The sequence below is a fragment of the Rheinheimera sp. ATLC3 genome, from assembly GCF_059429535.1.
In genome coordinates, this window is the sequence record NZ_CM182103.1 from 2,249,026 (window position 1) to 2,364,368 (window position 115,343).

General features: G+C 50.4%; 99 protein-coding genes, 2 tRNA genes and 3 rRNA genes (2 of these 104 only partly in view). 56 read left to right on the forward strand and 48 right to left on the reverse strand.

All coding sequences use genetic code 11. The features are described 5' to 3' along the window. The 6 genes from AC5SV9_RS10390 to AC5SV9_RS10415 all read left to right on the forward strand — a co-directional run. On the forward strand, window positions 1-1,142 hold the 3' portion of the coding sequence (locus AC5SV9_RS10390; protein WP_475152230.1) for a DEAD/DEAH box helicase. The gene continues 628 nt to the left of window position 1, outside the view; only the last 1,142 of its 1,770 coding nucleotides appear in the window; its start codon lies off the left edge, out of view; its stop codon occupies window positions 1,140-1,142. A gap of 154 nt (window positions 1,143-1,296) precedes the next feature. Next, window positions 1,297-3,783, forward strand: a complete 2,487-nt coding sequence (locus AC5SV9_RS10395) for a M1 family metallopeptidase (protein WP_475152232.1) — start codon at window positions 1,297-1,299, stop codon at window positions 3,781-3,783. Beyond that, a complete protein-coding gene (locus tag AC5SV9_RS10400; protein WP_475152234.1) occupies window positions 3,783-4,277 on the forward strand; it encodes a DUF6702 family protein in 495 nt (164 codons plus the stop codon). The genes AC5SV9_RS10395 and AC5SV9_RS10400 overlap by 1 nt, the downstream gene beginning before the upstream one ends. Before the next feature lie 67 nt (window positions 4,278-4,344). Continuing rightward, window positions 4,345-4,767, forward strand: coding sequence for a thioredoxin TrxC (trxC, locus tag AC5SV9_RS10405; RefSeq protein ID WP_475152322.1), 423 nt, complete (start codon window positions 4,345-4,347; stop codon window positions 4,765-4,767). A gap of 25 nt (window positions 4,768-4,792) precedes the next feature. Beyond that, window positions 4,793-5,284 carry a YbhB/YbcL family Raf kinase inhibitor-like protein gene (locus AC5SV9_RS10410; RefSeq protein ID WP_475152237.1) on the forward strand — a complete coding sequence of 164 codons (492 nt, stop codon included), beginning with the start codon at window positions 4,793-4,795 and terminating at the stop codon, window positions 5,282-5,284. A gap of 89 nt (window positions 5,285-5,373) precedes the next feature. Next, a complete protein-coding gene (locus tag AC5SV9_RS10415; protein ID WP_475152240.1) occupies window positions 5,374-6,564 on the forward strand; it encodes a YbfB/YjiJ family MFS transporter in 1,191 nt (396 codons plus the stop codon). Window positions 6,565-6,697: 133 nt separating this feature from the next. Here the strand turns inward: AC5SV9_RS10415 and AC5SV9_RS10420 are convergent, their stop codons facing one another. The 6 genes from AC5SV9_RS10420 to rpmH form a co-directional block, all read right to left on the reverse strand. Next, window positions 6,698-7,642: an NYN domain-containing protein gene (locus AC5SV9_RS10420; protein ID WP_475152243.1), complete on the reverse strand. Its 945-nt coding sequence runs from the start codon at window positions 7,640-7,642 to the stop codon at window positions 6,698-6,700. A 223-nt stretch (window positions 7,643-7,865) separates the two neighbouring features. Beyond that, complete coding sequence (gene mnmE / locus AC5SV9_RS10425) at window positions 7,866-9,230, reverse strand: tRNA uridine-5-carboxymethylaminomethyl(34) synthesis GTPase MnmE (protein ID WP_475152246.1); 1,365 nt, start codon at window positions 9,228-9,230, stop codon at window positions 7,866-7,868. A 185-nt stretch (window positions 9,231-9,415) separates the two neighbouring features. Next, entirely contained in the window at window positions 9,416-11,053 is a 1,638-nt protein-coding gene (gene yidC, locus AC5SV9_RS10430) for a membrane protein insertase YidC (RefSeq protein ID WP_475152248.1), read from the reverse strand. 3 nt (window positions 11,054-11,056) lie between these two features. Continuing rightward, a complete protein-coding gene (gene yidD / locus AC5SV9_RS10435; RefSeq protein ID WP_134053460.1) occupies window positions 11,057-11,320 on the reverse strand; it encodes a membrane protein insertion efficiency factor YidD in 264 nt (87 codons plus the stop codon). After that, window positions 11,275-11,643: a ribonuclease P protein component gene (gene rnpA, locus AC5SV9_RS10440; protein WP_134053462.1), complete on the reverse strand. Its 369-nt coding sequence runs from the start codon at window positions 11,641-11,643 to the stop codon at window positions 11,275-11,277. Before rnpA ends, yidD begins: the two co-directional genes overlap by 46 nt. 18 nt (window positions 11,644-11,661) lie before the next feature. After that, window positions 11,662-11,799, reverse strand: a complete 138-nt coding sequence (gene rpmH, locus AC5SV9_RS10445; protein WP_008222343.1) for a 50S ribosomal protein L34 — start codon at window positions 11,797-11,799, stop codon at window positions 11,662-11,664. Window positions 11,800-12,237: 438 nt separating this feature from the next. On the opposite strand from rpmH, the gene dnaA reads away from it, so the two are divergent. From dnaA to gyrB, 4 genes are read left to right on the forward strand one after another with little or no spacing between them, the layout of a single operon-like run. Further along, window positions 12,238-13,614 carry a chromosomal replication initiator protein DnaA gene (gene dnaA / locus AC5SV9_RS10450; RefSeq protein ID WP_475152325.1) on the forward strand — a complete coding sequence of 459 codons (1,377 nt, stop codon included), beginning with the start codon at window positions 12,238-12,240 and terminating at the stop codon, window positions 13,612-13,614. A 12-nt stretch (window positions 13,615-13,626) separates the two neighbouring features. Beyond that, on the forward strand, window positions 13,627-14,730 hold the full coding sequence (dnaN, locus tag AC5SV9_RS10455; protein ID WP_475152255.1) for a DNA polymerase III subunit beta: 1,104 nt from the start codon (window positions 13,627-13,629) through the stop codon (window positions 14,728-14,730). Window positions 14,731-14,733: 3 nt separating this feature from the next. Further along, entirely contained in the window at window positions 14,734-15,852 is a 1,119-nt protein-coding gene (gene recF, locus AC5SV9_RS10460) for a DNA replication/repair protein RecF (protein WP_475152258.1), read from the forward strand. Further along, a complete protein-coding gene (gene gyrB, locus AC5SV9_RS10465; protein WP_226766038.1) occupies window positions 15,836-18,253 on the forward strand; it encodes a DNA topoisomerase (ATP-hydrolyzing) subunit B in 2,418 nt (805 codons plus the stop codon). The genes recF and gyrB overlap by 17 nt, the downstream gene beginning before the upstream one ends. A 60-nt stretch (window positions 18,254-18,313) precedes the next feature. Here the strand turns inward: gyrB and AC5SV9_RS10470 are convergent, their stop codons facing one another. Then, window positions 18,314-18,853, reverse strand: coding sequence for a winged helix-turn-helix domain-containing protein (locus AC5SV9_RS10470; protein WP_475152262.1), 540 nt, complete (start codon window positions 18,851-18,853; stop codon window positions 18,314-18,316). A gap of 166 nt (window positions 18,854-19,019) precedes the next feature. Here AC5SV9_RS10470 and AC5SV9_RS10475 point away from each other — a divergent pair, with 166 nt between their 5' ends. From AC5SV9_RS10475 to glyS, 6 genes are all read left to right on the forward strand, one after another. Beyond that, window positions 19,020-19,778, forward strand: coding sequence for a flagellar basal body L-ring protein FlgH (locus AC5SV9_RS10475; protein WP_475152264.1), 759 nt, complete (start codon window positions 19,020-19,022; stop codon window positions 19,776-19,778). Next, window positions 19,766-20,224, forward strand: a complete 459-nt coding sequence (locus AC5SV9_RS10480) for an LPP20 family lipoprotein (RefSeq protein ID WP_475152265.1) — start codon at window positions 19,766-19,768, stop codon at window positions 20,222-20,224. Before AC5SV9_RS10475 ends, AC5SV9_RS10480 begins: the two co-directional genes overlap by 13 nt. After that, the gene (locus AC5SV9_RS10485; RefSeq protein WP_475152267.1) at window positions 20,224-21,393 is read left to right on the forward strand and encodes a flagellar assembly protein T N-terminal domain-containing protein; all 1,170 of its coding nucleotides are present in this window, start codon (window positions 20,224-20,226) and stop codon (window positions 21,391-21,393) included. Before AC5SV9_RS10480 ends, AC5SV9_RS10485 begins: the two co-directional genes overlap by 1 nt. Then, window positions 21,383-22,012: a hypothetical protein gene (locus AC5SV9_RS10490; RefSeq protein ID WP_475152270.1), complete on the forward strand. Its 630-nt coding sequence runs from the start codon at window positions 21,383-21,385 to the stop codon at window positions 22,010-22,012. The genes AC5SV9_RS10485 and AC5SV9_RS10490 overlap by 11 nt, the downstream gene beginning before the upstream one ends. Window positions 22,013-22,180: 168 nt before the next feature. Beyond that, complete coding sequence (gene glyQ, locus AC5SV9_RS10495) at window positions 22,181-23,104, forward strand: glycine--tRNA ligase subunit alpha (protein ID WP_134053482.1); 924 nt, start codon at window positions 22,181-22,183, stop codon at window positions 23,102-23,104. Next, window positions 23,104-25,161 carry a glycine--tRNA ligase subunit beta gene (glyS, locus tag AC5SV9_RS10500; protein WP_475152272.1) on the forward strand — a complete coding sequence of 686 codons (2,058 nt, stop codon included), beginning with the start codon at window positions 23,104-23,106 and terminating at the stop codon, window positions 25,159-25,161. Before glyQ ends, glyS begins: the two co-directional genes overlap by 1 nt. A gap of 59 nt (window positions 25,162-25,220) precedes the next feature. Here the strand turns inward: glyS and AC5SV9_RS10505 are convergent, their stop codons facing one another. Next, window positions 25,221-27,341 carry a carboxypeptidase regulatory-like domain-containing protein gene (locus AC5SV9_RS10505; RefSeq protein WP_475152273.1) on the reverse strand — a complete coding sequence of 707 codons (2,121 nt, stop codon included), beginning with the start codon at window positions 27,339-27,341 and terminating at the stop codon, window positions 25,221-25,223. 127 nt (window positions 27,342-27,468) lie between these two features. On the opposite strand from AC5SV9_RS10505, the gene AC5SV9_RS10510 reads away from it, so the two are divergent. Next, entirely contained in the window at window positions 27,469-27,723 is a 255-nt protein-coding gene (locus tag AC5SV9_RS10510; protein WP_475152275.1) for a DUF6768 family protein, read from the forward strand. 40 nt (window positions 27,724-27,763) lie between these two features. Here the strand turns inward: AC5SV9_RS10510 and AC5SV9_RS10515 are convergent, their stop codons facing one another. Further along, window positions 27,764-28,558 carry a response regulator gene (locus tag AC5SV9_RS10515; RefSeq protein ID WP_475152277.1) on the reverse strand — a complete coding sequence of 265 codons (795 nt, stop codon included), beginning with the start codon at window positions 28,556-28,558 and terminating at the stop codon, window positions 27,764-27,766. 276 nt (window positions 28,559-28,834) lie between these two features. On the opposite strand from AC5SV9_RS10515, the gene AC5SV9_RS10520 reads away from it, so the two are divergent. After that, entirely contained in the window at window positions 28,835-29,707 is an 873-nt protein-coding gene (locus tag AC5SV9_RS10520) for a S1 family peptidase (RefSeq protein ID WP_475152280.1), read from the forward strand. A gap of 16 nt (window positions 29,708-29,723) precedes the next feature. Here the strand turns inward: AC5SV9_RS10520 and tusA are convergent, their stop codons facing one another. The 3 genes from tusA to fadB form a co-directional block, all read right to left on the reverse strand. Beyond that, window positions 29,724-29,969, reverse strand: a complete 246-nt coding sequence (gene tusA, locus AC5SV9_RS10525) for a sulfurtransferase TusA (protein WP_475152281.1) — start codon at window positions 29,967-29,969, stop codon at window positions 29,724-29,726. A gap of 286 nt (window positions 29,970-30,255) precedes the next feature. Next, complete coding sequence (gene fadA / locus AC5SV9_RS10530; RefSeq protein WP_475152282.1) at window positions 30,256-31,422, reverse strand: acetyl-CoA C-acyltransferase FadA; 1,167 nt, start codon at window positions 31,420-31,422, stop codon at window positions 30,256-30,258. A 13-nt stretch (window positions 31,423-31,435) separates the two neighbouring features. Further along, on the reverse strand, window positions 31,436-33,589 hold the full coding sequence (fadB, locus tag AC5SV9_RS10535) for a fatty acid oxidation complex subunit alpha FadB (RefSeq protein ID WP_475152284.1): 2,154 nt from the start codon (window positions 33,587-33,589) through the stop codon (window positions 31,436-31,438). A 190-nt stretch (window positions 33,590-33,779) separates the two neighbouring features. On the opposite strand from fadB, the gene AC5SV9_RS10540 reads away from it, so the two are divergent. Genes AC5SV9_RS10540 through AC5SV9_RS10550 form a run of 3 tightly spaced genes read left to right on the forward strand, consistent with a single transcriptional unit; the run spans window position 33,780 to window position 38,538 of the window. Further along, window positions 33,780-35,693, forward strand: coding sequence for a transglycosylase SLT domain-containing protein (locus tag AC5SV9_RS10540; RefSeq protein ID WP_475152287.1), 1,914 nt, complete (start codon window positions 33,780-33,782; stop codon window positions 35,691-35,693). Between the two features lie 45 nt (window positions 35,694-35,738). After that, entirely contained in the window at window positions 35,739-37,064 is a 1,326-nt protein-coding gene (gene pepQ, locus AC5SV9_RS10545) for a Xaa-Pro dipeptidase (RefSeq protein WP_475152289.1), read from the forward strand. A 22-nt stretch (window positions 37,065-37,086) separates the two neighbouring features. Then, window positions 37,087-38,538 carry a TrkH family potassium uptake protein gene (locus AC5SV9_RS10550; protein ID WP_134053496.1) on the forward strand — a complete coding sequence of 484 codons (1,452 nt, stop codon included), beginning with the start codon at window positions 37,087-37,089 and terminating at the stop codon, window positions 38,536-38,538. 24 nt (window positions 38,539-38,562) lie between these two features. Here AC5SV9_RS10550 and trkA read toward each other — a convergent pair whose 3' ends face one another. The 4 genes from trkA to def are packed head-to-tail and all read right to left on the reverse strand — an operon-like array spanning window position 38,563 to window position 42,761. Continuing rightward, complete coding sequence (gene trkA, locus AC5SV9_RS10555; protein WP_475152291.1) at window positions 38,563-39,939, reverse strand: Trk system potassium transporter TrkA; 1,377 nt, start codon at window positions 39,937-39,939, stop codon at window positions 38,563-38,565. Window positions 39,940-39,975: 36 nt separating this feature from the next. Next, window positions 39,976-41,280 carry a 16S rRNA (cytosine(967)-C(5))-methyltransferase RsmB gene (gene rsmB, locus AC5SV9_RS10560; RefSeq protein ID WP_475152294.1) on the reverse strand — a complete coding sequence of 435 codons (1,305 nt, stop codon included), beginning with the start codon at window positions 41,278-41,280 and terminating at the stop codon, window positions 39,976-39,978. After that, window positions 41,277-42,233 (reverse strand): methionyl-tRNA formyltransferase, encoded by a 957-nt coding sequence (gene fmt / locus AC5SV9_RS10565; protein ID WP_475152296.1) that lies wholly within the window; start codon window positions 42,231-42,233, stop codon window positions 41,277-41,279. Before fmt ends, rsmB begins: the two co-directional genes overlap by 4 nt. A gap of 12 nt (window positions 42,234-42,245) precedes the next feature. Beyond that, on the reverse strand, window positions 42,246-42,761 hold the full coding sequence (gene def, locus AC5SV9_RS10570) for a peptide deformylase (protein WP_475152297.1): 516 nt from the start codon (window positions 42,759-42,761) through the stop codon (window positions 42,246-42,248). Between the two features lie 123 nt (window positions 42,762-42,884). Here def and AC5SV9_RS10575 point away from each other — a divergent pair, with 123 nt between their 5' ends. From AC5SV9_RS10575 to AC5SV9_RS10590, 4 genes are read left to right on the forward strand one after another with little or no spacing between them, the layout of a single operon-like run. After that, on the forward strand, window positions 42,885-43,994 hold the full coding sequence (locus tag AC5SV9_RS10575; protein ID WP_475152300.1) for a LysM peptidoglycan-binding domain-containing protein: 1,110 nt from the start codon (window positions 42,885-42,887) through the stop codon (window positions 43,992-43,994). A gap of 24 nt (window positions 43,995-44,018) precedes the next feature. Further along, entirely contained in the window at window positions 44,019-45,110 is a 1,092-nt protein-coding gene (gene dprA / locus AC5SV9_RS10580; protein WP_475152302.1) for a DNA-processing protein DprA, read from the forward strand. A 2-nt stretch (window positions 45,111-45,112) separates the two neighbouring features. After that, window positions 45,113-45,586 carry a DUF494 family protein gene (locus AC5SV9_RS10585; RefSeq protein WP_226766018.1) on the forward strand — a complete coding sequence of 158 codons (474 nt, stop codon included), beginning with the start codon at window positions 45,113-45,115 and terminating at the stop codon, window positions 45,584-45,586. Window positions 45,587-45,600: 14 nt separating this feature from the next. Further along, window positions 45,601-46,143 (forward strand): DNA topoisomerase family protein, encoded by a 543-nt coding sequence (locus tag AC5SV9_RS10590; protein WP_475152305.1) that lies wholly within the window; start codon window positions 45,601-45,603, stop codon window positions 46,141-46,143. Between the two features lie 15 nt (window positions 46,144-46,158). Here the strand turns inward: AC5SV9_RS10590 and AC5SV9_RS10595 are convergent, their stop codons facing one another. Next, window positions 46,159-47,292 carry a 5-(carboxyamino)imidazole ribonucleotide synthase gene (locus AC5SV9_RS10595; RefSeq protein ID WP_475152306.1) on the reverse strand — a complete coding sequence of 378 codons (1,134 nt, stop codon included), beginning with the start codon at window positions 47,290-47,292 and terminating at the stop codon, window positions 46,159-46,161. Beyond that, window positions 47,289-47,780: a 5-(carboxyamino)imidazole ribonucleotide mutase gene (gene purE, locus AC5SV9_RS10600; RefSeq protein WP_475152309.1), complete on the reverse strand. Its 492-nt coding sequence runs from the start codon at window positions 47,778-47,780 to the stop codon at window positions 47,289-47,291. The genes AC5SV9_RS10595 and purE overlap by 4 nt, the downstream gene beginning before the upstream one ends. A 119-nt stretch (window positions 47,781-47,899) precedes the next feature. Here purE and tsaC point away from each other — a divergent pair, with 119 nt between their 5' ends. Both tsaC and hemF read left to right on the forward strand, forming a co-directional pair. Then, on the forward strand, window positions 47,900-48,454 hold the full coding sequence (gene tsaC / locus AC5SV9_RS10605; RefSeq protein ID WP_475152310.1) for an L-threonylcarbamoyladenylate synthase type 1 TsaC: 555 nt from the start codon (window positions 47,900-47,902) through the stop codon (window positions 48,452-48,454). A 1-nt stretch (window position 48,455) separates the two neighbouring features. Beyond that, window positions 48,456-49,388 (forward strand): oxygen-dependent coproporphyrinogen oxidase, encoded by a 933-nt coding sequence (hemF, locus tag AC5SV9_RS10610; RefSeq protein WP_475152314.1) that lies wholly within the window; start codon window positions 48,456-48,458, stop codon window positions 49,386-49,388. Here the strand turns inward: hemF and AC5SV9_RS10615 are convergent. Continuing rightward, window positions 49,385-49,807 (reverse strand): group II truncated hemoglobin, encoded by a 423-nt coding sequence (locus AC5SV9_RS10615; RefSeq protein WP_475152315.1) that lies wholly within the window; start codon window positions 49,805-49,807, stop codon window positions 49,385-49,387. The two genes, hemF and AC5SV9_RS10615, sit on opposite strands and share 4 nt — an antisense overlap. Before the next feature lie 29 nt (window positions 49,808-49,836). On the opposite strand from AC5SV9_RS10615, the gene aroE reads away from it, so the two are divergent. Together aroE and AC5SV9_RS10625 are read left to right on the forward strand one after the other, a co-directional pair. Beyond that, window positions 49,837-50,652, forward strand: coding sequence for a shikimate dehydrogenase (aroE, locus tag AC5SV9_RS10620; protein ID WP_475152318.1), 816 nt, complete (start codon window positions 49,837-49,839; stop codon window positions 50,650-50,652). Further along, on the forward strand, window positions 50,649-50,882 hold the full coding sequence (locus AC5SV9_RS10625; RefSeq protein WP_475152319.1) for a DUF1488 family protein: 234 nt from the start codon (window positions 50,649-50,651) through the stop codon (window positions 50,880-50,882). Before aroE ends, AC5SV9_RS10625 begins: the two co-directional genes overlap by 4 nt. Here AC5SV9_RS10625 and AC5SV9_RS10630 read toward each other — a convergent pair. Continuing rightward, window positions 50,879-51,412 carry a gamma carbonic anhydrase family protein gene (locus AC5SV9_RS10630; protein ID WP_475152321.1) on the reverse strand — a complete coding sequence of 178 codons (534 nt, stop codon included), beginning with the start codon at window positions 51,410-51,412 and terminating at the stop codon, window positions 50,879-50,881. The genes AC5SV9_RS10625 and AC5SV9_RS10630 overlap by 4 nt on opposite strands. A gap of 534 nt (window positions 51,413-51,946) precedes the next feature. Here AC5SV9_RS10630 and AC5SV9_RS10635 point away from each other — a divergent pair. The 5 genes from AC5SV9_RS10635 to rrf all read left to right on the forward strand — a co-directional run bounded on the left by AC5SV9_RS10635 (window position 51,947) and on the right by rrf (window position 57,084). Beyond that, window positions 51,947-53,483, forward strand: a 16S ribosomal RNA gene (locus tag AC5SV9_RS10635). Between the two features lie 72 nt (window positions 53,484-53,555). Then, window positions 53,556-53,632, forward strand: a tRNA-Ile gene (locus AC5SV9_RS10640). A 91-nt stretch (window positions 53,633-53,723) separates the two neighbouring features. Then, window positions 53,724-53,799 (forward strand) — tRNA-Ala (locus tag AC5SV9_RS10645). Window positions 53,800-53,993: 194 nt separating this feature from the next. Next, window positions 53,994-56,876: ribosomal RNA gene (locus tag AC5SV9_RS10650) — 23S ribosomal RNA — on the forward strand. Between the two features lie 93 nt (window positions 56,877-56,969). After that, window positions 56,970-57,084: ribosomal RNA gene (gene rrf, locus AC5SV9_RS10655) — 5S ribosomal RNA — on the forward strand. The 16S, 23S and 5S rRNA genes sit together here with 2 tRNA genes alongside, the layout of an rRNA operon. 218 nt (window positions 57,085-57,302) lie before the next feature. Here rrf and AC5SV9_RS10660 read toward each other — a convergent pair. From AC5SV9_RS10660 to AC5SV9_RS10685, 6 genes are all read right to left on the reverse strand, one after another. After that, window positions 57,303-58,112, reverse strand: a complete 810-nt coding sequence (locus tag AC5SV9_RS10660) for a hypothetical protein (protein WP_475152329.1) — start codon at window positions 58,110-58,112, stop codon at window positions 57,303-57,305. A 73-nt stretch (window positions 58,113-58,185) separates the two neighbouring features. After that, the gene (locus AC5SV9_RS10665) at window positions 58,186-60,270 is read right to left on the reverse strand and encodes a tRNA(Met) cytidine acetyltransferase TmcA (RefSeq protein ID WP_475152331.1); all 2,085 of its coding nucleotides are present in this window, start codon (window positions 60,268-60,270) and stop codon (window positions 58,186-58,188) included. After that, window positions 60,270-62,441 carry a DNA helicase II gene (gene uvrD / locus AC5SV9_RS10670; protein WP_475152334.1) on the reverse strand — a complete coding sequence of 724 codons (2,172 nt, stop codon included), beginning with the start codon at window positions 62,439-62,441 and terminating at the stop codon, window positions 60,270-60,272. Before uvrD ends, AC5SV9_RS10665 begins: the two co-directional genes overlap by 1 nt. Before the next feature lie 83 nt (window positions 62,442-62,524). Then, window positions 62,525-63,775: a multidrug effflux MFS transporter gene (locus AC5SV9_RS10675; RefSeq protein ID WP_475152336.1), complete on the reverse strand. Its 1,251-nt coding sequence runs from the start codon at window positions 63,773-63,775 to the stop codon at window positions 62,525-62,527. Window positions 63,776-63,941: 166 nt separating this feature from the next. Next, the gene (locus tag AC5SV9_RS10680) at window positions 63,942-64,640 is read right to left on the reverse strand and encodes an HAD-IA family hydrolase (RefSeq protein WP_475152338.1); all 699 of its coding nucleotides are present in this window, start codon (window positions 64,638-64,640) and stop codon (window positions 63,942-63,944) included. Window positions 64,641-64,646: 6 nt separating this feature from the next. Further along, window positions 64,647-65,561 (reverse strand): LysR family transcriptional regulator, encoded by a 915-nt coding sequence (locus AC5SV9_RS10685; protein ID WP_475152341.1) that lies wholly within the window; start codon window positions 65,559-65,561, stop codon window positions 64,647-64,649. A 160-nt stretch (window positions 65,562-65,721) separates the two neighbouring features. On the opposite strand from AC5SV9_RS10685, the gene AC5SV9_RS10690 reads away from it, so the two are divergent. After that, a complete protein-coding gene (locus AC5SV9_RS10690; protein ID WP_475152342.1) occupies window positions 65,722-66,168 on the forward strand; it encodes a DoxX family protein in 447 nt (148 codons plus the stop codon). Between the two features lie 189 nt (window positions 66,169-66,357). On the opposite strand, the gene xerC is transcribed toward AC5SV9_RS10690, so the two are convergent. The 5 genes from xerC to lptM are packed head-to-tail and all read right to left on the reverse strand — an operon-like array spanning window position 66,358 to window position 70,207. Continuing rightward, window positions 66,358-67,293: a tyrosine recombinase XerC gene (gene xerC / locus AC5SV9_RS10695; protein WP_475152345.1), complete on the reverse strand. Its 936-nt coding sequence runs from the start codon at window positions 67,291-67,293 to the stop codon at window positions 66,358-66,360. Further along, window positions 67,283-67,936 (reverse strand): DUF484 family protein, encoded by a 654-nt coding sequence (locus tag AC5SV9_RS10700; RefSeq protein WP_475152347.1) that lies wholly within the window; start codon window positions 67,934-67,936, stop codon window positions 67,283-67,285. The genes xerC and AC5SV9_RS10700 overlap by 11 nt, the downstream gene beginning before the upstream one ends. Continuing rightward, a complete protein-coding gene (dapF, locus tag AC5SV9_RS10705) occupies window positions 67,933-68,763 on the reverse strand; it encodes a diaminopimelate epimerase (protein WP_230819661.1) in 831 nt (276 codons plus the stop codon). The genes AC5SV9_RS10700 and dapF overlap by 4 nt, the downstream gene beginning before the upstream one ends. Window positions 68,764-68,775: 12 nt before the next feature. After that, complete coding sequence (gene lysA / locus AC5SV9_RS10710) at window positions 68,776-70,032, reverse strand: diaminopimelate decarboxylase (protein ID WP_475152350.1); 1,257 nt, start codon at window positions 70,030-70,032, stop codon at window positions 68,776-68,778. Next, window positions 70,019-70,207, reverse strand: coding sequence for an LPS translocon maturation chaperone LptM (gene lptM / locus AC5SV9_RS10715; protein ID WP_134058922.1), 189 nt, complete (start codon window positions 70,205-70,207; stop codon window positions 70,019-70,021). Before lptM ends, lysA begins: the two co-directional genes overlap by 14 nt. 71 nt (window positions 70,208-70,278) lie before the next feature. On the opposite strand from lptM, the gene cyaY reads away from it, so the two are divergent. From cyaY to AC5SV9_RS10760, 9 genes are all read left to right on the forward strand, one after another. Further along, window positions 70,279-70,596: an iron donor protein CyaY gene (gene cyaY / locus AC5SV9_RS10720; protein WP_475152351.1), complete on the forward strand. Its 318-nt coding sequence runs from the start codon at window positions 70,279-70,281 to the stop codon at window positions 70,594-70,596. Window positions 70,597-70,620: 24 nt separating this feature from the next. Continuing rightward, window positions 70,621-71,301, forward strand: coding sequence for an alpha/beta hydrolase (locus AC5SV9_RS10725; protein WP_475152352.1), 681 nt, complete (start codon window positions 70,621-70,623; stop codon window positions 71,299-71,301). A gap of 1 nt (window position 71,302) precedes the next feature. Then, window positions 71,303-72,232 carry a hydroxymethylbilane synthase gene (gene hemC / locus AC5SV9_RS10730; protein ID WP_475152354.1) on the forward strand — a complete coding sequence of 310 codons (930 nt, stop codon included), beginning with the start codon at window positions 71,303-71,305 and terminating at the stop codon, window positions 72,230-72,232. Further along, window positions 72,229-72,987: a uroporphyrinogen-III synthase gene (locus tag AC5SV9_RS10735; RefSeq protein WP_475152355.1), complete on the forward strand. Its 759-nt coding sequence runs from the start codon at window positions 72,229-72,231 to the stop codon at window positions 72,985-72,987. Before hemC ends, AC5SV9_RS10735 begins: the two co-directional genes overlap by 4 nt. Beyond that, window positions 72,984-74,102: a uroporphyrinogen-III C-methyltransferase gene (locus tag AC5SV9_RS10740; protein WP_475152358.1), complete on the forward strand. Its 1,119-nt coding sequence runs from the start codon at window positions 72,984-72,986 to the stop codon at window positions 74,100-74,102. Before AC5SV9_RS10735 ends, AC5SV9_RS10740 begins: the two co-directional genes overlap by 4 nt. Continuing rightward, window positions 74,099-75,178, forward strand: coding sequence for a heme biosynthesis HemY N-terminal domain-containing protein (locus AC5SV9_RS10745; protein ID WP_475152359.1), 1,080 nt, complete (start codon window positions 74,099-74,101; stop codon window positions 75,176-75,178). Before AC5SV9_RS10740 ends, AC5SV9_RS10745 begins: the two co-directional genes overlap by 4 nt. Then, window positions 75,159-75,683: a DNA-deoxyinosine glycosylase gene (locus tag AC5SV9_RS10750; RefSeq protein WP_475152361.1), complete on the forward strand. Its 525-nt coding sequence runs from the start codon at window positions 75,159-75,161 to the stop codon at window positions 75,681-75,683. The genes AC5SV9_RS10745 and AC5SV9_RS10750 overlap by 20 nt, the downstream gene beginning before the upstream one ends. Window positions 75,684-76,023: 340 nt before the next feature. Next, on the forward strand, window positions 76,024-77,418 hold the full coding sequence (locus tag AC5SV9_RS10755) for a pre-peptidase C-terminal domain-containing protein (RefSeq protein ID WP_475152364.1): 1,395 nt from the start codon (window positions 76,024-76,026) through the stop codon (window positions 77,416-77,418). Window positions 77,419-77,654: 236 nt separating this feature from the next. Then, window positions 77,655-78,245: a hypothetical protein gene (locus AC5SV9_RS10760; protein WP_475152365.1), complete on the forward strand. Its 591-nt coding sequence runs from the start codon at window positions 77,655-77,657 to the stop codon at window positions 78,243-78,245. On the opposite strand, the gene AC5SV9_RS10765 is transcribed toward AC5SV9_RS10760, so the two are convergent. Next, the gene (locus tag AC5SV9_RS10765) at window positions 78,246-78,656 is read right to left on the reverse strand and encodes an acyl-CoA thioesterase (protein ID WP_475152366.1); all 411 of its coding nucleotides are present in this window, start codon (window positions 78,654-78,656) and stop codon (window positions 78,246-78,248) included. 162 nt (window positions 78,657-78,818) lie between these two features. Here AC5SV9_RS10765 and AC5SV9_RS10770 point away from each other — a divergent pair, with 162 nt between their 5' ends. Then, window positions 78,819-80,138 (forward strand): energy transducer TonB, encoded by a 1,320-nt coding sequence (locus AC5SV9_RS10770; protein ID WP_475152368.1) that lies wholly within the window; start codon window positions 78,819-78,821, stop codon window positions 80,136-80,138. A 52-nt stretch (window positions 80,139-80,190) separates the two neighbouring features. On the opposite strand, the gene fre is transcribed toward AC5SV9_RS10770, so the two are convergent. From fre to ubiD, 3 genes are read right to left on the reverse strand one after another with little or no spacing between them, the layout of a single operon-like run. Beyond that, window positions 80,191-80,898: an NAD(P)H-flavin reductase gene (gene fre, locus AC5SV9_RS10775; RefSeq protein ID WP_475152370.1), complete on the reverse strand. Its 708-nt coding sequence runs from the start codon at window positions 80,896-80,898 to the stop codon at window positions 80,191-80,193. A 27-nt stretch (window positions 80,899-80,925) separates the two neighbouring features. Continuing rightward, window positions 80,926-81,204 carry a 2Fe-2S iron-sulfur cluster-binding protein gene (locus AC5SV9_RS10780; RefSeq protein WP_475152372.1) on the reverse strand — a complete coding sequence of 93 codons (279 nt, stop codon included), beginning with the start codon at window positions 81,202-81,204 and terminating at the stop codon, window positions 80,926-80,928. Next, window positions 81,201-82,691, reverse strand: coding sequence for a 4-hydroxy-3-polyprenylbenzoate decarboxylase (ubiD, locus tag AC5SV9_RS10785; RefSeq protein ID WP_475152649.1), 1,491 nt, complete (start codon window positions 82,689-82,691; stop codon window positions 81,201-81,203). Before ubiD ends, AC5SV9_RS10780 begins: the two co-directional genes overlap by 4 nt. A gap of 140 nt (window positions 82,692-82,831) precedes the next feature. Here ubiD and AC5SV9_RS10790 point away from each other — a divergent pair, with 140 nt between their 5' ends. The 3 genes from AC5SV9_RS10790 to AC5SV9_RS10800 all read left to right on the forward strand — a co-directional run bounded on the left by AC5SV9_RS10790 (window position 82,832) and on the right by AC5SV9_RS10800 (window position 85,598). Beyond that, on the forward strand, window positions 82,832-83,458 hold the full coding sequence (locus AC5SV9_RS10790) for a class II aldolase/adducin family protein (protein WP_475152374.1): 627 nt from the start codon (window positions 82,832-82,834) through the stop codon (window positions 83,456-83,458). Between the two features lie 88 nt (window positions 83,459-83,546). Further along, window positions 83,547-84,314, forward strand: a complete 768-nt coding sequence (locus AC5SV9_RS10795) for an EAL domain-containing protein (RefSeq protein ID WP_475152376.1) — start codon at window positions 83,547-83,549, stop codon at window positions 84,312-84,314. A gap of 108 nt (window positions 84,315-84,422) precedes the next feature. After that, complete coding sequence (locus AC5SV9_RS10800) at window positions 84,423-85,598, forward strand: cystathionine beta-lyase (RefSeq protein WP_475152378.1); 1,176 nt, start codon at window positions 84,423-84,425, stop codon at window positions 85,596-85,598. A 43-nt stretch (window positions 85,599-85,641) separates the two neighbouring features. On the opposite strand, the gene AC5SV9_RS10805 is transcribed toward AC5SV9_RS10800, so the two are convergent. Beyond that, window positions 85,642-87,099: a pectate lyase family protein gene (locus AC5SV9_RS10805; protein WP_475152380.1), complete on the reverse strand. Its 1,458-nt coding sequence runs from the start codon at window positions 87,097-87,099 to the stop codon at window positions 85,642-85,644. A 302-nt stretch (window positions 87,100-87,401) separates the two neighbouring features. Between AC5SV9_RS10805 and AC5SV9_RS10810 the strand changes: the two genes are divergently transcribed. The 3 genes from AC5SV9_RS10810 to AC5SV9_RS10820 all read left to right on the forward strand — a co-directional run bounded on the left by AC5SV9_RS10810 (window position 87,402) and on the right by AC5SV9_RS10820 (window position 91,580). After that, entirely contained in the window at window positions 87,402-88,235 is an 834-nt protein-coding gene (locus AC5SV9_RS10810) for an ion transporter (RefSeq protein WP_273023516.1), read from the forward strand. Between the two features lie 207 nt (window positions 88,236-88,442). Further along, window positions 88,443-90,218, forward strand: a complete 1,776-nt coding sequence (locus tag AC5SV9_RS10815; RefSeq protein WP_475152383.1) for a DUF1800 domain-containing protein — start codon at window positions 88,443-88,445, stop codon at window positions 90,216-90,218. 12 nt (window positions 90,219-90,230) lie between these two features. Further along, window positions 90,231-91,580: a DUF1501 domain-containing protein gene (locus AC5SV9_RS10820; protein WP_475152385.1), complete on the forward strand. Its 1,350-nt coding sequence runs from the start codon at window positions 90,231-90,233 to the stop codon at window positions 91,578-91,580. Between the two features lie 5 nt (window positions 91,581-91,585). On the opposite strand, the gene AC5SV9_RS10825 is transcribed toward AC5SV9_RS10820, so the two are convergent. Together AC5SV9_RS10825 and AC5SV9_RS10830 are read right to left on the reverse strand one after the other, a co-directional pair. Further along, window positions 91,586-92,296 (reverse strand): VC0807 family protein, encoded by a 711-nt coding sequence (locus tag AC5SV9_RS10825; protein WP_475152387.1) that lies wholly within the window; start codon window positions 92,294-92,296, stop codon window positions 91,586-91,588. A gap of 64 nt (window positions 92,297-92,360) precedes the next feature. Further along, complete coding sequence (locus tag AC5SV9_RS10830) at window positions 92,361-93,104, reverse strand: LytR/AlgR family response regulator transcription factor (protein WP_475152389.1); 744 nt, start codon at window positions 93,102-93,104, stop codon at window positions 92,361-92,363. Window positions 93,105-93,412: 308 nt separating this feature from the next. Here AC5SV9_RS10830 and AC5SV9_RS10835 point away from each other — a divergent pair, with 308 nt between their 5' ends. After that, a complete protein-coding gene (locus AC5SV9_RS10835) occupies window positions 93,413-95,977 on the forward strand; it encodes a TonB-dependent receptor plug domain-containing protein (RefSeq protein WP_475152392.1) in 2,565 nt (854 codons plus the stop codon). Window positions 95,978-96,145: 168 nt separating this feature from the next. Further along, the gene (ppc, locus tag AC5SV9_RS10840) at window positions 96,146-98,776 is read left to right on the forward strand and encodes a phosphoenolpyruvate carboxylase (protein ID WP_475152394.1); all 2,631 of its coding nucleotides are present in this window, start codon (window positions 96,146-96,148) and stop codon (window positions 98,774-98,776) included. 70 nt (window positions 98,777-98,846) lie between these two features. Here the strand turns inward: ppc and AC5SV9_RS10845 are convergent, their stop codons facing one another. After that, window positions 98,847-99,479 carry a PEP-CTERM sorting domain-containing protein gene (locus AC5SV9_RS10845; protein WP_475152395.1) on the reverse strand — a complete coding sequence of 211 codons (633 nt, stop codon included), beginning with the start codon at window positions 99,477-99,479 and terminating at the stop codon, window positions 98,847-98,849. Between the two features lie 289 nt (window positions 99,480-99,768). On the opposite strand from AC5SV9_RS10845, the gene AC5SV9_RS10850 reads away from it, so the two are divergent. Beyond that, window positions 99,769-100,686 carry a DMT family transporter gene (locus AC5SV9_RS10850; protein ID WP_475152397.1) on the forward strand — a complete coding sequence of 306 codons (918 nt, stop codon included), beginning with the start codon at window positions 99,769-99,771 and terminating at the stop codon, window positions 100,684-100,686. Here the strand turns inward: AC5SV9_RS10850 and AC5SV9_RS10855 are convergent. From AC5SV9_RS10855 to AC5SV9_RS10880, 6 genes are all read right to left on the reverse strand, one after another. After that, a complete protein-coding gene (locus AC5SV9_RS10855; protein WP_475152400.1) occupies window positions 100,683-102,005 on the reverse strand; it encodes a mechanosensitive ion channel domain-containing protein in 1,323 nt (440 codons plus the stop codon). The two genes, AC5SV9_RS10850 and AC5SV9_RS10855, sit on opposite strands and share 4 nt — an antisense overlap. 160 nt (window positions 102,006-102,165) lie before the next feature. Continuing rightward, window positions 102,166-103,437, reverse strand: a complete 1,272-nt coding sequence (msrA, locus tag AC5SV9_RS10860; RefSeq protein WP_475152401.1) for a peptide-methionine (S)-S-oxide reductase MsrA — start codon at window positions 103,435-103,437, stop codon at window positions 102,166-102,168. A gap of 93 nt (window positions 103,438-103,530) precedes the next feature. Next, on the reverse strand, window positions 103,531-104,613 hold the full coding sequence (ltaE, locus tag AC5SV9_RS10865) for a low-specificity L-threonine aldolase (RefSeq protein WP_475152403.1): 1,083 nt from the start codon (window positions 104,611-104,613) through the stop codon (window positions 103,531-103,533). A 28-nt stretch (window positions 104,614-104,641) separates the two neighbouring features. Next, entirely contained in the window at window positions 104,642-105,736 is a 1,095-nt protein-coding gene (locus tag AC5SV9_RS10870; protein ID WP_475152404.1) for an acyltransferase family protein, read from the reverse strand. Continuing rightward, on the reverse strand, window positions 105,712-106,359 hold the full coding sequence (locus AC5SV9_RS10875) for a GDSL-type esterase/lipase family protein (RefSeq protein ID WP_475152407.1): 648 nt from the start codon (window positions 106,357-106,359) through the stop codon (window positions 105,712-105,714). The genes AC5SV9_RS10870 and AC5SV9_RS10875 overlap by 25 nt, the downstream gene beginning before the upstream one ends. A gap of 63 nt (window positions 106,360-106,422) precedes the next feature. After that, complete coding sequence (locus AC5SV9_RS10880; protein WP_475152408.1) at window positions 106,423-108,666, reverse strand: TonB-dependent receptor; 2,244 nt, start codon at window positions 108,664-108,666, stop codon at window positions 106,423-106,425. 220 nt (window positions 108,667-108,886) lie between these two features. On the opposite strand from AC5SV9_RS10880, the gene AC5SV9_RS10885 reads away from it, so the two are divergent. Together AC5SV9_RS10885 and AC5SV9_RS10890 are read left to right on the forward strand one after the other, a co-directional pair. Further along, window positions 108,887-110,953, forward strand: a complete 2,067-nt coding sequence (locus AC5SV9_RS10885; protein ID WP_475152409.1) for a protein-disulfide reductase DsbD family protein — start codon at window positions 108,887-108,889, stop codon at window positions 110,951-110,953. A gap of 38 nt (window positions 110,954-110,991) precedes the next feature. After that, window positions 110,992-111,591 (forward strand): redoxin domain-containing protein, encoded by a 600-nt coding sequence (locus tag AC5SV9_RS10890; protein WP_475152412.1) that lies wholly within the window; start codon window positions 110,992-110,994, stop codon window positions 111,589-111,591. Here AC5SV9_RS10890 and AC5SV9_RS10895 read toward each other — a convergent pair. From AC5SV9_RS10895 to mtnK, 3 genes are all read right to left on the reverse strand, one after another. Continuing rightward, window positions 111,588-112,535: an exo-alpha-sialidase gene (locus AC5SV9_RS10895; protein ID WP_475152413.1), complete on the reverse strand. Its 948-nt coding sequence runs from the start codon at window positions 112,533-112,535 to the stop codon at window positions 111,588-111,590. The two genes, AC5SV9_RS10890 and AC5SV9_RS10895, sit on opposite strands and share 4 nt — an antisense overlap. Window positions 112,536-112,555: 20 nt before the next feature. Further along, the gene (locus AC5SV9_RS10900; protein WP_475152414.1) at window positions 112,556-114,010 is read right to left on the reverse strand and encodes an EAL domain-containing protein; all 1,455 of its coding nucleotides are present in this window, start codon (window positions 114,008-114,010) and stop codon (window positions 112,556-112,558) included. Between the two features lie 258 nt (window positions 114,011-114,268). Beyond that, window positions 114,269-115,343, reverse strand: partial view of an S-methyl-5-thioribose kinase gene (mtnK, locus tag AC5SV9_RS10905; RefSeq protein WP_475152416.1) — the 3' portion only. Its footprint extends 125 nt past the window's final position; 1,075 of the gene's 1,200 nt are visible here — the last part of the coding sequence; its start codon lies beyond the right edge, outside the window; it ends in the stop codon at window positions 114,269-114,271.

Here is a 115,343-nt window from a genome sequence, read left to right on the forward strand (position 1 = left end):
CTTCAAAAACCAGTACGGTTGAACGTATCAAACAAAGTTATGTGATGCTGGATGGTAATCAGAAACTTGACGCCTTAACCCGCGTGCTTGAAGGCGAAGAGTATGATGCTTCTATCGTTTTCGTACGTACGAAAAGTGCAACTGAAGAAATTGCAGAGAAGCTGGGCGCCCGCGGTTATGCTGTTGCCTGCCTGAACGGTGATATGAACCAGGCGCACCGTGAGCTGACGATCCGCAAAATGAAAGCTAACCAGCTGGATATTATTGTTGCAACCGACGTTGCTGCCCGTGGTTTGGACGTCGAGCGCATCAGTCTGGTGGTTAACTACGATATACCGTACGACAGCGAAGCTTATGTACACCGTATCGGCCGTACCGGCCGCGCTGGTCGTGAAGGCAAAGCTATTTTGTTTGTTTCACCACGTGAGCGCCGTTTGTTGCGTACCATTGAACATGCTACTAAACAGCCTATCGAGAAAATGTCTCTGCCATCAGGGCAAATTATTGAACAACGCCGTATAGAAACGTTCCGTGAGCAATTAGCTCAGACGGTTGAAACGCAGAATCTGAGTTTCTTCCAGGACTTGATCAACGACTGGCGCGAAAAAATAGAAGCGACGGATGCGGAATTGGCCGCTGCGTTACTGTATTTAGCACAGAAAGATCAGCCGCTGAATGTGGCCAGTCAGTTCCCGGAAATCCGTGAACCGCATGCCCGTGGCGAGCGTGAAGACCGCCCACGCCGTGAACGGAGTGATCGCCCTGAACGTGGTGATCGGCCGGATCGTGGCCCGCGTGTTAAACGTGAAATGAAAGGCGATTACCAGACTTACCGGATTGAGGTCGGTAAAGAGCATGGTGTACGTGCCGGTGATATTGTTGGTGCTATTGCTAACGAAGCTAATATCGACAGCCAGTTTATCGGTAACATCAAGCTGTTTGATCATTTCAGTACCGTAGAGTTACCTGCGGCTATTCCGAACGAAATATTCCAGCATCTGAAGAAAGTCTACGTGCGTAAGCAGAAACTGAATATCACCGTAGACACTGGCGCAGCGCCGTCGGGAGACCGTCGTCCATCTAACGGACCAGGCCCGCGGCCGGGTGCCGCACCCCGTGCGCCACGCAAGCCAAGAGACTAACCAAATAGTGTTAATTCAAAGCCCTGCTATCGCAGGGCTTTTTTATTGGCGACAGATTAACCAGATAACGTGTTAAAGCCCCCTTGTCTGACCTGCCGAAGTTTCTTATTGTAGCCGGCGAAAAATATATTCTAATAACCAGAGAGCGCTGCTAATGGCCACCACTTTTTCCAGATTTTCGATATTTAGCATGGCGGGCCTGCTGCTGTGCAGTCAGTTGGCCGGTGCCGATGCCATCCGCCAGACTAAAGGCGATTTTGAAGATAAGTTTCGCCAGCTTGATGAAGTACTGCCTACACCTAATGTGTACCGTAATGCTGCGGGCGAGCCAGCAGAAAAATACTGGCAGCAGCAAGTTGACTATAAAATATCAGCCAGTCTGAATGAAACTCAGCGCCAGCTCAGTGCCAGCCAGAACGTGCATTATCAGAACAATTCACCTTACACACTGAAGTATCTGTGGTTACAGCTGGATCAGAACATTTTTAAAAATGACTCTATGGCTGAGATGTCGACCAGTTTCGGCGGCATTGGCCGGCGTGGCCCGGAGACCAAACTGGCCAGCGGCAATGAACCGGCGAAACTGAGCCTGGACGAGCTGCGTCGTCAGCAGTTTATGGCTGATAATGAGCTCGGTTATACCATCACAAATATTAAAACCAGTAATGGCAAAGCGTTAAAGGCAACGCTGGTGGGCACGTTAATGCGTATCGACCTGGACAAGCCGTTAAAAGCTGGCCAGGCCGTGGACTTTAGTCTGGATTTTTCCTTTAACATTGTTGAAGAAGACGCTGTATCTGCGCGTTCCGGCTATGAGCATTTCCCTAAAGATGAGCGGGAAGGCGGTAACGACATCTTTTTACTGGCGCAGTGGTTCCCGCGCCTGGTGGCTTACACCGATTACGAAGCCTGGACCAATAAAGAATTTCTTGGCCGAGGCGAGTTTACGCTGGAATTCGGTGACTATGACGTCAGCCTGACGGTACCGGCTGATCATGTCGTCTCTGCCACCGGTGTGTTGCAAAATAGCAGTAAAGTACTAACCAAAGCGCAGCAGCAACGGCTGGAGCAGGCAAAAACGGCTAAGCGCCCGGTGTTTATTGTTACTGAACAGGAAGCACTGGAAAACGAAAAAGCCGGCACGGACAAAACCAAAACCTGGCATTTTAAAGCTGACAAGGTGCGTGATTTTGCCTGGGCGTCGTCGCGCAAATTTATCTGGGATGCCAAAGGTTATCAGCAGGGTGGTGCTGAGCAACCTTTCGTGATGGCCATGTCGTTTTACCCGAAAGAAGGTGGAGAACTGTGGCAGAAATACTCTACTGAAGCCGTTGTACACACGCTGGAAGTGTATTCGCGATTCTCATTTGATTACCCTTATCCGGTCGCGCAATCGGTTAACGGCCCGGTGGGCGGTATGGAATATCCGATGATTTCTTTTAATGGCCCGCGAACCAAATTACAGGATGATGGCAGCCGCACCTATTCGCAGGCTGAGAAACGTTTTCTGATTGGCGTAGTGATCCACGAAGTGGGACACAATTATTTCCCGATGATCGTTAACTCCGATGAGCGGCAGTGGACCTGGATGGATGAAGGACTGAATAGTTTTCTTGACGGTATTGCCGGCCGCGAATGGGACCCGACCATTCCATGGGGAGTGGAAGCGCGTGATGTCGTGGATTATATGAAATCCAGCACACAGGTGCCGACAATGACGCAATCGGACAGTGTGCTGCGTTTAGGGCCAAATGCCTACACTAAACCCGCCGTGGCGCTGAATATTTTGCGTGAGGTGATTTTAGGCCGTGAACTGTTCGATTTTGCCTTTAAAGAATACTCGCAGCGCTGGAAGTTTAAACGCCCGACACCATCAGACTTTTTCCGCACCATGGAAGAAGCGTCAGGGGTTGACCTTGACTGGTTCTGGCGTGGCTGGTTCTACAGCACAGATCATGTCGATATTTCACTTGATCGGGTATACAAATTACAACTGGATACTAAAAATCCGGACATTGATTTTGCCCGACTGCGCCAGATAGAAGCTGATAAGCCTGCCTCAGTATTTGTTGAACGGAACAAAGCGGAAGGCAAAACCTTATGGGTTGAGCGCAATAAAGATGTGACTGATTTTTATGATGAGCATGATCAGTTCACCGTAACGAACAAAGAACGGAATGCCTATAACAAGTTTCTGAAAGAGTTAGAACCATGGGAACGCCAGGTATTTGAGCGTGCGGTTAAAGAAGACAAAAATTACTACGTGCTCGATTTTAGCAACCTGGGTGGCCTGGTAATGCCGATACTGCTACAGCTGAATTATGCGGATGGCAGCTCGGAGGAGCGTTATATTCCGGCAGAAATCTGGCGCCGCAGCCCGTTCAATGTCAGCAAACTTATTGTTACTGACAAAGAAAAAGTGCTGCAGAGTGTTGAAGTTGACCCGAAATGGCTGACAGCAGATGTCGATGTAGAAAATAACTATTATCCACGCCGCATTATTCCTTCGCGTATCGAAGCGTACAAAGCCGAGAAGAGTAAAGCCAAGGTCAGCCGCGATATTATGCAGGATATTAAGACCAAGCTGAAAGACCCTGCCGTGAAAGACGAGGCGGCTAAAGACGGTAGCAAGGACGATTAATGCGTCTGTTACCGCTTGCCTTAATGTTGTCAGTGCTGGCTTTGAGTGGCCAGACACTGGCACATGAAATGAAAACGGCGCTGACCCGCGTGCTGTTTAACGCCCGCAGCGGTAACCTTGAAGTAATGCACCGGTTTTATGTGCATGATGCTGAGCATGGTGTGAAAGAGCTGTTTGATAAGTCGGCTGATTTATTAAACAGCGAGCAAACACAACAGACTTTCAGTCAGTACGTTAGTGAGCACTTTGCACTGCAGACGCCTGAGGGGGCGGTGTTACCGTTAACTTTGCTCGGCGGTCAGCTGGACGGGCGTTTTTTCTGGGTCTACCAGGAAATGCCGTTACCTGATGAGCTGGGGGGGCTGCGCATTAAGCAAGACGCGCTACAGGCTATCTGGCCCAGTCAGGTCAACGTGGTTAACGTAGAAGGGCGGGGCAGGATCCAGAGCCTGACTTTTGATAACCAGACAACCTGGCAACAGCTGCAATTTTAACCCTACCTTTAAATTTGCTGCACCAGACGCTATATAGTCTGCATATAGCTGAGTCTGGAATATTGTGATGATTATTGCCTGCCCTTATTGTGCTGCGCTCAACCGGGTGCCCGCTGATCGACTGCAACAACAACCGGTTTGTGGTAAATGTAAAACGGCGTTATTCAGTGGTAAACCTGTCGAACTGACTATGGCAAACTTTGCCGCCCATGCGCAAAAAGCTGAACTTCCGCTGGTAGTCGATTTCTGGGCCAGCTGGTGTGGCCCCTGCCAGAGTTTTGCCCCGGTTTTCAGCCAGGCCGCCAGCGAGCTGGAGCCGCATTTCCGTTTTGGCAAAATTAATACCGAACAGCAACAACAACTGGCGGCGCAGTTTAATATTCGCTCTATACCCACTCTAATGGTATTTAAACAAGGTAAAGTGGTAGCGCAGCAGGCAGGCGCATTTCCGAAGCAAGCCTTTTATCAATGGCTATCTCAGTTTAAGTAAGTATTTACTCACTTTTGGAGGCACGATGACAACGCAACGTTTTACTTTAAGTAGCCCGGACATTCAGGAAGGCCACTTTATGGCAAAGGAATATGAGTTTGATGGCTGGGGCTGCAGTGGTGAAAATGTTTCGCCTGAACTGAACTGGCAGCACGCACCTGCGGGCACGAAAAGTTTTGCGGTTACGGTATTTGACCCAGATGCGCCAACCGGTTCAGGCTTCTGGCACTGGCTGGTCGCTGATATTCCATTTGCTGCAACGGGTTTAGCCCGTGGGGCCGGTAAAGGCAGCCTGCCAACCGGTAGTCGCAGCTTTAGCAATGACTACGGCACTAAAGAGTTCGGCGGCGCCTGCCCGCCTGAAGGCCATGGTATGCACCGCTATCAGTTTACGGTGTGGGCGCTGCCAGAAGAGACATTGCCGGTGCCGGATGGTGCCAGTGCCGCTGCTGTTGGCTTTAATTTAAATGCAATGGCATTGGGTAAAGCCACCCTGACGGCGACTTACGCCCGTTAAACCTGTATATCTGGTTATCAGACTAAGGCCGCATATCGCGGCCTTTTTTCTTACGCTAAGCTGCTTTTTTAGCCAGCGGACGCCTTTACATGCATCTGTCTTCACAGCGATTTTACGTGCTATTTGCCGGCTTTTTCAGTCAGCTGCTTTGTTTGGGTATAGCCCGCTTTGCCTATACGCCTTTGCTACCGATAATGCAGCAGCAAACCCTGCTCAATGATGCCACCGGCGGCTACCTGGCGGCGGTAAATTATGCTGGCTACATGATTGGTGCTTTGCTGGCTGCCACAGTCAGTCGTTTACAGACTAAAGACACCCTGTACCGCCTTGGGTTGGTTTTAGCGCTACTGAGCACCCTGGGAATGGCGCTGAGCGAGAATCTATACCTGTGGGCATTCTGGCGCTTTATTGCCGGTTTAAGCAGTGCCGGTTCTATGTTACTGGCGTCGGCGCTTATCCTGCACTGGCTGGTGCGTAATGGCCAGCGCGCAGAGCTGGGGGTGCATTTTGCCGGCTTAGGCTTCGGTATAGCGCTCAGTGCTGTATTGGTAGAAGTCATGTTATCGCTTAACTTATCCTGGTCCACGCAGTGGTGGTACCTGGCAGGGTTTTCTGCATTACTGATGATACCTGCCTGGCGCTGGTTACCGCCGCCAGCAGCCAACAACGCGATTGTGACGGGTGAATCGGCCGCCACTAAGGTATCCCGGCGGTTTTTCCGGCTAATGTTAGCCAGCTACTTTTGTGCCGGTTACGGCTATGTGATAAGTGCAACCTTTATTGTCGCTATCGTAGAGCGTATGCCGGGCTTGGATGGCAGCGGTAACCTGAGTTTTATTATGCTCGGGCTGGCGGCGACGCCAGCCGTATTGTGGTGGGATCTGGTTGCACGTAAAACCGGCTACTTAAAAGCGATTATGTTGGCGCTACTGTTACAGGCCGCTTCAATAGTATTACCTTTATGGTTTAGCTCTTTAGCGGTTGTACTGGTTAGCGCCGCACTATTTGGCGCAACCTTTGTTGGTGTTGTTAGCCTGGTATTGACGATGGCAGGGCGCTTGTATCCGGCTAAGCCCGCTAAGTTGATGGGTAAAATGACACTGGCCTATGGCGCTGCGCAGGTATTGGCGCCGGCGTTAACCGGCTACTTGGCCGAAGTGAGCGGCCAGTATGCTATTGGCCTGTATCTGGCCGCGGGTTTTGTTGCGTTAGGCGCAGTACTGATAGCGGTGCTGATCGTAACGGATAACACCGCACAGCAGTTGGATGAAGTAAATTAATTACTTTTCGATAAATTATATAAAAAATTTATATAAATCAATTTTTTATATAATTTTTGTAGGTCCTTTTGGGGGACGTTTTCGGATAAAAAAGTATCATGGTAGGCAAAGATAAGCTTTTCGTAGGTAGTTGCTATGTCTTTCCGTTTATCGATAAAAAGTCAGCATATGCTTGTGCATGGACAAGGACTAATTTTGCGGTATCGATATCGTCGAGTAAGTCGATTGCCGGAGATGGCAGGTCAGGAACACCATCGATAGCATTTTTCACTGGTTGCTGCTCAAGCCATTGGTAAACCTTATTTCGTTTTTTCATGGCTGCAAAAAGAATTTCAAAGATCTGCCCCGAAAGCTCTTTAGCGCCGAACCATTCTAATGGCTTTCTGATACTTGATTTGAGTTCTGCTCTCACGGAACGGTCTATTCTTAGCGCTAGCTGAGCTGCTTTTAGTTCTTCGGGTTTAATTTCTTTTTTTGCCCAATCAACTCGAAGAGCAAGGTCTGTTGCTTGATGCCGATATATGCCGTCAACCGGTGCGATGACACCAGTTTTTATGTGGCCCATTTTTTTAAGCGCATCAAGTAAGGGGCATAGATCGGTATCGTTAGAAACGAATACAAAATGTTGAGGCGATGGATCGCTGAATGCGTCCATTAAAGCGTGGACTGCAATATTGATGTCCGTTTGCTTTTCTTCGATCCGCCAAACGTTTACTTGCGGACATCCTGCGTGAAGTTCTTTGGGTCGCATCGGGTCCACTTGTCGTAAAGTCACAGGGTTCACGGTATGGGTTCCGAGAATAATAGTGAACATTTCTTCGGGATAAATGCATTGTAACGCTTGGTGGTAAGCTTTTTGGTCGGTTGTAGCTGTTGCTGAAAAGGTAATTTTCGGTATAACTTCGGAAGTAAAGTATTTCGTAATTACTACGTTACCTAGTTCTGCCATAATTTTTGCTGGAACGGAGTTTGTGATCGCACTTTTGACCAGCTCAATCGGGTCTAACCATTTATAAGGGGTGTTTTTTAGAACACCGTAATACAGGTTGTAACCGTCGATGTAGATGCGAGTCTTCATTTGTGCTTTCCATAGCCACATGCTGTAAAAACGAAAAAACCGGCATAGAGCCGGCTTTTTCCCCCTCGTCTCGCAAATCGCAATGCTTACGTAGATTTCGGGTTAGTTGTTAAGCACATATTAGCAGTACTCTTGCACTCATCTGGTCTAACCAGTTAGGGTTTACTTTCGAAACCTATGATTTTCTACGCAGAATATTTAATTATTATAAATAATTTGTGGATTATTTGCCGATACAAAACGAGCTGAATATACGCCCCAGTAAGTCATCTGAGCTGAATTCGCCGGTAATTTCATTTAAGTGCTGCTGGGTTAACCGTAGCTCTTCTGCCAGGATCTCACCGGCGATAAAACTGTGCAGTTGCTCCTGACCAATAGCTAAATGCTCGGCGGCGCGATCCAATGCATCCAAATGACGGCGGCGGGCGAGGAAGCTGCCTTCAACGCTGGCATCAAAACCAATACATTGTTTTAAATGTTCGCGCAGGGCATCGATACCGGCGCCTGTTTTGGCTGACAGGCGATAAACCGGTGCTTTAGCTGTCAGATCAGCCTTCATTGGCTCGCCGGTTAAATCGGCTTTGTTGCGGATAACTGTAACGCCTAAGTTGGCCGGTAAGCGGTCGATAAAATCAGGCCAGATATCATGTGGGTCAGTCGCATCGGTGGTGGTGCCATCAACCATAAACAGCACCCGGTCGGCTTGCTCTATTTCTTTCCAGGCCCGTTCAATACCTATTTGCTCGACCTGATCTGTGGCGTCGCGAAGACCGGCAGTGTCGATAATATGCAGCGGCATACCGTCGATATGAATATGTTCACGCAGTACATCGCGCGTGGTACCCGCGATGTCGGTAACAATAGCGGCTTCACGGCCGGCTAAGGCATTTAATAAGCTGGATTTACCGGCATTGGGCCGGCCGGCAATCACCACTTTCATACCTTCACGCAGAATACTGCCTTGCGTTGCTTGCTTCTTCACATTAGCCAGATAATCTATTATCTCCGCCAGATCGCCAGCGACTTTACCATCAGATAGAAAGTCGATTTCTTCATCCGGGAAATCTATAGCGGCTTCAACGTACATACGCAGGTAAATGACTTTTTCGACCAGCTCATGAATATGGCGCGAGAACTCGCCCTGCAGCGATTGCATGGCGCTACGGGCAGCTTGCTCGCTGCTGGCATCAATTAAATCGGCAATCGCTTCGGCCTGGGCTAAATCCAGCTTGTCGTTTAAAAAGGCTCGTTCAGAAAACTCACCCGGGCGTGCAATGCGCACATTAGGCAGGGCCAGCACCTGCTTTAACAACATATCAAGCAATACCGGGCCGCCGTGGCCTTGCAGTTCCAGTACATCTTCACCGGTAAAGGAGTTTGGCCCGGGAAAATATAAGGCAATACCCTGATCCAGTATCTGCTTATTGTTATCAAAAAATGGCAGGTATTCAGCATAACGGGTTTTTGGAATGCGATGCAGTATGGCCTGGGCAACGGCTTTGGTGTCGGGGCCGGAAATACGAATAATACCAACACCGGCGCGGCCGGGGGCTGTAGCTAAAGCGGCGATGGTGTCGGTAGTAAACATGTGTTGCCTCTTAATAGAAAAAGCCTGTCGCGGTGTGCTGACAGGCTGATAGTGTTGCTATTGGCCGGAGCCGGGAAATTCCTGCTTCGCCGTCTTCGACAGTACATCCCTGTACTGTCTCAGCCTGCGCGGCATCCCTGCCGCTGCTATGCAGGAACACCCGGCTCCGACCTGATGGTATCGCGTCAGGCCTTTTTAGTATGTAAGCCTTTCTTTTCCATACCTTTGTAGATGTATAACATCTGCGCCAGTGAAATCAGGTTACTGACAAACCAGTACAGTACCAGGCCACTTGGGAACCAGAGGAAGAATACGGAGAAAGCCACCGGCATCCACATCATAATCTTCTGCTGCATTGGGTCAGTCACCTGCATTGGCGTCAGCTTTTGCATTAAGAACATGCTCAGACCAAATAACACCGGTAATACGTAGTACGGGTCCTGAGCTGACAGGTCATTAATCCACAGCATAAACGGGGCGTGACGCAGCTCTACGCTTTCGACAAAAACCCAGTACAGCGCCAGGAAAATCGGCATCTGGATCAGCATCGGCAAACAGCCTCCCATAGGGTTAACTTTTTCTTTGCGGTATAGCTCCATCATCGCCGGGCCCATTTTCTGCCGGTCATCTTTGTAGCGTGCCTGCAGCTCGTCAATTTTTGGCTTCAGATTACGCATTTTCGCCATCGACTCGTACTGCACTTTGGTCAGCGGGTACATAGCGCCTTTTACAATTAGCGTAATACAGATGATGGCCAGACCCCAGTTTACGACAAAACCCTGAATGGTGGTCAGTAACCAGAACAGAGGTTTTGAGATAAACCACAGGAAACCGTAATCAACGGTTAAATCCAGGCCATTGGCGATATTTGCCAGATGATCCTGCTCTTTTGGTCCGGCATAAAAGGTACTGCCTAAAGTTGCTTGAGCTCCGGGTTCGATATTAACGGCAGGGCCTTTAGCGCCGATTACACCCTGGCCATTGCGCACTAAACTGTATAGCTGGTTTTCTGTTTGTTGATCCGGTACCCAGGCAGAAACGAAGTAGTGTTCCAGCATTGCAACCCAGCCGCCAGTCGTGGCTTCTAACAGGTTCTTTTCCTGCATATCATCAAACGCGTATTTGTTGTAACGGTCTGATGATGTGCCAAAAGCGGCACCGCGGTAAATCGGCATCATCATGCTGCTTTTTTTACCGCTGTCGATGGTTTGCACCAAATGCTGGTAGGGCTGCACAGTTTTAACTTCGCCACTTTGGTTGTGCAGTAGATATTCTACCCGGACATCATATTGGCCCGCTTTAAAAATAAAGCGCTTTTCTACCGTTAAACCATTGTGGTTAAACACTAAAGGTACTATCAGTTCGTTAGCGCCATCAGCCAGGGTGTAGCTGCTTTGTGCTGCGGTATATACCGGCCGGCTGTTACGGCTGTCGTCCGGGCCGTCACGGCCAATTAAGCCGCTTTGAGCAACGTATTCAAAACCTGGCAGCTTGCGCATCAGTGGATACGCATCGCCTTCACCTTTATGCAGCTCGAAGGCTGGCAGCTGCAATGCAACAATATCGCCACCACGGGTGTCGATTTTCAGCTGCAGCACATCCGTGCTTATAGCAATAGTGCGGGCTGCCGCTGCGGTATTGACTGCTGGTTGCTCTGCATCTGCAGTGGTCAGCTGCAAATCGGCTGAGCCGCCAGTAGCGTTGCTGTCTTGTTGGGTTACTGGTGTGACAGGCTTCGGCGCCGTGTCAATATTCCACTGTTGCCACAGTAAAAAACTGACCAGTGCCAGACCAATAACTAATAAACTACGTTGTGATTCCATGGCTTAGCTTTTCTCATTGTGCTTTTCAGGAACAGGATCATCACCGCCTGCATGCAGGGGATGACATTTTAATAACCGCTTCGTGGTTAACCAACTGCCTTTAATCACACCAAAGCGCTCTATTGCCGTAATGGCATAGTGCGAGCAAGTGGGGTGAAAGCGGCAGCTTGGCCCAAGCAGAGGGCTGATAAGTCTCTGGTAACCGCGTAACAGCAGCAAGGCTAAGCTGACAGCGAAGCGGTGTATTGGCGTTCGATCTTGCGCCATAACTTTTCCAGTTGCCTCTGTAACTCGTCATTAGCTGTATTGCTAATATCACCCTTTACCATCAGTACCAAATCGACACCCGGCAACTCATGCTGATGCAAACGAAAGCTGTTACGCACGCAGCGCTTAATGCGGTTACGGTGCACGGCTAATTTAACACGTTTTTTTGCGATAGTAAGGCCTAATCGGGGATGAGGCAGGTGATTGGCTTTTGCCAGGATGGTAAACAGCGGAGAAGATACCCGGAAAGGGAGTTGGAAGACGTTATCAAATTGACCGGGAGTTAACAGGCGTAACTCCCTGCCGAATTTTAAGCTGACCACTCAGCGGCTAACCGCTGATTAAGCTGTTAAACGCTTACGGCCTTTAGCACGACGACGCGCTAATACCTGACGACCATTTTTAGTGGCCATACGGGCACGGAAACCGTGGTTACGCTTGCGCTTTAATACGCTTGGTTGAAAAGTTCTTTTACTCATAATTCACCCGTTCGGTCGAAATATTTACTAAAGGTTTCTGTGTTTTAGTAAATATACCAAAACGCAGCTGACAAAAATGAGCGCGAATTTTAAGTACTCTGAGGGGCAAAGTCAATCTGATCCTGCGTTTTATTACAGCGCGATCCTGTCCGATCCTGTTTTTATTTAAGTTTTCCACAGATAAGCTGTTGTCGGCTGAATAAAGTGTGGGTTACTTCGCGGTTAGTTCAAATTTGTCACAGCGAAACAGGCGGTATTATTAATCGATATAAGAGAAATTTATTTAGGTAAAACAAAGTGTTGATTTTATTTGTTGGCGCAGGCTGCTAATTTGAAAAAGTCAATATTGAACTTGTGGATAAGATAGTACCATAATGTGCGCTTCGATAACTTACGCCAGCCTTTTTAACCATTATAACTAAGGCTTCAGGAGATATGGTGTATCAGTCCGTTTGGCAAAATTGCCTGCAAGCGCTGCAAGCTGAATTACCCGCGCAGCATTTCAGTATGTGGATCCGCCCACTGCAAGCTGACAGTTCTGACACAGGGTTAACGTTGTACGCACCTAATCGGTTTGTACTGGATTGGGTACGTGAGAAGTATCTGAACCGGATTATGGAGCTGATCCAGGATTACTGTGGTGATGATGCGCCACGGTTGAAATTTGACGTCGGCAGCAGCTCTGTTGGAAAAGGGCGATCCGTAGCACCGGCACCGGCCACTATTACGGCAGTGGCGCATACAGCAGAACCGGTTGCAAAAGAAGCACCTGAGCCGGCCCCTAAAACCATTGTCACCAGTAACGTCCGCGCTAACTATACCTTTACCAACTTTGTTGAAGGTAAATCTAACCAACTGGCGCGTGCTGCAGCTAGCCAGGTCGCAGACAACCCCGGTACAGCGTACAACCCATTGTTTATCTACGGTGGCACAGGTTTGGGTAAAACCCACTTATTGCATGCGGTTGGCAATGGCATTTTGGCGAAAAAGCCTGACGCTAAAGTTATCTATATGCACTCTGAACGCTTTGTGCAGGATATGGTTAAAGCCTTACAAAACAACGCGATAGAAGAATTTAAGCGTTATTATCGTTCAGTGGATGCACTGCTTATTGATGACATTCAGTTCTTTGCTAATAAAGAACGCTCGCAGGAAGAGTTTTTTCATACCTTTAATGCCCTGCTCGAAGGTAATCAACAGATCATCCTGACCAGTGACCGTTACCCGAAAGAAATTGATGGTGTAGAAGACCGGCTTAAATCCCGCTTTGGCTGGGGTCTGACGATAGCGATCGAGCCGCCGGAGCTTGAAACCCGCGTTGCGATCCTGATGCGTAAAGCACATGAGAATCAGATCCGTTTGCCGGAAGAAGTGGCGTTTTTTATTGCTAAGCGCTTACGCTCAAACGTGCGCGAACTCGAAGGCGCGTTAAACCGGGTTATCGCCAACGCCAACTTTACGGGCCGGCCTATAACCATCGATTTTGTCCGCGAAGCGCTGCGGGATCTGCTTGCGCTGCAAGATAAACTGGTTACCATTGAAAACATTCAGAAAACCGTCGCTGAATACTACAAAATCCGCGTCGCGGATTTGCTATCAAAGCGCCGCTCTCGCTCTGTAGCGCGGCCGCGACAGATGGCGATGGCACTGTCAAAAGAGCTAACTAATCATAGCTTGCCTGAAATCGGTGATGCTTTCGGTGGTCGCGATCATACGACGGTGCTGCATGCCTGCCGTAAGATAGAATCACTGAAAGAAGAAACACACGAAATCAAAGAAGACTTCCAGAATTTAATCCGTACTTTGTCATCGTAAAGGGACTTGGTCATGCAATTTACTATCAACCGAGACGCTTTGTTAAAACCATTACAAATGGTTTCCGGAGCGATAGAGCGTCGCCATACACTGCCGATTTTATCCAATGTATTGTTAGAGGTGAGCGAAGAGCGCTTATCGCTGACCGGTACCGATTTAGAGGTAGAGCTGGTAGCAACCACTGATGCGCTGACAATACAAAGCCCTGGCCGCATTACGGTGCCGGCAAAAAAGTTACTGGATATCTGCCGCAGTTTACCTGAGGCCTCTGATATAAAAGTGCAACTGCAGGCTGATAGCTGCATTCTTACCTGCGGTAAGACCAAATTCACTTTGTCGACGCTGAGCGCGTCTGAGTACCCCAACCTGGAGAGCTGGCAGGGTGAGGTCGATATTCAGTTGTCGCGGCAACAATTGCGCAAGCTGTTAGACGATACCGCATTTTCGATGGCGAATCAGGACGTGCGTTACTATTTAAATGGTCTGTTATTTGAAGTAGATAACGGTGCCGTTAAAGCAGTAGCAACTGACGGCCACCGGCTGGCACTAAGCTCGCTGGAGTTGGCGGGGCTGGTCGCGCAACAAAAACAAATTATTATTCCACGTAAAGGCGTGTTGGAAATTATGCGGTTGCTGGCCAGCGACGAGCAGCTTATTACATTGAGTCTGGGCCAGAACCACATTCGGCTGACTGACACTAATTACGTGTTCAGCAGTAAATTGATTGATGGGCGTTTCCCTGATTACCGCCGCGTGTTACCGCGTAACAGCACTAAGTTGGTGACTGCGCATCGCAGTGTACTGAAAGATGCCTGCACCCGTGCGTCTATCTTATCGAACGAAAAATACCGGGGCGTACGTTTTACCCTCAGTAGCGGTGAAATGCAGATAGTGGCAAATAACCCTGAGCATGAGCAGGCCGAAGAAATTATTGAAGTTGAGTATCAGGGCGATAGTCTTGAAATCGGCTTTAACGTTGGCTATCTGCTGGATGTATTAAATACGTTGGGTACCGATCTGGTCATCCTGCATTTGAACGACGCCAATTCCAGCGCTCTGGTCGAGGGCGTTGGTAATGTCGGAGCCTCGTACGTCGTTATGCCAATGCGCCTCTAACCTATGTCACTGCTGTCGTTGACTGCCCGTCAGTTTCGTAACCTGACGGCAGTGTCATTAAATGCTAATGCCCGGTTTAACTTAATTGTTGGCATGAACGGCAGCGGGAAAACCAGCCTGCTTGAAGCCATTTATTATTTGGCGCATGGGCGGTCGTTTCGCACCAGCAGGCCGCAACGGCTGGTGCAGCACGATAACGATGCCTTTATGCTGCATGCTAAGGTAGTGACAGCACAGCAAACGCATAGTTTGGGGCTGCAGCGTGGCAAGCAGGGCGAGTTGATGTTGCGGCTGAATGGCGCCAATGTGCACAGATTGGCAGAGTTCGCCAGTTTGCTGCCAGTGCAGCTGCTGACACCAGACAGCTTCAGGCTGTTTTTTGGCGGGCCGAAAGAGCGGCGGCAGTTTTTCGATATGGGATTGTTCCACGTGGAACCTGCTTTTTTTGATAGCTGGTTGCGCTTTAGCAAGGTGCTGAAACAGCGCAATGCCCTACTGAAAACCAGCCGACAGTATGATAGCCAGTTTCAGTTCTGGGATGAGCAGTTTGCACAGTTGGCATTTGAGTTACAGGGTTTTCGGCAAGCTTATATTGACCAACTGGAGGCAGCCTTCAGGGCGTTGACGCAGCACGACCCCATATTGCAGCAACTTGGTTTTCAGCTGCAGCGCGGCTGGCCGGAAAAGATAGCTGAACCAGCCGAGTTAATGCAATTGCTACAACAAAGTTTTGCGCAGGATTATCGGATGGGGTTTACCCAGTACGGGCCGCAAAAGGCTGATTTAAAATTAAGGTTGGATCAGGGGGCAGCAGAAGAAGTGTTATCCCGTGGCCAGCTAAAAGTGTTATTATTTGCGCTTAAAATTGCGCAGAACAATGTCATTCGTGACAGTGGGCAGAAACAGCCTTTGCTATTGATTGACGATTTGGCGTCGGAGTTAGACCAGCAGTCTACCCGGCAGATATTTAGCTACTTACGCGATATTAACTCACAGGTTTTTATTACTGCAATTAACGCTGAACAGGTTTCACCTTTTATTGATGCCGGGCAACTGGCAATGTTTCACGTGGAACAAGGGCAGCTAACAGCACGGACAGATGACGATGGCCGAACAACATAATTACGATTCCTCGAGCATAAAAGTATTAAAAGGACTGGATGCAGTTCGTAAAAGACCAGGTATGTACATTGGCGATACAGACGATGGCACTGGCTTGCACCATATGGTATTTGAAGTTGTAGATAACTCTATCGATGAAACGCTGGCAGGTCATTGTTCTGATATCTGGGTAACCATCCACAGCGACGGCTCAGTGTCAGTGCGTGATAACGGTCGTGGTATTCCAACCGACATGCACGAAGAAGGGGTGTCTGCTGCTGAAGTTATTATGACAGTACTGCACGCCGGCGGTAAATTCGATGATAACTCCTATAAAGTATCCGGCGGATTGCACGGTGTGGGTGTATCGGTAGTAAACGCCTTGTCAGATAAACTGGAACTGACCATTCGTCGTAAAGGCCAGGTGCATCAGCAAATTTACAGTCTGGGCGTGCCACAGGCACCACTGTCAGTAATAGGTGAAACCGAAGATAAAGGCACCTCGATTCGCTTCTGGCCAAGCCCGACTATTTTCAGCGACATCAATTTCCATTACGACATTCTGGCCAAACGTCTGCGCGAGCTGTCTTTTCTGAACTCTGGCGTCAGCATTATCCTGACCGACGAGCGTAACGATAAGAAAGACCATTTCAAATACGAAGGTGGTATTGAAGCTTTCGTGCAGTACTTAAACCGGACCAAGACCAGTGTACACCCTAAAGCATTTTACTTTACGGATGAGCGCGACGACGGCATCTCAGTAGAAGTGGCCATGCAGTGGAATGACAGTTATCAGGAAAATGTATTCTGCTTCACTAACAATATTCCACAGCGTGATGGCGGCACCCACTTAGCCGGTTTCCGCGGCGCGTTAACGCGGGTACTGAATACCTATATCGAGCAGGAAGGCTATGCCAAAAAGATGAAAGTGCAGGCCTCGGGCGACGATGCACGCGAAGGCTTAACCGCCGTTATCAGCGTAAAAGTGCCGGACCCGAAATTCAGCTCGCAAACCAAAGATAAGCTGGTGTCTTCAGAGGTACGTTCAGCGGTAGAGAGCGTTATGGCCGAGAAGCTAAATGAATACCTGCTGGAAAACCCGGGCGATGCCAAAATCATCGTCGGTAAAATTGTCGATGCAGCCCGTGCCCGTGATGCAGCGCGTAAAGCGCGTGAAATGACACGGCGAAAAGGTGCGCTGGATATTGCCGGTTTACCCGGTAAGCTGGCAGATTGTCAGGAAAAAGACCCGGCATTATCTGAACTGTATATCGTGGAGGGTGACTCTGCGGGTGGTTCTGCTAAACAGGGCCGTAACCGCAAGAATCAGGCGATACTGCCACTAAAAGGTAAGATCCTGAACGTCGAGAAAGCCCGTTTTGACAAAATGCTGTCCTCACAGGAAGTGGGTACGCTGATCACTGCGCTGGGTTGCGGCATCGGCCGTGAAGAATATAACCCGGATAAAACCCGTTATCACAGTATCATCCTGATGACGGATGCTGACGTCGACGGTTCGCATATTCGTACGCTGCTGTTAACGTTCTTCTACCGTCAGATGCCAGAGCTGATTGAACGCGGCTACATCTATATTGCTCAGCCACCACTTTACAAAGTGAAGAAGGGTAAGAACGAGCAATATATTAAAGATGAAGCCGCATTAACGGAATACCTGACCACGCTGGCTTTAGATGAAGCCTCGTTACATGTTAACGCCGATGCCCCGGGTATTGGTGGTGAAGCGCTGGAGAAGCTGGTACGCCAGTATCACAAGGTGTCTGCAACCATTGACCGTTTAACGCGTAAAATTCCATACAACCTGTTAAACGAGTTAATCTATGTGCCGGCGCTGGATGTTGCTCAGGCCAAAACTGCCGCTTACAGTGAACAGTGGGCTAAAACGTTGGTACAGCGGTTGGATGATAAAGAGGGTGATGGTTCCAGCTATCGTTATGAAATTCACGAAGACCGCGAACGTCAGTTATTCCTGCCGAAAGTGATTATCCGCCAGCACGGTATTGATAACGAATACCTGCTGCACCATGATTTTGTTACCTCACGTGATTATCTGAGCATAGCGGCGTTGGGTGATGAAATCCGTGAGCTGATCGAAGAGGGTGGTTATGTTCGCCGTGGCGAAAAAATCAAGCCGGTAGAAACCTTCCTTGAAGCATTAGAGTGGTTGATGAGCGAATCGAAGCGTGGCTTGTATATCCAGCGTTATAAAGGGTTGGGAGAGATGAACCCGGAACAGCTGTGGGAAACCACAATGGACCCGAATACCCGCCGTATGTTGCAGGTAACCATCGAAGATGCCATTGGTGCTGACCAGCTGTTCGCTACGCTGATGGGTGACCATGTAGAGCCCCGCCGCGCCTTTATTGAAGAAAACGCGCTGTACGTTGCCAACCTGGATGTGTAACGAGGTGGTCTCTGCAGGGCTACTCAAATAGCTATTAAAAAACGGGCCTATAGGCCCGTTTTATTTTTGCAGTGTGTGCGGCTCTGGTTCGGCATAGTAATAACCCACGCCGTATAAGGTATGAATAAAGCGTAAATCCGGATACAACTGCCGGTGCTTATTACGCAGCTTGCGAATATGGCAATCTATAGTGCGCTCGGAGATATCAGTAAAGTCGGCGTAAGCGTTATCTATCAGCTGGCTGCGGCTGAAGATATGCTTAGGGCGCTTTGACAGTGTCGCATGCAAGCGAAATTCCAGCCGGGTTAGCTTTACCGCTTGCTGAGGCGAGCACAGCGTAAAGTTATGCTCGTGCAACTGTAGCAATGGCGGTGGCGTCGTCACCTCGGTGTCGGCCGGCTTAGGCGAAAGCTGCTTAATATGCTGGCGCAAATCTCCCAATACCGTATTCAATTCACCGATCTGGGCACTCAGCCGATGGTACAGTTCGGCTGGAATGTCTGATTTCTGTACTTGCTGCTCTAGCAACGACACCAGCAAATAGGCCTTTTGCGACAGTTGCGCACCGGCATGACTATCGGTTTCATCAGTCGACATCATTGATAAACCTCCGGAAAACGTTACTATGACGCAAATAAAATCAAAGTGAAGTGCGTTTTACCTTTCTTAACGCTTTTCCTTAATTTCCTCCACAATTTTTCCATAATGCTGCTTTAACCTGATATTGGCTGACTATGGCTTAAACAATATTAAGGTAATAATAGCGATGCGCAAATACTTCTGTGGCCTGCTGGTAACAACAGCAGCGCTGTTAAGCGGTTGCTCGTCTTTTGGTGACCCCACTGCGCCTCCTGCGGGGCTGGAAGACAGGGTTAAGCCCGATGCCGGCCTGCCGCTGGCCCGCATGGAAACGCCAGACCCTGACGACCCATATTACGCCGCGCTGGAGCCGCAGCCAGAGGCTCTGCCTATGCAGAACACCGGCTCATTGTTTAATCCAAACCGTTTGCACAGCCTTTATATAGAGCGCTCACATTTTAAAGCCGGCGATATTGTATCGGTGCAGCTGTCTGAATCGACCAAAGCAACGAAGAAAGGCCAGACCCAACTTAAGAAAAGTTCGGAATACAACCTGGACCCGATACAAATTCCGGGTGGAAACCTGCAGATCGCTGGCAGAGACGTTAATCTTGGGCTTAGCCAGGATCAGCAGTTTCAGGGTGATGGCAGCGCCAGCCAGAGTAATGATTTTGAAGGTGAACTAACAGTTACCGTAATGCGGGTGCTGACTAACGACAACCTGCTGGTACGGGGTGACAAATGGATGTTGATTAACAACGGCCGCGAATTTATCCGCTTAACCGGTATTATCCGCGCCAAAGACATCGACAAAGATAACAAAATTAAGTCGACAAAAATTGCCAATGCCCGCATCGAATACTCGGGTACCGGCGCATTGGCCGACAGTCAGCGGCTTGGCTGGCTAACTGAAAAACTGAATAATCCGGAACTATGGCCGTTCTAAAGCGACAGGTGCTGATAGCGCTATTCAGTGTGCTACTGAGCAGCTGTGCCTTTGAGCGTACCATCCGTTATCAGCTGGAAGCACCGGAGGCGAGCGTAGTACTGCACGCCACCGGATACGCTGTCGTTGCGTCACAGCCCGGCGAACACTACGAAGACAAACTGCTGCTGGCAATGGCAGCGTCACGGCAGGAGGCATACCGTCGCCTGGCCGAGCAGCTTTATGGCCAGAAACTTCATGCCAGCAGTGGCACAGAACAATCAGTAGTGACCGAGGACAATATAAAAAGCCAGGTACAGGGCGTGATTAAAGGTGCAGAGCTGGTGGAAGAGTCGTTACAGGGCAAGCTCTATGTCACCAGGCTGCGGCTTGATACTGCTAATTTACTGACAATGCCGGTTGCCGATATTAAACCTGTCAGCAGCCGCACGAAATGGTGGTTCTGATGCGTAAATTGTGCGTTCTGTTGCTTTGTCTGTGCTGCAGCCAGCTGTCGGCGGAGTGGTTCAGCGCCAGCGGTACGGCTGTTATCTTTGATGACAATCGCCAACTGGCGCGACAGCAGGCCGCACGCCAGGCCTTGAGAGACATCCTGTTACAAGCTGATATATCACTGGCCGCGCTTAGTGTCATTAACACCGAGCCGTTGGGCGAGGAACTGTTTAGCTTAACGGCAGGCTTACCGGTACTGCAAATTGTCGTGCTGGAAGAAGATGAACGCGATAACAGGCTGTCTATTACACTGAAAGCAGACGTTTGGCCACAAGCCAGTTTATGCCCGGACCGCACCCTGAGCAAAGCTGTGCTGCTGACATCCTTTAATCTGGCTGAAGGCGCTACTCAGGTCGCACAGAGTAATACGGGGCTGGCGGCCGAAGTGAGCCGCCGCTTTGCTGCAACTTTGCAACGCGCCAACGCTGATTTTCTGCTAAAGCAGGGCGTCTCCTACAGTTTGCCTGGTGCTGATAAATTACAAAGCGCAGCGGCAGCGCAGCAATTGCAGAAAATAGCGCAGGCGGCACAGGCCCAGTTTATTGTCTCGGGCCAGCTGCGAAATCTGTCTTTTGGCGTGCTACCTGGCAATTTGCTTAATAAGAAAAGCTGGACCCGCCAGTTCGCGCTCGATATCAGTGTTACAGACGGCATTAGCGGCGCACTTATCCAGAATAACACTTACCAAACCCGGACCTTGTGGCCGGTACCGCTGACAACACCGATTGACAGTGGCAGCGATCAGTTATGGCGTTCTGACTATGGGCTTGAAGTGCAGCGGCTGCTACGCGATGCCGTAGATGATATAGCGCAAACGCTGGCCTGTACGCCGGTTAAGGCGCAGGTGGTACGCATCGTGCCGCAGGGTGTTGCAATCAGTGCCGGTAGCAGGCAGGGCGTTAAAAGTGGTGATATTTTCCGGCTATTTTATAGCGACAGTTTTACTGACAGTTGGGGTAATCAGTATCGTCAGTTGACGCAAGACAATATTGAGCTGGAGGTAACACAGGTGTATCCCGATCATGCGCTGACCCGGGCGCTGACACAATCTAACGTGTTGCCGTTACAGGTACGTGATCTGGTGCAAATTGCTGGTTTAAAGGAGAGAAAGTATGCAAATTAAAGACAGCAGCCTGACCGGCTTATCCGACTGGTTATTCGCCGGGCAGCAACAGAGCCCGGACAGTAATGACTTTATGCAGACATTATCATCCGCTCTGGGCACAGAACAGGACAAAACCTCCACTGCAGCTGAGCTGGTCACACTGTTAAGCGGCAACGAAGAGAGCAACGGCATAGCACTTAGCCGCTCTGATGCAATGTTCTCCGTGTTGACACAGAGTTTAATGCAGACTCTGGTGCAATCGGCGCTGCAAACTGAGAAAACCCCGGAGCAATTGGCGCAGGAGCAGCAACCAACCGCTTTTGCTGAAGGCACCACACCCGGTATGGCCGATGTTGTGGATATGATAAACCCATTACAGCACATTCCGCTGGTAAGCCAGTATTATCGCGAGTGGACCGGTGATGATATGGGCTATGTGTCCCAGGTGGCTGGCGGGGCGCTTTGGGGTGGTGGTGTCGGTGTGGCGACATCATTTTTAAACCTTGGGCTGACCAGTATAATGGGGAAAAGTCCGTCAGATTATATTCATCAGTTTCTAACTGCTGACGAAGCGGCTGCAACCGCTACTGCCGCAGTACCGAAAACGGTAGCGCCTGCCAAAGCTGTGACCAGCTGACCGGAGGCGGGCTGCAGGCTGGTGATAGCGTAATTGGCGCCAGCCTGTTCCAACAGCTGAAAATATCGCGCCTGCGGCGAACAAATTTGGTAAAACACCACTTAGCCCCTACAGATCAGCAGCACAACTCGGTATACTTTCCAGTCATTTTGTCAGTGAGTCTGTCGCATGCATAAGTACGATATAAAAACCTTCCAGGGCCTGATCTTAGCCCTGCAGGATTATTGGGCGCGCCAGGGCTGTGTCATAGTGCAGCCGCTGGATTTAGAAGTGGGCGCCGGCACCTTTCACCCTATGACGTTTTTGCGCTCACTGGGCCCGGAACCAACTAACGTGGCTTATGTGCAGCCATGCCGCCGGCCAACTGATGGCCGCTATGGCGAAAACCCAAACCGGCTACAGCACTACTATCAGTTTCAGGTTATTTTAAAGCCATCACCGGACAATATTCAGGAGCTGTATTTAGGTTCTCTGCGCGAATTGGGTATTGATACGCTGGTGCATGATATCCGTTTTGTTGAAGACAACTGGGAATCACCAACACTGGGTGCCTGGGGCCTGGGTTGGGAAGTGTGGTTAAACGGTATGGAAGTCACCCAGTTTACTTATTTCCAGCAGGTTGGTGGCTTAGAATGCCGCCCGGTTACCGGCGAAATTACCTACGGTTTAGAGCGTCTGGCGATGTATATTCAGGGCGTTGATTCGATTTATGATCTGGTCTGGACCGACGGCCCCTTAGGCCGTGTTACCTATGGTGATGTATTCCACCAAAACGAAGTAGAGCAAAGTACTTATAACTTTGAGCACGCCGATGTGCCGGCGCTGTTTGCTTACTTTGATCAGTGCGAAAAAGAAAGCCAATACTTAATCGAGCAAGGCTTAGCCTTACCAGCCTATGAAAAAGTGATGAAAGCTTCGCATGCTTTTAACCTGCTGGATGCGCGCCACGCTATCTCGGTCACCGAGCGTCAGCGTTATATTCTGCGCGTACGCACCCTGGCGAAAGCCTGCGCCGAGGCGTACTACGCCACCCGTGAAAAGCTGGGTTTCCCGCTGTGTAAGAACAATAATAGTGCGAAGCAGGAGGCATAATGGCAGCGCAAGATTTTTTTGTTGAAATTGGCACCGAAGAGCTGCCACCAAAAGCGCTGAAAACGCTGGCGACCGCCTTTGCTGATAACCTGTGCGCCGAGCTGGCCAAACTTGAGCTTAGCCACGTCGATGTTAAGTGGTATGCCGCGCCACGCCGCTTAGCTGTGCGCATTAATGCGTTATCAGCTCAGCAGGCCGACAAAGTAGTAGAAAAACGCGGTCCGGCTATTGCTTCTGCATTTGATGCCGACGGTAAGCCTACCAAAGCAGCCCAGGGCTGGGCAGCAGGGTGTGGCATTACGGTAGAGCAGGCGGAAAAGCTGGAAACCGATAAAGGTGCCTGGTTGCTGCACAAAGCCAAAGTAGTCGGTGCTGCTACCGTGTCGTTACTACCTGAAGTGGTACAGCAAGCGCTGGCCAAGCTGCCGGTAGCCAAGCCAATGCGCTGGGGTAACTCTACGGCGGAATTTATCCGTCCGGTTCATACCATTATTATGCTGTTTGGCCGCGACGTGGTGCCGGCGACAATTCTGGGTCGCAACAGTGGTAATCAAACGCATGGCCATCGTTTTCACGCGCCCGAAAAAGTCAGCATTACCCATGCAGATGACTACCTTGCGACGATGCGTAGCGCCTATGTCGTAGCCGATTTTGCCGAGCGTAAAGCCTTTATTGCAGCTGAAGTAGAAAAAACAGCTGCCAGCTTAAACGGCAAGGCACAAATGGATGACGCGCTACTGGAAGAAGTAACGTCATTGGTCGAGTGGCCGGTGGTACTGGTAGGCAGCTTTGAAGAAAGCTTCCTGCAAGTGCCGGCAGAGCCGCTAATCTCGACCATGAAAGATAACCAGAAGTATTTCCCGCTATTGGATAGCAGCGGCAAACTGCAGAATAAGTTTATCTTTGTCGCCAACATTGCCAGCAAAGATCCGCAGCAGATTATCAGCGGTAACGAGAAAGTGGTGCGGCCGCGTTTATCGGATGCGCAGTTCTTCTTTAATACCGACCTCAAGCAAAAGCTGGCTGACCGGCTGGATAGCTTAAAAACCGTGTTGTTTCAGCAGCAGCTGGGCACACTGGCCGAGAAGTCAGAGCGTATCGCTAAAGTTGCCGCTTTTGTTGCTGAAAAAATCGGTGCCGATGCCGCCTCGGCTGAGCGGGCTGGTTTGTTATCAAAAACCGATCTGATGACCAATATGGTTGGCGAATTCCCGGAAGTGCAGGGCATTATGGGTATGCATTATGCCCGCCTCGATGGCGAAAGCGAAGCGGTAGCACTGGCGCTGAACGAGCAGTATATGCCGCGTTTTGCCGGTGATGAGCTGCCAAGCCGGCTGGAAGGGGCCGCGGTTGCTATTGCCGACAAACTGGATACGCTGGTGGGTATTTTCGGTATCGGTCAGGCGCCAAAAGGTGACAAAGACCCGTTCGCGCTGCGCCGTGCTGCCATAGGCGCGCTGCGTATTATGGTCGACAAGCAACTACCGCTTGATCTGGTCGATGCAATCGCTTTTAGCCAGCAAACTTTCGGCAGCAAGCTCAGCAATGCCAAAGTGGCTGATGACGTACTGGAGTTTATGCTGGGCCGTTTCCGCGCCTGGTATGAAGCCGAAGGTTACGGAGTTGATGTCATACAGGCAGTACTTGCTCGCCGGCCAACCAACCCAAGCGATTTTGACCGCCGGGTTAAAGCGGTAGCAGAGTTCCGCAAACTGGACGCTGCAGAAGCGTTAGCCGCTGCTAACAAGCGGGTGGCAAATATTCTGGCCAAGGTTGAAGGCGATATTGCCAATAGCGTTAACACTGCTTTATTACAGGAAGAGGCCGAACAGGCACTGCATAGCGCTATTGTTGCCGAGCAGCAGTATCAGGCTGGCCAGCACAGCTATGCTGAAAGCCTGGCGCACTTAGCGGCTATGCGTGAAGTTATCGACAACTTCTTCGATAAAGTGATGGTAAATGCCGATGATGCTGCCGTGCGGGCTAACCGTCAGGCACTGTTAAAGCAACTGCGGGAGTTGTTCCTGCAGGTAGCTGATATTTCAGTGCTGCAGTAATTAATTCTGCCAAAAAAAACCGGCTTACTAAGCCGGTTTTTTACATTTAAGTTTGTATGTTACAAACTTACTTTTTGTTTTGCTGAGAACGACAAGCTACCGACAGCGTTGCCACTGATATCTTCACTGCCTCTTCTCATATAGGCGTCAACCGGTATGACTGTTATTGCACCTTCAGCCGTTACCTCAACATCAAATACAACCCAGCTATTATTAGTGTCACTGGTGCTTTCATCTGCGGTAGGGCTGAATATATAGGTTTCGCCCAGCACTCTGGCTTCTACACGGGTAGGTGATTGAAAGACTGTACCGCTGCCATTATAGTGATGCACAGCATAGCGGTAGCGGCCTGCAAGCGGAAACTGCGGTACCGTCAGTACTTCAGGGCCATAACTGGTGGTGTCATCGCGGTCCAGATACATCGTAACGTTATTTATGGTTTCTTCTTTATTGCTGAAGTAAATTCTGAACCGGTCATCCAGGCTGTTTTCGGTACGAGGGCCAAGAAAGTGCGTGTCTAAGTCTCGCGGATTATCTCCCCACGTCAGGGTTACAGTCATGGCGCCGCTGCTCACCGCCAGACAGTCATCCAGAGTTAAATCGGTAGTGCCAACGTTGATGATTTGCGTATTACTTTGACCATCAGTATCTCTTACAGACAGCAGCACCTGGCTGTTAGGGCGCACAGCTATCTGAAACTCGCCGTCAGCGTTGGTGTAGGTAACTGAGCGACCAATGTAGTCTGTGCCGTCTGCAATAATCCGCACGTTTGATAGTGCATCCGCGCCATTGTTATCAACTGCACAGCCCAAAATATTCACCGAGCTAAACAAAGCATCCGCGTTCCAGGTTGAAAAATGACCGACAGTGCCTAGGTAGTAAGGCCGGTTCTGCTCGTCGGTTTTCAGGGTGGCTTCACCTTCAATATCCCACACACCTGTTTGCTCGTTAAAGTGCAACAACGGAATGGTTGCTGGTGGCGTTGTTGCTCTTGCTGCAACTGGAATACGAATAGTGGCACTGACACCCTGTGCCAGCTGCAGTGCGCCGCCTTGGGCATCCGTAAAATGCGCATTAATGGCGCCAAATGATTCGATAGCCTGCTCGTTGCCAGTTGTGGGGTCAACAGCTAAATAATATCCGGGCATAATAGCAGGATCGGACGAAGCATCGATATTGGTCAGGGCGGCTGTAATAGTGCCGGCAGCGGATTGGCCGCTTGCGTTAACAAACGCCGCCGCAGGTAAAGAAACCTGCATAGCGGAGTTGGTATCAGAAAGCGTAGCGGCAGAGGCGGCTTCGAAGGTGATGATAACATCGGCTGCAACTAGCGCTATACTGGTGTTTGTTTCAGGGTTGTCTTCGCTGGTAAGTGCGATATCAGAGCGGGTTGCATAACCTGGTGCCGAGGTTTCAACAACAATACGCTCCTGGTAACCTAATGCATCAATTGTGAACCGGCCTTCATTATCGGATGTAGCAGTTTGCAATAATGACGGGGTGCCATTCTGGTCAGCTATAAATACATAAATGGTCGCCATGTTAATGGCTGAGCCAGAGCCGTACGAAGTTACGCGGCCATTAAGTTTCCCAAAGGTTGAACAGCTCAGAGCCAGGTTATCAATATCCTGTGTTGCCGTTATTTGGGTAGGGCTAACTTCGCATGTGTGGCCTGTTGCGCTTTTAACACTAAAAGCAAGTTCAGTACCTTGTAGCACTTTATTGGCAAATTCAAAGCTACCGTTATCATTAATAATAACGTCATTTAGTGCCCCGCCGTTCGCTTGATACTGCAATGTAACAGACCTGACAAGGCCTGTAGCTGTGCCACTTACGGTATATTCAGCTACGTTTTCACACGCTATCGCAACATCAGCAATGTGCGCATTGCCAAAAGTAAAAGAACTTGGGCCGGTTAAAGCGCAAACCTGATTCTGTGGTTGTTGACGCACTGTAATGCTTACCTGATCGCCAGGTTTAAAGTCGTCACCAAAAAAGACAATACCGTCTTGATTGATATTAAAGGTATTGCTATTCATACCAATAACCAGCACACCATTTAAGCCGCTAACTTTACCTTGTAAAGTATAAGATGGTGACTCGTCGTCTCCCGAGCCTCCACATCCGTTCAGTAACAATAGGGCGCCGGTAACAAGTGCTAATTTATTCACAATTGTCATTAATAATCTCCGTATATAGACAACAAAATCAACGCATTAAAAAGCGGTTACCTTTTAACTTTTTTAGTGCAGAAACTCAACAATAAAGTTGCCTTATATTGAAATGTTTACCTGTAATGTGGTCTGAATGACTGCCGAACTGACAAAGCCGGCCTTGGCACAATTATGGCAGTCGCTTATGTCATGGCTTTGCTGCTTGCCGCGGCTACTTTTTACTGTGGTTATCAGTTTTTTTACCGTAGCGCCAGAGCAGCAACTGTTCTGGGGTATTTTGCTGCTACTGGCATTTCAGGCGCAGGTTGGTACTAAGCTGTGGATCTGGCTGGAGACAAACCGCAGCAGTCAGCTACGCGAGCTAAAACGGCTGGAACTGGCACTGTAGCAACTTAAACACAGCGGCTAACATTGTTAGCCGACAACGATTATTGCTCCAGCAGGCGGTATAGCAGTTGTTTAACCGCTTCAGGCTCAAAAGGCTTATCGCACAATGCATTAACACCGCTTTGGGCGATATTCGCCAGATGGGTATCGTTGGCTTCGCTGGTAACCATCAGTACCGGAATGTGCGACAAAGTGCTATGCTCGCGGATATATTCAGTCAGCTCCTGACCGTTAACTTCCGGCATATTGTAATCGGTAACGACGAGATCAAACATTTGCTGCTGTAAAATGCTGATTGCCTGTTGGCCATCTTCGGCTTCAATAATATGCTGCATACCCAGGTTACCCAGCACACGCTTAATGTGGTTGCGTGCCAGCCTGCTGTCATCCACCACCAATACCCGTACATCGTGCACATCAAACAGCGTTAGCTCAAGCTCGGCCGGACTTAATAGGTCCACAGCAGCATTTAACGCCTTACCCAGCTGCATCGCATCAAAGGGTTTAGGGAGTATTGCCACCACACCAGATTGTTTAAAGGCTTCCAGCTGGGCCTTACGACTTTCGCTGGATACCAGCATAAACGGAATGTCAGCGGTGGCAGTATCGGCTTTTAACTGCTTAAGGAGTTGCTCGCCGGTGCCATCAGCAAAGTGCAGGGCACAGGCAATCGCATCGGGTTTATGCTGTGCAATATGCTGCATCGCCTGCTGCATGCTGGCTGCTTCTACCACTTGGTTAACGTTTTCTTCCGCTAGTTTCTTGCGAATGATTTTGCGCTGCACATCAGACGGCTCAACCAGCAATATATGTAAATCAGCAGGGGACAGTTGCATAACGGCTCCGCAACGTAAGTAAAAACCGTATTCTGCCATAAGCTGAGTGACAGCGGCACAGCATTTGAGCCATCAGACAGATTTTTCCTGTGCAGACTAGCTGTCTTAATGCTGGCTTAAGAAGAGGGTTAAACCAGGTTCGGCGCTGTAATCCGTTAATAATATCTGCATTCGGTAAGTATCGATGATGTAAAGAAGTCTTACATTTAATCGCTTAATATTTATCAGTATTTCTGCCAGTCTGGTATTAAACAAAGGGCAGGTAAGGATGCATAAATGCGCAACAATACCCGGTTAAAGTCAATAAGCTTTGGTGTGCTGATATCTACCGGCATGCTGACCGTTCCGGTTTCAGCAATTGTGACTCGCCATGACAAGCCGGCAGAGCAGTATCTTGCTTCTAAAACAGATTTTCCGCCGTTGGCGACGTTTTACAATATCGGCGTGCACGGCACTTTGATAGCGCCTGAATGGGTGTTAACTGCTGCGCATACCGTGTTTTGCCTGAGTCCGGGTCAGATAATTGCTGTCGGCGATGAGTCGGTTGAGGTAAAAGCGCGTTACAGTTACCCGTCTTATAAGTTAGGCGAGCAGAATGATTTAGCCCTGATCCAGTTGGCAAGACCGGTGCTAAGTGTAGAGCCCGCCAAACTCTACCGGCGACAGGATGAACGTGATCAGGAGCTGTGGTTTATAGGCAGCGGTGGCACAGGAACAGGCTTAACCGGTGAAACTATCGGTTACAAAGAAAACAATGGGGTGTTGCGTAAGGCCCAGAACAAAGTTGTGGCTGTTACACAATCTGATTTGAGGTTTGTATTTGAATCAGGTGAAAAAGGGCTTGAGCTGGAAGGCGTATCTGGCAATGGCGATAGCGGTGGCCCGGCCTATCTGAAAAAAGAGGATGGTTATTACCTGCTTGGCGTAAGTTCCAGGGTAGACTCATGGTTTAAAGATGTTGGCGAGTACGGCGTTAAGGAGCTGTACACCAGGGTGTCGAGTCATGCCAATTGGATCGATAAAGTCATGTCTGCTGATGATGCCGAAAGAGCCAAACTCGGCTCATCCGATGGATTTCTGCAACCTGGCATGACGGCAGAAAATTTGCCGGCTATTTGTGCATCAATCAGTTTGAAACCACAGTCTTGACGGGCCGAAGTTGCTGTTAGACTGATTTTTTCACGACATACCGATACGGCAATTCGGCCGTATCACTACCCACTAACTCATGCTCCATAAACCGGCAAAAGGCCGGAATATCTCGGGTGGTGGCCGGGTCGTCGGCAATAATCAGCAGGGTTTCGCCGACCTGCATTTTACGCATTTGCAGCCGTACCATCATTACCGGCTCGGGGCAGCGCAGGCCTAAAGCGTCCAGTGTTTGATCTGCGCTGTTAAAAATATCTTCCATTTATACTCCGGTAAAACTCTAACTTAACCAGTAAGGCCGCATCGGCACAATTCCCGCTGTACTCGCCACAGCGGGGCTTCAGGCAATCCTGCCTTTCAGCCGTGCGGCCCGGCTTTGCCGTACGCTGGCGTTCCAGACGCCAGCTTATGCCGCATTCGCTGCGCTCGTGGGTCTGTGGCTGCGCCAGCAGGACTTGCGCCTTATTTATTGCACCAATAAAAAGGGCCGAAAACGGCCCTTATTTTATGCGATTGTGTTACTTGCTACCAGCTTACGGCCGCTCAAACTATGGGCGTTCGAATACTGTAGCAATACCCTGGCCTAAACCGATACACATGGTCGCCAGGCCAAACTTGCCGCCTTTATCTTCCATCACGTTAATCAGCGTAGTGGCGATACGTGAACCCGAGCAGCCAAGTGGGTGGCCCAGGGCAATAGCACCGCCGTTCAGGTTTACTTTCTGATCGGCCACTTCCAGTAAGCCTAAGTCTTTCATTACCGGCAGCGCCTGAGCTGCGAACGCTTCGTTTAGCTCGGCGTAGTCGATATCGGCAATAGTAATACCCGCGGCTTTTAATGCTTTTTTCGATGCCGGTACCGGGCCGTAACCCATGATAGACGGGTCACAACCTGCTACACCCATACCTCGCACATAGGCGCGGATAGGTAAGCCCAGTTCTTTCGCTTTGTCTTCGCTCATCACCAGCATGCCTGAAGCGCCATCAGACAGGGCAGATGAAGTACCTGCAGTTACGGTGCCGTTGGCCGGGTCGAATACCGGGCGTAGCTGGCCCAGCGCTTCTACTGTGGTTTCCGGGCGGATAACTTCGTCGTAATCCATCAGCTTTAACACGCCGTCAGCGTCATGGCCTTCGGTTGGGATAATTTCGTTTTTAAAACGGCCTTGCACACTGGCTTCCTGCGCCAGGCGGTGTGAACGGGCGCCGAATTCATCCTGCTGTTGGCGGCTGATGCCGTGCATTTTGCCCAGCAGCTCGGCGGTTAAGCCCATCATACCGGCAGCTTTAGCAACTGACGTAGATAAACCCGGGTGAAAGTCGACACCGTGGCTCATTGGCACATGGCCCATGTGTTCCACACCACCGATTAAATACACCTCACCCATGCCGGTTTGAATAGCACGTACCGCGTCGTGCAGTGCCTGCATTGACGAGCCGCATAAGCGGTTTACTGTTACTGCTGGCACTGAATGCGGAATGCCGGCTAACAGCGCTGCATTACGTGCGATGTTAAAGCCTTGTTCCAGTGTTTGCTGCACACAACCCCAGATAATGTCGTCGATATCACTTGGGTTTAATGCCGGGTTGCGCTCAACCAGTGATGCCATGACATGGGCAGATAACTGTTCAGCGCGGATGTTACGGTACATGCCGCCTTTAGAGCGCCCCATAGGGGTGCGGATACAATCTACGATAACTGCGTTTTTCATCATTCAGCTCCTGCGCTTAAACCGGGAAGAAACGCTGGCCAGCTGCGGCCATAGCGCGGGTTTTATCTGTTACCTGGTAAATTTCGCCTAAATGGGCGTACTTATCAGCCAGGGCGACAAAGTTAGCCAGGCCGATGGTATCGGCATAACGTAACGGGCCGCCACGGAACGGAGGGAAGCCTAAACCATAAACCAGGCCCATATCCGCTTCGGCAGCGCTTTCGACAATACCTTCTTCCAGACAGCGGATGGTTTCGTTGATCATCGGCACCATCACGCGGGCGATAATGTCATCGGCACTGAACTCCTGCTTATCAGCCGCAATACCGGCTAACAGGTTAACAGCGGCAGGGTCGACATCTTTTTTCGGTTTACCCTTGGCATCTTTGCTGTAGGCATAGAAGCCCACGCCATTTTTCTGGCCGTAGCGCTCGGCTTTGTACATAGCAGCCACAGGGTCGTTATCCAGTTTTGCCATGCGGCTGGGGAAACCGGCTGCCATCACATCAGTACAGTGATAGGCCGTGTCTAAACCGACCACGTCCAGTAAGTAAGCCGGGCCCATTGGCCAGCCAAACTGCTTTTCCATGACTTTATCAATTTGGGCGAAGTCGGCACCGTCTAATACCAGTTTGCTAAAGCCAGCGAAGTAGGGGAACAGCACCCGGTTAACAAAAAAGCCCGGGCAGTCGTTGACCACGATAGGCGATTTGCCCATTTTGGCAGCATAAGCCACTACTGCGGCAACCGTCTCATCGCTGGTGTCTTTACCACGGATAACCTCTACCAATGGCATACGGTGAACCGGGTTAAAGAAGTGCATACCACAGAAGTTCTGCGGCCGGCTTAAGTTAGCCGCCAGTGAATCAATCGAAATGGTCGACGTGTTAGAGGTTAAAATCGCATCGTCTGCAATTAAGCCTTCCACTTCTTTTAACACAGCGCCTTTCACTTTCGGGCTTTCGACTACCGCTTCAACGACGATATCAACGCCTTTAACGGTTTCGTTACTCAGTGTTGGGGTAATAGAGGCAATGACTTTTGCCATGCCGATAGCATCAAGCTTTTTGCGCTCGACCTGCTTACCCAGTAACTTGGTCGCTTCGCCCATACCCAGTTGCAAGGCTTTGTCGGCGATATCCTTCATGACTACCGGTACGCCTTTTAGCGCAGACTGGTAGGCAATACCGCCTCCCATAATACCGGCGCCCAGTACGGCGGCTTTATTGACAGCTTTCGTGGCCGTTTTAGCGGCTTTTTTCGCTTTACCTTTAATCAGCTGATCATTTAAGAACAGGCCAATTTGTGCTGTCGCGGCATCGGTTTTGGCCAGTTTGGCAAAGCCGGCATTTTCCAGTGCCATAGCGCCCGTGCGATCTAAACCGGCAGCGGCTTCGATGGTTGATACTGCGACCATTGGTGCCGGGTAATGTTTACCGGCAGTGGCGAATACCATACCTTTTGCAGTAGAGAAGCTCATTGTCGCTTCGGTTTTGTTCAGTTTTAGCGGTGCTAACTTAACTGCGCGTTTTTTACGCCAGTTCAATTTTCCGGCAATGGCATCTTCCAATACGCTAAGGGCTGCGGCTTCAAGCTTTTCTGGCGCCACTACAGCATCAATTAAACCAAACTTTTGTGCTTGTTCGGCGCTGTGGTCTTTACCGGTGGTGATCCACTCCATTGCATTGTCTGCGCCGATAATACGCGGCAGGCGCACTGTGCCGCCAAAGCCTGGCATTAGGCCCAGTTTAACTTCTGGTAAACCTATTTTTGTGGTGGTATCGGCAACGCGGTAATCGGCAGTAAGTGACCACTCACATCCGCCACCCAATGCGAAACCTTTAAGGGCGACGACAGTAGGTACCGGTAAGTCTTCGGCCAGATCAAAGATATCTGATGCCTGTTTTATCCAGGGAATAAGTTCGTTTTCCGGGCGCTGAAAGGTGCTTAAAAATTCAGTAATGTCGGCGCCGACAATAAAGGTGTCTTTTTCACTACAAAAAATAACGCCTTGCAAGGCCTTGTCGGCGTGCAGTTGCTCTAAAGCTGTCTTACAATCAGACAGTGTCTGCTGATCAAACTTGTTGACTGAGCCCTTGGCATTAAAAGCAAAACGGGCGATACCAGGTTTCAGGTAAGCAACACTGATGTTGTCACTCTGGTAAATCATAACGGTGCTCCTTGGTCGCGTATGTTAGGGTTGTTCGCAACTGGTACGATGAGGTTGTCGCAGTCAGTGTGTCGCGGATCAGTAAAAAATTCAACCGTTATTTAAACGCGTGTTTGAATTGGCCGCGGTAATCAGCAGTAACTATAGGTGGTATTTCTTTCAGTTTAGAATTTTTGTCGGGGTTATCGTCGTGAAACGTATTGTTTTTATGCTGGCTAACCTGCTGTTGGCGCCGCTGTCCGCGGCGTCGGTGTCTTCTGAGGCAGCGTTACGTAATGAATTTCTGCAGGCCGAGCGTCAGATTGGCAGTTTAAAGTACGAACAGGCACAAAAGGTGCTGAAAAAATTTGCCGGCTATCCGCTGCAGCCGTATCTGGAACAGCGGCGCTTACAACAGTTTCTGACAGCTGATGAGCGTATTAGCGATTTTTTACAACAAAATACCGGCACGCCAATGGATTGGCCGCTGCGTAAACCCTGGTTACTGGATTTAGCCCGTCGTGGGAAAAGCCAGTTATATCTGGCCAACTACAATGGCTCTACGGATGCAGAGTTGGAGTGCCTGGCACTGCGGTTTAAACTGGCAGAGAAAAACGCTGATGCAGCGTCACTTTGGCCAGACGTCAGTCGCTTATGGGTGGTGGGTAAGTCGCAGCCTAAAGCCTGTGACCCCTTATTCAGTCTCTGGCGCAAAGCCGGTCAGCAGACACCAGAGCTGGTATGGCAACGGCTGATACTGGCAGCAGAGGGGGGTGATGCCAGCCTCATCCCCTATTTAAAAAACCAGCTGCCGGCTGCTCAGCAGTATCTGGCCGATATGTATCAGCAAACCCGGCGCAATCCGGCGGTTATTGCCAACAGCAAGTTCTTTGCGCTGAAAACAGTGCAGGAGCGTGATATCGCAGCCTATGGCATGAAGCGGCTGATCTGGCGCCATCCGGATCAGGCACTGCGGGTATGGCAGAAGTTTGTCAATGACCCCTATTTTAGTGCCGGGCAACGGCTGGATGTGCAGCGGCAGTTCGCTATAGCGCTTGCTAGTAAAGGGGATGAGCGGGCGGCGCAGTGGTTTGATGATTTGCCGCCCGAGCTGATTGACAGTACGCTGGCACACTGGCAGGTAAGCCATGCGCTGGCGCAGCTGGATTGGCCTGAAGTAGAAAAGGTGATTACGGCATTGCCGGCCGATATTGCCAAAGATGCCAGCTGGCAATACTGGCTGGCGCGGGCGTATCAGCAACAGGGGCAGGAAGAAAAAGCCAAGCCGATTTTTCAGCAACTGGCACTGCAACGGCATTTTTATGGTTTTATGGCCGCTGCAAGGTTAGGTTTACCGCCCAGTCTGGCGCATGCACCTGTGACCGTATCGGAGCAGGAACTGGCAGGCTTGCAACAACATCCCGCCGTACGCCGGGCGCAGGAATGGTTGGCGCTTGGCCGGTTAACAGAGGCCCGCCGTGAATGGAATTACCTGCAGGACAGCTCGGATGAACAACAAAAGCTGGTGTCTGCCAAACTGGCGTATCAACTGCGCTGGTATGAGCGCGCCATTTTTTCACTGGCCGATGTCGGCTACTGGGACGATGTAGAACTGCGCTTTCCGCTGGCATTTCAGGATGAAATCAGTCAGTCAGCTGCCAAGGCTGAGATTGAATCGGGTTGGGCGATGGCGATAGCCAGGCGGGAAAGCTCGTTTATGGCTGATGCTGCATCACCCGTGGGTGCGCGTGGCTTAATGCAGCTAATGCCTGCTACCGCACGGCAGATTGCGAAAAAACCGGTGCAATTGTCGCAGCTGAATAACCCGGCACTGAATATCGATTATGGTACCGATTATTTAAATTACCTGATGAAACGCAATGACGGTAATTTATTAATGGCAACCGCAGCCTACAATGCCGGTTACAGCCGGGTAAAACAGTGGGTGCCAAAAGATTATGCCATGCCGGCTGATGTTTGGGTTGAGACCATTCCTTACCGTGAAACACGTGACTATGTGAAAGCAGTAATGGCGTATTATCAGATCTATAATATCCGGCTGAATACCCCGACAGACGTATTTAAACCACTGACGACAATGCAGATTGGGGTCGTGGTGGATTAATGTTATGATGCCCCGCATATTTTTCAGCCAACAGGTCAGACACTTATGACAGCTTCTTATCAGAGCCTGTACCAGGCCCATATTACCGAGTTACAACTGCGCACCCGCCGTTTATTAGAGCGGGAAAATCTGGATGCACTGGTTATTCATTCCGGCCAGACCCAGCGTAAGTTTCTTGATGATATGGATTACCCGTTTAAAGCCAACCCGCTGTTTAAGGCCTGGCTACCGGTAATTGATAACCCACATTGCTGGCTGATTGTAGACGGCGTAAACAAGCCAAAACTGATTTTCTACCGGCCAAAAGACTTCTGGCACAAAGTACCGGATGAGCCGCATGAATATTGGGCTGAGCATTTTGATATCCAGTTGCTCGACAAAGCCAATAAGGTGGAAACGCTGCTGCCTTACGACAAAGGCCGCATGGCATATTTAGGCGAGTACCTGGAAGTTGCCCGTGCATTAGGTTTCAGTGAAATTAACCCCGAGCCGGTACTGAATTTCATTCACTTTTACCGGGCATATAAAACGCCATATGAACAGGCTTGCCTGCGTATCGCTAACCAAATGGCAGTGGCAGGGCATAACGCTGCTAAAGCGGCATTTTATGCCGGTGGCAGCGAGTTTGATATTCAGTTGGCGTATCTTGCCGCGGTGCGTCAAACCGAGAACGAAGTGCCCTATGGCAATATTATCGCGCTGAATCAGAATGCCGCTATTTTGCACTACACTGCACTGGAACGCACTGCGCCAGCCAAGCGCCATTCGTTTCTTATTGATGCCGGTGCTGAGTTTAATGGCTATGCGGCGGATATCACCCGTACCTACAGTTACGATACTCAGGACGAGTTTGCCAGCCTGATCACGGCTGTAAATGACGTGACGCTGGAGCTGGCTGCGGCACTAAAGCCGGGCCTGAAATACGGCGAGCTGCATGTGAAATGTCATCAGCGTATTGCAGAGATTCTGCAACGGTTTGATTTCGTCCGTATGTCAGCAGATGCGATTGTCGAAACAGAGATCAGCCGTACGTTCTTCCCGCATGGTTTAGGCCATCATCTGGGATTACAGGTACATGATGTTGGCGGCTTTATGGCTGATGAGCGCGGCACCCATGTGGCAGCACCGGAAAGCCACCCTTACCTGCGCTGTACCCGTACGATAGAGGCAAATATGGTGTTTACCATTGAGCCTGGTCTGTATTTTATCGACAGCCTGTTGGCCGATTTGGCAACCACTGAGCACGATAGCGCCATTAACTGGCAGAAAATTGATGCATTCCGCCAATATGGTGGTATTCGTATTGAAGATAACATCATCGTGCATCAGGACCGCAACGAAAATATGACCCGTGAACTTAAGCTGGCTTAACACCTAAGGACGCCAACAGGGTATGCAATACCGCTCGATAATCCGGATCCTGGGGCTGCTGATTGCGATTTTCAGCATTAGCATGGTGCCGCCGGCATTTGTAGCTTATTGGTATAAGGATGGTGCCGGCGTACCCTTTATTCTGTCTTTTGTGCTGTGCGTGGTTATCGGCTTTCTGATCTGGTATCCAAACCGGCAATATAAAGAAGAGCTGAAAGTTCGGGACGGCTTTTTAATTGTCGTTTTGTTCTGGATAGTACTGGGGGCGGTAGGGGCTATTCCGTTTATGCTGGCCAGCAATCCGCACCTGAATCTTGCCAGTGCGATGTTTGAAGCCTTTTCCGGCCTGACAACGACCGGGGCTACGGTGCTGACGGGCATTGAGTTTCTGCCAAAAGCCATTCTGTATTACCGCCAGCAGCTGCAATGGCTTGGCGGTATGGGGATCATCGTACTGGCCGTTGCCATTTTGCCGATGCTGGGTGTAGGGGGCATGCAGCTGTACCGTGCCGAAACACCGGGCCCGGTAAAAGATAACAAGATGACTCCGCGCATAGCCGATACAGCAAAGCATCTGTGGTATATCTATCTGGCATTAACACTGTCCTGCGCTTTGTCATTTTATCTGGCAGGCATGGACTGGTTCGATGCGATATGCCATGCGTTTTCTACTGTAGCTATAGGTGGTTTTTCTACATACGATGCAAGTATTGGTCATTTTCAAAGCCCGCTGATCAACGCTATCTGTATCTTGTTTTTGTTATTAGGCGCGGTGAATTTTCCACTGCATTTTGCTGCTATCCGTGGCAAAAGTGTCAGCACCTATTTTCGCGACCCTGAATTTAAAGCGTTTCTACTGATACAGGCCGCGCTGGTGCTGATTTGTTTTGCCGTATTGCTGTATACCAATGTCTACAGCAGTAGCGCCGAAGCCCTGAACCATGCTGCATTTCAGGCGGTATCGATATCGACCACCGCAGGGTTTGCTACCGACGGTTTTGCCGCCTGGCCCTTGTTTTTACCGATATTGCTGATTTTTTCCAGCTTTATTGGTGGTTGCGCCGGCTCTACCGGCGGAGGGTTAAAAGTAGTGCGGGTGTTACTGCTGTTTTTACAGGGGATCCGTGAGCTGAACCGGCTTATTCACCCCCGGGCGGTGTACGCCATTAAACTGGGCCGACGGCCAGTGGCAGATCGCATTGTTGAAGCCGTATGGGGCTTTTTCGCAGCTTATGCGCTGGTGTTTGTCGTCATTATGCTGTTACTGCTGATGACCGGCTTGGATAATATTACCGCCTTTACCGCCACGGCCGCCTGTTTAAATAACTTAGGCCCCGGCCTTGGTGAAGTGGCAGCGAATTTCGGCGCTATCCCGGATAGCAGCAAATGGCTGCTGATTGTTGCCATGGTGTTTGGCCGGCTTGAGGTGTTCACGCTGCTGGTGCTGTTCACCCCAGCTTTCTGGAAAGACTGACGCCGGCGGGGCCGGCATCAAGTGTCAGATAAAGATTGCACTGACCTGGAATAGTTTTTCTACTTCAACGATATGCTTCTTATCCACCATAAACAGGATAACGTGATCGTCTGTTTCAATTACCGTACTGTCGTGGGCAATTAATACTTCATCGCCGCGCACTATAGCGCCGATAGTGGTACCCGGTGGTAACTTGATTGCACCAATTTGTTTTCCCACGACTTTACTGGTGCTGCTGTCACCGTGGGCAATAGCTTCGATGGCTTCAGCTGCCCCGCGGCGTAGCGAGTACACATTCACGATATCACCGCGGCGGATATGCGTCAGCAACGCCGAGATAGTTGCCTGTTGCGGCGACACAGCGATGTCGACTTCGCCGCCCTGCAGCAAATCAACGTAGGCACCGCGCTTAATCAGCACCATGGTTTTCTGCGCGCCCATGCGCTTGGCCAGCATGGCCGACATAATATTGGCTTCATCGTCGTTGGTAACCGCAATAAACACATCGACCTGCTCAATGTTTTCTTCCTCTAGCAGCTCAGGGTCTGATGCATCACCAACATACACCACGGTATTATCCAGCGAGCTGGACAAAAATTCGGCGCGTTCTTTACCGCGCTCTATCAGTTTTACACTGTGGGTTTTTTCCAGCGCCCGGGCCAAGCCAAAGCCGACATTGCCGCCGCCGGCAATCATAATGCGACGGTAGCTGCGCTCAAGCTTTTGCAGTTCACTCATTACCGCACGGATATGTTTCGTTGCGGCGACAAAAAACACTTCGTCATCGGCTTCAATAATAGTGGTGCCAAGTGGCTTTATCGCATGACCGCGACGGTATATAGCAGCTACCCGGGTTTCGATATTCGGCATATGCTCTTTCAGCGCAGATAATGCGTGGCCAACCAATAGACCACCATAGTAGGCTTTGACTGCAACCAGGCTGACTTTGCCACCAGCAAATTCTACCACCTGCAAAGCGCCCGGATAGTCAATCAGCCGGCGGATATAGTTGGTAACCAAAGCCTCTGGGGCAATGAAGTGGTCAACCGGCATATCGTCTTTATGAAACAGCTGGTCTCGATACTTCAGATACTGGTTGGTGCGGATGCGGGCAATTTTAAGCGGAGTACTGAAAATACTGTATGCCACCTGACAAGCGACAATATTTACTTCGTCGCTGTTGGTTACCGCGACGATCATATCAGCGTCTTCTGCACCGGCTTTTTTTAAAATATCCGGGTGTGAGCTGTGGCCATGCACCACCTGTAAGTCAAATCTGTCCTGCAAGGCCCGGAGCTTGTCGATATTAATATCTACTACTGTGATATCGTTTTGCTCACCCACCAGGTTTTCTGCCAGCGTGGCACCAACCTGACCTGCGCCTAAGATAATAATCTTCATGCTTGCTCACTATCTCGCTATTAAGGCTGATAAATGTCAGCGTACCTGTTTAACCAGCCGGGCATAGAAAAAACCGTCCACATCGCGCTCGCCAGGTAGTATTTGCCAGCCGTAGTTCGCGTTGTCTGGCTGATGCGGCAGCGCGACTAAACTGGCATCACTGTTTTGCTGTAAGAACTGTTCAATCTGCATGCTGTTTTCCTGCGGTAGCACACTGCAGGTTGCATACAGCAGGCTACCACCCGGCGCCAGCAGGGCCCAGCACTGCTGCAGTATACGCTGTTGCAGTTCGGCAAGAGCTGGAATATCTGCCTTCTTGCGCAGCCAGCGGATATCCGGATGGCGGCGTATTACGCCGGTGGCTGAGCAAGGGACGTCCAGCAGAATCCGGTCAAACAGCTGGCCTTGCCACCAGGTGGCCGGTTCGCTGGCGTCGGCGGCAATCACCTTGGCAGTAAGGCCAAGCCTTGCCAGATTGTCATGCACCCGTACCAGACGTCTGGCGTCTTTGTCCAGTGCCGTTACGCTGGCATCAGGCGCAAGTTCAAGCAAATGGCAGGTTTTACCGCCCGGCGCGCAACAGGCATCGAGTATTTGTTGGCCGTTTTGCACATCGAGCAAGGTTGCAGCATATTGGGCTGCCGCATCCTGCACTGAAAACCAGCCATCGCTGTACCCGGGCAGGGTGGTGACATCCTGCGCTTGCGCTAATTTAATTGCAGCTGGCAGGTCCGCCAGTGGCCGGCTGTATTCGATACCGGCACGGGTTAAGGCTGCGGCATAATCGATGGCACTAACTTTGCTGACATTGACCCTGAGCCATAGCGGGGCCTTATGCTGGTTAGCTTCGAGTATCGCCTGCCACTGCCCGGGATATGCCTGTTGCAAGGCGGTGATTAGCCAGCCCGGGTGACTATATTTAACTGCGGTCGGTGCGGCATCGAAATTAAACAGGTCTTGCTGGCGCTGCACATTGCGCAGCACGCCATTAATCAATTTGGTTAACGACTGGCCTTTTAACTCGCGCGCCGCTTCTACTGTTTCACTTATCGCGGCATGATCCGGAATTCGCATAAACTTCAGCTGATAAATACCGACATACAACAAAAACTGCAAAGGTCGTAGTTGCTTTACCAGCGGTTTAGCCATCAGTTGGCTGCATACAGCCTCCAACTGAGGCAGATAGCGCATAACACCAAAACAGATTTCCTGCAGCAGCGCTTTATCCAGCGGGTTGTCAAGTAAAGCCTGAGCCTTAGGCAACACGTCGGACAGCGACATCCCCTGATCAACCACATCAAAACAGCTACGGGCAGCAAGGGCCCTTACACTTAGGTTCATTCAGGCTGACCGATAATGCTGCCTACGCTGAACCAGTCGGCGCGGCCATTCAGAAAGTCTGGCGCCGCCATTGGCTTTTTACCCGGTGGCTGCAATTGACTGATAATCAGCTCACCTTCGGCGCAGGCGATACGAATGCCATGTTTATCTGCTCCGGTTACTGTGCCAACTGGCGACGTGGTGGTGCTGTTTTGTGTGCGGGCCTGCCACACTTTAACGGTACCCTGTGGCAGGCTGATATAGCTTACCGGCCAGGGGTTGAAAGCTCTTATTTCACGTTCCAGTGCAACAGCACTTTTCGCAAAATTGAGCTCGGCTTCGTCTTTGTGCAGTTTTTCCGCGTAGCTGGCTAAATCATCATTCTGAGCCTGCGCCTGTTGTTGCAACCGGGGCAGCTCTGCCAGTGCCTGCAGTAGGGCACCCGGGCCAAGCTGTGCCAGTTTTTCATACAACGATGCGCTAGTATCTGTATTGCTTATTTCACAGCTGACTTTGCTCAGCATGGCACCGGTATCCAAGCCGGCATCCATTTGCATAATGGTAATACCGGTTTGCGTATCGCCAGCCCAAATGGCCCGCTGAATTGGCGCTGCACCGCGCCATTTGGGCAATAAAGAACCATGCACGTTAATGCAGCCCAGCTTAGGTGTATCCAATACAGCCTGAGGCAGAATAAGCCCGTAGGCGACAACAATCATTAAATCTGCATTTAAAGCAGCAAGTTCGGCTTGTGCAGCGGCTTTTTTCAATGATTTAGGCTGGTACACGCTGACATTATGCTGCATTGCCAGCTGTTTTACCGCACTGGGTTGCAATTGCTGGCCGCGGCCAGCCGGGCGGTCGGGTTGGGTATATACAGCAACAACATCATGTTCAGAATTTAACAGTGCTTGCAGGTGGCGCGCCGCGAAATCGGGCGTGCCTGCAAAAATAATACGTAAAGGAGTGGTCACAGTCGTTCCTGCTTACAGCGCGTGGCGCTGCGCCATTTTGGCTTCTTTTTCCAGCTTTTTCCTGATGCGATCCCGCTTTAGCGGAGACAGGTAATCGATAAACAGTTTACCGAGTAAATGATCGAGTTCGTGTTGCAGACAAATAGCCAGCAAGCCGTCAGCGTGCAGTTCAAACCAGTTTCCGTCCCGGTCTTGCGCTTTTACGGTTACTTCAGCTGCCCGCTCAACTTTGGCGTAGTTCTGTGGCACAGACAAACAGCCTTCTTCATAGCTGGTTTCACCACTACGGGCGGTAATTTCCGGGTTAATAAACACCATGGGTTCATTACGCTCTTCAGAAATATCGATCACCACAACGCGCTGGTGCACATCGATCTGAGTTGCTGCCAGCCCAATGCCGTTCTCGTCATACATAGTGTCGAGCATATCAGTCACTAACTGCTGAATCTCGGGTGTAATATTGTCTACCGGTTTTGCTACTGTACGTAGCCGTTCATCCGGGAAATGTAAAACTTGTAAAACTGCCATAACACCTACAAAAATATGCTTTGTTTCAAAGGTTGTGGTATGTTTTAATTTTAGCCATTAATCCGCTGTATTAACAGCTTAGTGTGCAATAATTACAACAAGATCGAGCTCAAGGATGCAGGCATGCTGAAAAAAATTGCAATGATTGTCACTCTGATTGTATTGAGTGGCTGTTTTAACGTGTTTGCGGACGTACTAAAGATCCGTGACGATGCTCCTGCAAACTATGTGGTGAAAAAAGGCGACACGCTGTGGGATATTTCTGCACTGTACCTGAACGAACCCTGGTTGTGGCCTCAGTTATGGCAGATGAACCCGCAGATTGATAACCCGCATCTGATTTATCCCGGTGATACGCTAACGTTAACTTACGATGCTCAGGGCAGGCCACGGCTGATAGTAAATGACAATGTAAAACGTTTATCTCCCGGTATTCGTAAAACGATGAAAGGCGGAGATGCTGTCAGTACGTTGCCGCTGAGTATGATCCGTCATTATCTTACGTTCGAACAATCACTTGATGATGAACAGATCAACGCATTACCTTATATTCTGGGTTCGAATGCCAATGTTAAGAACTCCGTCGGTGACCATACCATTTATGCCAAGGGCGTACTGGAAAGTGGTGCATCATATGGCGTGTATCGTAAAGGCAAGCCCTATATTGATTTAGAAACCGGCGATCTGCTTGGTTACGAAACTACGTTAATTGCAACTGCGCGCGCTTTCAGAAGTGGTCGCGAAGCGACAGAGGATACACCCGCAGAGGCATCGTCTTTGAATGTGCTTAGTGTTAAGCGCGAGATCAAACAAGGCGACCGGGTGATGCCTGCGCTGGAAGGGCAAGCGTTACCCGCTTTCTTTGTGATGCAAAAGCCGGAGTTTGATGTTACTGGTACTATTATCGATACCACCTCTAACCTGCGTGAGTTCTCTAAATGGGATATCGTGGTATTGAACCGTGGCACGCTGAGTGAACTGAAGGCCGGACATATGTTGGGTATTTACCGTAACTCTCCTACAGTGATCGATGGCAAAAACGGTCCGGTATATATTGAGGATGCAAACAAGCTTCAAAAGATGTTTAAGAATTTTGGTGAAGATACTATTACGCTGCCACGGGAGAAAGTGGGGGAGTTGATGGTATTTAAAGTATCCGAGCGCACCAGCTTCGCTATCGTGACCAAAACCCAACGGCCTATCCGTGTTGGTGACATGATCGCCAACCTGTAACAAATCTCAGGGAGCCGGTTTGTCATGGATGAACTCCATAACTGGCTCGCTTTAGCCTCTGTGCATGGCCTGGATGGCCTGAAGTACCAGCGACTTCGCGAGCACATCTCACTTGCTGAGCTGGTTCAACTACCAGCAAGCACGTTACGTAATATTGGTTTTACCGAGCGCCAGGCATATTTGCTGGCGCATGAAGCTATACCTAAAGCAGAAGCTGCGTTGCGCTGGTTAGATGCAGCACAAAACCATCATGTTATAACTTATGCCGATGCACGCTATCCGTCGCTATTGAAACAAACGAAACAGCCTCCATTATTACTATTTGTAAAAGGTGATCCGCAGCTGTTGTCGCAACAGCAACTGGCAATGGTTGGAAGCCGGCAGCCAACCCCAACCGGGCGCAAAGTGGCTTATAATTTTGCGGCTGAGCTGACGCAGCAGGGCTACCTGGTTACCAGTGGTATGGCCCGTGGCATTGATAGCGAGAGCCACAAAGGTGCACTAAATGCAGGTGGTCTGACAATAGCTGTACTGGGCCATGGTTTAGAGCAGGTGTATCCTTCGTCTAACAAGATATTGGCACAGACCATCGCTGAACAAGGCGCCTTGGTATCGGAGTATTTTCCGGATGTGCAAGCCAGAGCCGAGTTTTTTCCACAGCGTAACCGCATAGTAGTCGGATTAAGTATCGGTACTATAGTGGTTGAGGCGGCGCTGAAAAGCGGTACTTTGATCAGTGCTAACCTGGCAGCTGAGTACAGCCGGGATGTGTTTGCTGTGCCGGGCTCGGTATACAGCCCACAGTCTGCGGGCTGCCATGCGTTAATTCAGCAAGGCGCTAAACTGGTCACCGGTGTGGCCGATATAGTAGAAGAATGGAGCTTTTTCAGTCAAAGTTGTCTAAAAAGTAGCAATGAGCAAGAAAAAAGTACTGAAACGGACTTGTTTGCCTGTCAGTTGTTGGCTAACGTAGGAGATGAAGTTACCGCAGTTGATCTGATTGCAGAGCGCGCCGGTTTGGTGATAGCTGATGCAACAATAGCGCTGCTGCAGCTGGAGTTGGCTGGAGAAGTAGCAGCAGTTCCCGGTGGCTACATAAGAGTGAGGAGTGCCTGAGTATGTTTGATATCCTCGTTTACCTGTTCGAAAATTATATCCACAACGAATCTGACATTTACGTTAATCATGCTGATCTGACCAAAGAGCTAAGCCGGGCGGGTTTTCATGACGACGATATCTTTAAAGCGCTAAAATGGCTCGACAATCTGTCTGCGCTGCAGGAAAGTCACGTCAAGCCTTACTTATCAAAAGGAGCGTCCAACGCAACTCGTATTTACAGTGCGCCTGAACTGGCAAAACTGGAAGTGGAGTGTCAGGGCTTCCTGCTGTTTCTGGAGCAGATCAATGTACTTGATGCTGTTACCCGTGAAATGGTGATTGATAGAGTGATGGATTTAGATGGTAACAGTATCAGTCTGGAGGATTTGAAGTGGGTGGTGCTGATGGTGTTGTTCAATGTACCCGGCCATGAATCTGCCTATGCTCAGATGGAAGACTTAATTTTTGATGAACCCGAAGGGCCGCTGCATTAAGCGGCCTTTAACTTATGACTGACGACTCTGCGCTATTCTCGCTGCCGCAACAGCAGCAATTATGTCCATTATGTCAACAACCTTTGGCAATGAAATCCGGTAAAAACGGCCCTTTCCTGGGTTGCAGTGCTTACCCGGCATGCCACTATATCAAGGCGCTGCATCAGCATGAAACTGCTATTGTGAAAGTGCTGGATTCTGAGGCCTGTCCAGAATGCAGTGCACCTTTAGCGGTAAAAAATGGCCGCTATGGTATGTTTATCGGCTGCACAAACTATCCGCAATGCTATTTTATTGTGCATGAGCAGGATGATAAACCGTCAGCTGAGCGCCTGGCCTGCCCTAAATGTAAGGATGGCCATTTAACCGAACGGGTAAACAAGTTTGGCAAGCACTTCTGGGGGTGTGATAACTATCCAAAGTGTAAGTTTTTACTGAATGACAAACCTGTCGCCGGGCAGTGCTCAGATTGTGGTTTTGGTTTGCTGATAGAAAAAAAGGGCCAGCTGTTTTGTGCGGACAAGCGCTGTGCTGCAAAACAACCGGCGCCACAATAGCGCCGGTTTAAATTTTTAACTCAGCCTGGCTGCCATTTTTGCCAGTTCAGGAAACGCAGTTTCCGGTAGCAACCTTATTAATTTTTCAAACCGGGCTTTTAGCTCTGATGTCGTAGCGCCGGACAAATTAATGTGGCCCATCTTTCTGCCTGCACGTTTTGTTTTACCGTACCAATGCAGATGTAAGCCCGGTATTGCAAGGATGGCTTCTGGCACGCTGTCTTCGCCGAGTATATTTACCATCAGGCTTGGCCGCACTAATGCTGTGCTAGCCAATGGCAAACCGCAAACCGCCCGCAGATGCTGTTCAAACTGACAAACATCGGCACCTTGCTGTGTCCAGTGGCCGGAGTTATGTACCCGCGGTGCTATTTCGTTAACCAACAGTTCGCCGTTAACGTCAAAAAACTCGATCGCTAATACACCAACGTAATTGAGCTGCTCAGCCACTGCGGTAAACATTTGTTCAGCTTGTTGTTGCAATTGCTTATTACCGTCAACAGCCAGTGATACGCTGAGCACGCCGTTAACGTGGTGGTTTTCGGTCAGAGGGAAAACCTTTATATCACCGTTGGCTTGACGGGCACCAATCAATGAGACTTCGCGCTGAAACGGAATAAACTGCTCGGCGACGATGCTTTGGCTGGTATCGGCTGCGAGAAAAGCTTGTAGCTGCTGCCAAAGTTCCGAGGTATCTTCGGCACGCTTTAAGCGCCACTGTCCTTTACCATCATAACCAGCTAATGCACTTTTAAACACTAAGGGTAACCCTAGTTTGCTGACTGCCAGATGAAAATCTGCTTCGTTATTAACGATATGGTAGGCGGTTGAACGTACACCAGCGTCATCCAGCAGCTGCTTTTCTAATCTGCGGTCTCCGCCTGCTTTTATCGCAGTTTCGCCGGGCAAAAATTTACCACTTTGCTGGCACTGCGCCAATATTGGCAGGGGAATATGCTCAAATTCCGCTGTAATAACGTCGGCGTCGGCGATAGCCTTATCCAAACCTTTACCTAAGGGCTGCTGTGTTAACGGGTGCACTATATTGTCACTGTTAACATCATAGGCACTGATGGTGATGTTCAGCGGTGCTCCGGCCAGCGACATCATGCGGGCCAGTTGACCAGCACCCAGCACTAATACCTTCATAACTGTACCTGCGATGGATCTGGTTGGCTTAATACAGTGTCAGTTTGAGCCTGACGAAACGCATCAATTTTTGCCATCAGTTCTGGGTTGTAGGTCGCCAGAATTTGTGCCGCTAATAAACCGGCATTGGCTGCACCGGCATCGCCGATGGCTAAGGTGCCCACGGCAACGCCTTTTGGCATCTGAACAATGGATAATAGTGAGTCCAGGCCTTTTAGTGCTTTGGACTGCACAGGTACACCTAACACTGGCAAGCTGGTAAAAGCTGCCGCCATACCTGGTAAGTGCGCAGCGCCACCGGCGCCGGCGATAATGACTTTTAAACCACGGCTGGCTGCGTTGCTGGCGTAATCTGCCAGTAACTGCGGTGTGCGGTGTGCGGAAACAACTTTGGTTTCATAGGTAATACCGAATTTATCCAGCATATCAGCGGCGTTTTTCATAGTAGGCCAGTCTGAGGTGGAGCCCATGATGATACCAACTTGCATTGTTGTTTCCTTCTGAACGTGATGAACTAAAAGCGTGAAGGCGCTATTATAGCCAGTTGCGCAAGCGAAGAACATTTTAACTGTGAATTTCCGTTCGGATACAGGAGTAACTGTAATAAATGACGGCGTTGGAATCTGTAATTCAGGCCCTGAATAATGGCGGTGTAATCGCCTACCCGACAGAGGCTGTATTTGGTTTGGGCTGTAATCCTGATAATGAAGCGGCTGTAATGGCGTTACTGGCGATAAAGCAACGCCCGGTGGAAAAAGGCCTGATCCTGATTGCTGCCGATTATTCGCAGCTTTTACCCTATGTGAACGATACCGCTATACCACAGGAAAAGCGCGACGAAATTTTTGCAACCTGGCCAGGCCACGTCAGTTGGGTGCTGCCGGCCAGCACGACGGCCCCTCAATGGATTACCGGTCAGTTCGATTCCATCGCCGTTCGGGTCAGTGCCCATCCGGTTGTGCGGCAGCTTTGCCGGGCTTACGGTAAACCGCTGGTGTCAACCAGCGCAAATTTATCTGGCCAGCCGTCGATAACTGATCCGGTTGAGCTGGAGCAAAGTTTAGGTTCGCTGTTATCGGCTATTATGCCGGGCGCTTTGGGCGGCGCAACACAGCCGAGCCAAATCCGCAATGCGTTAACCGGCGATATTGTAAGGAGTTAAGGTGACACAGACACAACCGCATGAGCATTTAACGGCAGTACAACAGTTTCTGCAGCAGTTGCAGGACAGCATTTGCAGCAGCCTTGAGTCGGCTGATGGCAAAGCAAAGTTTGTCGAAGACGCCTGGCAGCGCGAAGAAGGCGGTGGAGGTAAAAGCCGGGTATTGACCGGTGGTGCCGTATTTGAACAAGCTGGGGTTAACTATTCGCACGTGTTTGGCGCTAACATGCCGGCCTCGGCAACTGCGCACCGGCCGGAGTTGGCTGGACGTAGTTTCAATGCCTGCGGTGTGTCTTTGGTTATCCATCCGAATAATCCTTATTTACCGACCACGCATGCCAATGTGCGGTTTTTTATCGCGGAAAAGGCAGGTGAGCAACCGGTGTGGTGGTTCGGCGGCGGTTTTGACTTAACGCCGTATTACCCGTTTGAAGAGGACGTGGTGCATTGGCACCAGACCGCCAAAGATGCCGTCGACCCTTTTGGTGAGCAGTATTACCCCGCTTATAAAAAATGGTGTGATGAATACTTCTATCTAAAACACCGTGGTGAAACCCGTGGTGTGGGGGGCTTGTTCTTCGATGACTTAAACCAGCCGGGTTTTGATACAAGCTTTGCATTAATGCGAGCGGTGGGCGAGGCCTTTGTTCCGGCCTATCTGCCGATTGTGGAAAAACGCAAAGCCACAGCATATGGCGAACGTGAACGGCAGTTCCAGTTATACCGTCGCGGTCGTTACGTTGAGTTTAATCTGGTGTATGACAGGGGAACCTTGTTCGGCTTGCAAAGTGGTGGCCGTACTGAGTCAATCTTAATGTCGATGCCACCGCTGGTGCGCTGGCAATACGGGTACCAACCAGAAGCAGGTAGTGCTGAAGCTGAGTTGTACCAGCGCTATTTAAAACCGCAGGATTGGTTAAAACTGCAGCCTTAACAGTTGATCATATGGCTCGCCAGTTGACCTATCGACTGGCGAATACCTTCGCGCAGCATTTCGTTTTCAACCACTTCATCCAGCGCCTGGTTCATACAGAACATCCATTGATCGCGCAGTTTTTCGTTCACGGTAAAGGGCAGATGGCGTGCTCGCAGCCGAGGATGGCCATATTTTTGCTCAAACAACCCTGGCCCACCCAGCCAGCCTGATAGAAATTCAAAAAACTTTTGTCGGATAGTATCAAGAGGTAATGGATGAATGGCATATAGCTCAGCGGCCTCTGGCGCGGTTGCCATTATGTCATAAAACCTGTTCGCCAAGCGACGCACTGCATCTTCGCCCCCCATAATCTGGTAAGGGGTTTGTTCCGGAGTCGGGTGTGCCTTGCTATTTGAAGTGGTTTTATTAACAATCATCTGCACTAACTTCTTAATGGGCATGTTCTGTGGATCGCTATGCTGTGTTCGGTAACCCGATAAATCATTCTAAGTCACCGTTTATTCATCGGCTGTTTGCTGCATCACTGGGTGAGCAGCTCGAATACGACGCCATTTTAGCACCGGTTGATGGCTTTGCCGACTGCTGGCAGCAGTTTGTTGCCGCTGGTGGCCGGGGCGGCAATGTTACCGTGCCCTTTAAAGAGCAAGCTTATCTGATGGCAGAAAGGCTATCAGTCCGGGCAAGACAAGCTGGTGCGGTAAATACACTTTATATAGATAGCGAAGGTAAATTGGCCGGTGATAATACTGATGGCGTTGGGCTGATCGCGGATTTGCAAAGGCTAGGTGTTGATCTGGCTGGCACCACGGTATTGCTGCTGGGGGCGGGTGGTGCCAGTCGTGGAGCAATAGGGCCGTTACTCGATACAGGTGTTGCAAAGTTGGTATTGGCAAACCGCACTGTCAGTAAAGCAGAAGCGATAGCAATTAATTTTGATCACAGAGTAGCAGTTTCCGGCTACAGCGACATTCCAAGCCAACCTTATCAGATTGTCATTAACGCTACCTCGACCGGCTTAACTGGTGAGCGTCCTGACATTGATGCTAAGCATGTTAAGCAGAGTCTGCTGGCTTACGATATGCTATACGGTGCTCAGCCGACGCCATTTTTGCAGTGGGCACAGCAGCAGGGGGTGCCACAGCAAGCGGATGGATTGGGTATGCTGGTAGCTCAGGCTGCAGAAGCGTTTTATATCTGGCGCGGTAAGCGCCCGAAAATAGATGGAGTATTAACAGCCCTGCAGGAACAATTAACGGCATGAACCAGCAAATCATTTTCAATAACGACTTTGATTATTGTGCGGATAAGCTGGCGGTAAGATTCAGCTGCCTGGTCAGCGGCCTCAAAGTTAACTGCTATATAAAGGTTGGTACAGCGCCGTGTGAAACAGCACTGTACCAAGTAAAGCAAGATGCGTTTATTTGGGAAGATAAGGCAGAGCAAGCCATCGCTGCCGATGAAATCAACAACGATGGCGAGGTCTGGCTTTAGCGCTCCAGCAGATATTCGTTTTTAAGCACAACGTAGTTGGCGGCCGATTCACTAAGAAAGAGGCGCTCCGCCTCTGTTAACAGCCGGGCTTGCTTCGCTGGACTGCCTACATATAAGTAACCACTTTGCAGATGCTTACCCGGCGGTACCAGGCTGCCGGCACCGATAATCACATCGTCTTCTACGACGACATCGTCCATCACAATAGCGCCCATGCCGATAAGAATGCGATTACCCAGTCTGCAGCCATGCAGCATCACTTTATGGCCTACGGTAACATCTTCGCCAATAATAAGTGGCGAGCCTGTTGGCTTTCCTTTACTTGGCCGGGACAAATGCAGCACGCTGCCATCCTGTACATTAGTGCGGGCACCAATGCGGATATAGTTAACATCGCCACGTGCGGCAACCAGTGGCCATATACTGACGTCTTCTGCTAATTCAATATCACCGACTAATACGCTGGAATCATCTACATAAACTCCTTTTGCCAGTTTCGGCGATACACCTTTATAAGCTCTTATTGTCATAATTCCCTCCAATGCTGAGTTATTATGCAGTAAATGTACTAAAAAAGCGCTTTTCGTGCGTTTTTTCTTCGAACGATCATAAAAAGCCAATTTTTCTCACTTAACCGCTTGCGCGTGTTTAAAAACGCCCTATAATGCGCGCCATGCCACGGGGTGCTGCGAAAACACAGTCTCCGAGGGGTTTAGAAAGAAAGTTAAAAATCTTAAAAAAGACGCTTGACAGACTCTCTTAAATCACTAAAATGGCGCCCTCGCTTCACGGTGGTGGTAAACACGGTGAAACGGGATAAAAAGTCTGGTGTGACGATAGGTTTTAAAAAAGAAATATCGTCACGCTTGACTTAAAATCTGGGAAGTGTAACATACGCCTCCCGCTTCTAAGCGAAGCACGCTCTTTAACAATTCGCAATCAATCATCTGTGTGGGCACTTATGATGGATTTCACAAAATGAAATTTATCGGTTGAGTGACTTACATAGAAATATGTTTTAAGTCAGTAAGACTGAGCAGTCCTTTATGGACAGCAAACACTTTTAATTGAAGAGTTTGATCATGGCTCAGATTGAACGCTGGCGGCAGGCCTAACACATGCAAGTCGAGCGAATGAAGGGAGCTTGCTCCTGGATTTAGCGGCGGACGGGTGAGTAATGTATAGGGAGCTGCCCGATAGAGGGGGATACCAGTTGGAAACGACTGTTAATACCGCATAATGTCTACGGACCAAAGTGTGGGACCTTCGGGCCACATGCTATCGGATGCACCTATATGGGATTAGCTAGTTGGTGGGGTAATGGCTCACCAAGGCGACGATCCCTAGCTGGTTTGAGAGGATGATCAGCCACACTGGAACTGAGACACGGTCCAGACTCCTACGGGAGGCAGCAGTGGGGAATATTGGACAATGGGCGCAAGCCTGATCCAGCCATGCCGCGTGTGTGAAGAAGGCCTTCGGGTTGTAAAGCACTTTCAGCGAGGAGGAAGGGTGTTGTGTTAATAGCACAGCATTTTGACGTTACTCGCAGAAGAAGCACCGGCTAACTCCGTGCCAGCAGCCGCGGTAATACGGAGGGTGCAAGCGTTAATCGGAATTACTGGGCGTAAAGCGCACGTAGGCGGTGTGTTAAGTTGGATGTGAAAGCCCCGGGCTCAACCTGGGAATTGCATTCAAAACTGGCACGCTAGAGTATGTGAGAGGGGGGTAGAATTCCAAGTGTAGCGGTGAAATGCGTAGAGATTTGGAGGAATACCAGTGGCGAAGGCGGCCCCCTGGCACAATACTGACGCTCAGGTGCGAAAGCGTGGGGAGCAAACAGGATTAGATACCCTGGTAGTCCACGCCGTAAACGATGTCTACTAGCTGTTCGTGGTCTTGTACTGTGAGTAGCGCAGCTAACGCACTAAGTAGACCGCCTGGGGAGTACGGTCGCAAGATTAAAACTCAAATGAATTGACGGGGGCCCGCACAAGCGGTGGAGCATGTGGTTTAATTCGACGCAACGCGAAGAACCTTACCTACTCTTGACATCTAGCGAAGATTGCAGAGATGCAGTTGTGCCTTCGGGAACGCTAAGACAGGTGCTGCATGGCTGTCGTCAGCTCGTGTTGTGAAATGTTGGGTTAAGTCCCGCAACGAGCGCAACCCTTATCCTTAGTTGCCAGCACGTAATGGTGGGAACTCTAGGGAGACTGCCGGTGATAAACCGGAGGAAGGTGGGGACGACGTCAAGTCATCATGGCCCTTACGAGTAGGGCTACACACGTGCTACAATGGTACGTACAGAGGGAGGCAAGCTGGCGACAGTGAGCGGATCTCTTAAAGCGTATCGTAGTCCGGATTGGAGTCTGCAACTCGACTCCATGAAGTCGGAATCGCTAGTAATCGCAAATCAGAATGTTGCGGTGAATACGTTCCCGGGCCTTGTACACACCGCCCGTCACACCATGGGAGTGGGTTGCAAAAGAAGTAGGTAGCTTAACCTTCGGGAGGGCGCTTACCACTTTGTGATTCATGACTGGGGTGAAGTCGTAACAAGGTAACCGTAGGGGAACCTGCGGTTGGATCACCTCCTTACCTAAAGTGACATGAAGTTATAAGTGTTCACACAGATGATTGATTGCATGAGATAGAGCACACGTACAGATTGGGTCTGTAGCTCAGGTGGTTAGAGCGCACCCCTGATAAGGGTGAGGTCGGTAGTTCGAGTCTACTCAGACCCACCAAATTCCGCGTTATACGGCGTTGCTTCCCTGCTTGCATACCTAAGTATGCTTCACAGGAAAGCGCCTTGTCTAAAGCGAAATTAACTAGATTGGGGTTATAGCTCAGCTGGGAGAGCGCCTGCCTTGCACGCAGGAGGTCAGCGGTTCGATCCCGCTTAACTCCACCATTCCTTTAGTGTGTTGAAATTCAAATGAAACTGTTCTTACGAGAATGATTTGATTTGAGTTTAATCTCAAACTGCTCTTTAACAATTTGGCAAGCTGATAGTAGTAAAAAACAAGCTAAGCAACCTCTCGAACTCAAGCGAGAGAGTGTATAGCAAAGCACACTGTACGATTCAAAAACATTTTTGGGTTGTATGGTTAAGTGACTAAGCGTACACGGTGGATGCCTTGGCAGTCAGAGGCGATGAAGGACGTACTAACCTGCGAAAAGCTGTGGGAAGCCGGTAAGAGGCGTTAGACCCGCAGATGTCCGAATGGGGAAACCCAGTGAGTTTACTCACTATCCTTAACTGAATACATAGGTTAAGGAGGCAAACCGGGAGAACTGAAACATCTAAGTACCCCGAGGAAAAGAAATCAACCGAGATTCCGTTAGTAGCGGCGAGCGAACGCGGAGTAGCCCTTAAGCTGGATTGGTGTTAGTGGAATCATGTGGAAATATGAGCGATACAGGGTGATAGCCCCGTACACGACAATGCCTTTTTAGTGAAAACGAGTAGGACGGGACACGTGGTATCCTGTTTGAACATGGGGGGACCATCCTCCAAGGCTAAATACTCCTGACTGACCGATAGTGAACCAGTACCGTGAGGGAAAGGCGAAAAGAACCCCTGTAAGGGGAGTGAAATAGAACCTGAAACCGTGTACGTACAAGCAGTGGGAGCACCTTCGTGGTGTGACTGCGTACCTTTTGTATAATGGGTCAGCGACTTACATTCTGTAGCGAGGTTAACCGAATAGGGGAGCCGTAGGGAAACCGAGTCTTAACTGGGCGAATAGTTGCAGGGTGTAGACCCGAAACCGGGCGATCTATCCATGAGCAGGTTGAAGGTTGGGTAACACTAACTGGAGGACCGAACCCACATCTGTTGAAAAAGATGGGGATGACTTGTGGATCGGAGTGAAAGGCTAATCAAGCTCGGAGATATCTGGTTCTCCTCGAAAGCTATTTAGGTAGCGCCTCGAGCGAATACCATTGGGGGTAGAGCACTGTTTGGGCTAGGGGGTCATCCCGACTTACCAACCCCATGCAAACTCCGAATACCAATGAGTACTACTCGGGAGACACACGGCGGGTGCTAACGTCCGTCGTGAAAAGGGAAACAACCCAGACCGCCAGCTAAGGTCCCAAAGTAATGATTAAGTGGAAAACGATGTGGGAAGGCATAGACAGCTAGGAGGTTGGCTTAGAAGCAGCCACCCTTTAAAGAAAGCGTAATAGCTCACTAGTCGAGTCGGCCTGCGCGGAAGATGTAACGGGGCTAAATCATTCACCGAAGCTGCGGACTTGTGCTTGCACAAGTGGTAGAGGAGCGTTCTGTAAGCCTGTGAAGGTGACCCGGGAGGGTTGCTGGAGGTATCAGAAGTGCGAATGCTGACATGAGTAACGATAAGGGGAGTGAAAAACTTCCCCGCCGAAAGACCAAGGGTTCCTATCCCATGCTAATCAGGGTAGGGTGAGTCGGCCCCTAAGGCGAGGCTGAAAGGCGTAGTCGATGGGAAACGGGTTAATATTCCCGTACCGGCCAATACTGCGATGGGGGGACGGAGAAAGCTAGGCAAGCGCGGCGTTGGTAGTCCGCGTGAAAGTATGTAGGTTGAGCGTTTAGGAAAATCCGGATGCTTAAGACTGAGATACGAGACGAGTCACCACGGTGACGAAGTTGCTAACGCTATGCTTCCAGGAAAAGCCTCTAAGCTTCAGGTATTGGTGACCGTACCCTAAACCGACACAGGTGGTCAGGTAGAGCATACCAAGGCGCTTGAGAGAACTCGGCTGAAGGAACTAGGCAAAATAGTACCGTAACTTCGGGAGAAGGTACGCTCTTTGCTGTGAAGGACTTGCTCCGTAAGCAGTGAAGAGTCGCAGTGACCAGCTGGCTGCAACTGTTTATTAAAAACACAGCACTCTGCAAACTCGTAAGAGGACGTATAGGGTGTGACACCTGCCCGGTGCCGGAAGGTTAATTGATGGGGTTAGCGCAAGCGAAGCTCTTGATCGAAGCCCCGGTAAACGGCGGCCGTAACTATAACGGTCCTAAGGTAGCGAAATTCCTTGTCGGGTAAGTTCCGACCTGCACGAATGGTGTAATGATGGCCAGGCTGTCTCCAGCCGAGACTCAGTGAAATTGAAATTGCGGTGAAGATGCCGTATACCCGCGGCTAGACGGAAAGACCCCGTGAACCTTTACTATAGCTTGGCACTGAACATTGACCCTACATGTGTAGGATAGGTGGGAGGCTTTGAAGCGGTAACGCCAGTTATCGTGGAGCCGTCCTTGAAATACCACCCTTGTATGTTTGATGTTCTAACGTAGGTCCCTGAACCGGGATTGCGGACAGTGTCTGGTGGGTAGTTTGACTGGGGCGGTCTCCTCCTAAAGAGTAACGGAGGAGCACGAAGGTTGGCTAAGTACGGTCGGACATCGTACGGTTAGTGTAATGGTAGAAGCCAGCTTAACTGCGAGACAGACACGTCGAGCAGGTACGAAAGTAGGTCATAGTGATCCGGTGGTTCTGTATGGAAGGGCCATCGCTCAACGGATAAAAGGTACTCCGGGGATAACAGGCTGATACCGCCCAAGAGTTCATATCGACGGCGGTGTTTGGCACCTCGATGTCGGCTCATCACATCCTGGGGCTGAAGTCGGTCCCAAGGGTATGGCTGTTCGCCATTTAAAGTGGTACGCGAGCTGGGTTTAGAACGTCGTGAGACAGTTCGGTCCCTATCTGCCGTGGGCGTTGGATGATTGAGTGGAGTTGCTCCTAGTACGAGAGGACCGGAGTGAACGAACCGCTGGTGTTCGGGTTGTCATGCCAATGGCACTGCCCGGTAGCTACGTTCGGAACGGATAACCGCTGAAAGCATCTAAGCGGGAAGCCGGCCACAAGATGAGTCATCCCTCAGACTTTAAGTCTGCTAAAGGGTCGTTGGAGACCACAACGTTGATAGGTGAGGTGTGGAAGCGCTGTGAGGCGTTAAGCTAACTCATACTAATTGCCCGAGAGGCTTAACCATACAACGCCAAAGATGTTTTAGGCTGAAAAGCCAACAGAAATACAGTGTGCATACTACAAGCTTGCTAAGTTAAAGACAGACAAACCGTTTTTGCCTGGTGGCAATAGCGCTGTGGAACCACCTGATCCCATTCCGAACTCAGAAGTGAAACGCAGCTGCGACGATGGTAGTGTAGCATTCGCTATGCGAGAGTAGTTCACCGCCAGGCGCCTCATAAAGCAGAAGGCCTACCTTAACCGGTAGGCCTTTTTGTGTTTGGCGGCCAGAACGTATCGTTCACCGCTGCTCGCCCCGCTGCAGCACAATACTCAACACCCTCAACAACGCGGCGGGTTTTACTGCCGACATAAAACTGCATCGAATGTTACCACCTGCTGGCCGTCCATAAAAAAGCCCGCTATGCGGGCTTATTAGATAAATTGGTGCTTAATTTCGATGTAACGCGCCATGTACATCATAGCGCCAGTCGGCATTTTGCAATGCTCTAATATGAGGTACTGCCTTGTCGGCCGCAATTGCTTTAATAAAATGGCCGTTTTTATCAAGAAATACCAACCACTGTTTGGCCGTTTTGTCGATATCGCCGTCGGCGACAAAAATATGCATGCCGAGATATTGCGACACAGTACTACGCCAACCATGCTGTACTTTAAAAACATAACGGCCCTGATAGTCCGGGTGCAGATGGTTTGCCTGCTGTACTGCATTTAGCTGTTGTTTATCGACTACGTTCACCAGTGCTATTGCATGACTCCGAGCAATAAGCTGCTGAATATCCTGTTGCTCAGCGTTAGATCTTGATTTATTTGCTGTGTTTTTTGCATTGAGCGGTTTTTCTAGCGGCATCGCTAAATCCAGCGTAAATAAAGCCATCTCATAGTTATCAACTAATGTCTGTAAGCCTTTACCGTCATCACAGCTTGCAGGCTTAATTATAGAAGCTGAAATCGTTTTGGTTATACGGCTATCTGCAGCCAGCAACTGTTCAATGTTCTGGCTGTGTATTTTTTGCTGCAACAGTGCCAGCATGCGAGCCTGATCTTTATCTGCAGTAGGTCTTTGCTGCTCGCCCTCAGCAGGCTGTTCTTTGCATAGCTGATAATAGCGTGTCAGCTCGGCAGAATGTAAAGCACTGCTGATCGCTGATTGCAAAGTACGCCTTTCTGAGCCGGAATAGCTGTTTGCCAAAGCCGGAGTGGTTGAGAGCATACTAATAAATGGCAGGAGTATTAACATAATTTATTACCGGAAAAATACTGGCCGCACCTTAGCCTGTGTGAGAAAAAAATGAAAGAAAATACTGGTTTGATCAGCCACGCGGTAAAAAACTGTCACTATTTCGTAATATTTGTGCCAGGTATTGTATTAACGCATTTTTACCGTCGAAACCCTGTCTTATCGTGATATCTGCTATTGGGTAGCGCTGCCACAGCAACGCAGCGAATAATACTTGCTGATTTAAAGGCAAGCCAGATTTGTGCAGGTTAAACCAACGTAGCAGCAGATGCTGAACAAGTTCATAGGGGCGCTGACCAAGGCTAAATAGTCGCAGTTGATCTATCTCTGCTGCTGTTAGCGCTATCAGGTTATCGGGCTCAGCCAGTGATACAGCCAGTTCTGTATCTAACAGCGGGTAAGTCAGTAGGTTCTGATACAGCACGGTCGCAAATTGCTGCTGCAGGAGGTCGACACCCTGCTTGTCGGACTTCACGGCCTGTAACATTAATACTGAATATTCTGAACTGGCTTTATCGGTGCTGCTACCCAGACGAACCGGTTGATAGCCGGCCCGGCGCCAGAAACCAAGTAACTCTGTTGTCAGGCCATAACTTGTGCCCAGGCAAAACACATCGTGCTGTACTGCCAGGTGCCTGATGTGCTGTAACAGCGCCATACCAAAGCCGCGCCGTTGTAATTCAGGTTGCACAGCTATACGCATTATCCGCCATAATCTCTGGCTGGCGGTATCTGGCCGGGCTACATGAAATGCCAGGCTTTGTGCCAGCAAATGGCCTTGTAAGCGGCGTTCAGAACTGTAGATCTGAGCGGCAAGCACTGCAGGGATTTCACCTTCTTTACTTATCAAAGCACATGCCAGCACCTTGCTATCCTGCTGCAGCGTGACGACAGCCAGCTGTGGGTTGTCTAGCAGTGCGGCTAAATCTCTTATCTGGGTTTGATAGTGTGCCAGGCTCAGCAGGCCAAATACCTGTTGTAACAGAGCGGGATGATTAACCCAGTCTGTGTAGACGAAGCACTGAAATTGCGTTGGCCTCTGGTGATCATATTCATTGGCACAAGCTGGCTGCTGCAACAAGAAACAGTTAAAAATCGTTTGCTCTAACGGATCATTCGCCTGGTAGCGCACAGGCTGTTGCATATGCAACTTTCGCCAGTTCGGGCTGTGTTCATTAAGATACTGCTGAAAACGCAGCTGAAAACCGCGACCGGTGCCTTCGTAACCATGCTCGGTAGTGGCAAATACAATACGGCTGAAACGGTGCAGTAATTGTTGTAATACCGGTGTTGGGATAGCCGCAGCTTCGTCTACCAGTAATAAATCGGCTTTTGTGTCACTGCGCAGCAGTGCATCAAATGGCATGAACTGCAATAAATGCTGCCTTTCAGGTGTAGTTAGTTGCCGGAAGTGCTGCAGCGCGGTTTGCGCTGCGTTCGGCGATGGTGCGGTAAGCAGAATGCGCTTTCCAGCTTCTGCCAGCTGCGCTGCCGCGATGCCCAGAGCTGCTGATTTACCCCGGCCACGGTTTGCCGTTAGCACCAGCGGCCTGCGGCGATGCCCGCTAACCACGCGATGTATCGCCGTAACAGCCTGTTGCTGTTCTGTCGTAATATAAGGCTGTTCAGGTTTTTCCCAGGTTGGCAGCTCAGGCCAACTGAGGTGTCGCAGCAGTTGCTGATCGCGTAACAGAATGATGTTCTGCTGTTGTAGCAGCGTAAGCCAGAACGACACAAACTGCCCCTGATGTGAGCTGGCGTCGAGCGGATAGGGTAAAAGGTGCTTATGTGCAGGGTTAGGTTGCTGCTGCCACAGCTCAAAATGTGGACAGAGTAAAAACCACAAGCCTCCGGCTTTTACACAACCGGCTGATGCGGCAACGAGGTCGGCATTAAAACCATCAAAAGCATTGATGACCAGTATATCGCACTCTGTGCCCAATAACTGATACGCCGCTTTTGCAGTAAGGTCGGTAGCCGCTGGCGGTGCATCGGCGCCTAACCAGTAAACCTTGCCTGCTTGTGCTTGAAGTAACGTAGCGGTTTGCGATAACAATGTACTTTTGTCACCCTGCCAGATCACAGGTAATCGGATATGATACTGTGCAGCGCGCTGCTGCCACTGCGCCAGTTGAGCCAGCGGCATCTGTTCAGTCATTAACCAATAGCCTGCAGACGGGCGTAGGCCGTGACCAACCATTTGCTGCCCAAGCCATCAAAGTTGACTTGAATACGTGACTGACTGCCGGTGCCTTCGTAATTCAGTACCGTGCCTTCGCCAAATTTATCATGCAAAACGCGCTGGCCGAGCTTAAAGCCAGTGTTCTCGAAAGCAACATGTGATGCCGCGCTGCCAAAGCGGTTAAACTGGGTGGGCCGGCTAACCTGAGTGGTCAGGCGGATTTCCTCCAGATATTCGGCCGGAATTTCGCGGATAAAACGTGATGGTTTGTGGTATTGCTCCTGGCCATACAGGCGGCGGCTTTCAGCGTGAGTTAAATACAGTTTCTTCATGGCGCGGGTCATACCGACATAACATAAGCGGCGCTCTTCTTCCAGACGCGTCGGGTCGTCGCCGCTTTGCTGGCTGGGGAACATGCCCTCTTCCAGGCCACAGATAAATACCAGCGGAAACTCTAAACCTTTGGCGCTGTGCAGTGTCATCAGTTGCACGGCGTCTGAGTGCTCTTCAGCCTGATATTCACCAGCCTCCAATGCAGCTTGTGACAAAAATGCCGCCAGCGGCGTCATATCTTCGGCGCGGCTTTCGTCGAAGTTCTGACAGGCGGTGATAAGCTCGTTTAAGTTCTCAATGCGCGTTTCGGCTTTTTCACCTTTTTCTGCCTGATACATCGCATACAGGCCGGACTGTTTAATCACGTGCTCTGCTTGTTCGTGCAGCGGCAATTCAGCAACCTGGCTATCCAACTGTTCAATCAGCTGCGTAAAGCTGTCGATGGCTGAGGCAGCGCGGCCGGTAAGCTGTTTTTGTGCCAGCATCTGTTGCAGGCTTTGCCACAGTGTTTGCTGCTGAGCGCGCGCAAACTCGCGCACTTTATTTAGCGTAGTGTCACCGATACCGCGTGCCGGGGTATTAATAACCCGCTCCAGCGCGGCGTCGTCCTGGCGATTACTCAGAATACGCAGGTAGGCCAGCGCGTCTTTAATTTCCTGCCGCTCGTAGAAACGCAAGCCTCCGTAGATACGATAATGCAGGCCTTCCTGAATTAATGCTTCTTCTAATACCCGTGACTGCGCGTTATTGCGGTACAAAATCGCCGTCTCAGATAAGCGATCTCCTTGCTTGTGCCAGTCGCGGATGCGACCAACGATAAAGCGCGCTTCATCCAGTTCATTAAAGGCAGTATATAACGAAATAACCTCGCCCTCGGCGCCGTCCGTCCAAAGATCTTTGCCCAGGCGGTCATTATTGTTGGCAATCACCGCATTGGCTGCTTTGAGGATAGTGGCGGTAGAGCGGTAATTTTGTTCCAGCCGCACTGTTTCTACATCGGGGAAGTCTTTTAAGAAGGTTTGTATGTTCTCTACCCGGGCGCCACGCCAGCCGTAAATAGACTGATCATCGTCACCGACGATCATTACTTTGGCGCTGTTGCCTGCTAATAACCTTAGCCACTGATACTGAATAGCGTTGGTATCCTGAAACTCGTCTACCAGGATATGGCGAAAACGCTGTTGATAATGGCCACGCACTTCGCTGTTTTGCTTTAGCAGCTCGAAGCTGCGCAGCAGGATCTCAGCAAAATCGACTAAACCGGCGCGGTCGCACATGTCCTGATAGGCTGCGTATATTTTTACCATCTGTTGCAGGCTGAAATCGCCAGCGGCATCTATCATGCCTGGCCGCAAGCCATCGTCTTTACGGGCGTTGATAAACCATTGTATTTGCTTCGGTGGCCAGTGCTTTTCGTCCAGATTAAGTGCTTTCAGCACCCGTTTTACCAGTCGGTACTGATCATCACTGTCAATGATCTGAAACCCTTGCGGTAAACCGGCTTCCTGATAATGTGCGCGCAGCATACGGTGTGACAAACCGTGGAAGGTACCCATCCATAAGTTATTCAGGCTAACACCTATGGTGCTCTCAATACGGCCGCGCATTTCCTGTGAGGCTTTGTTGGTAAAGGTGACCGCCAACAGGCTGTATGGTGCGACGCGCTCTACCTGCATCAACCAGGCTAAACGATGCACCAGCACGCGGGTTTTACCACTGCCGGCACCGGCAAGTACCAGCATATGTTGCGGTGGTGCGGCTACCGCATCGCGTTGTTTATCGTTCAGCCCGTCCAGCAGGTAAGATACATCCATCAGAAAGTCTCGCTAAGCACAATGCCGGCCATTATAACAGCCCGGTCGTGAAGGCCAAGCTTAGTTAGTGGATATATAACCAGTTAGTTGTGCTCTGCCGTATGCTGTTGTTGCACTGGCTGCTTTAGCTTGTATGTATTCGCGAACGTGAGAATGGCCATACTGATGCAGGCAAAAATAAAGAAACCTGCAGTTACCGGAATAAGGGTGCCGTTATACATCTGGCCTATTATGGTGCCGATAAACATCGACATTACGGACGACGTTGAACCGATAATCGCAGCTGCTATACCTGCGACATGGCCCATAGGTTCCATCGCCATGGCGTTGATATTGCCAAACACCAGGCCAAAACAGAAAAACAGTACTGCCGCGTAGAGTAAGAACATCCACAGCTGAATTTCCACGCTTAAATGCAACACTAAAAACAGTGCTGAGCTGGCAATAATGCCCCAGACAGCACTGCCGGATAAACGCTGCATGCCCCATTTCTGCACTAAACGTGAGTTCACCAGTGACGCTGCGCCAAACACTATCGCCAGAAGGCCAAAGTACAGGGTAAACAGCTCGCCTGTTTTAAATAAATCCTGGAAGATTTGTTGCGACGAATTCAGATAGCCTATAAAACTGCCAAAAAACAGGCCCATGCAGATCATGTAGCATACTGTCGGTATATTGCTGATGACTTCTTTAAAGCCCTCAGCAAAGCCTTTTTGGCTCATTGGGATCCGGTGTGTTTCGGGCAAGGTTTCTTCTAACCGACAGAAGATCCAAAGCACTATTAACAGCGCATAGAACACATACAGCAGGAAAATATCACGCCATGAGCCAACCCATAACACGGCTTGCCCAAGGCTGGGCGCTAATGCCGGTACCATGACGAAAATCATCATCACCAGCGACATAATGCGTGCCATATCATTGCCGGAGTATTTATCCCGCACTATGGAAATGGCCGACACATAAGGGCCAGAAACGCCTAAACCCTGAATAAAACGGCCTAACAGTAAGGTGTTGATATCTTTTGAAAAATAACAAACTGCCGTGCCAACCAAAAACAGAGCTATACCACCGTTCAGCACTTTTTTACGGCCGGTAGCATCGGACAAAGGGCCGCAGATCAGCTGGCCGACTGCCATACCAAAAAATAATGCACTGACCACCAACTGCGCCTGATTCGGATTACTCAGCACGATATCAGCACGAATAGCATCCAGTGCCGGCAATAATGCATCAATAGAAATCGCCACAATGGACATCATCAGCGCGACCAGCAAGGTAAATTCACCGGTAGAGATACGCGATTGTGGCGCATGGGTAGAATAATCAGACATTCAGGCTTTCCTTGTGTAAACCGTTCCGTAGCAGGCGAAGTCTGGCGCTGTTTTCAGGCCAGAGCTGGCGGGTACTATAAACAATTTTAACGTTAGTCGATTGGCATTGCGGCAAATCGACAGTGACAGTGGATGCTGTGCAGTGAAATATATCAGGCGTGTTTAGCTATAACAGGCCGGATAAGTCTTTAATATCAGTCAGCCTGATATGTGGCAAAACTGAAACCGGGCTTTGATAATGATCCAGCCAGGCCGCCTGACAGCCGGCGTTTAGTGCACCCATCACATCAGCACGGTGGCTGTCGCCAATATGCAGAATGTCAGCAGGTGATACCTGTAGCCGCGTTACGGCAGCATGAAAAAGGTCGGAATAGGGCTTCATTTTACCATCTGGCCCGGCTTGTAAGCTAAACTCGAACAGTTCTCCGATGCCCATTTTATCAATACAGGCATTGCCGTTGGTAATGGCTATCAGCCGATAACGGCTGGCCAGAGCCTGAAGTAGTCTTATCACATCATCTGTTAACGTAATTCGGGTACGCTCATGCAAAAACGCTGCATAGCCTTTTTCTGCCATAACCCTGGCATCAGCGCGGTTTATCCCCAGTTCAATCAGGCCGGACTCTATACCCAGCAAGCGCCAGCGGCCAATATCATGCCGTATTTCTGGCTCAACGTGTGCCAGTTTTACCCGTTGTTGCCACCAAAAGTGGCTGTCGGTGGCCTGACTTGCCGGCGTAAGCTCCGCCAGTGCTTCCAGCATTGCCTGCTCTGCTGCTTCAATAACGGGTTTGTTATCGTATAGCGTATCGTCTAAGTCAAACGATAACACTTTAAACGGCTGCAACGCTTTATATACCTGCATAAATGCTTACCATGTTGAAGGTTGAAATACCCGGGGCCAGTTTACCGCCGTTAATTGCTGGGCGAACCAGCTCAGTGCCTGACCCTGGCTTTGTTTGTGCCAGGCCAGGTAAAGTGGCAGCTTATCACGGGGAATACTGCTGGCTTTGGCAATCAGTTCACCGCGTGCCAGTTCATTACTGATCAGGTGGCGTGGCAGAAAGCCAATACCCAACCCCTGTTTCTGTGCTGCAATTTTAGCCTGCATATTATCGACAATAACACGCTGGCGTGTATCGAATAAACCTGATGAGCGCTTTGGTGCATCGATTGCCGAATCGGCAACAATAACAGCAGTGTGTTGCTGCACGTCTTCCTGCGTCACTATTCTGTCCAGTGCCGCCAGCTGATGATGCGGTGCAACCGCAAACACAAACTCTACCTCGCCCATAGGTAATACGGTGAACTGACCTTTAGCGAAGTCGCCGGACAGCCCGACAGCAATATCAGCCCGGCCGGTTTGCAGCGCTTCCCAGCCGCCCGCCATTACCTCTTCGGTCATCCGCACCTGGGTAATTTTACCCAGCTGCAAAAACTGCGTGATGACATTCAGCACCGGTGTATTGGGCACTATGCTGTCTTTGGCAATAACCAGTTGGGTTTCCCAACCTGTATCCAGCTGTTTCACGGCATTCTGCAGCTGGTTGGCCGCGTGCAGTAAAGCCCGGCCCTGATCCAGCAACAATTGCCCGGCAGGGGTCAGCTGAGCTTTTTGTTTACTGCGGTCAAACAATGCCACGTCCAGATCGGCTTCCAGTTTAGCTATGGTGTAACTTAGTGCAGAAGGCACTTTATACAAAGCTTCAGCAGCGGCCGCAAAGCTGCCTTTGCGGTCAATGGCATCCAGTGCCCGTAAGGCATCTAAACTCAAAGCGTTATGCATAATTCACCTATCTGATATTGATTTCAAAAATTTTGAATAGTGTAGTCAAAACATTGCGTTTTTACAGCACAAATTAACCCGCTATAGTTACTCCATCGACGGTCAGTTTGCTGTCGAACGGCAGTAAACTTAACTTTAAACAATTTGACAGGTGATTATTATGGCAACTTCATTCGTACAGAAAATTTTAACCTCAAATGCTGGTGTTGCAGCGTTGGCTCTGCGGGTACCAGTGGGCATTATCTTTGCTGCACACGGTGCACAAAAACTGTTTGGCTGGTTTGGCGGTTACGGCCTGGAAGGTACCGGTGGCTGGATGGACAGCATTGGTTTGTCACCAGGTATCGTGATGGCGTTTTTAGCCGGTGCGGCTGAGTTCTTTGGCGGTATCGCGCTGATCCTGGGCCTGTTAACCCGCCCGGCGGCGCTGAGCCTGGCAATTGCAATGGTAGTGGCTATTTTCTCAGTGCATATCCAAAACGGTTTGTTTATGGCTAATAACGGCTATGAGTTTGGCTTGGCTCTGCTGGCTGCCAGTGTGTCACTGCTGTTTAGCGGTGCAGGCAAAGCGTCAATAGACAGCTTACTGGCAAAGCGTTTTAACTAAAGTGAATGAGTGAATCAAACGCCCGGCTTGCCGGGCGTTTTCTTTATCTGTTAATCAGTACAGGTGAAACAGCCTTGCCCTAAGCCGACCGTTGAAGCCCAGGACGGGCGGAAACGGGCCTACAGGGACGTATTTACGGCGTGTCGGTGTGGGCAAGACTGTTTTGCTACAACGGCTAAATATTTATTGTTAATCAGAGCGCTTCTTCGCCCTTGGGTGAGCGTTATCGTACACCTTGGCTAAATGGGCAAAATCCAGATGGGTGTAAACCTGAGTGGTGCTCAGGTTGGCATGGCCTAACAGTTCTTGCACAGCGCGTAAATCCTGGCTGGATTCGAGCATATGGCTGGCGAATGAGTGGCGCAGCATGTGCGGGTGTACGTGTTGGTTCAGGCCTTGCTGTTTGGCCCACAGCTGCACCCGCTCGCGCACATGGCGGGTACTGATGCGCTTGTGCTGCTTGCTGAGAAACAGCGCCTGTTGATCAGCTTCACTCAGATTAGCGGTAAAGGCCGGCCGTTGTGCCAGCCAGGCTTTCACTGCGGCCAGTGCAATTTTCCCCACCGGCACTATACGTTGCTTGCTGCCTTTACCTGTTACCCTTAGCAATTGCTGTTTCCAGTCGATATCGCTGATGTTGGCGTTTACCAACTCTTCAAGTCGCAAGCCTGATGAGTAAAACAGTTCGAGTATAGCCTTATCGCGACAGGCCAGAATATCGTCCTGGCTGTCAAAACTCAGCAGATGTTGAAGCTGATCGACATTAAGGTTTTTCGGCAGGCTGCGCCCGGCCTTGGGAACGGTCAGATACTGCGCCGGGTTATCACTACGCAACCCCTGCGCCTGTAAGTAACGATAGAAACTGCGCAGCGCTGCTACTTTCAGTGCAATAGTGCGTGGCTTAGCCCCGCTGCGACGCAGGCCGATAATATACTGTTTTAACTGCGTTTCGCTAAGGTTCAGCCAGTGCGTGGCGTTATCGTCGATGCCCAGTGCCAGTTGTTGTAACTGCCGCTGGTAGCTGTCCAGTGTTTTCGGGCTGTAGCCACGTTCAAACTGCAGGTAGCTGAGGAATGCCTGCAATGGCTGCTGCCATTGCAGTGATAGCGTGATGTCAGGCTGCATAACCCGGTAACAACTGCGCCAGAATAGTTGCCAGATGGCTGATAAATAACTTGTCCATTGATGGCTGGAAGTGGTCGTCCTGTTCGCTGCCAAATGCCAGCAGTGCCAGTGGTTGCTCCTCGTTGCTGATCAGGATCAGCGCGACTGAATGTATTTGTGGTGGGAACAAGCCTTGTTGCTCTTCTTTGTTCAGCCGGCCAAGATAAATGCCTTGCTCGTTTAGCCGTCGTGACAACAACAGCTGAAACTCGCTGGCACTGTGGTGTTCGTTAAAGCACAGCAACCTGCATTGCTGAACCTGCGGCATAGCGGCAGTAAATTGCTGCAGGCTGTGCTCGGCCTGTTGCAGGTTTCCGGCCTGATACAGCTGAGCCTGTAACTGGTTAAACGCCAGAAACAGTTGTTCATTTTGTCTGGCCACAGACATCAGTCGGGTGATGTCATCTTCGAGGGCGACAATTTTCTCACGCTGCATTTCCAACTGACGCTCTACCAGCGAGACGCTGCCGCGCTGTTGATGCGGCAATCGCAGGCTGGCCAGCAGCTGCGGGTACTGCTGAAAAAACTCCGGGTGATCCTGCAGGTAGTCATACACCACGTGAGCGGCGAGCAGGTCTTTTTCCTTGATCAGGCTATCTGTCATAGCGATATTTGTCCGTCATATACATGTTCTGCCGGCCCCGTCATTTTCAGCGGTTGGCCTGGCCCGTTCCAGCGAATAAGCAGGCTGCCACCGGGTAAATCTACCCGCACCTGTTGCTGCAGTTTTTTTTGTAACTGGCCTACAACTACCGCAGCGCAAGCGCCGGTGCCACAGGCCTGGGTTTCGCCGGCGCCGCGTTCCCATACCCGCAGCTTGATATGGCCCGGGTTCAGCACCTGCATAAAGCCGATGTTGGCGCGTTCCGGAAAGCGTTCATGCAGCTCAAACAAAGGCCCCTGTACGGTGACCGGCGCTGTTAGCAGATCATCCACTTCGACCACGGCATGCGGGTTACCCATAGACACCACACCGCACAGTATAGTGTGTTCTTCGGCGCGCAGAATGTAGGTAATTTCCTGCTTCTGCGCTTTAAACGGCACCCGGGCAGGGTCGAGCTGTGGTACACCCATATTGACGGTAACCTGGCCGTCGGGTTCGACGTACAACACAATTTTACCGGATTTGGTGCTGACGCCGATTTTATGTTTGTTGGTTAAACCGCGGGCACGAACAAACTTGGCAAAACAGCGTGCGCCGTTGCCACATTGTTCTACTTCCGAGCCATCGGCATTAAAAATACGGTAGTGGAAATCCAGCTCCGGATCATAAGGCGGCTCTACCATCAGTAGCTGGTCGAAACCAATGCCGGTATGACGGTCAGCCAGCGCCTTAATCTGCTCTCTGGTCAGAAACACATTCTGGCTGACGGCATCGACCATCATAAAGTCGTTACCCAGGCCGTGCATTTTAGAAAAATGTAACAACATCAGCGCCCTTAATTAATCGGAAACGACCTGCTCGCCACGCCATAAATCCTGCCACTGCTCACGGGCGCGGATTAAATGCACTTTATTGCCGTCGACCAGCACTTCTGCTGCGCGGGGCCGGCTATTGTAATTCGAACTCATGGTAAAACCATAAGCGCCGGCAGAACGCACCGCCAGCAGGTCGCCCTGGCTAATCGCCAGCTCGCGGTCTTTGCCGAGAAAGTCACCTGTCTCACAAACCGGGCCAACGATATCGTACAGCGCGCTGGTTTTGCTGCTGTCTTGCTGTGCCGGCACTATTGCCTGCCAGGCGCTGTAAAGCGCAGGCCGGATTAAGTCGTTCATCGCGGCATCGACAATAGCAAAGTTTTTTTCCTGTCCCGGTTTTAAAAATTCTACTTTGGTCAGCAAAATGCCAGCATTGGCCATAATGGCGCGGCCAGGCTCCATAATAAGTTCCAGCTGCGGGTATTCTTTTAGCCGTTCAACAACTTTGCTGATGTAGTCGCCCGGTGATGGTGGGGTTTCGCTGTCATAAGTGACGCCTAAACCACCGCCAATGTCGATATGATGCAGCACTATGCCATCAGAGGCCAGCTGGTCGATTAAGGTTAACAGTTTTTCCAGTGCATCCAGAAACGGCTGGGTTTCAGTAAGCTGAGAACCGATATGACAATCTACGCCAACAACATTCAGGTGGCTATAACTGGCGGCTTTGCGGTAAATATCCCGCGCCAGCAGAATATCGATACCAAACTTATTGGCTTTTAGCCCGGTCGAGATATAGGGATGTGTTTTCGCATCGATATCCGGGTTTACCCGGATAGACACCGGCGCTTTGATATTCAGGCTGCTGGCAACCTGTTGCAACCTGTCCAGCTCAGCAATAGACTCAACATTAAAGCACTTAATGCCCAGTTGCAGTGCAAAACGCATTTCGTCTTCGGTTTTGGCAACACCCGAGAACACCACCTTTTTGGCATCACCGCCGGCGGCGATGACCCGGCGCAGCTCACCACCGGATACAATATCAAAGCCACTGCCAAGCTTTGCCAGCACATTCAGTATCGCCAGATTACTGTTGGCTTTTACCGCATAGCACACCAGGCTTTGCGGGTGTGCAGATGCAGCGCTGGCAAAAGCCTGGTAATGGCGCTCTATTGTTGCGCGGGAATAGACATAGCAAGGCGTGCCAAATTCGGCAGCGATATCACTAACAGCATGTTGTTCCGCAAACAGGCGGCTATTCTGGTAATTAAAGTGGTCCACGTTGTTCATCCGTTGGTTGATTAGCAGGAGTGTTGTTTTGCTGCGGTTCTGCCACTTCGGGTGCCGGTTGTGGTAAGGTAAGCGGGCCTTTTTGGCCACAAGCACTCAGCAAGCTACTTAGCAAAATGACGACAGCAACAGTTAACAGCGGACCTTTGGTTGTAAAAGCGTGCATGATGTTATTTTTTTATGGTGGTTGCGCTCTATAATCGCATCCTTAGCGATAAAAGCAAACAGGTGAAGCAGATGAATGACCTAGAATATGATGATTTGACCGACAGCGTATTGCTGGCTGTGGAGCAAGCAGTAGAAGACGCTGATGCAGATCTGGATTATGAGTCCCATGGTGGCCTGCTGAGTATCAGCTTTGCCGATGGCAGTAAGATTATTATCAACAAGCAACCGCCACTGCACCAGTTGTGGGTGGCGACCAAATTTAATGGCCACCACTTTGAATGGCAAAATGGCCAGTGGATTGATAACCGCACCGGTGCGGAGTTCTGGCAATTATTAAATGATGCTGCTTCCAAGCAGGCTGGTGTTGCGATTAATCTGGCGCCTTAAGCGTAAACGGACTGGAATGAGGTAATGGCTTTGCTTCCTTTTGTTGATGTAAAAGCGCAGGGCAATACCCGCGCTGCAGTAGTGTGGTTGCACGGGCTGGGTGATTCTGGCCATGGTTTTTCGCCAATAGTACCGGAGTTACGTTTGCCTGCTGATGCTGGCATCCGTTTTCTGTTTCCGCACGCTCCGGAGCGGCCGGTAACGGTAAATGGCGGCATGCGCATGCGCGCCTGGTACGACATTAAAACCATGGACCTGACAAATCGTGCCGATGAAGCAGGCGTGCGTGAGTCAGCAGCTGCGGTGCAGCAACTGCTGGACAAGCTGATTAGTGAAGGTATCAGCAGTGAGCGCATTATTCTGGCCGGTTTCAGTCAGGGTGGTGTTATTGCCCTGCATTTGCTGCCAAGGTTGCCATATAAACTGGCTGGCGTAATGGCATTGTCAACCTATATGTGCGCACCCGATAAATTAAAAGACGAGAGCAATAATCTGAATAAAACCACGCCAGTGTTGGTTGCGCACGGCAATCAGGACCCTGTGGTACCTATGTTCGCCGGGCAACAGGCGTACCATAGCCTGAAAAGTGCCGGCTTTAATGTTAGCTGGCATGAGTACCGCATGCCACACAGTGTTTGTGCGCAGGAAGTGGCAGATATCAGCAGCTTTATACAGCGGCGTTTACTGGCTCAGACAGAGAATTAATATGAAGACTATCCGAATCGCAACGCGCAAAAGTGCGCTGGCGCTGTGGCAGGCAGAATACGTGAAAGCCGAACTACTACGCCACCACCCTAACCTGACAGTAGAGTTGGTACCAATGTCGACACAGGGTGACAAAATTCTGGATACGCCGCTGGCAAAAATTGGCGGCAAAGGCCTTTTTGTTAAAGAGCTGGAACAGGCGATGCTGGACGATCGTGCTGATATTGCCGTACACAGTATGAAAGATGTGCCGGTAGAGTTTCCGGATGGCCTGATGCTGCATACCATTTGCCCACGGGAAAACCCGCAGGATGCCTTTGTATCGAATCAGTTTAAATCAATAGACGAGTTGCCTCCTGGTGCCGTTGTCGGTACTTCCAGCCTGCGCCGGCAGTGCCAGCTTAAAGCGCTGCGACCGGACTTAACGGTGCGCGACTTACGTGGCAATGTGAACACCCGTTTAGCTAAGCTCGATAACGGCGAATACGCCGCCATTATTCTGGCTGCGGCCGGGCTTATCCGTCTGGGGTTCGAGCAGCGTATCGCTGCTTTGATGTCAGTTGACACCAGTTTGCCTGCCAACGGCCAGGGTGCTGTCGGTATTGAGTGCCGAAGCGAAGACAAAGAGGTTCAGCAACTGTTATCCGCGCTGGAGCATAACGACACCCGCATCTGTGTGCTGGCTGAGCGAGCAATGAACCGTAAACTGCAGGGCGGCTGCCAGGTGCCGATAGGTGCCTTTGCCGTTATCGAAGGCGATACGTTATGGCTGCGGGGTTTAGTTGGTGCACTCGATGGTAGTGAAATTATCCGCCATCAGTTACGGGGGCCTGTAGCAGAGGCTGAGCAGTTGGGTGTGGCTCTGGCTGAGCATTTATTAAGCCTGGGGGCAGATCGAATTTTACAGGACGTGTATCAGGCTGCGCCATGACCAGTACCAGTGCAATACCATTTCTGATCACCCGCCCAGCCGGTAAAGCAGACAACCTGCTGGCATCGCTGGATGACGATGGCATTGCCTATCTATATCAGCCGCTGATTACCACAGCGCAGGTGGGGCTGAAAACGCAGGACATTCAACTTTTGCAGCAGGCTGACGCCATTATTTTTGTCAGTGTCAGTGCGGTAAGTTGTTTACAAAGCCAGGTTGAGGCGGCATTGCTGACTGCGCCACTTTTTGCTGTCGGGCAAACGACCGCTATGGCATTGCAGCGCTGGCTGGCGCGGGAAGTTATTGTTCCCGAAGATCAGCGCAGCGAGGGCCTGTTGCAGTTACCACAGTTACAGCAGGTTGCAGGCAAAACAGTAGCGGTGGTGCGCGGCAACGCCGGACGCGAGATGATTAAACAGGGCTTGGTATCACGCGGAGCAGCGGTGCGCTACATTCAGAGCTATAAGCGCTTGCCGCTGCCGCTGGATGGTGCCCTGTTGTGTCAGCAGTGGCAGCTTGCCGGCATTCGTTGTATTGTGGCAACCAGTAACGAAATTTTACAGCAGCTGTTCAGTCTGGTGCCAGCGGCCAATCAGTATTGGTTACAGCAATGTGACTGGATCCTGGTCAGCCCGCGAATGCAGGACAGCGCGCTGGCGCTTGGAATAGCGCCTGAGAATATTACACTTGCCGTGAATGCCAATGACAGCGCATTACTGGCTGCTATCAGCCAGCTTAAGAGGGAATATCAATGAGTGACAGCTTAGAGCGTGCATCAGAAATGGATGCACCACTGCAGCAACTGAAACAAAAAATTGATGCAGAGCCGGCGCCACGCAGCGGCGGCAGCGCTATAGGTGGTTTAAGTTTATTGCTGGTTTTGTTGCTGGCATGCGCGTTGGGCGCGGGTGGTTATTGGCTATGGCCTAAATTTCAGCAGTTGCAGCACGATACTGCAGTTACTCAGCAAAACCTGCAGCGTTTAACCGAACAGCAACAGCAGCAGCTAGATGCAGCGTCGCAGCTGCAGCAGCAAATACAAACAGAACAGCAGCAGCGATTGACGCAGCTGGAACAGCGGCTGCAACAGCAACAACAGCAGGTTCTGACGCAAAATCAGGCGCAAATGCAGGCACTGCGCCAGTTGGTGCAAGAGCGTGACAGCGCGCCGCCACGGCATTGGCTGTTGGCAGAAGTCGAATACCTGTTGCAACTGACAGCACAGAAAGTGTGGCTGCAGCAGGATTATGCGACTGCGATAGCTTTACTCGACAGTGCAGACGAGAAGCTGGCGAAGCTTGATGACCCGTCTTTGTTGCCAGTGCGCCAGGCGATTGCAGCCGATAGCAAACAGTTAAAACAGATCAATGTGCCGGACATGAGCCAGCTGTATATCCAGCTGCAGCAGATGCGTAAACTCAGCAACACTTTACCACTGAAGCAGCAACAGCAGGCTGAGCAGACAGTTGCAGCGCCTGGGCATCAGCTAAGCCAGTGGCGTGAAACGCTGAGTTATTACTGGCAGCAAAGCTGGAGCCAGCTTATCCGGGTGCGCAGCGCCGTGCCGGAAGACTACTTCAGCCTCAGTGCCGAGCAACAATTAATGCTACGAACCAGTTTACAGCAGCAGCTGTTACTGGCTCAGCTGGCAGCGATGCAGCATCAGAGCCAGGTATTTGCTGCTGCATTGCAGCAAGCCAGCGATCAGTTACAACGTTATTTTGATGCCGACAATGCAGAGGTACAACAACTCGGCTCAGAACTGGCCAGCCTGGCTGCAGTTGATGTTGCCCTGATGCAAGCCGCACCGCTAACCAGTCTGGCACAACTGCAGCAATACCAGCAGCAACTGACGGAGAGCAGCTTATGATACGTTGGCTGCTTCTGATCCTGGCTTTAGCGGCGGCTATGTTGTTTGGCCCGTCTCTGGTAAACAACCCGGGTTACATCAAAGTGATTTTCGCCGGCAAAGTGTTTGAAATGACAGCACTGGGCCTTATTGTCATGATACTGCTGGCGGCGGTTGTGTTGTGGTTACTCAGCGTTGTGTTGCGTAAATTACTGCGTTTGCAGCATGTCTCGTTTAATTTTTTGCGCTGGCGCCGTCAGCGTAAAGCCCAGCAGGCGTACGAGCTGGGTTTACAGGCATATGCCAAGCAGCAATGGCAACTGGCCGAACAATATTTAGCCAAAGCGTTACACGACGACTTTATGCAGGACGAAAAGCGCTTGTTCGCTGCCTACGCTGCCTTTTATGCGGGCGATGCCGCAAGGGCAAACAGCTACGTAGCGGCGCTACCGGAAGGGCATGACAGTACAGCATTTGTGCAGGCCGATATTTTGTTGCAGCAAGGTAAAGCCGGGCAGGCTTGTGTGTTATTAGCTGAACGCGTTAATGCCGACACGCAAGATAAAGGGCTGGGCCAGCTGTATTTATTCGCGCTGCAGCAAGCCGGGCAGTGGCAACAGTTACTGCAAATGGTGCCTGCGGCATTAAAACAGCAGTGGTTCGATAAAGAAAAGTGGCAACAGCAGCGCTTTAATATTTATCCGGCGGCGATAAGCCAGCTTAGCCAGCAGCAGAAGTTTGACGAAACGGCAGATTATTGGACTAACCTGCCGTCAAAAGAGCGCAAATCTACTGCTGCAAATATTGGCCGGGCCTGGGCGATGGCACAAAATGGCCAGAACGATGCTGCTGAAAAATTGCTACTCAGCCATTTGCAATTGACTGAGCTGCCAATGTTGCTGCCTTACATCCGGCAAATTCCGCTTGGCAAATCGGTGCTTAAATTGCGTAAGCAAGCTCAGCACTGGTTGCGGGAACACAGCAGTAATGGCTATCTATATGCGCTGTTAGCTTATCTGGCTGAACAGGAAGGTGAACTACAACAGGCTGAACTGGCATGGAGCAAAGCACGCCAGTATGAACCACAGCTTGGCTGATAGTACTCTGACCGGGCTGCCACCGCTTAGCCACAGCGGTGCCCGGGTGCTGTTGCTTGGTAGTATGCCTGGCACTGCCTCTCTCACGTTGCAGCAATACTACGCTCATCCGCGCAACTTGTTCTGGCCGATTATGGCTAACTTAGCTGGCTTTAATGCCGATTTGCCTTACACAGAGAAAACCCAGGCACTAATTAACAGCGGTGTCGCTTTGTGGGATGTGATTGGCAGTTGTCAGCGCAGTGGGAGCCTTGACAGCGCCATCCGCGACGAGCAGGTAAACGATTTCGCAGGTTTCTTTCGCGTTCATCCTGAGCTGGCGGCTATCGGCTTTAATGGCGCCAAAGCCTGGCAAAGTTTTAAACGCCACGTATTGCCGTTGCAGCTCGTGCCGCAACATGTTTGTTTTATTACTCTGCCATCAACCAGCCCGGCGCATGCGGCAATGAGCTTTGACGATAAACTGGAGCAGTGGCAACAGCTTAGACCTTTCTTGTCCAATTAGCGCAGTACGCACTCTGTGTTCGCTTGCGGTACTGATGACGGAAAACCATTAATTTACTTGACAGAATTGCCGTTGCCACCAATATTGATTATTCATTAACCTGTCACACGATAATGCTATGGCAACATGTTTATGCAGCGCTGAATATGCTCAGCTGTGGGTCGCCCGACCTGCTAATCTGCATGCCTGTGCCACCGATTACCACCTGTCTGAGTGGTTTGACGAGTAGAACAAATCCCCGCGTTAACTAACATCCGAATTTTTCGTCCGGCGTTTTGCTGTCCGAGAAACTGCGGCCTTTAGGCCATTTCCTATAACAATACAAAAGCAGGAAGTAAAAATGAAAGCACTAAGTCTGTTAGGCGTAGTTGCGTTATTGCTATGTGGCAATGCGCAGGCCTGTTTGCAACAAGAAAGCGAAAACAACAATAGCGAAAGCGGTGCCGATGGACCGTTGTGTAGTGACGTAGCGGTACAGGCAGCTATTGGCAGCCGTACCGATCAGGATTGGTACTACTTTGATACCACCGCAACCGGTGATATCAGCATCAGTTTAAGCCACGATAACAACGACGACTTTGACTGGTTTTTGTACCGTTCCAGTGGCAGCTATATTGCGTCGGGCCAAAGTAGTAGCAACCCGGAAACCGGTAGCTATGTTGCTTCACCGGCCGGGCCGCACTTTATTAAGGTAACCCGCTACAGTGGCACCGGTAATTATCAGTTAGCGGTTAATTTTGCCGGCTCGGGCAGTGGCGGGGGTGGCACCGATCCTGATCCGGAACCTGAGAACTGTAATTATGGTTCAAGACCGTCTAAACCCGGCGGTTTATCTGCAACCCTGGTGGGCAACAACAGTGATGTTTGTGTCAGTCTGAGCAATCCTGCCATACTGCTGATGGGCGGTGGCTCAGACGTTGACGCGGCTTTTGCTAACCGTATTAAACCGCATATCAAAGGTGGTAATGTCGTGGTGTTGCGCACCTCAGGCACCGATGCTTACAACAGCTACTTACAGGGCCTGACCAACGCCGCGTCGGTTGAAACCCTGATTGTGAACACCCGCACGAAAGCGAACAGTGACTATGTAGATTGGGCTATTCGCAGTGCTGAGTTTGTCTTTATTGCCGGTGGTGATCAGTCCGATTACCTGAACCAGTGGCAAGGCACGAAAGTGCAGGATGCGCTGATGCATGTGTACAACAAAGGTGGTGCAGTGGGCGGAACCTCGGCGAGTAACCATGTGCTGGGTCAGTTTATTTATGATCCCGACGGTGTATTAGGCGCTATCAGCTCTGAGGCGGTAACCGATTTTTGCCATGAAACGGTAAACATCAGCACTGACTTCCTCGATATACCATTACTAAGTGGCATTATTACCGATACACACTTTAAGCAGCGTGACCGTATGGGGCGCTCGGCGGTGTTTCAGGCTAAATTGGGCAGCACCGGCCGCGTTGTAGCGGTATCAGAAGCAACATCACTGTTTGTTACTGCTGATGGTAATGGTGTGGTTGATGGCAGCCATGAAGTTTATGTACTTCGGGCCGACAGCCAAACGCAGTACCAGCAAATCAGCTGTGGTCAGCCGGTAATCATTAACAACCTGCTGCGCTATAAATTAGTGCCGGGTCAAAGCTACAATCTGCTGAACAACGGCACGGCGGTAAACCCAATCCGTTTAAGCATTGATGGCCGTAGTGGCAGCTTCTACACGCCTGTCAGTCCTTACTAAGCAAGACTGCGGTGTTGTGAATTAGCAACGCCGCGGAATTTTTGGCTGTCCAGCTGGTCTGAAACACACTTTGTCGCAGGACTAGCAGGGACAGCCTTTCATTGTCTGGTGTTATTGGTAACGTCATATCTGTTGTGCGCGCTGGTGGCAGACCACTGCTGTTAGCGCTGCTAATACATTGCTTATTGCTGCTGGCTTTGCTAACAACGAGAATTCCGCAGGTAGCTCCGGCACCTGTGACCGAACCAATCGTATCCTATTTGTATCAGCCAGCATTGCCTGAACCATCTGACATAGCCCAACAATCATCTGAGGACATGTTGACAGAGGCTGACGCAGCTAAGCCAGCGCCGGCTAACGCGGCGCCTATAGCGTCAGTGCAAAAGCCTGCCAGCCAACCGCAACATTTAACAGAACCCTTGCCTGAAATCGCTGGCACGCAAGCGTCAGGCGATGCTGCGCTCGCTTCAGCGACATTGCGGCAAAGCTTAGTACAACGCGCGCTAAACCAGGCTGCCGCAGCCGACCCGTCAGCTATTGAACGCTCAGCTCAGGCCAGCTACCAGCAGTTTTTGCAGTCCCAACAGCAACCCAAAGCTACAGTGCATAAAAGATATCAGCAGTTAAGTCGCGATCCTGCCGGACAAGTGTTGGCACAGTTGGATGACGGCAAGCAGCTTATCCGCACTAAAGACGGTTGCAGGATAGCTGACCCGGCGAAAGATGGCTTTGAAGGATTGATGGCCACGAGGCCGGTGCCTTGTGGTGATGAAGTCAGTCGCAGCGCCTTATTACAACAGGCGCTGGAAAAACACAGTAAACACTGATCAGGCTTCGGTAAGATGCTGCTCCAGCCGGGCCTTCAGCTCGCCCTCTATTGATACTGCCTTGCCGGTTTTCTGGTCGAGACAAACAAAGGTAACCTGTGCATCAGCAGCAACAGCATCTTTACCGACGATACGCACTTCTTGCTGCACAACAGCGCTTTTACCACCTACTTTACTAAAGCGGGTATATACCTCCAATGTATCGCCCATTGTGGCCGCTACACGGTAGTTAATATTGATATTAACAATCACCCAAGCCAGGCCATGGCTGGCAAACCAGTCAATATCGCCGCTGTCTTCCAGATAACCCCAGCGTGCCTCTTCCAGAAACTCCAGATAGCGGGCGTTATTAACGTGTTGATAAATATCTAAATGGTATCCGCGGACTTTAATCAGGGTTTTATGTGTCATGTTAGGCTGTTGTCGCAATTTCAGGTGCGTAGATTGTGGCATAGGTTTACTGGCCAAACCAGTATGTTGTCTGCGCAAGCTTGATGCAAAAAATAAACAACTTTGCAAAATTTGAGCTTTTAAGTAAAGTTGGCCGCATTGGAAGGATAAAGGATATTCAGAATGAAAAATTGGCTGGGGTTGGCGTTACTGTGTTGTTGCACAGTGCAGGCCGATATGCTGGATGCGTTAAAGGCCTATGAGCAGAAAAATTATACAGAGGCGCAGCAGCAGTTTGCTGAACTATTACCACTGGGCAATGAGCTGGCTGCTTTTAACTTAGGGGTAATGGCTTATCAGGGCGAAGGACAAGATAAAGATCTGACCTCTGCACTGGCTTATTTTAAGTTGGCAGCGGTGCTAAAGCATCCTCAAGCCGAGCAGCTGCTGACACAGATTCAAGCTGAGTTAAATGCGGAACAACTCAGTCAGGTTGAAACGCAGTTTGCCCGACTGCAAAGGGTTGTGACAATACAGCCGATTGCACTGGAAGCCGCAGCTGACACTGTGCTACCAGAGCCGTTAAAGCGGGTCACGCCGGATTACCCAATAGAAGCGGCGCGTCAGGGCCTCTTTGGTTACGTTACTTTAAGGTTTTTGGTAGATGAAGCCGGCCAGGTCACCGCAATTGACACCTTAGACACTTATCCGGAAAAGGTGTTTAATAAGTCTGCTATGCGTGCGGTTAAACGTTGGCAATATGAGGCAACCGGTGCCAAGCACATGTTAAAGGTGCGACTGGATTACTCGTTAGGTAATGGCATCATCAAAGTATCTGAGATAGAAAAGCTGGAGCAAAAACACCAGCTGTGGCAATTTGCGTCGGCCGGTGCACCGCAGTATCAGTTTGTCTTAGGTACTTTACTGTCGTTGCTTGAAATACAAAGCAATAATGGTTTTTGGTTCGATCCAGACTTGCCATTGTCAGCACAGCCTGACTTTAGCATTTATAAAATCCGTGCCCATTTAAAAGCAGATTTAGAGGGCTTTTGGGGTTATGCCGTGGTTAGAGTAGATCAGCAGGGCGTTATTACCGAACAGCTCAGAACAGAGTTTGATAGCAAGAACACTGTTAAAAGCCTGATTGGGCAAAAGCTTGAAGGAAAAGTCGAGGCTGATGTATACCGCATGTACCGGCATGCGGATCAACGCTCCAGACGCGTTGATATAGTGCCATCCGTTAACGCTCCCGCCTCTATGTCGGCGATGTTTTGGTGGGAGCAGGCAGCCAAAAATGGCAACCTGGAAGCGCAGCGGGTGATGGCAGCTCATAACACCCAGTGGGAAAATTATCTGCTCAGTCAGCAAGACGGTGAGGTAATGGCCTGGGCTGGCACCAGCTTAATCCTTGAAGGCCAGCGTGAGCAAGGTATGCAATTGCTGGATCAGGCGATAGCAAAAAACTATGCACCAGCCAAAGAAATGAAACAGCAGTTTATGTAAAGGCGTTGTCTTTGCTGTAATAAAAAAACGCCCGTTAAGGGCGTTTTTGCTATCAGATATAAGCAAACGCATCGCCGAACAATTGTTTGCGGTGCGCGCCTTGTTCAATAAACGCATCCCGCACTACGCCGGCCATAGCAAAAGGCCCTGCGACATAGATGTCGTAAGCTTCAAGCGAAACAAAATCGTCCAGCACCGCCTGATGCACCATACCACTGCGGCCTTGCCAGTTGTCATCCGGATGTTGTACTACCGGGATAAAACGGTATTTGGCATTTTGCGCTGCCCATTGCTGCATTACGCTGGCGTGATATAACGCATTTTGCTCACGTACACCCCAGTAAACAAATACCGGGCGGTCAAGTGCGGCAGCAGCAATACTTTGTGCAATGCTGTAGATGTAAGAGAAACCGGTACCACCCGCCAGCAGAATAACCGGTTTAGTACTGTCTGCCCTGAAATGGGCATTGCCTAAGCCTACCTCTGCTTTCACTGGTTGTTTTAACTGGTATTGCTGCATCAGGTGCGCAATAGCCTGGCTGGCATATTGATCGGCAACAGCGCCGCCGATATGCAGCTCGATTTGTTTATCGCCCGGCATGCTGGCGATCGAAAATGGCCTTTTGTCGCTGTCGCTCAGGCAAAGCTGCAAGTACTGACCGCTGGCATAGCTAACCGGTTGCTGTGGCGTCAGCAGTATCCGGTTTACAGTAGGGGTTAAGGCTTCAATTAAATCAACGCTACAGGAAGTTATTGTCATAATGCTCTCAGCGATGGCTGTTTCGGTTTAGCCACGGATAAAAGGATGGTGTAACACCAGATCAGTACAGGGATAGGCAAGACAACAGTAAGTAAACTGCTGTTGCTTGTCCAGTTCAGTTAACGGCTGTGGCTCATCATAACGGACTTCACCACTTTTCAGTTTGCAGACACAACTGGTACAAACGCCCTGCCGGCAGCGATTGGGAAAGTCAATGCCACAACGCAGCGCGGCCTGCAGAATAGTTTCGCTCTCTTGTACAGCAAAGCTAAGCTGTGCCGGCGCTATGGTCACTAAATGGCTCACGGCTGCTCTTCCTTCAGTGGCAGTGTAATACCAAGACTGTCCCAGATACTGTCTACGCGGGCTTTTACTGCGGGGTCCATTACTATCGGTTCGCCCCATTCGCGGCTGGTTTCACCCGGCCATTTGTTGGTAGCGTCCATGCCCATTTTTGAGCCAAGGCCGGACACCGGAGAGGCAAAGTCCAGATAATCGATCGGTGTGTTTTCGATGAGTGTGGTATCACGTGCCGGGTCCATACGTGTGGTAATGGCCCAGATCACATCTTTCCAGTCACGGGCATTGACGTCGTCATCGCAAACAATCACGAACTTGGTATACATAAACTGGCGCAGAAACGACCAGACTCCCATCATTACCCGTTTGGCATGGCCAGGGTACTGCTTTTTCATGGTCACGACAGCCAGACGATACGAGCAACCTTCCGGCGGCAGATAAAAGTCGGTTATTTCCGGAAACTGCTTTTGCAGGATTGGCACAAAGACTTCATTCAGTGCTACACCCAGAATCGCTGGCTCATCTGGTGGCCGGCCGGTGTAGGTACTGTGATAAATCGGTGCTTTGCGCATCGTAATGTGGGTAACGGTAAATACCGGAAAGTCATCCACTTCATTGTAGTAACCCGTGTGGTCGCCGTAGGGGCCTTCGGGCGCCATTTCACCCGGCGCTATATAACCTTCCAGCACAATTTCGGCACTGGCCGGCACTTGCAGGTCGTTACTGATGCATTTAACAACTTCGGTATTGTCACCACGTAACAATCCCGCAAAGGCATACTCTGAAAGGGTATCGGGTACCGGTGTCACAGCGCCCAAAATGGTTGCCGGATCAGCGCCCAACGCTACCGAAACAGGATAATTTTGTCCCGGATTAGCTTTTTGAAACTCAAGAAAATCCAACGCACCGCCGCGATGTGAAAGCCAGCGCATAATCAGTTTGTTTTTGCCCAGCAACTGCTGGCGGTAAATACCTAAATTTTGCCGTTCTTTATGTGGCCCCCGGGTAACCGTTAAACCCCAGGTTATCAAGGGGGCTGCATCGCCAGGCCAGCAGGTCATAATGGGCAGTGTGGCTAAATCGACGTCATCGCCGCTTAGCACTATCTCCTGACAAGGCGCTTTTTTCACCTGTTTGGGTGACATATTCAGCACCTGCTTGAAAATAGGCAGTTTGCTAAAAGCGTCTTTTAAGCCTTTTGGCGGCTCTGGTTCTTTTAAAAACGCCAGCAGTTTGCCCACTTCACGTAGCGCCGATACGTCTTCCTGCCCCATACCCAGGGCAACACGCTGCGGTGTGCCAAACAGGTTGGCCAGTATCGGCATAGTGTGGCCTTTGACGTTTTCAAACAGCAACGCCGGGCCACCGGCCCGTAAGGTGCGATCAGCAATTTCGGTGATCTCCAGCACCGGGTCCACTTCAGCTTTCACCCGAACCAAATCACCACGCTGCTCTAACTGGGCAATAAAATCGCGTAAATCGTTATATTTCATGCTTGCCATCAGGCCTTGTCATTTAATGCCGCTATTATACAGCTCTGTGCCGCCCTTACCAGTTTTGGCCTGCTAAGCGGCTGGGGTGCGGTGTCATAGCGTTTTATACTATTGGAGTTTTAGTTACAGCAGGTTATACGATGACAGAGCAGGAAGGGGTCATAAAATTTCAGTTGGATTTCACCCGGCAATCGGTACTACAACCGTCGGATACTGCAGAAATTAGCAGTTGGCGCACTGTAATGCTGCAACTTGGTATGCTCGGGCAGACACCTTCGCGCTACGACAATTACGGCTTTGGTAATATCAGTCAGCGCTGTGGCAGCGGCAACCAGTTTATTATCAGCGGCACCCAGACGGGCGGCATTAATGCGATGACAGCGGCTGACTATGCCTTGGTGACTTGCTGTGAACCAGAGCGCAACTATATTGCTGCTGTCGGTGAAACCAAGCCGTCGTCAGAGGCGATGACGCATGGCCAGCTTTATCAGATCGGCAGTCGCATTAATTTTGTGATCCATGCCCATTGTCCGCAAATATGGCAGCAGGCCAACCAGTTACAGCTACCACAAACCGGTGCGGAGGTACCCTATGGTACTGTCGCCATGGCCGGTGAGGTCGCGCGATTATTTCGGGAAAGTGACGTCTTGCAGCAGGGCGTATTCACTATGGCAGGCCACGAAGATGGTGTGGTGGCTTTCGGCGCAAGTGCATCAGAAGCTGCCGGGCGGCTGATTAACTGTTATGCCAGAGCGCTCAGCAGGTAAAAACGTTATTTGAACGGCAAAAAGCTGGTATCTGGTGAATATCATCGCTAAAGTCGGTTACATCTTTGGTTAAAACTAACAATACCTTATGCAATTCCCTGAGACGATAAAACAGCAGACGTGCAGTGATTGTTTAAGCGGACAGTCATTGGGTTTTCAGATCCGTATGGCGTTTCAGCCGATCATCGACTGGCAGCATAAAAGTATTTACGCATACGAAGCTTTAGTACGCGGGCCACAGGGTGAGGGTGCTGGCTGGGTATTTCAGCATATCAACGAAGGCAATAAGTATTACTTTGATCAGGCCTGCCGGGTAAAGGCGATACAAACAGCTGCGCGGCTCGGCTGCAATAGCTTTTTAAGTATAAATTTCTTACCTAATGCTGTGTACAACCCTGAAACCTGCATTAAAGCCACAATTGAAGCTGCTGATCTGTATGGTTTTGATCTGACAAAGCTGATTTTTGAAGTGACTGAAGGCGAACAGATCCCAGATAAAGCGCATTTAAACCGTATTTTCCAAAGTTACTCTAAACGGGGGTTTCAAACCGCGATCGATGACTATGGTTCTGGTTTTGCCACTCTGGACTGGTTGATAGAGCTGAAACCGAATATTCTCAAGCTTGATATGCAGCTTATCCGCGACATTGACCAGCACCCGGCAAAACAGTTTATCGTGGAGCAAACTGTAGCCCAATGTGAATTGCAGGGCACCACCGTACTGGCAGAAGGTATCGAAACGCGCGCTGAGCTTGATTATCTCACAGCAGCAGGGATCCGTTATTTACAAGGCTATTATTTTGCCAAACCACAGTTGGAGGCTTTGGTGCAACCAGCACAACTCAGTGGTCTGTAATAAAGCGCATCTGATAATTAGTGCTGGCAACATTGTACTTGTTTGAGGTATTGTAGCCATCCAGATGGCTTAATATCTGTGGCATGTTCTTGTCAATGTGGAAACAATATGAAAAAAGATACCCGGCTTATCCATGCCGGCCGTGCTAAAAAATATACCGGCGCAGCCGTTAACCCCCCGCTGGTGCGTGCATCAACCATCGTATTTGATACCTTTGCTGAATTAAAACATGCCACCCTGAACCGCGGTAACCGGGTGCCGTTTTATGGCCGGCGTGGCACAGATACGCATTTTGCGTTGCAGGAAGCGATGTGTGAGCTGGAGGGGGGCGCTGGTTGCGCGTTGTACCCTTGTGGTGCGGCAGCGGTAAGCGGTGCTTTGCTGACCTTTTTGCAGCAAGGTGATCATCTGCTGATGGTGGACAGTGTGTATGAACCTACCCGGGCGCTGTGCGATAAAGTGCTGGCAGGTTACGGTATTGAAACAACCTATTATGACCCGCAAATGGGTGCTGCTATTGCCGGTTTAATTAGGCCTAACACCAAAGTCATTTTTCTTGAATCTCCCGGCTCTCTAAGCTTTGAAATGCAGGATATTCCGGCCATTACTACAGTGGCGCAGCAACATAATATTGTTACTATTTTAGATAATACCTGGGCCTCACCTATTTTATGCCAGCCGTTTGCGCTGGGGGTAGATGTCTCTATTCAGGCGGCAACGAAATATATTGTTGGCCATTCTGATGTGATGGTGGGTACGGCAACGGCTAATGAAAAGCACTGGCCGGCGCTTCGTGAACACAGTTATTTAATGGGGTACTGTACCTCGGCAGATGATGCTTACGCGGCGCTACGTGGCCTGCGAACTTTATCGGTGCGATTAAAGCAGCACGAAAAAAGCGCTCTGGCTGTTGCAAGCTGGCTGCTAAGCCGGCCAGAGGTAGAAACGGTGCTGCATCCGGCGCTGCCACATCACCCCGGGCATACCATTTTCAAGCGTGATTTCAACGGCAGTAATGGTTTGTTTTCCTTTGTGCTAAAGCATGGCAGCCAGCGACAGGTAGAAGCCTTTATCGAAGGGATGACCCATTTTAAAATGGGCTTTTCCTGGGGTGGGTTTGAAAGCTTAATTACCGCTACCATGAAAGTACAAAACCTGCGTAGTGCCACTGCCTGGCCCTATACCGGGCCGCTGATACGGCTGCATATTGGTCTGGAAGATGTAGAGGACTTAATTGACGATTTGGATGCAGCCTTTGTTCGTTTTGCTAACGTTGCAGACTAGCGGATCACGCCGTTAGCCTGCAGTTTTGTGCTTGCTATACAGATCAGAAACTACACTTATTCGCACCGGCATTTGCCAGTACATGTGCTTTTACCTCGGCGGTTGGCAGCAGGCTGAAACTGTAGGGTAAATTTAACACCGCTGTTGGCTGTACATTCGGCCCGGCGATAACACCATCGCTGGGGTAGTCCTGCCAGGTGATGTTGCTGAAACTGTTGCCACGGGTATCCCAGTAACCAATTGCATCAGAATAAAATGACACTATCGGATTTTTCGCATTTTCAAACACGTTGTTTTCAATGCGGATAACAGCACCCATCCGGCTGTTGATGCCGGTATCCTGAATGTCGTTGTAGTAATTGTTGTAAATATGCCCCTGACCAAAACGGAACAGCGGCAAGCGTGAATTTACCCGGTACCAGTGGTTATGGTGGAAGGTAATGCGGCGATTGTAGTTGTCAGAATCGCTGTTGCCCCACAGTGATGTTTTCCAACTGTCATGCAGGTAGTTATAAGAGACCGTGACATTATCAATATCCTTCTTACCGCTTATCAGTTCATCGTAGTAATCTTTGCCAACATTGAGGCTGTTGTAGACCTCGTTATGGTCAATCCAGATATTGCTGGCAGGGCCTTCAATGGTAATAGCATCTTTGTCACCGGTATTAACGTAGCGCAATGTCAGATTACGGATGATCACATTGTTAGCGCGGAAAATTTTAATACCGATACCATCAAACAGTGCATTGCTGCCAACGCCAATAATGCTGACGTTATCCATGTCTTTGATATCAAACTTACTGACGCCACCTGAGTTAGCCGGTGTAATAGTTCCGTTTACCCTTATGGTCAGCGGCCGGTTTAAATCGCGGTTCTGTAATGCTGACACCAGCTGGGCGCCTGTCGTTACCGTGACGGTAACGGCATTGCTGCCAGCACCGCCGGTAGTACCGCCGTTTAATGAAGCGTAACCTTGCGGCGAGGCCGCACATGACGTTACTGGCCCCGGTTCAACGGGATCGACCGGATCGGTAGGGTCTGTCGGGTTCGTGTCACCTTGCTGATAAATTTCAAACTCGGCAATTCTGGCGGCGCTGCTGGCGCTGACGATATTCAGGTTAAGTTTGCTGGTGCTGATGCTGGCGAAATCGATAGTTTTAGCACTGCCCAGAGTACTGCCGCTGGCCAGCACGGTACCGTTGTCATTGTTAACCAGCTGCCAGCTGTTAACAGCATTACCGAGCTCGCGCACTACAACGCGGTTGACGCTTACTGGGTTGCTCCATTTTACGGATACGCGCTGGCCATTGTTGGCTGGCGCCTGCCAGTAACTTTGCATGTTGGCATCTTTCACATTGCCATAGCTGGTGCCGCTGGCTTTGCCTGAGCCATCAGCGCCGGCTCCGGGTCCGGTGATGGCCAGATTATCAGCCTGTGCCTGAATGCTGAACGCTATTGCGGTTGCCAGCAACGAATAACCTAAAGTGTTGCGATATTGCATTTGCCTTATCCTCTGTTGATTTGTCGTTATAGCGCCCCGGCTATTGGGGCTCACTAAGGCTGCTACATCGTCAGACGACAGGCTATTCCATATCTGGAAGCTGCAACAGATATCAGGTTTTATCAGGCTGAAATTTTTATAGCTTTGTAATCATTGAAGAAAATTTATCCGGCTAGATGATTTGTAATAACTTTATCAGTGGATTTTTTGTGACAGGATAGTGCTGTAGTGCATTGATCCGTTATTGTACTGCCTTACAATAGCGGGCGCATATCTTTGTGGGCGACAGTTCTGAGGGCAGTATGAACAGTGATACCATCGTAACAGCAGTGCCTGTGCGGCAACGTTTACAGCAGTTTATTGAACACGGTACGGTGCAGCGTATGCTGCTGGCGTTAATCCTGCTTAATGCGTTTACGTTGGGCCTGGAAACATCAAACGCAGTAATGTCGCTGGCCGGAACAGCTATTCATCTGCTGGACAAAGCCATTCTGGCCATTTTTGTGCTGGAAATACTGGTACGGCTTTATGTGCACCGGCTGGCATTTTTCAAAGATGCCTGGAGCATATTTGATTTTGTGGTGGTGGGTATAGCATTGCTGCCAGCCAGTGGGCCATTCTCGGTATTGCGGGCACTAAGGGTACTGCGTGTGCTGCGGGTGCTTACTTTTGTTCCTTCGATGAAGAAAATTGTCGGCGCACTGATGCAATCGCTAAACGGCATGCTGTCGATAGCAATGGTGTTGGGTCTGGTGTATTACGTGGCAGCCGTCATGGTGACTAAGTTGTTTGGCGCTGCCTTTCCCGAATGGTTTGGCAGTTTGGGTGCGTCGCTGTATACACTGTTCCAGATCATGACACTGGAAAGTTGGTCAATGGGCATAGCCCGCCCGGTCATGGAGCAGTTCCCCTATGCCTGGTTGTTCTTTGTACCTTTTATTCTGATTGCGACTTTCACCATGCTGAATTTATTTATTGCAGTCATTGTGAATGCCGTACAGAGCATGCATGACGCAGAGCATAAAACAGAGCTGGATGCCGAAAAAGCCACACAGCTGCAGCTTTTGCAGCAAATGCAACAACTTAAACAGCAATTGTCAGAGGTGCAGCAACAGCTGCGTGACAGGAGTAATTAACACTATATTTATATTCCAAAAAATTATAAAAAAAATAGGTGAATACACGGTTGTTTTTGTTCAACTATTTTTATCCGCACTGTTGTGGTCTATTTTTGCTCTTTTTGTCTAAAATTTATTCAGTATACTTGCCGCCCACCCCGAACCGGCCCTGCAGTCTGAGCTGGTTCGGGATGTCGTTTTTCATTAAAGAAGGAGGCAGATCCTGTGATAAGAGGCTTGCTGCTGACTGCAGTACTTTTGTTATCAGCATGCGGCGGTTCCGATACTGCTGCACCTACCAGTGTGACACCACCTCCGGCGTCTCCCGCTCCTGTTGAGCCGGCGCCTACGGAGCCGGTAGACCCTGTCCAGCCACCACCGGAAACGCCAACGCCGCCGGAGCCTGTTGATCCGGTTGAACCGCCACCTGAAACACCGCCGCCCGCGCCGCAGCCACCGTTGCCTGAAGGCAGTATGTCAGCTCAGCAAGCCGCGCGGCTGCTGCAACAGGCTACTTTTGGCCCGACAATGGCAGATATCAATTACGCAACAGGTCTGACGGTGCGGCAGTGGTTAGATAAACAATTAGCGCTGCCGGCAACACTGCATATGCCGAATGTGCCTGACGTGATAGAAAAGAGCCACCCGTCGCATTACACGCGGGTCGAAGCCTGGCTGCAAATTGCACTGACCAAACCGGATCAGCTGCGTCAGCGCGTCGCCTTTGCGCTCAGTGAAATTCTGGTGACTTCCATGCATCATCCAAACCTCGATACAGAGCCGCTGGAGCTGGCCAATTACTACGATATCCTGGTGCGTAATGCTTTTGGCAATTACCGTGACATGCTTGAAGAAGTGGCAAAATCGCCGGTGATGGGGGTTTACCTTAGTCATATGAGCAATGAAAAGCCTGACCCGGCACGCAATATCCGCTCTGATGAGAATTTCGCCCGTGAAGTACTGCAATTATTCACTATTGGTCTGGTACAGCTCAATGAAGATGGTACAGAAATACTGGATAAGCAGGGTAATACCATTCCCAGTTATGACCAGGACACTATTGAAGCCTTTGCCCGCGTATTTACCGGCTGGAGCAGTCCGGGTGAATACTGGAACCGTAAGAAAAAGGACCTGCTCAATCCTATGCAGGCGTTTGAAGAGTACCACGACACCGCACCGAAAAGGTTACTTAATAATGTGGTGTTACCGGCTAACCAGACTGCGCAGCAGGACTTGACAGCAGCGCTGGACAATATCTTCCAGCATCAGAATGTGGCGCCTTTTATCAGCAAGCAGTTAATTCAGCGTTTGGTGACGTCAAACCCGTCAACTGAATATGTCGCGCGGGTCAGCCGGGTGTTTAACGATAACGGCCAGGGTATAAAAGGTGATCTGGCCGCCGTGGTGAGCGCAATTTTACTGGATGATGAAGCTCGTTACAGCCGGCCTTATCAGCAGGCTAATTTTGGTAAATTACGTGAGCCACTGCTGAAAACGACGCACCTGTGGCGTGCACTGGGCGCAGATTCAAGCAGCGGCCGGATCCGTACAGTGACGGTTGAAGATACGCATGGTCAGGCGCCGCAGCAAGCGCCATCAGTATTTAACTTTTTCCGGCCCGACTACTCACCAAGCGGTGACTTACAGCAACAAGGGCTTAGTGCACCTGAAGCGCAGTTACTGACGGATGATTTGCTGCTGGAAACACAAAACCTGTTTCATTCGGCAATCAACCTCAGTATCAAAGAGCAGGTAACGGAGCCTGACGAGCGCCATATGCTGCTGGCTTTTAGCGACCTGGCGCAGCTGCTTACCGAAGAGGGGACTGAGGCATTGCTGGATCGCTACAGCCTGTTATTTTTTGCCGGCGACATGCCAGTGCAGTTGCGGGACTTGCTGCGGGAGTCAGAAGCACAATTGCAGCAGCTTAGCGCTGAGCAGCGTGCGGCAGCATTATTATACCTGGTGTTTATTTCACCAGACTACGCAGTACAGTTATAGAGGAGATGTAGTATGACTTTAAAGACCAGACGTCAGTTTCTCTCCCTGTGTTTGCGCGGTTGCCTAGGTGCTGCATCGTTATCAGCGTTACAGTTGCGGTTTATGCAGTCTGCGCTGGCAGCAGAGCAGCAACCCTTTACCGACTACAAAGCATTGGTATGTATCTTTCTGGTTGGGGGCAATGACTCGCTGAACATGCTGATCCCTATGGGCGGAGACAGTCTGCAGTTTTATCAGCAAGCCCGGCAGGATTTAGCCGTCGCAGATGCGCTGCCACTTAAACCCTTACGCGAGGTGGAAGATGGCATTGGCCTGCACCCATCTATGTCTGCGCTGCTGCCTCACTTTGAGCAGCACAAGCTTGCGGTTGTGTCGGCTGTAGGATCACTGGTACAGCCTACCACTAAGGCTGAGTATTTGTCGGGCAGTATTATTAAGCCGCAGCATCTGTTTTCGCATAATGACCAGCAGGATACCTGGATGCGGGGCCGTGAACCGCAGATCATCAGTCGTGGCTGGGGTGCGCAAATGCTGGAGCTGCTGTATCAGCAACCCGACTTTGCCAGTTGTATCAGCCTGGCGGGTAGCAACCTGTGGCAAAGCGGTGAGCTGATTAGCCCGTTTGGGCTGACACATGGCGGCGTACCTGAGCTACAGGCTACGCGCCGCAGCGATGTTCGCTCAAACGTATTGCGTCAGGCCACACAGGCACTGTTGACAGGACAGACACACCCTTTAGGCTCGCACTATGCGCAGCTGAACAACAATGCTATTGAACGCAGTGCCATTATGCGCCAGGCGCTGAAGCTGGCGCCGGATTTCAGTGATGTGTTCCCATCAGGCAATACGCTCGCGGCGCAGTTGAGGAAAGTGGCACAAATTATCAGCGCGCGGGATAGCCTGAATGTTGGCCGGCAAGTGTTTTTTGTTCGTATGGGCGGTTTTGACACCCATGGTGACCAGCAGCGCTTACACCCGATTTTACTCGGCCGGGTGGCAGAGGCTATGGCAGCGTTTCAGCAGGCGATGGATGACAGTGGCAACAGCAACAATGTGACCAGTTTTACCATGTCGGATTTTGGCCGTACCTTGAGCACCAACGGCGACGGCACCGATCACGGTTGGGCGGGCCATCAGCTGGTGATGGGCGGGGCCGTCAAAGGCGGTGATATTTTCGGTGCTGTACCGCAGCAAAAATTGGGCGGTGAACGTGATGTCGGTGCCGGTCGGATTATTCCGGAATTTGCCAATGAGCAATATTTCGCTACGCTGGCGCAATGGTTTGGTTTATCAGCAGCGCAATGCCTGCAGTTGTTCCCTAACCTGAAAAACTTTAATCAGACAAATCTGCTATTTGTCTGATTAACCTACTGCAACATGAAGTCTTCCAGCGACTGGCCGGTCAGCTTACTTATTTGACGGAACATATAGATAATAGCGCCAAACAGCATCACCATACTGGGCAGCACTATGACCGGGTAACTTAACCAGGTCATCCTGCCCAGTTCTTCGGCGTATGCTGTAGTACCCGGTAGACTGACCACAATGGCTTTGGCCAGTATATAGTTCAGCGCAGATGACAGGAAAAATGATGCGGCAACAATGTAGCCGGCGCGGGCCATCCGTTGTTCAAAGGCCGTGCTGTTATTCCTGTCTGCCAGCACCTGGTACAGCTTATCGGTATCCAGTAATTCGGGGTTTATCAGCAGCTTTTTTACAAACGGAAAGGGCGTGTACTGGCTTACCAGTACTATGATACCTATCAGGCCGGGAATTAACGCTTCTTTGATAGCAATATAGGCCGGATCCAGCTGCAACAGGCTGATGCCGCCCGTCAGCAGTACACTGACAATACCCAATATTGAGAAAAAGTTCACTTTACCTGATTGCAGCAGCTCCCACAGCCCAAATAACAGCGGGAACGCCAGCGCCACCACTACCGCCCATACCGGCCCCAACGCGTCGGGTCCGCTCAAGCGGCTAAGAATGACAGCAGGAATAATAACATTTAACAGCAGGTTGCTGATAAAGCCTGATTTCTTGGGTTTGGCTGCTGTGCTTGCCTGCTGCTGTGTCATACGGTTTCTACCTCTGCATCGATGCTGGCAGTATATCAAATATATTGGCTATTGCGCTGCACAGTCAGGCGAGATGACCAAACAAGTCGGCAAGCGCATTACGGTTACGCCGCGATAGCGTCAGCACAGTACCACATTTGAGAATCACTTCGGCATCGCCTTTGTCTCCGGGTCTGAGCTCAACAATATCGCTTTTACGCACTATGCTCGAGCGGTGAATACGGGCAAATTGTGCCGGATCCAGTTTTTTCTCAATGGCAGCCATAGTATCGCGCAGCAAATAACTTTTACGCTGTGAATAAACATGGATATCGATATAGTTACCAGCGCTTTCAATCCAACTGATGTCATTAACTTCAACAATACGCAGCCGGCCCGGATCGCGAATGGTCAGTCGGTCAATATACGTAGGGGTTTCTGCTGGTGTGTTTGAGCCACGGTTAAGTTTGTCGATAATTTTGCCGCAGGCTTTAAATAACGCCTGCTGAAACCGCTCTGCGCTAAAAGGCTTTAGCAGGTAATCTACAGCGCTCAGTTCAAAGGCTGCAACAGCATGTTCCGCATAAGCACTACAGAAAATCACTGCTGGCTTATTCGCCAGCTGCTTAAACACATTTAAGCCATCTAAACCCGGCATCTGGATATCGAGAAAAATGATGTCTGGCTGATGCAGCTCTGCCAGTCGCAGCGCATCAGTGCCGTTATCGGCTTCTGCCGCAACTTCAAACTGGTTTTGCTGATTAAGTAAATGTCTAATGCCAGCCCTGGCTAATGGTTCGTCGTCCACTATTAAACAACTTAGTTTCATATCCGACTCTAAAAACAATGCAGAGCAACTCTGACTTCATAGGATGCATTAAGGTTCCCGGGTCAGCCAAAGCCGTTTCGGGGCGCGCATTCTAGCAAAGTCGGACGAAAGCCGTTAGCGTTTTGCGGATAGATAACAAATTAGCACAGTTTAAGCGCTGACAGCGCAAATCCCCCGCTTTATCACAATAAAGGCCTATCTGGCGTATTTGGACTGGATTTGGCAACACAACAACAGTAGCGTCAGCGCCGGAAAAACCACCACTATAACAACGGCAGCCGTAAACAAAGGCTTCCAGGGGGAATAACATGCAAAACTCTTTCGTAAGCAAAGCGGTACGCTTTGCGCTGCTGGCGGCACCTGTTTCTGCCGCTGGTTTTAGTTCTGTCGCAATGGCGCAGGAAGAAGCCGCTAAAGTAGAACGTATTGAAGTAACTGGCTCGCGCATTCAACGCCAGGATATGGAAACGGCTTCTCCGGTCACTGTTATCGATGCTGCTGCCATCCGTGTTGAAGGCTTCACGTCAGTTGACCAGCTGCTGCAAGCGCAAACTTCTATGGCTGGCGCTGCGGTTGGTTCAACAACAAACAACGGTGCTGACGGTGTGGCGCAGGTTGATTTGCGTGGTATGGGCGCCCAGCGTACTCTGGTGTTGTTAAATGGTCGTCGTATGGTGAACTCAGGTTCAGGGGCTGACAGCGCGGTAGACTTAAATGCTATCCCTGTAGCGATGATTGCCCGGGTAGAAATTCTGAAAGACGGCGCATCTGCGGTATACGGTTCAGATGCTATTGCCGGCGTAGTGAACATTATCACCAAGAAAGATTTCGAAGGTGTGCAACTGGACTTAAATGGCAGCAGCACTGATAAAGGCGACGGGGAAACCGGTGAATTAAGTGCGCTGTACGGCTTCAGCACTGACCGCGGCAACTATACGTTTGGCGCGTCATTCTCTAAGCGCGAAGGTGTAATTCAGGCTGATCGTGACTGGACAAAACGTGGTAACAGTTCTTTTGTACCACAAGGTGGTATTCTGGGATTCGTGCTGGATGAAAATGGCCAGAAAGTGCCAACTGAAACAGGATTTGAGCAAGAAGTTAAATCAAACGTTGGTGGACAGTGGCTGGCTGGTAATGGTTACGACTTCACTAAAGACAGTTGGTATCAAACACCAAGTAAACGCTACAGCCTGTTTGCCAATGCAACACAGGAGTTTGGCAATGACCTGATGTTTACTGCTGATGTGTTATACACCAAACGTAAATCAGACCAGCAATTGGCGGCACAGCCTGGCGATATTATGCTGGACGTTTGCGGCGCACCGGGTGCTGACCTGGTGAACTGTATTACCTTAACACCTGGCATGATTGCAGGTGGTATTGAAGCTGATGACACCGGTCGTGTAAACTACCGCCGCCGTACTACCGATGTCGGCCCGCGTATTTATGCACAAGATACTGATACGTTACGTTTATCTGCTGGTTTAGCCGGCACGTTGGACGTACACACTGGCATGAGCTGGGATCTGTCTTACACTTTCGGTAAGAATGAAGCCGATACTTCAGTGGCAAATTCTATCAATGCCGTGAAGATGGAAAATTCTGTTTATGCTAATCAGGCCGCCTGGTTTAGCGGTGCGCCACTGACACAAGCGATCACTGATGACATAAGCTACTTTGAGCAGGCCTCTGGTGGTAACAAACAACATATCGTTGCCGGTGTATTAAGTGGTGACCTGTTTGATTTAGAAGCCGGTGCAGTTGGCTTTGCTATTGGTGCAGAATACCGCCGTGACAGTGGTTACTATAACCCGGATCCGGTAATTGTTGCCGGTGAAAGCACCGCAGCGCAGCAAGATCCAACCAATGGTAGCTATGATGTTGTGTCGTTCTATCAGGAAGTCAGCGTACCGTTCAGTGAGAAACTGACCGGTGAATTTGCTCTGCGTTTTGACGACTACTCAACCTTTGGTAAGGCCAGCACCTGGAAAATTGGTTTAACCTACGAAGCAACTGACGAGCTGATGTTACGCGCTGTAGCAGCAACCGGGTTCCGCGCGCCGAATGTCAGCGAGTTGTATGGCGGTAACACCGGCTCGTACGACTATCTGGATGACCCATGGGGCAACGAGCAAGACCCGCAAATTCTGGTGAATTACACGTCAGACTCAAACATTCAGCCGGAAGAGTCAGAGTCTTTCACTGCTGGTTTTGTATTATCACCATCACAGATCGAAGGTCTGTCGATGACGGTTGATTACTGGCGTTTCAAAGTATCTAACGCTATTACCCGTTTAGACGCGCAGGCTGGCCTTAAAAGCTGCTTCGACGGTGATGTGACCGCCTGTGAAACTTTTAGCATTACATTAGACGGTGACTTGTCAAACTTCACTAACCCGCTGACTAACGTGGGTAATCAGGATACCAGTGGTATCGACGGTAACATCAGTTACCGCTTTGACGGCCTGGGTTTAACCTGGAAAATCAACAACGATATTACCTGGTTACTGAAGTTTAAACAGGACGGTATCGAGTACACCAATACTATCGATGGTAACTTTGGTGGCTATGCTGAACTGCGTAATAACTTCAGCATTCAGGCGGGTATGGACGACTGGAATGTAACCTATTTCAACCGTTACATCGGCAAGAGCGAGTATCTGGCTGACGGTTCCCAAATTGACTCAGTGCTGTATCACAACATCTCTGCCAGCTATTTCATTACCGACGGTTTAAGCGTATCGCTGGGTGTGAAAAACCTGACAGACGAAGAGCCTTCACGCGTTGCGAACGGCAGCGATGGCGGCACCGTACCGGAAGTGTTTGACACTATTGGTCGCCAGTTCTTCGGTGGTATCAGCTACAAGTTCTAATTTGTTTGTCGAACTTTGACAAAACCCGCCTTGATGGCGGGTTTTTTTGTGCCAGTTTTGGTTATTTGGTCTTACCAATTTCGTTGCCCATTTTGTAATCAATCAGTGTTGAGTACTAACAGATAACGCGCTAGGGTGGTGCAAAATCCAGTAAACGAGGCAACGGAAATGGATCATTACGCAGCATTAAAATCGAATGTTGGCTTATTGGGTACTAAGCTGGGCGACACTATCCGCAGTCAGTTAGGGGATGCAGTGCTGGAGCGGGTAGAGCAAATCCGGCTGTTATCTAAAGCAGCGCGTCAGGGCGAAGAGTTACAGGCTGACAAACTAAAGCAGGTACTGCATAGTCTGAGTGACGATGAACTGTTACCGGTAGCGCGGGCTTTTGCCCAGTTTCTTAATTTGGCTAACCTGGCCGAGCAGCACCACACTATCAGCCGTATTGGCCATGCCAGCATTGAAAAGCCCGAGCCGTTACAAGAGCTGTTCAGTTTGCTCGAAAACAAAAAGCTCGACAATGCTAAGGTGGATCAGGCTGTGGCCAGTTTATCCATTGAGTTGGTGCTAACAGCCCATCCAACAGAAGTATCCCGCCGTACCCTGATCCATAAACTGACCGAAATTGCCGCCTGTTTGGCTGAGCTGGAACATGAGTTGAGCCCGGCACAGCATCAGGCTGTCGAGTTGCGTTTAAGTGAGCTGATTGCCCAGGCCTGGCACACGAATGAAATCCGTGAACAGCGGCCAACGCCGGTGGATGAAGCAAAGTCAGGTTTCGCTGTGATTGAAAGCTCGTTATGGCGTGCCATACCCGATTTTCTGCGTGAATTGGATGCCAAACTGTTAAGTGCCACCGGCAAAGGATTAGCGCTGGATGCGGCTCCGGTAAAATTTTCGTCCTGGATGGGTGGAGACCGCGATGGTAACCCCTTTGTTACATCGAAAGTGACCCGCCAGGTACTGTTACTCAGCCGCTGGAAAGCGGCGGATCTGTTTTCGCAGGATTTGGATTTACTCAGCAGCGAATTATCAATGTTTCAGGCCAGCCCGGCATTGCGTGACATTGCAGGCGACAGCAGTGAGCCGTACCGGCAGGTACTGAACACGTTGCGCAGCGGCTTGCTGCGCACCCGTGACTGGCTGACTGAAGCATTAAAGCATGATCGGTTACAACGGCCACAGGACCTGATTTGGCATAACGCTCAGTTACTGGAGCCGTTGTTGCTGTGCTATCAGTCGCTGCTTGATTGCGGTATGGCGGTTATTGCCAATGGTAAGCTGCTCGATACGCTGCGCCGGGCCTATGCTTTTGGTTTAACGCTACTAAAACTGGATATCCGCCAGGACGCAGGCCGTCATGCTCAGGTATTCAGCGAGCTGACACAGCATCTGGGCTTGGGCGATTATGCTGCCTGGGATGAAAGCGCTCGTCAGGCATTTTTGCTGGCCGAGTTGGCCAACCGTCGGCCGTTGTTTCCAAAGAACTGGCAGCCGTCAGCTGATGTACAGGAAGTGCTCGATACCTGCGACATCGTTGCCCGCCACGGAAATGAAGCGCTTAGCACCTATGTGATCTCTATGGCGGGTAAACCGTCTGATGTGTTGGCGGTACAGCTGCTGCTAAAAGAAGCGGGTATCAGCTTCCCGATGCCGGTAGCGCCTTTATTTGAAACCTTGAGTGATTTACAAAACGCACCTGACTGCATGCGTCGTTTACTCAGCATTGACTGGTACCGCGGCTATATCAACGGCAAGCAGGAGGTAATGATTGGTTACTCCGACTCGGCTAAAGATGCCGGGGTATTCGCCGCTGCCTGGGCGCAATACAGTGCACAGGAAGCGTTGGTTGCTATTTGTCAGCAGGCCAAAGTACAACTGACACTGTTTCATGGCCGCGGTGGCACTATAGGCCGTGGCGGCGGCCCGGCTCATGCGGCGATCTTATCCCAGCCACCCGGCTCGCTGGCTGGTGGATTGCGCGTAACAGAGCAAGGCGAGATGATCCGCTTTAAGTTTGGTTTGCCTAAATTAGCTGAGCGCAGCCTGGCGCTTTATGCCAGTGCAGTACTGGAAGGTATGTTGCTGCCGCCACCGGTACCGAAACAAAGCTGGCGTAGCCTGATGCAACAGCTGACAGATGACTCCTGTGAGGCGTACCGGGCTATTGTCCGGCACAATAAAGACTTTGTGCCTTATTTTCGTGCTGCTACACCCGAGCAGGAGTTGGGGCAGTTACCACTGGGCAGCCGGCCAGCCAAACGCAACCCCAGTGGTGGTGTAGAAAGCCTACGCGCTATTCCATGGATCTTCGCCTGGTCGCAAAACCGCTTAATGCTGCCAGCCTGGCTTGGCGCCGGTTCGGCACTGGCTAAAGCAGCTAAAGCCGACAACGCTAAACTGCTTGAAGAAATGCAGCAACAATGGCCGTTCTTCGCAACCCGGATGTCGATGCTGGAAATGGTGTTTCTCAAAGCAGACAGCGATATTGCCGCCTATTACGACAAGGTGCTGGTGCCGGACGAGCTGAAACATCTGGGTGAGAGCTTGCGTAATCAGCTGGCAGCCGATCGTGACCTGCTGTTAGAGCTTATTCACAGCGATACGTTAATGGCAAAAGAGAGCTGGATCCGAGAGTCTATTATGCTGCGTAACACTTATGTTGACCCGTTACATATTCTGCAGGCTGAGCTGTTGCACCGCGTGCGGCATCAGCCAGAGCGGGTAAACCCGATGATTAGCCGGGCACTGATGGTGACCATTGCCGGTATTGCCGCTGGTATGCGAAATTCAGGCTAATTGAATTTTTTAAATAAAAAACACTCTGTCTTTACTAAAGTCTTTTACTGACAGAGTGTTTTAGTTCAAGTTATTTGCTCTTTTTAGTTCTACGTTTGCAGCCTACTGCAAAGGCACCGCTTAGTAACAACGCTAATGTAGATGGTTCAGGAACTTGGCTTGGAAGTGCTGAGCTTGTCAGTTTGAAATTGCCAAAGACGACCTCGTCTGCGAGTTGCTCAGAGTTAGTACCTGTCGGTGACAACACTATGCCAAAGTAGTTTTGGCCATTGCTTAACGCATCGGTAAATAATGAAGAGGTTATACCAATATAATGCTCAGAGCCAACTAAAGAAAATGAATTTAATAAATCAGAGGTGTTGTAATAATCTGAATATGAAATTGTTGAGTCTGACTGGAAGAAATAATATACGTCAAAAGAATCATCGTATAAAGAGTCGTTGCCCCATACCAACTCAGCTGGAGAATAAAGATTCTCGAAGCTCAAAGTAATTTGCTCGTCAATCCAAGAATCATCAAATTCAAAAAGTGCTATCCCTCTTGTTATTTCAGAATACCAGTACCCCATTCCGGCATTTCCATTAGAGCTTGAAAGGTGGTTGTGATCACCATTTGCAATTGTACGTGTAATATTGCTTTCGATTATTGTTGCACTGCTAGAGAAAGACAATATAAAGATTAGTGTGGTTAACAATTTGTTCATTTTTGCCTCCTTGTGTTTTGGCGAAATTCCTATGAGCATTTTTTATGCCATCAAATTTAATTTTTGTAAACAAAGGCTTTGATGAGACACTTTATCTTGGTTGTATGAAATGCTGACATTTGGTTCTATTGTTTTGTTTCTTTTTTGTTGTTAAAAGTCGATTGGAGGTAATGTATACTTTGATCAATCCAGAGTTTGATTTTTTATGCCAAGTATTAAGTATATAGTTATGAATCCTACACGATCATTCACCAATTGTTCTATGTCCCATTAAGGTGATCTAAACGCCATGTTGCAATACGTAGTTTCCGCTTTATTGTCAGCAGTAGCTATGGCCAGTAGCGGTATTATTGCCCGCTTTAGCGGGTTGTCGGCTGCCGAACTGACCTTCTATCGGCTGGCGGTCGGCGCTTTATGTCTGCTGGTGTTTGTTGGCTGTACCGGCCAGATTAAAACCCTGAAGGGTATGCCTGACTGGCGGATGGCCGTAAACGGGCTGCTGCTGGTTGGCTTTATGCTGACCTTTTTAAGCGCCATTGAATATATCAGCCTGGCGAATGCCATTATGCTGGTTTATCTGGCGCCGCCATTGTCTGCCTTTGTTGCACACTGGCTGCTGGATGAAAGGCTGGACTTACCTGACAGTAGCCTGATTGCCTTGTCATTTTTCGGCTTTGCCATGCTACAGCAATTTAAATTCGATCTGGTGCTAAATGCCGACCAATTTCCGGGTTTAGTGTTTGGCCTGATGTCGTTACTGGCTTACAGCGGCTTTTTACTGCTGAACAGGCGCTCGTTGCCGGCACACTCGCAATTGCAGCGCACCTTTTATCAGCTGGTGATCGGTGCCTGTTGCATGCTGCCTTTTCTGGGAGCCATACCGGTACCGGACCAGCAGACGCTGATCTGGGTAGCGCTGGCTGGGCTCTTCCCCGGCTTTATGGCTATTTACTGTGCCATAGTGGCACTGCAGCATCTGCCAACCCGGGTATATGCTACGTTGGCCTATATGGAGCCGGTAACGGTTATTATTGCCGGTTGGTGGTTATTTCACGAAGCGCTAACTTTATTGCAGCTGGCTGGCGTGGTGCTGATTATGCTCACCGGCCTGGCGCTGGCCTTACGGCATAAACCGGCCAGAGCCGTGCAGCAGCTGCTTGAGGGAAAAACACCCCCGCTAATCAAAACAGCAGACCCCGATATTTAGCCCTTACTGTTGGTGTGCCTGGTAAGCAAATTTTCTTCATCTGAGGTCCGCAGCTCAGTCTGCAATTGCTGCTGCATAGTGTCGTCGGTGGTGACGTCCACGTCTTGCCGAGCCGCCTGCTCAGAAGACGATGTAGCCTCAGTGGGCGCAGGCGGTTCAGCATTGCTGATATCTGCCATATGAATACGGTAGATAGGTTCTGGCATTTCAATACCGGCGTCGTCAAATGCCGATTTAACCAGGCGGATGGCTTCGCTGCGGGCTTTTAAAAAATCGGTATTACGCTGATCTATCCAGCCAAAAAACTTAAGCGCTACTGCACTGTCGCCCAACTCGTTAATCAGGCAACGTGGTGGCGGGTCGGCCAGAATACCGGGCATGTTGGTCAGCGTGGCAATACCCAGTTGACGTACCTGTACTAAGTCCAATGTAACTGATACCCCGACATCAAACTGAAACCGCCGCAACGGATTACGGGAAAAGTTGGTCATTGCCAGCGTAATAATATCGCTGTTCGGAATGCGCAGGTGATTGCCGTCATACGTCATCAACACCGTGTCACGCGAGGTTAAGCGCACAACGCTGCCGGTGAAATCGCCCACCTGAATTTGATCGCCAATGGCAAAAGGGTTGCGGGTACTCAGCAGCACACCAGCCAGGTAGTTTTCGACAATATTGCGAAACGCAAACCCCAGTGCAATGCCGATAACACCAGCAACGCCCAGCGCCGCGCTGACCAATGCAGTTGCATCCAATAGCTCCAGAGCAATCAATACACCTATACCCGTAACCAGAACCCGGATAAAACGCACACCAAGATTTGAGGCCAGCTCGGTAAGGCCGAACCGCCGCAGCCAGGTACTATGCCGCGCCAACCAGCCGCCAAGCCAGGAAAAACACAGCACTGCCAGCAGCGCTAACACCAAAAGAGGTAGCATTTGCACGGCCTTGGTCAGCATCTGCTCAAACTTTTCAGCCGCCGGTGCTAATCTGGAGCGCACAGCCAGTTGTTCCTGCAGCATGTCCTGTACATACACCACACCGTCTAACCGGCGGGCGATGGCAAGCGCTTCGTCTTTAAGCTGTGCATTGGCAACTTCACCACTTAGCGTCAGCACTCCAGACTCCGTATTTGCCGTTATTTTTTCCATACCGGAAATAGCAGACGTGATAGCCAGCAGCCGGGCCGTTATCGCTTTGTCGCTGGTGGTGCCTTCGACTTTTATCGGTGTGTCTTCTGCAACACTAGCTTGTGCAGGAACCAGTTGGCTATAAGCAGGCAGGCAGATCAGTAAGGCAGCAATTAACAGTCGTTTCATTCAGGCTCCGGCTCTATGTCAGTTAACGGCCAGCTAACTATAGCAGCCATGCAATTATCACTGCACATCAGCTGTTTGCATTACCACCTGACGTTATTAATGAGCTGAAATATTGCCATAAAACAAAGCCGCCTTCTATTGGCGGCTTCGTTTTACACGACTAGCTGCGTGGCACAAAGTCCAGCACAGTGGCATTGATGCAGTAACGTGGTTTACCGTTTGGGCCATCGTTAAACACATGGCCTAAATGAATACCGGATACCTTAGCGCGGATTTCAGTGCGGCGCATGCCGTAGCGGTTGTCGGGTTTTTCAATGACCGCACCGTCAACCGGCTTGGTAAACGACAGCCAGCCCGTGCCCGAGTCAAAACGGTCGCGGGTGTCAAACAGTGCGGCGCCACTGAGTTTATCGACAAAGGTACCATCAGGTGTGTTTTTAAATATTTCGTACTGCTTGCAAAAGCGGCCGTCTGTGCCTTCGTCAAAGGCAACATTAAAGGCTTCGCTGTTGCCCAGCTTAAACTTACCCAGCAGCAGATAAAATTCTACCGGGCTTAAATAGCCCTGACGGCCAAACACTTCTTTGCCGTCCTGCAGCAGAATAATAGTTGGTGTGGCCCAGGTTGGGGTTTTAACTGTCAGGCCATCAAGATTACTGGCATAACGAAAATGCAGCGGTATATCGCCGCTGTATTTACTGGCAACATCGGCTTTGAATTTTTCGCAGTAAGGGCAATAGTTTTCCGAATCAATCACCAGAATGTGCTGGCCTCTAAGCAGGGCACTGTTGTCGGTAGCAGCAGTTTTCGTGGCGCTGTCACTGGCAAAGCGCACACCGGTGGAATGGTCGGGGCAATAGCCGTTGGGGTTTTTCGCAATATAGTCCTGATGGTAGTTTTCAGCCGGGAAGAACTGGCGCAAAGGTTTTATCACAGTGGTAATTTTACCAAAACCCGCCTTAGTCAGTAGCGGCTGATAAGCCGCCAGCACCTGTTGCGCAGTGTCATATTGTGCCTGGCTGTTAGTCAGGATCGTTGAGCGGTACTGGGTGCCGATATCATTGCCCTGGCGGTTAAGCTGAGTAGGGTCGTGCATTTCAAAGTAGCGTTTCAGCAGCGTATCGAGGCTGATTACGGCGGGGTTAAAACTGATTTTAACCACTTCGGCATGGTTATCCGGGTTGTGTTTGTTGCGATACTGCGTAATGGCGCGGTAAGTTGGCTCCACCCCATTACCGTCGGCATAACCTGAAACGGCATCTATCACACCCGGCATGGCTTCGAAGCGTTTTTCGACACCCCAGAAGCAGCCCGCGCCTACCACTATGCTGTCAAGATGTGAGGTAGCAGGCATGGTTTCTGCCTGCAGGGATAAAGTGCTGCCGGCAACTAACAGCGATAAGTAAAATGTTTTTAACCAGGATATTGTCATAACGGCCTCCGGTTGTCTGTGGTATGGGTATACTCTTATCAGACAGGCAAAAGGCCATTTTGCTTTCAGCGATGCTGCTTTATGTTCTAAGGATCATTGCTGGTGGGCAAATTCACTAATATGCTGCAGCGTTTTATCAATGTCAGCACTGCTGATATCTAAGTGACATACCCAGCGCACCCGCTTAATCGCACCGTTGGCGGTTTGGTAGTTGCTGGCAGTAAGCGAAATACCGCGCTCGGCCAGATATGGCAGTAACTGAGCGGCCAGTTCAATTTCAATATCGGTGAACAGAATATTAGTCTGCACCGGCAGCGGTGTCAGTTTACCCTGTAGTGCGGGTAACTGCGCTGCCAATACCGTTAAACCGTCAGCCAGGCGCTGGCAATTGGCATGATCCTGTGCCAGCCGGTCGATATTGTTTTCCAGTGCATATAAGCCTGCGGCTGCCAGAATGCCGGTCTGGCGCATACCGCCGCCTAACATTTTACGTACCCGCCGGGCGCGGGCAATAAACGCCTCTGAGCCCAGCAACAAAGAGCCAACCGGGCAGCCAAGGCCTTTGGATAAGCACAAGGATACCGAGTCATAGCCCTGACACAATTCGCGTGCCATTTGCTGTGGCGTGGTATTGTGCCGTGGTGCCAGTGCAACAGCGGCATTCATCAGCCTGGCGCCATCAATATGGCAGGCCAGGCCTTGTTTTTTTGCCAGTTCAGACACTGAGCGCATATATTCAAGCGACAACACTTTGCCACCGACCGTGTTCTCAATCACGATAAGCCGGGTGCGGGCAAAGTGTGGGTCGTCCGGTTTAATGGCGGCAGCAATATCACTCAGCAGCAGGCTGCCATCGCTTTGCAGCTCCAGGGGTTGCGGCTGGATAGACCCTAGCACGGCCATGCCACCAGCTTCCCATTTGTAGGTATGCCATTGCTGGCCGACTATCGCTTCATCACCGCGCTGGCAGTGGCTCATCATCGCAATCAGGTTGGTTTGGGTACCACTGGGTGCGAACAAAGCAGCGTCAAACCCAAGCAAGTCTGCGGCAAAGCGCTGCAGCTGCAGCGTGGTTGGGTCATCATTAAATACGTCATCTCCGAGCTGGGCGTTGAACATGCGTTCTTTCATTGCCAACGAAGGCTGGGTGACGGTATCGCTACGAAAATCGGCCATAAGAAATCCTTAACATCAAAACGGGCGGCTACTTACCATTAAATAGCAGCCTGAGAATTTTATTAGGTGCGATCAGATATTTGTGTATCGCCAGTGTCAGAGCCAGTGTTACGGCAACAATCAGACAAAACCCGACTAAGGGGGGTAAGCCAGCATTGATCAGCAGCAGCCCTAAGCTAATAACGATCACATGATGAAACAGATAAACACTGTAAGACGCCTCTGACAAGAAACGCCAGTATTGATGGCTGCGTGTTACAGCAAGATTAAACAGGCTGAAACATAAGGCCACACATATCCAGCGGATAAATACATCGCTGTAGAGCGTCAGCACCTGCCAGATACCTCCGGTGCCTTGCCGGGCCATATAATTTACCGTGCAAAGCAAAATCAGTACTGCAGCGCCATAAATAAGGTTCAGCTTGCTAAACTGCCTGAGCCATCCCGCGTTGCTGTATAGCATAAGGCCAAACACAAAGAATGGCAGATTATACAGTACCTCATATAAATCGGTGATCCCCAGCCAGCTGTGATACATCGGCAGGCCAAGCCTGTTAAGCGTTACCAGTAGCAGACCGTACAGCGGCAGCAATGCAATAAATAGCGGTAAAGGCAGCCACTTTACGGCAGCATTATTCAGGTATCGGCCCAGTTGTCGCACAGGTGCAATGCTGTATGCTAGGCTTAACAAAACAACAAAAATAAATAAATCGAGTAAAAACCACAGATGCTGCACCCAGCCGCCGTTTAGCAGGTAGGTCGTTACATCTTCAGTGATCCAGCCAAAATGGTGTAGCAATATTGCTTGTAACACATTGAGACTGAGCGCACAGACCAGCAGGGGCAGCAGTATCCGCTTAATGCGTGAGCGCAGAAAATACGCATTACCATAACGGATGACAAACATGGCACAGAAAAAACCGGATACCACCAAAAATGCCGGCATGCGAAAAGTAGCAATTGCCTTGATCAGATAATTAAAAAACGGGTGATGTTCCGGTGCATATACCAGCCATACCTGGCTGGGGTTGTACAAATGTGCAGTGTGAAGCACTATGCCCAGCATCATCAGTACCGAGCGCATCACATCAAGATAATCTATCCGTTTGTTGCTGCCTTGCATTGTAAAGTCACTCCATGAAGAAAACGCCGGTACCCTTCGCCGGTCAGGTGTATACCGTCTGCGCTGAAATCCACCCGCTGCAGGTTATTAGCGTAATAGTGCAGCTGTGGCTGCAATGTAGCATAAGCCTGTAATTTTGCATTAACTTCGTCAAATGTAAGCCAGTACTGTTGCCGCGCCGGGCTGTGCTTTATCGCCAGGATATGGATGTGCGCAGCAGGGTACTGCAGCATTAATTGTTTAAGCAGTGCCATATACTCGGCAGCAACCTGCTGTGCTGGCTTAGACTGTGCCAAATCGTTTTCGCCGGCATAAAGCAGAATATGTTGCGGGTGATGCTGTACCGGCGTCCAGCTAAGGTAGCGTGCGATATCGACTAACTGGCTGTTACCGATAGCGCGGTTAAGCCAGCTGCCACAGTGGTTAAATGTGGTGGTATCCAGCCGCGCCAATGTTGAGCTGCCCAGTAGCAGATTGGCAGAGGTTGCACCGGCTGTTTGCACATCATCGGCGATATGCCTCAATACAAGCCGGGTCGGCTTGCTCAGGCCTTGCCAGATAACAAAGGTTGCAACCAGCAGCAAGATGATGCCAGATAAAGTGCGTAGTAACGGTGTTCTCATAGCAACACACAAAAAACAAAAGGGCAGTGTAACCTGCCCTTATTATGACTTCAGTAGCGTTGATTAATAAAAACTGATTTTAAAATCAACACCGAAGGTACGGGGTTCGTTAACAAAACCGGTCAGGTTGCTGAAATCGATAGCGCCTTTCAGGTTATCCTCATCCGTGATGTTACGGCCAAACACACCCACTTCGTAGTTATTTTCGTAATTGATATAAGCTACGCGCAAGCCTGCTTCATAATTGTTGTTTGACTTAAACTCAGCCGATTCGTACAGGAACAGGTTTGTTTTACCCTGCAACTGATAGTCACCGTAGACATAGATTTCGCCACTGTCGATTGGGAAATCGTAACGGGCGTTCAGCGTCAGAATAGTCTCAGGTGCCTGCGGGAACGGGTTACCATTGATAAAGACGAGTCCGTTGCCTGCATCCGGATCCAATGCTGTGCACAAGCCAGAACCACATGGTTCTACAGCAAGATTGTTGTCTTGCAGCTCGGTTTTATTGTAACTGAAACCACCACCAACACTCAGGTTAGCCAGTACACGGTAGTCAAAGTCAAACTCGAAACCATAACCCACACCTTTGTCAGCATTGATTAACTGGTTGCCCTGCGTTTCACCACCAATTGCTGATAACTGAATATCGTCAATCACGTAGTAGAATACGGCGCCATTTAAGCGCAGGGTATTATCCAGCAGGTCTGACTTAGCACCAATTTCATACGACATAATAGTCTCTGAATCGGCAACTGAGGGGGCCTTTTCAAAGGCCACATCGCGGCCTTGAATCGACTGGGCGCGGAAACCATCCGCCACGCGGGCAAACAGACTGGTTTTGTCTGTCAGACGGTAGTTCGCGCTTAATTCCCAGCTAATGTTATCATCAGTAACTTTAATCGGTTCATAGCTCTGGACCTGGGCAAAGCCAAGGATCAAAGCAAGGCCATCGACATTCTGCTGGCCAACAGAGAAAGTCTTTTCATCGTCGGTGTAACGGATACCGGCAGTAACATCCAGCTTATCACTCAACTTATAAGATGTTTGGCCAAACAGCGCCCAGCTGGTATTGCCGTGAAATACTTCAGTAGCACCAAAGAAACCATCGATACTGTTGACGCCAAAGCTGGAGTCGAAGTAAAAGCCACCAACCTGCCAGCTTAACGGGCCGCTGGTATCACTGGCTAAACGGATTTCCTGTGTCAGTTGCTCCAGATCGCGCAGTTGGTCTTCGGTTACGGGATCAATTGGATCTGCCGGGCCAGCTTCTGCCGGGTTACCACCGTCGATATCACCGATACCGCCACCGTCTGCTCGCTCAATAGCCGAAATACTGGTCAGCGTCATGCCATCAAGGGCAAAATCAAACTTCAGTGAAGCGCCCCAAGAGTCATAACTTTGCTTATTACGGCCCGGTGCATCATAGGCTACCGTATCGCGGTCGTAGTTTTCGTTCAGGTTGTCACTGCCCGGCGTTAAGATATTCTTACGGAACAAGGTTGAAGTGCCATCGTAGTTACGTGAATGCACATTCAGTAATACATCAACGTCGGTAGTCTCGTACAAAAACTGCAAGCGGCCGGCTCGTTCGTTGTAGCCACCCATCACATCACTTTCGCCGGTAAAGCTGTTATCTACCCAGTCGCTTCGGTGCTGTGACAGTAATGACACCCGGGCAGACAGCTCATCGGTTAAACCACCCCCGACAGCGCCTTCAAAGTTCAGCATACCCAGGGTGCCGGCGGTAGATTTTACATAGGCATCAAAGTCCTGGCGTGGTTTTACACTGTCAAACTTGATAATACCGGCAGTCGTGTTACGGCCGAACAGTGTGCCTTGTGGGCCCCGGATCACTTCAACCTGTTGCACGTCAAATAACGGCGTACTTTTTAGGATCACGTTTTCCATTACCACGTCATCCATCACGATGGACACTGGCTGTGATGCCGCTAAGTCAAAGTCGGTGTTGCCCAGGCCACGGATATAAAACCGCGGCGCGGCGCGGCCGTTAGAGGTTTCCGCGTATAAACCCGGCACCTTTATCGCCAGTGCTGTAATGTCGTCACCGGAAGAAAAAATCGCATCAAATTTCTCGCCGGATAAGGTGGCAATAGAAATCGGTACTTCCTGAATACTCTGGCTGCGCTTTTGCGCGGTAACGGTAATGGTTTCCAGTTCCTGCTGCTTTGCATTCTGATCTTTGTCACTTTCCTGCGCTAACAGCACCGGAGAAAGACCAATAGCCGCACTAAACAGGCTGGCTTGAACAGCCACTGACAACGCTGACTTGGTAAATGGTTTCATTAAGGTGAACCTTTCATTGATAATTTACGAGAGTGTATGTGTTATGTAACGGTTAGTTTGCTGGAGTGACCACAGCAAACCGCTACGGATTAACGTTGGCTAATATAGCAGTTTGTCGCGAAAAATGCTCAACTTAGCGTAGTTTTGTGGTTAATTTGTCAGCAGGGTGAGCTAAAGCGGTGTAGGCTCGTATGCACAAATCTAGAATAACGGGAGCCTTATGCGTAGTGTGATGTTACTGCTGTTCTGTTTCAGTTGCTTTGCGCCGCTTTGTGCTGCGACAACCGGCTGGCAGACGGCGAAACATTTGCAGGCTGAATTGGTCAGTGAATACCAGCAGGTGCAGCCTGGTCAAACACTGCAGCTGGCGCTGCACTTTGTGCCCGATGAGCACTGGCACACCTACTGGCAAAACCCCGGTGATTCTGGCTTACCGACACAGTTAAGCTGGACATTACCAGAGGGGATTAGCGCCGGTGCAATTAAGTGGCCCACTCCACAGGCGATTGCAGTGCCGCCTTTGGTGAATTACGGTTTCGAAGGCCAGACCATTTTACTGTCAGATCTGACTGTTGCTTCCGACTATCAGGCCGACACCTTGCCGATAAGCTTAAACGTGGATTGGCTGGTATGCGAAGAGGTGTGTATACCTGCTGAAGCGCAGTTTAATCTGACACTGCCGGTGGCAGCTGAGGCAGTGTTGGCTGAAGACGCTGTCAGTTTGTTTCAGCAGGCGCAGCAGCAATTGCCGCAGCCGATTAATGTGTCAGGGCAGTTTGACGTATCTGGCGGCGCCTTTTCCGCGGTGCTGGATATACCAGCAATACAGCCCATTAGTGCTTTTTTCGTCGCCGCAACCGAATTGGTAGACCATGCCGCACCGCAGCAGGTTACGCTGAATGGCGAGCAGTTATTGCTGCAGCAGCCGCTAAATACCTATTTTTCTACCGCGCCACAGCAACTGTATGTCGTACTGATAACTGCCGATAACAAGGCCTATAGCCTGCAACTGCAGCAGGCACGCAGTGCTGGTACAGAAATTCTGATCACCCAGGGGCAGCAGGATCCGACAGCCTTTTGGCTGATACTTCTGCTGGCTGGCGCCGGCGGCGTTTTACTAAACTTAATGCCTTGCGTGTTCCCGGTGTTGTCGTTAAAGGCACTCAGTATTGCGGGTCATGGTCTGGTGCGCCGGCAACAACAGCTGCAGGCGCTATGGTACAGCCTGGGTGTGGTGGTGAGCTTTGTCACGCTGGCAATACTGCTAATTGTACTGCGCAGTGCCGGTGCCGCAGTGGGTTGGGGTTTTCAGCTGCAAACCCCGTACCTGGTGGCATTGCTGGTATACCTGTTGTTTGCGCTGGGGCTAAGTTTATCGGGTGTGGTGCAGTTTGGCCTTGGCCTGATGAACATCGGTAGTGCTGTGGCAGACAGCGGTGGTAGCAGGGGGGCATTTTTTACCGGTGTACTGGCAGTGGTAGTGGCTAGCCCATGCACGGCGCCTTTTATGGGCACGGCACTAGGCTATGCCGTCAGCCAGGAAACAGCGATAGCGCTGCTCATATTTGCCGCGCTGGGCTTTGGTATGGCATTACCGTTTCTATTGTTGGCATTTGTACCGGGTTTTTCCCGTGTATTACCCAAGCCCGGTGTCTGGATGGAAACGCTGAAGCAATGGCTGGCGTACCCACTGTATTTAAGCGCGGTCTGGCTGCTTTGGGTATTTGGCCGTCAAAGCGGTATTGATGCTCAGGCGATGTTACTGATAGGTGCCGTGTGTATAGCTGCGGCGTGCTGGTTGTGGGGGCGGCGCCAGTTATCGCTTGCCGGTAATGGCAGTGTCATACTGGCTGCGGTACTACTGTTGTTTGCATTAGCGCTGCCGGCGTTTGCGCCGTATCAGCCGCGCAACCAGGCTGATACGGCCGCAGCCGATCCATCCTGGCAAAGCTGGTCTGCTGATACGCTGAGCGAACTACGCCAGCAAGGTAAACCGGTACTGGTGAACATGACCGCAGACTGGTGTATTACCTGCCTGGTTAATGAGCGGGTAGCGCTGAGCAGTGACAGCACTAAAGCTGCGCTGGCGCTTTACGATGTCACTTATCTGAAAGGCGACTGGACAGTACGCGATGCGGCCATTACAGAATATCTACGCTTGCATCAGCGCGATGGTGTACCGCTTTACGTACTGTATTGGCCGGGGCAGCAGCCAGAAGTGCTGCCACAGATTCTAACGCCTGATACGGTGCCGCAAGCGCTGGCGCGGTTAAGCCGGCAACCCTGAACCTTAGTGAAAGTTGACAGCTTACAGGAGACATAAAGATGAAATTACATCGTTGGATATTGGCAGCCTCAGCTGCAGTGTTGTCGCTGGGCTTAACGGCTGCGCCGCAGATTGGTGCGCCGGCACCGGATTTTACGGTGGTTGACTCTAAAGGCAGTAGCCACAGTTTGCGCGACTTTGCCGGTAAAACGGTCGTGCTGGAATGGACTAATCACGACTGTCCGTTCGTAAAAAAACACTATCAGGGCAATATGCAGGCATTGCAAAAAGAGATGACGGCGCAGGATGTAGTCTGGCTTAGCGTCATTTCATCTGCGCCTGGTAAGCAGGGCCACGTTTCTCCGGCTGAAGCTGATGAGCTGACCGCAAGGCGCAATGCAGCACCCACTGCTGTAGTGTTTGATGAGTCTGGTGTGGTAGGGCAAGCATACGCCGCAAAAACCACACCGCATATGTATGTGATAGATAAAGCCGGCTTACTGCAGTATATGGGGGGTATCGACAGCATACCCTCGGCGAAGGTCGGGGATATTGCTAACGCTACGCCCCTGTTTGCCAATGCAGCTAAGGCAGTGCTTGCTGGCGAGACGCCTAATCCTGCAATCAGCAAACCCTATGGTTGCAGCGTGAAGTACTAAATACCAGTCGCGAGTGACACAACAGCAAGGTATATCGCTGTTGTGTCTTCATGCGATGAATAATAACTGATATACAGCGTATCACCCCGCAGCACCATACCGGCATAGCTGCAGTCACCGCCGGAGGGTAATACCAGCGCTTGCGTCAGCTGGCCGGTTTTTCTGTCTAACCAGCACAGGCTGGTGCGGACCTCGTTATCGTATAACCTGACACAACACATTAGCCTGCCATCAGGCAACTGCAGCCACTGCGGTCCGCCTATACGACAACCAATGTCCTGCCAATGCCAATCAGTGTAAGGCGGCTTGCTTTGGCCGAACAAGCCGTGCTCCGGGTCACGCCGCAGCAGGCTCAGCATGGTGCCGGCACTGTCAAACAACAGGCCGCTCTCATTGGCATAGCTGCCGCTGTAAATATCGGCCACTGCACTGAAGTTACATTGGTCTGCGCTATGGTACAGCCGGACAAAGTGAGGTTTGCCGATTTTATAGCCCAGTGCATAAAGGTTTTTGCGCTGCCATGCCATTCGCCACAGCCAGATATTGTGCTCTCCGACGGCTGTTGCCTCATACCAGTTAATGCCATCATCTGATTGCCATATATAAGATTGATGGCTATACCGGCTGCGGTCGAGCAGGGCGCCTGCCCCCAGCAATAACAGCTTGCCGTCCGGTGTCGGGCTGAGTTTTGCATCGCGTAAATCGGCCGCATTGTCCTGTATCAGGGCTACACTGTGCCAGGTAGTTGTATCTTCCGAGCGCAAAATACGCAGTGCACCATCGCCGGATACGTGAGTGCTACCCTCGCGGCAGACACACCATAAGGCGCCTTTGAAGTCGATCAGATCAGTAAAAGCGTTATGCGGGGCTTGTTGCCAGATGCGGTTTACCTGTTGTAATTGCAGCATCATCGTCTCCGGTTTGCCTGAGCAGACTACAACCATAGCTTGCCCGGCTTGCTATTTCAGCTGCTCCTGCGCTGCTGGCAGGAAAATTGCCGTAAATAATCGGCAAATTCTGTCAGCGGCATAGCCCTGGCAAAATGCCAGCCCTGGCCCAGCTCAATACCCAGCGAACGGAGCAGGCTGGCCTGCGCCAGATTTTCAATGCCTTCTGCAACGATGCGATAGTTCAGTAACCTAGCGATATCACGGATCTTTGGTATTAATGTGGATTTAATGCTGTCGGCTTCCATGTCCTGAATAAAGCTTTTATCAATTTTCAGATAGTCAGCATTTAATGAACGTAGTCCGGCCAGGTTGGAATAGCCGGTGCCAAAGTCATCAATCGACAGCAGTAAGCCCGCCGCTTTCAGTGAAGCCAGATGTTGCTTGGAGCTGCTAAAGCTCAGTTCTTGCTGCTCGGTAATTTCCAATACCAGTTTGATCTTACGCTGCTGCACTTCAGGCAATTGCAACAACTGCAGGATCCTGCCGCTGGCAATATCCTGAGGATAAACGTTCAATGACAGATAAAACTGCTCAGATAAGCCCGGCAAAGTGCTCAACCCGCTCAGCGCCTGCTGCGCGACAAAGCAGGTGAACTGACTGCTCAGACCAAGCTTACTCAACATCGGAATAAACTGCAGGGGGCTCAGTTGCCCAAGTGGGTCCTGATAGCGGGCCAGTACTTCGCAGCCGGTAACCTGATTTTGCTCTAAATCGATAATAGGTTGAAATACCACTGAAAAATGGCCGTGCTTTAAGCCCTTGCTTACCCGGTAGCGCAGGCTATGACGGCGCACAGCCAGTTGGCGCCAGCCGAACCAGGCCAGAATACTTAGTGCCAGCAGCGCCAGGATGACAGCAGTACTTTGCAGCGGATAATTTCGCAGCAATAAAATAAAACTAAACTGCTGCGCCAGACAAAAGCGGGAATAGGCAGAACACTGATGGTAATAATAATGCGGCCACTGCAGGGCGGCGAAGGTTTCAGGTTTAGCGCTCTGATAAACCCCGCGGTTGCCACTGGTATGAGCCACGGCTATACCGGCAATATTAACCAGCTGCCAACGCACATCCTGTCTTGGTGGCAGGGTATCTATATCGCTGACGATGCTGACGCTGTAATGGTGTTGCCGTACGACGGTGCCGGTGATTCGCTGGCTGATATCGCCAAGCGGCTGGTGCAGCCAGATACTGCTGTTACGCACAGAATAAAAGCTTGGGTCTTCACTTACCGGGTATTGGCTGAGCTTGCCGGCGCTGGCCGAACAGATGGCATCATTGCCGTTGTAGTAGGTAATATCGCGGATATAACGTGTCCCTAGCAGCAATTGCCGCATTGCGGCTAAATCGCCGGCGCTGCAACGCTGTGCTGGCATAGTATTGAGCTGATCCAGGGTGTGCTGGGTTTCTGTGGCGATGTCGTCGACGCGGCGTAGGTATTCCTGAGCACTCTGTTGCAGACTAAAATGCACCGAGCTGCTAACAGCTAAGCTTAACAAAGCTGATAGTATACAGGCAGTTAGTACTGCCACAGCAGCAGCGAAATATTTGTGATAAACCCAGAGCGCCAAATGTACCTCTATAACCAACGGCAGCCATGCCTTTGCAGCCTACAGCGCGCAGCAGCTTGGGTACAGTACGAAAGTGTAACCAACTGTTCACAGTCGCTTTAGCTGTGCGCATTGTCCATCAGAGGGTAAAGCGACACGCTGTTACCGTTTCTTTAATTTTTATTTCAGGTGACGCAGTAATGTCAGTACCTGGTCAATATTGCTCAGTTCACGGCGTTGCATAATCAGTTCACGGCCCAGCTGTAACGCTTTACGCTCACTTTTGGCACGCAGGTCGCTGTCGCTGATGCTGTCAAGGTCTGCGACATGGGCCAGGCCAACTGTGCGGCGGATCAGTTCGCAGCCGGCATAACCTAAAGCGTCGGCCAATATTTGTTGCACGAAGCGCTGCTGATACAGACTGTTTTGTAAGCCTGGCTCACGGCATTCAGTCTCCATTAGCTGTTTAAACTGCTGCGAAAATTGTTGCCACAGCAGGCGGATCTGCTGCTGCAGGTAGTCCTGATGCTGCTGGCGGGTCTCATTGTCAGCTGTTAAGCCAAAGTGGCCCTGGTAGTTAAGCAACAAATTACCTATCAGGCTGCCCACGTCGAAGCCAATAGGGCCGTAAAAACCAAACTCGGCGTCAATCAGCTTGCAGTTTTCGTCATTAATAAAAATGCTGCCCGTGTGCACATCGCCATGCAGTAATGCCTGTGGTTTAGATAAAAAATCGGCTTTTAACTGCGCGACTTCTGCCTGTAATGCTTCATCATGCCACAGCTGCTGGGCATCGCTGTTAATCGCGGTGTGAATGTTATTGCGCTCGTGGTTGCAGTAAGGGTCAGTAAAGAACAGATCTTCAGTAATCAGGCAGAGTTCCGGGTTCAAAAAGCGGCCAACCTGCTGCTTTTTATTCGGCCCGGTCAGCGCGAAATCACTGGTGAAATACAGCGTTTGTGCCAGATAGCTGGCCAGCTGTGGTGCCAAATGCGCAAACTGCTTGCCGCTTATCAGCTCTGTGCGCAAAATGCGGTAGTCTTTTAAGTCTTCCATCAGAATAGCGGCCTGCTCAGCATCATAGTGCAGCACCTCTACGGTGTGATCCGGGCACAGTTTACGGTGTTTCAACAGTACTTCGGCTTCAATCCGGGCGCGATCTATCGTTAACGGCCAGCTTTCACCGACACAGCGGGCGTAAGGCAGAGCCTGTTTGACAATCAGACTGGTGCCTTTGTCGTTAATGACACGGAAG

Excerpts from the sequence above, each read along its gene's own strand:
- fadA (WP_475152282.1), bottom strand. The coding sequence starts at position 31,422 with ATGATGAAAAACGCAGTTATCGTAGATTGTATCCGCACCCCTATGGGG.
- AC5SV9_RS10830 (WP_475152389.1), bottom strand. The coding sequence starts at position 93,104 with ATGAAACTAAGTTGTTTAATAGTGGACGACGAACCATTAGCCAGGGCT.
- AC5SV9_RS10420 (WP_475152243.1), bottom strand. The coding sequence starts at position 7,642 with ATGAAGACTCGCATCTACATCGACGGTTACAACCTGTATTACGGTGTT.
- AC5SV9_RS10585 (WP_226766018.1), top strand. The coding sequence starts at position 45,113 with ATGTTTGATATCCTCGTTTACCTGTTCGAAAATTATATCCACAACGAA.
- AC5SV9_RS10625 (WP_475152319.1), top strand. The coding sequence starts at position 50,649 with ATGAACCAGCAAATCATTTTCAATAACGACTTTGATTATTGTGCGGAT.
- AC5SV9_RS10590 (WP_475152305.1), top strand. The coding sequence starts at position 45,601 with ATGACTGACGACTCTGCGCTATTCTCGCTGCCGCAACAGCAGCAATTA.
- AC5SV9_RS10700 (WP_475152347.1), bottom strand. The coding sequence starts at position 67,936 with ATGACAGATAGCCTGATCAAGGAAAAAGACCTGCTCGCCGCTCACGTG.
- recF (WP_475152258.1), top strand. The coding sequence starts at position 14,734 with ATGTCACTGCTGTCGTTGACTGCCCGTCAGTTTCGTAACCTGACGGCA.
- AC5SV9_RS10470 (WP_475152262.1), bottom strand. The coding sequence starts at position 18,853 with ATGATGTCGACTGATGAAACCGATAGTCATGCCGGTGCGCAACTGTCG.
- gyrB (WP_226766038.1), top strand. The coding sequence starts at position 15,836 with ATGGCCGAACAACATAATTACGATTCCTCGAGCATAAAAGTATTAAAA.
- AC5SV9_RS10850 (WP_475152397.1), top strand. The coding sequence starts at position 99,769 with ATGTTGCAATACGTAGTTTCCGCTTTATTGTCAGCAGTAGCTATGGCC.
- AC5SV9_RS10480 (WP_475152265.1), top strand. The coding sequence starts at position 19,766 with ATGGCCGTTCTAAAGCGACAGGTGCTGATAGCGCTATTCAGTGTGCTA.
- AC5SV9_RS10490 (WP_475152270.1), top strand. The coding sequence starts at position 21,383 with ATGCAAATTAAAGACAGCAGCCTGACCGGCTTATCCGACTGGTTATTC.
- yidD (WP_134053460.1), bottom strand. The coding sequence starts at position 11,320 with ATGGCGCAAGATCGAACGCCAATACACCGCTTCGCTGTCAGCTTAGCC.
- AC5SV9_RS10550 (WP_134053496.1), top strand. The coding sequence starts at position 37,087 with ATGCAATACCGCTCGATAATCCGGATCCTGGGGCTGCTGATTGCGATT.
- AC5SV9_RS10745 (WP_475152359.1), top strand. The coding sequence starts at position 74,099 with ATGATACGTTGGCTGCTTCTGATCCTGGCTTTAGCGGCGGCTATGTTG.
- AC5SV9_RS10890 (WP_475152412.1), top strand. The coding sequence starts at position 110,992 with ATGAAATTACATCGTTGGATATTGGCAGCCTCAGCTGCAGTGTTGTCG.
- ubiD (WP_475152649.1), bottom strand. The coding sequence starts at position 82,691 with ATGAAATATAACGATTTACGCGATTTTATTGCCCAGTTAGAGCAGCGT.
- AC5SV9_RS10690 (WP_475152342.1), top strand. The coding sequence starts at position 65,722 with ATGGCAACTTCATTCGTACAGAAAATTTTAACCTCAAATGCTGGTGTT.
- AC5SV9_RS10395 (WP_475152232.1), top strand. The coding sequence starts at position 1,297 with ATGGCCACCACTTTTTCCAGATTTTCGATATTTAGCATGGCGGGCCTG.
- msrA (WP_475152401.1), bottom strand. The coding sequence starts at position 103,437 with ATGACAATATCCTGGTTAAAAACATTTTACTTATCGCTGTTAGTTGCC.
- AC5SV9_RS10595 (WP_475152306.1), bottom strand. The coding sequence starts at position 47,292 with ATGAAGGTATTAGTGCTGGGTGCTGGTCAACTGGCCCGCATGATGTCG.
- AC5SV9_RS10485 (WP_475152267.1), top strand. The coding sequence starts at position 20,224 with ATGCGTAAATTGTGCGTTCTGTTGCTTTGTCTGTGCTGCAGCCAGCTG.
- AC5SV9_RS10505 (WP_475152273.1), bottom strand. The coding sequence starts at position 27,341 with ATGACAATTGTGAATAAATTAGCACTTGTTACCGGCGCCCTATTGTTA.
- AC5SV9_RS10685 (WP_475152341.1), bottom strand. The coding sequence starts at position 65,561 with ATGCATAACGCTTTGAGTTTAGATGCCTTACGGGCACTGGATGCCATT.
- AC5SV9_RS10800 (WP_475152378.1), top strand. The coding sequence starts at position 84,423 with ATGAAAAAAGATACCCGGCTTATCCATGCCGGCCGTGCTAAAAAATAT.
- AC5SV9_RS10415 (WP_475152240.1), top strand. The coding sequence starts at position 5,374 with ATGCATCTGTCTTCACAGCGATTTTACGTGCTATTTGCCGGCTTTTTC.
- glyS (WP_475152272.1), top strand. The coding sequence starts at position 23,104 with ATGGCAGCGCAAGATTTTTTTGTTGAAATTGGCACCGAAGAGCTGCCA.
- AC5SV9_RS10895 (WP_475152413.1), bottom strand. The coding sequence starts at position 112,535 with ATGGTTGTAGTCTGCTCAGGCAAACCGGAGACGATGATGCTGCAATTA.
- tsaC (WP_475152310.1), top strand. The coding sequence starts at position 47,900 with ATGACGGCGTTGGAATCTGTAATTCAGGCCCTGAATAATGGCGGTGTA.
- AC5SV9_RS10750 (WP_475152361.1), top strand. The coding sequence starts at position 75,159 with ATGAACCACAGCTTGGCTGATAGTACTCTGACCGGGCTGCCACCGCTT.
- AC5SV9_RS10630 (WP_475152321.1), bottom strand. The coding sequence starts at position 51,412 with ATGACAATAAGAGCTTATAAAGGTGTATCGCCGAAACTGGCAAAAGGA.
- AC5SV9_RS10675 (WP_475152336.1), bottom strand. The coding sequence starts at position 63,775 with ATGTCTGATTATTCTACCCATGCGCCACAATCGCGTATCTCTACCGGT.
- xerC (WP_475152345.1), bottom strand. The coding sequence starts at position 67,293 with ATGCAGCCTGACATCACGCTATCACTGCAATGGCAGCAGCCATTGCAG.
- fadB (WP_475152284.1), bottom strand. The coding sequence starts at position 33,589 with ATGATTTACCAGAGTGACAACATCAGTGTTGCTTACCTGAAACCTGGT.
- AC5SV9_RS10875 (WP_475152407.1), bottom strand. The coding sequence starts at position 106,359 with ATGAGAACACCGTTACTACGCACTTTATCTGGCATCATCTTGCTGCTG.
- AC5SV9_RS10870 (WP_475152404.1), bottom strand. The coding sequence starts at position 105,736 with ATGCAAGGCAGCAACAAACGGATAGATTATCTTGATGTGATGCGCTCG.
- hemC (WP_475152354.1), top strand. The coding sequence starts at position 71,303 with ATGAAGACTATCCGAATCGCAACGCGCAAAAGTGCGCTGGCGCTGTGG.
- AC5SV9_RS10510 (WP_475152275.1), top strand. The coding sequence starts at position 27,469 with ATGACTGCCGAACTGACAAAGCCGGCCTTGGCACAATTATGGCAGTCG.
- AC5SV9_RS10805 (WP_475152380.1), bottom strand. The coding sequence starts at position 87,099 with ATGCAATATCGCAACACTTTAGGTTATTCGTTGCTGGCAACCGCAATA.
- fre (WP_475152370.1), bottom strand. The coding sequence starts at position 80,898 with ATGACAATAACTTCCTGTAGCGTTGATTTAATTGAAGCCTTAACCCCT.
- AC5SV9_RS10810 (WP_273023516.1), top strand. The coding sequence starts at position 87,402 with ATGAACAGTGATACCATCGTAACAGCAGTGCCTGTGCGGCAACGTTTA.
- AC5SV9_RS10660 (WP_475152329.1), bottom strand. The coding sequence starts at position 58,112 with ATGTTAATACTCCTGCCATTTATTAGTATGCTCTCAACCACTCCGGCT.
- AC5SV9_RS10615 (WP_475152315.1), bottom strand. The coding sequence starts at position 49,807 with ATGATTGTTAATAAAACCACTTCAAATAGCAAGGCACACCCGACTCCG.
- AC5SV9_RS10400 (WP_475152234.1), top strand. The coding sequence starts at position 3,783 with ATGCGTCTGTTACCGCTTGCCTTAATGTTGTCAGTGCTGGCTTTGAGT.
- AC5SV9_RS10845 (WP_475152395.1), bottom strand. The coding sequence starts at position 99,479 with ATGAACAAATTGTTAACCACACTAATCTTTATATTGTCTTTCTCTAGC.
- AC5SV9_RS10770 (WP_475152368.1), top strand. The coding sequence starts at position 78,819 with ATGAAAAATTGGCTGGGGTTGGCGTTACTGTGTTGTTGCACAGTGCAG.
- AC5SV9_RS10735 (WP_475152355.1), top strand. The coding sequence starts at position 72,229 with ATGACCAGTACCAGTGCAATACCATTTCTGATCACCCGCCCAGCCGGT.
- pepQ (WP_475152289.1), top strand. The coding sequence starts at position 35,739 with ATGACAGCTTCTTATCAGAGCCTGTACCAGGCCCATATTACCGAGTTA.
- AC5SV9_RS10680 (WP_475152338.1), bottom strand. The coding sequence starts at position 64,640 with ATGCAGGTATATAAAGCGTTGCAGCCGTTTAAAGTGTTATCGTTTGAC.
- AC5SV9_RS10790 (WP_475152374.1), top strand. The coding sequence starts at position 82,832 with ATGACAGAGCAGGAAGGGGTCATAAAATTTCAGTTGGATTTCACCCGG.
- tusA (WP_475152281.1), bottom strand. The coding sequence starts at position 29,969 with ATGGAAGATATTTTTAACAGCGCAGATCAAACACTGGACGCTTTAGGC.
- AC5SV9_RS10725 (WP_475152352.1), top strand. The coding sequence starts at position 70,621 with ATGGCTTTGCTTCCTTTTGTTGATGTAAAAGCGCAGGGCAATACCCGC.
- purE (WP_475152309.1), bottom strand. The coding sequence starts at position 47,780 with ATGCAAGTTGGTATCATCATGGGCTCCACCTCAGACTGGCCTACTATG.
- AC5SV9_RS10825 (WP_475152387.1), bottom strand. The coding sequence starts at position 92,296 with ATGACACAGCAGCAGGCAAGCACAGCAGCCAAACCCAAGAAATCAGGC.
- lptM (WP_134058922.1), bottom strand. The coding sequence starts at position 70,207 with ATGCACGCTTTTACAACCAAAGGTCCGCTGTTAACTGTTGCTGTCGTC.
- cyaY (WP_475152351.1), top strand. The coding sequence starts at position 70,279 with ATGAATGACCTAGAATATGATGATTTGACCGACAGCGTATTGCTGGCT.
- ltaE (WP_475152403.1), bottom strand. The coding sequence starts at position 104,613 with ATGGCCGATTTTCGTAGCGATACCGTCACCCAGCCTTCGTTGGCAATG.
- AC5SV9_RS10820 (WP_475152385.1), top strand. The coding sequence starts at position 90,231 with ATGACTTTAAAGACCAGACGTCAGTTTCTCTCCCTGTGTTTGCGCGGT.
- uvrD (WP_475152334.1), bottom strand. The coding sequence starts at position 62,441 with ATGGATGTATCTTACCTGCTGGACGGGCTGAACGATAAACAACGCGAT.
- AC5SV9_RS10795 (WP_475152376.1), top strand. The coding sequence starts at position 83,547 with ATGCAATTCCCTGAGACGATAAAACAGCAGACGTGCAGTGATTGTTTA.
- ppc (WP_475152394.1), top strand. The coding sequence starts at position 96,146 with ATGGATCATTACGCAGCATTAAAATCGAATGTTGGCTTATTGGGTACT.
- dapF (WP_230819661.1), bottom strand. The coding sequence starts at position 68,763 with ATGTTGTTACATTTTTCTAAAATGCACGGCCTGGGTAACGACTTTATG.
- rpmH (WP_008222343.1), bottom strand. The coding sequence starts at position 11,799 with ATGAGTAAAAGAACTTTTCAACCAAGCGTATTAAAGCGCAAGCGTAAC.
- AC5SV9_RS10885 (WP_475152409.1), top strand. The coding sequence starts at position 108,887 with ATGCGTAGTGTGATGTTACTGCTGTTCTGTTTCAGTTGCTTTGCGCCG.
- def (WP_475152297.1), bottom strand. The coding sequence starts at position 42,761 with ATGGCAGTTTTACAAGTTTTACATTTCCCGGATGAACGGCTACGTACA.
- AC5SV9_RS10855 (WP_475152400.1), bottom strand. The coding sequence starts at position 102,005 with ATGAAACGACTGTTAATTGCTGCCTTACTGATCTGCCTGCCTGCTTAT.
- glyQ (WP_134053482.1), top strand. The coding sequence starts at position 22,181 with ATGCATAAGTACGATATAAAAACCTTCCAGGGCCTGATCTTAGCCCTG.
- AC5SV9_RS10520 (WP_475152280.1), top strand. The coding sequence starts at position 28,835 with ATGCGCAACAATACCCGGTTAAAGTCAATAAGCTTTGGTGTGCTGATA.
- AC5SV9_RS10410 (WP_475152237.1), top strand. The coding sequence starts at position 4,793 with ATGACAACGCAACGTTTTACTTTAAGTAGCCCGGACATTCAGGAAGGC.
- rsmB (WP_475152294.1), bottom strand. The coding sequence starts at position 41,280 with ATGAACCTAAGTGTAAGGGCCCTTGCTGCCCGTAGCTGTTTTGATGTG.
- AC5SV9_RS10515 (WP_475152277.1), bottom strand. The coding sequence starts at position 28,558 with ATGCAACTGTCCCCTGCTGATTTACATATATTGCTGGTTGAGCCGTCT.
- dnaN (WP_475152255.1), top strand. The coding sequence starts at position 13,627 with ATGCAATTTACTATCAACCGAGACGCTTTGTTAAAACCATTACAAATG.
- AC5SV9_RS10880 (WP_475152408.1), bottom strand. The coding sequence starts at position 108,666 with ATGAAACCATTTACCAAGTCAGCGTTGTCAGTGGCTGTTCAAGCCAGC.
- AC5SV9_RS10475 (WP_475152264.1), top strand. The coding sequence starts at position 19,020 with ATGCGCAAATACTTCTGTGGCCTGCTGGTAACAACAGCAGCGCTGTTA.
- AC5SV9_RS10835 (WP_475152392.1), top strand. The coding sequence starts at position 93,413 with ATGCAAAACTCTTTCGTAAGCAAAGCGGTACGCTTTGCGCTGCTGGCG.
- AC5SV9_RS10755 (WP_475152364.1), top strand. The coding sequence starts at position 76,024 with ATGAAAGCACTAAGTCTGTTAGGCGTAGTTGCGTTATTGCTATGTGGC.
- trkA (WP_475152291.1), bottom strand. The coding sequence starts at position 39,939 with ATGAAGATTATTATCTTAGGCGCAGGTCAGGTTGGTGCCACGCTGGCA.
- yidC (WP_475152248.1), bottom strand. The coding sequence starts at position 11,053 with ATGGAATCACAACGTAGTTTATTAGTTATTGGTCTGGCACTGGTCAGT.
- AC5SV9_RS10665 (WP_475152331.1), bottom strand. The coding sequence starts at position 60,270 with ATGACTGAACAGATGCCGCTGGCTCAACTGGCGCAGTGGCAGCAGCGC.
- mnmE (WP_475152246.1), bottom strand. The coding sequence starts at position 9,230 with ATGTTTACTACCGACACCATCGCCGCTTTAGCTACAGCCCCCGGCCGC.
- AC5SV9_RS10740 (WP_475152358.1), top strand. The coding sequence starts at position 72,984 with ATGAGTGACAGCTTAGAGCGTGCATCAGAAATGGATGCACCACTGCAG.
- AC5SV9_RS10765 (WP_475152366.1), bottom strand. The coding sequence starts at position 78,656 with ATGACACATAAAACCCTGATTAAAGTCCGCGGATACCATTTAGATATT.
- trxC (WP_475152322.1), top strand. The coding sequence starts at position 4,345 with ATGATTATTGCCTGCCCTTATTGTGCTGCGCTCAACCGGGTGCCCGCT.
- AC5SV9_RS10575 (WP_475152300.1), top strand. The coding sequence starts at position 42,885 with ATGCTGAAAAAAATTGCAATGATTGTCACTCTGATTGTATTGAGTGGC.
- dprA (WP_475152302.1), top strand. The coding sequence starts at position 44,019 with ATGGATGAACTCCATAACTGGCTCGCTTTAGCCTCTGTGCATGGCCTG.